The sequence below is a fragment of the Pseudomonas sp. AKS31 genome, from assembly GCF_023634765.1.
In the GTDB taxonomy this organism is placed as follows: Bacteria; Pseudomonadota; Gammaproteobacteria; order Pseudomonadales; family Pseudomonadaceae; genus Aquipseudomonas.
This window is the reverse complement of record NZ_JAMLFX010000001.1, coordinates 24,370-139,712: the sequence shown is the minus strand read 5'-3', so window position 1 is coordinate 139,712 and position 115,343 is coordinate 24,370. Positions and strand designations below refer to the sequence as shown.

Annotated in this window: 96 protein-coding genes and 2 pseudogenes (1 of these 98 running past the window's edge); 43 read left to right on the top strand and 55 right to left on the bottom strand. The window is 59.5% G+C overall.

Annotated elements, in window-relative coordinates:
• Together M9827_RS00620 and M9827_RS00615 are read right to left on the bottom strand one after the other, a co-directional pair.
• On the bottom strand, positions 1-170 hold the 5' portion of the coding sequence (locus M9827_RS00620) for an addiction module antidote protein (RefSeq protein ID WP_038360089.1). The gene continues 118 nt to the left of window position 1, outside the view; the window shows 170 of its 288 coding nt (coding positions 1-170); the start codon lies at positions 168-170; its stop codon lies off the left edge, out of view.
• Positions 167-472 (bottom strand): type II toxin-antitoxin system RelE/ParE family toxin, encoded by a 306-nt coding sequence (locus M9827_RS00615; RefSeq protein WP_038360087.1) that lies wholly within the window; start codon positions 470-472, stop codon positions 167-169. The genes M9827_RS00620 and M9827_RS00615 overlap by 4 nt, the downstream gene beginning before the upstream one ends.
• A gap of 116 nt (positions 473-588) precedes the next feature.
• Here M9827_RS00615 and M9827_RS00610 point away from each other — a divergent pair, with 116 nt between their 5' ends.
• Positions 589-1,026 carry an excinuclease gene (locus tag M9827_RS00610; protein WP_250602846.1) on the top strand — a complete coding sequence of 146 codons (438 nt, stop codon included), beginning with the start codon at positions 589-591 and terminating at the stop codon, positions 1,024-1,026.
• A gap of 267 nt (positions 1,027-1,293) precedes the next feature.
• Complete coding sequence (locus M9827_RS00605) at positions 1,294-1,686, top strand: hypothetical protein (RefSeq protein WP_250602845.1); 393 nt, start codon at positions 1,294-1,296, stop codon at positions 1,684-1,686.
• Positions 1,687-1,835: 149 nt separating this feature from the next.
• Here M9827_RS00605 and M9827_RS00600 read toward each other — a convergent pair whose 3' ends face one another.
• Entirely contained in the window at positions 1,836-2,732 is an 897-nt protein-coding gene (locus M9827_RS00600) for a LysR family transcriptional regulator (protein ID WP_250602844.1), read from the bottom strand.
• A gap of 118 nt (positions 2,733-2,850) precedes the next feature.
• Here M9827_RS00600 and M9827_RS00595 point away from each other — a divergent pair, with 118 nt between their 5' ends.
• Positions 2,851-4,125 (top strand): MFS transporter, encoded by a 1,275-nt coding sequence (locus tag M9827_RS00595; protein ID WP_250602843.1) that lies wholly within the window; start codon positions 2,851-2,853, stop codon positions 4,123-4,125.
• A 134-nt stretch (positions 4,126-4,259) separates the two neighbouring features.
• On the opposite strand, the gene hemE is transcribed toward M9827_RS00595, so the two are convergent.
• The 11 genes from hemE to M9827_RS00540 form a co-directional block, all read right to left on the bottom strand.
• Positions 4,260-5,327 (bottom strand): uroporphyrinogen decarboxylase, encoded by a 1,068-nt coding sequence (gene hemE / locus M9827_RS00590; protein ID WP_016983859.1) that lies wholly within the window; start codon positions 5,325-5,327, stop codon positions 4,260-4,262.
• A 186-nt stretch (positions 5,328-5,513) separates the two neighbouring features.
• Positions 5,514-6,932, bottom strand: coding sequence for a glutamate synthase small subunit GltD family protein (locus M9827_RS00585; protein ID WP_007909438.1), 1,419 nt, complete (start codon positions 6,930-6,932; stop codon positions 5,514-5,516).
• A gap of 33 nt (positions 6,933-6,965) precedes the next feature.
• Entirely contained in the window at positions 6,966-11,411 is a 4,446-nt protein-coding gene (gltB, locus tag M9827_RS00580) for a glutamate synthase large subunit (RefSeq protein WP_250602842.1), read from the bottom strand.
• 349 nt (positions 11,412-11,760) lie between these two features.
• Complete coding sequence (locus M9827_RS00575; RefSeq protein WP_250602841.1) at positions 11,761-13,350, bottom strand: AAA family ATPase; 1,590 nt, start codon at positions 13,348-13,350, stop codon at positions 11,761-11,763.
• Positions 13,351-13,360: 10 nt separating this feature from the next.
• Entirely contained in the window at positions 13,361-14,461 is a 1,101-nt protein-coding gene (gene aroB / locus M9827_RS00570; protein ID WP_250602840.1) for a 3-dehydroquinate synthase, read from the bottom strand.
• A gap of 152 nt (positions 14,462-14,613) precedes the next feature.
• Entirely contained in the window at positions 14,614-15,132 is a 519-nt protein-coding gene (gene aroK, locus M9827_RS00565) for a shikimate kinase AroK (protein WP_011332081.1), read from the bottom strand.
• 4 nt (positions 15,133-15,136) lie between these two features.
• Positions 15,137-17,218 (bottom strand): type IV pilus secretin PilQ, encoded by a 2,082-nt coding sequence (locus M9827_RS00560; protein WP_250602839.1) that lies wholly within the window; start codon positions 17,216-17,218, stop codon positions 15,137-15,139.
• A 13-nt stretch (positions 17,219-17,231) separates the two neighbouring features.
• Complete coding sequence (locus tag M9827_RS00555) at positions 17,232-17,759, bottom strand: pilus assembly protein PilP (RefSeq protein ID WP_250602838.1); 528 nt, start codon at positions 17,757-17,759, stop codon at positions 17,232-17,234.
• Positions 17,756-18,379 (bottom strand): type 4a pilus biogenesis protein PilO, encoded by a 624-nt coding sequence (pilO, locus tag M9827_RS00550; protein ID WP_099757776.1) that lies wholly within the window; start codon positions 18,377-18,379, stop codon positions 17,756-17,758. The genes M9827_RS00555 and pilO overlap by 4 nt, the downstream gene beginning before the upstream one ends.
• Positions 18,376-18,942 (bottom strand): PilN domain-containing protein, encoded by a 567-nt coding sequence (locus M9827_RS00545; RefSeq protein ID WP_250602837.1) that lies wholly within the window; start codon positions 18,940-18,942, stop codon positions 18,376-18,378. Before M9827_RS00545 ends, pilO begins: the two co-directional genes overlap by 4 nt.
• A complete protein-coding gene (locus tag M9827_RS00540) occupies positions 18,942-20,006 on the bottom strand; it encodes a pilus assembly protein PilM (protein WP_250602836.1) in 1,065 nt (354 codons plus the stop codon). Before M9827_RS00540 ends, M9827_RS00545 begins: the two co-directional genes overlap by 1 nt.
• Before the next feature lie 219 nt (positions 20,007-20,225).
• On the opposite strand from M9827_RS00540, the gene M9827_RS00535 reads away from it, so the two are divergent.
• Positions 20,226-22,670 (top strand): penicillin-binding protein 1A, encoded by a 2,445-nt coding sequence (locus M9827_RS00535; RefSeq protein WP_502943389.1) that lies wholly within the window; start codon positions 20,226-20,228, stop codon positions 22,668-22,670.
• Positions 22,671-22,990: 320 nt separating this feature from the next.
• Here the strand turns inward: M9827_RS00535 and M9827_RS00530 are convergent, their stop codons facing one another.
• The 3 genes from M9827_RS00530 to rpmE all read right to left on the bottom strand — a co-directional run bounded on the left by M9827_RS00530 (position 22,991) and on the right by rpmE (position 25,488).
• Complete coding sequence (locus M9827_RS00530; RefSeq protein ID WP_007909407.1) at positions 22,991-24,259, bottom strand: malic enzyme-like NAD(P)-binding protein; 1,269 nt, start codon at positions 24,257-24,259, stop codon at positions 22,991-22,993.
• Positions 24,260-24,442: 183 nt separating this feature from the next.
• On the bottom strand, positions 24,443-25,225 hold the full coding sequence (locus tag M9827_RS00525; protein WP_250604190.1) for a thermonuclease family protein: 783 nt from the start codon (positions 25,223-25,225) through the stop codon (positions 24,443-24,445).
• Between the two features lie 41 nt (positions 25,226-25,266).
• A complete protein-coding gene (gene rpmE, locus M9827_RS00520; protein WP_064585593.1) occupies positions 25,267-25,488 on the bottom strand; it encodes a 50S ribosomal protein L31 in 222 nt (73 codons plus the stop codon).
• Between the two features lie 289 nt (positions 25,489-25,777).
• Between rpmE and M9827_RS00515 the strand changes: the two genes are divergently transcribed.
• Positions 25,778-27,997 carry a primosomal protein N' gene (locus M9827_RS00515; RefSeq protein WP_250602834.1) on the top strand — a complete coding sequence of 740 codons (2,220 nt, stop codon included), beginning with the start codon at positions 25,778-25,780 and terminating at the stop codon, positions 27,995-27,997.
• Between the two features lie 93 nt (positions 27,998-28,090).
• On the opposite strand, the gene M9827_RS27690 is transcribed toward M9827_RS00515, so the two are convergent.
• A complete protein-coding gene (locus tag M9827_RS27690; RefSeq protein WP_256579857.1) occupies positions 28,091-28,213 on the bottom strand; it encodes a hypothetical protein in 123 nt (40 codons plus the stop codon).
• Between M9827_RS27690 and argS the strand changes: the two genes are divergently transcribed.
• The 9 genes from argS (at position 28,212) to M9827_RS00470 (ending at position 38,718) form a co-directional block, all read left to right on the top strand.
• The gene (gene argS / locus M9827_RS00510; RefSeq protein WP_250602833.1) at positions 28,212-29,948 is read left to right on the top strand and encodes an arginine--tRNA ligase; all 1,737 of its coding nucleotides are present in this window, start codon (positions 28,212-28,214) and stop codon (positions 29,946-29,948) included. The two genes, M9827_RS27690 and argS, sit on opposite strands and share 2 nt — an antisense overlap.
• Before the next feature lies 1 nt (position 29,949).
• The gene (locus tag M9827_RS00505; RefSeq protein ID WP_007909385.1) at positions 29,950-30,666 is read left to right on the top strand and encodes an SPOR domain-containing protein; all 717 of its coding nucleotides are present in this window, start codon (positions 29,950-29,952) and stop codon (positions 30,664-30,666) included.
• Positions 30,667-30,886: 220 nt separating this feature from the next.
• Entirely contained in the window at positions 30,887-31,417 is a 531-nt protein-coding gene (gene hslV / locus M9827_RS00500; protein WP_003186641.1) for an ATP-dependent protease subunit HslV, read from the top strand.
• Between the two features lie 54 nt (positions 31,418-31,471).
• Positions 31,472-32,809 carry an ATP-dependent protease ATPase subunit HslU gene (hslU, locus tag M9827_RS00495; RefSeq protein ID WP_250602832.1) on the top strand — a complete coding sequence of 446 codons (1,338 nt, stop codon included), beginning with the start codon at positions 31,472-31,474 and terminating at the stop codon, positions 32,807-32,809.
• A 126-nt stretch (positions 32,810-32,935) separates the two neighbouring features.
• Positions 32,936-33,313 carry a gamma-butyrobetaine hydroxylase family protein gene (locus M9827_RS00490; protein ID WP_250602831.1) on the top strand — a complete coding sequence of 126 codons (378 nt, stop codon included), beginning with the start codon at positions 32,936-32,938 and terminating at the stop codon, positions 33,311-33,313.
• Between the two features lie 258 nt (positions 33,314-33,571).
• Positions 33,572-35,251 (top strand): class II poly(R)-hydroxyalkanoic acid synthase, encoded by a 1,680-nt coding sequence (gene phaC, locus M9827_RS00485; RefSeq protein WP_250602830.1) that lies wholly within the window; start codon positions 33,572-33,574, stop codon positions 35,249-35,251.
• 143 nt (positions 35,252-35,394) lie between these two features.
• On the top strand, positions 35,395-36,249 hold the full coding sequence (phaZ, locus tag M9827_RS00480; protein WP_034152967.1) for a poly(3-hydroxyalkanoate) depolymerase: 855 nt from the start codon (positions 35,395-35,397) through the stop codon (positions 36,247-36,249).
• A 135-nt stretch (positions 36,250-36,384) separates the two neighbouring features.
• Positions 36,385-38,067, top strand: a complete 1,683-nt coding sequence (gene phaC, locus M9827_RS00475) for a class II poly(R)-hydroxyalkanoic acid synthase (RefSeq protein ID WP_250602829.1) — start codon at positions 36,385-36,387, stop codon at positions 38,065-38,067.
• Positions 38,068-38,097: 30 nt separating this feature from the next.
• Positions 38,098-38,718: a TetR/AcrR family transcriptional regulator gene (locus M9827_RS00470; RefSeq protein ID WP_095187463.1), complete on the top strand. Its 621-nt coding sequence runs from the start codon at positions 38,098-38,100 to the stop codon at positions 38,716-38,718.
• Positions 38,719-38,976: 258 nt separating this feature from the next.
• Here the strand turns inward: M9827_RS00470 and M9827_RS00465 are convergent, their stop codons facing one another.
• The 3 genes from M9827_RS00465 to M9827_RS00455 all read right to left on the bottom strand — a co-directional run bounded on the left by M9827_RS00465 (position 38,977) and on the right by M9827_RS00455 (position 40,802).
• Positions 38,977-39,888 carry a phasin family protein gene (locus M9827_RS00465; protein ID WP_250602828.1) on the bottom strand — a complete coding sequence of 304 codons (912 nt, stop codon included), beginning with the start codon at positions 39,886-39,888 and terminating at the stop codon, positions 38,977-38,979.
• A gap of 10 nt (positions 39,889-39,898) precedes the next feature.
• Positions 39,899-40,321, bottom strand: a complete 423-nt coding sequence (locus M9827_RS00460) for a phasin family protein (protein ID WP_250602827.1) — start codon at positions 40,319-40,321, stop codon at positions 39,899-39,901.
• Between the two features lie 205 nt (positions 40,322-40,526).
• Complete coding sequence (locus tag M9827_RS00455) at positions 40,527-40,802, bottom strand: polyhydroxyalkanoic acid system family protein (RefSeq protein WP_025110282.1); 276 nt, start codon at positions 40,800-40,802, stop codon at positions 40,527-40,529.
• Between the two features lie 154 nt (positions 40,803-40,956).
• On the opposite strand from M9827_RS00455, the gene ubiE reads away from it, so the two are divergent.
• From ubiE to M9827_RS27900, 11 genes and pseudogenes are all read left to right on the top strand, one after another.
• Positions 40,957-41,727 (top strand): bifunctional demethylmenaquinone methyltransferase/2-methoxy-6-polyprenyl-1,4-benzoquinol methylase UbiE, encoded by a 771-nt coding sequence (gene ubiE / locus M9827_RS00450; RefSeq protein ID WP_003220857.1) that lies wholly within the window; start codon positions 40,957-40,959, stop codon positions 41,725-41,727.
• The gene (locus tag M9827_RS00445) at positions 41,727-42,350 is read left to right on the top strand and encodes a ubiquinone biosynthesis accessory factor UbiJ (protein WP_250602826.1); all 624 of its coding nucleotides are present in this window, start codon (positions 41,727-41,729) and stop codon (positions 42,348-42,350) included. The genes ubiE and M9827_RS00445 overlap by 1 nt, the downstream gene beginning before the upstream one ends.
• Positions 42,347-43,951, top strand: coding sequence for a ubiquinone biosynthesis regulatory protein kinase UbiB (ubiB, locus tag M9827_RS00440; protein ID WP_250602825.1), 1,605 nt, complete (start codon positions 42,347-42,349; stop codon positions 43,949-43,951). The genes M9827_RS00445 and ubiB overlap by 4 nt, the downstream gene beginning before the upstream one ends.
• A gap of 120 nt (positions 43,952-44,071) precedes the next feature.
• Complete coding sequence (hisI, locus tag M9827_RS00435; protein ID WP_007909357.1) at positions 44,072-44,473, top strand: phosphoribosyl-AMP cyclohydrolase; 402 nt, start codon at positions 44,072-44,074, stop codon at positions 44,471-44,473.
• Complete coding sequence (locus tag M9827_RS00430) at positions 44,466-44,798, top strand: phosphoribosyl-ATP diphosphatase (protein ID WP_250602824.1); 333 nt, start codon at positions 44,466-44,468, stop codon at positions 44,796-44,798. Before hisI ends, M9827_RS00430 begins: the two co-directional genes overlap by 8 nt.
• 25 nt (positions 44,799-44,823) lie before the next feature.
• Positions 44,824-45,105, top strand: coding sequence for a twin-arginine translocase TatA/TatE family subunit (locus tag M9827_RS00425; RefSeq protein WP_003220847.1), 282 nt, complete (start codon positions 44,824-44,826; stop codon positions 45,103-45,105).
• 10 nt (positions 45,106-45,115) lie between these two features.
• Complete coding sequence (tatB, locus tag M9827_RS00420) at positions 45,116-45,571, top strand: Sec-independent protein translocase protein TatB (protein WP_250602823.1); 456 nt, start codon at positions 45,116-45,118, stop codon at positions 45,569-45,571.
• Entirely contained in the window at positions 45,568-46,359 is a 792-nt protein-coding gene (gene tatC / locus M9827_RS00415) for a twin-arginine translocase subunit TatC (protein ID WP_250602822.1), read from the top strand. The genes tatB and tatC overlap by 4 nt, the downstream gene beginning before the upstream one ends.
• Positions 46,356-47,063, top strand: coding sequence for a 16S rRNA (uracil(1498)-N(3))-methyltransferase (locus tag M9827_RS00410; RefSeq protein WP_250602821.1), 708 nt, complete (start codon positions 46,356-46,358; stop codon positions 47,061-47,063). The genes tatC and M9827_RS00410 overlap by 4 nt, the downstream gene beginning before the upstream one ends.
• 221 nt (positions 47,064-47,284) lie before the next feature.
• Positions 47,285-48,346 (top strand): annotated as a pseudogene (locus M9827_RS27905) (methyl-accepting chemotaxis protein); the annotation flags it as partial.
• Positions 48,329-49,201, top strand: a complete 873-nt coding sequence (locus tag M9827_RS27900) for a methyl-accepting chemotaxis protein (protein WP_371748299.1) — start codon at positions 48,329-48,331, stop codon at positions 49,199-49,201. The pseudogene M9827_RS27905 and the gene M9827_RS27900, both read left to right, overlap by 18 nt.
• 155 nt (positions 49,202-49,356) lie before the next feature.
• Here M9827_RS27900 and M9827_RS00400 read toward each other — a convergent pair whose 3' ends face one another.
• The 18 genes from M9827_RS00400 to hutC form a co-directional block, all read right to left on the bottom strand.
• Positions 49,357-50,091: an amino acid ABC transporter ATP-binding protein gene (locus tag M9827_RS00400; protein WP_250602819.1), complete on the bottom strand. Its 735-nt coding sequence runs from the start codon at positions 50,089-50,091 to the stop codon at positions 49,357-49,359.
• A complete protein-coding gene (locus M9827_RS00395) occupies positions 50,084-51,043 on the bottom strand; it encodes an amino acid ABC transporter permease (RefSeq protein WP_250602818.1) in 960 nt (319 codons plus the stop codon). The genes M9827_RS00400 and M9827_RS00395 overlap by 8 nt, the downstream gene beginning before the upstream one ends.
• A 102-nt stretch (positions 51,044-51,145) precedes the next feature.
• On the bottom strand, positions 51,146-51,943 hold the full coding sequence (locus M9827_RS00390) for a transporter substrate-binding domain-containing protein (RefSeq protein ID WP_250602817.1): 798 nt from the start codon (positions 51,941-51,943) through the stop codon (positions 51,146-51,148).
• Between the two features lie 375 nt (positions 51,944-52,318).
• Positions 52,319-54,889 (bottom strand): glucans biosynthesis glucosyltransferase MdoH, encoded by a 2,571-nt coding sequence (mdoH, locus tag M9827_RS00385; protein WP_250602816.1) that lies wholly within the window; start codon positions 54,887-54,889, stop codon positions 52,319-52,321.
• Entirely contained in the window at positions 54,882-56,666 is a 1,785-nt protein-coding gene (locus M9827_RS00380; RefSeq protein ID WP_250602815.1) for a glucan biosynthesis protein G, read from the bottom strand. The genes mdoH and M9827_RS00380 overlap by 8 nt, the downstream gene beginning before the upstream one ends.
• A gap of 305 nt (positions 56,667-56,971) precedes the next feature.
• On the bottom strand, positions 56,972-57,409 hold the full coding sequence (gene dtd, locus M9827_RS00375) for a D-aminoacyl-tRNA deacylase (RefSeq protein ID WP_250602814.1): 438 nt from the start codon (positions 57,407-57,409) through the stop codon (positions 56,972-56,974).
• On the bottom strand, positions 57,406-58,377 hold the full coding sequence (pip, locus tag M9827_RS00370) for a prolyl aminopeptidase (RefSeq protein ID WP_150603995.1): 972 nt from the start codon (positions 58,375-58,377) through the stop codon (positions 57,406-57,408). Before pip ends, dtd begins: the two co-directional genes overlap by 4 nt.
• A 195-nt stretch (positions 58,378-58,572) precedes the next feature.
• Positions 58,573-59,376, bottom strand: a complete 804-nt coding sequence (gene hutG / locus M9827_RS00365; protein WP_250602813.1) for an N-formylglutamate deformylase — start codon at positions 59,374-59,376, stop codon at positions 58,573-58,575.
• Between the two features lie 10 nt (positions 59,377-59,386).
• Positions 59,387-60,592 (bottom strand): imidazolonepropionase, encoded by a 1,206-nt coding sequence (hutI, locus tag M9827_RS00360; protein ID WP_250602812.1) that lies wholly within the window; start codon positions 60,590-60,592, stop codon positions 59,387-59,389.
• Positions 60,593-61,176: 584 nt separating this feature from the next.
• Complete coding sequence (gene hutH, locus M9827_RS00355; protein WP_134178407.1) at positions 61,177-62,709, bottom strand: histidine ammonia-lyase; 1,533 nt, start codon at positions 62,707-62,709, stop codon at positions 61,177-61,179.
• 116 nt (positions 62,710-62,825) lie between these two features.
• The gene (locus M9827_RS00350) at positions 62,826-64,349 is read right to left on the bottom strand and encodes an HAL/PAL/TAL family ammonia-lyase (RefSeq protein WP_250602811.1); all 1,524 of its coding nucleotides are present in this window, start codon (positions 64,347-64,349) and stop codon (positions 62,826-62,828) included.
• Positions 64,350-64,537: 188 nt separating this feature from the next.
• Positions 64,538-65,368 carry a quaternary amine ABC transporter ATP-binding protein gene (locus M9827_RS00345; protein ID WP_123449374.1) on the bottom strand — a complete coding sequence of 277 codons (831 nt, stop codon included), beginning with the start codon at positions 65,366-65,368 and terminating at the stop codon, positions 64,538-64,540.
• A complete protein-coding gene (locus tag M9827_RS00340; protein WP_007949591.1) occupies positions 65,365-66,216 on the bottom strand; it encodes an ABC transporter permease in 852 nt (283 codons plus the stop codon). The genes M9827_RS00345 and M9827_RS00340 overlap by 4 nt, the downstream gene beginning before the upstream one ends.
• Before the next feature lie 70 nt (positions 66,217-66,286).
• On the bottom strand, positions 66,287-67,255 hold the full coding sequence (locus tag M9827_RS00335; protein WP_250602810.1) for an ABC transporter substrate-binding protein: 969 nt from the start codon (positions 67,253-67,255) through the stop codon (positions 66,287-66,289).
• 69 nt (positions 67,256-67,324) lie between these two features.
• Positions 67,325-68,797 carry a purine-cytosine permease family protein gene (locus M9827_RS00330; RefSeq protein WP_250602809.1) on the bottom strand — a complete coding sequence of 491 codons (1,473 nt, stop codon included), beginning with the start codon at positions 68,795-68,797 and terminating at the stop codon, positions 67,325-67,327.
• Positions 68,798-68,940: 143 nt separating this feature from the next.
• On the bottom strand, positions 68,941-70,623 hold the full coding sequence (hutU, locus tag M9827_RS00325; RefSeq protein ID WP_250602808.1) for a urocanate hydratase: 1,683 nt from the start codon (positions 70,621-70,623) through the stop codon (positions 68,941-68,943).
• 449 nt (positions 70,624-71,072) lie between these two features.
• Positions 71,073-71,642: a HutD/Ves family protein gene (locus tag M9827_RS00320; protein WP_250602807.1), complete on the bottom strand. Its 570-nt coding sequence runs from the start codon at positions 71,640-71,642 to the stop codon at positions 71,073-71,075.
• Positions 71,643-71,651: 9 nt separating this feature from the next.
• Positions 71,652-72,362, bottom strand: coding sequence for a histidine utilization transcriptional repressor HutC (hutC, locus tag M9827_RS00315; protein WP_163013658.1), 711 nt, complete (start codon positions 72,360-72,362; stop codon positions 71,652-71,654).
• 145 nt (positions 72,363-72,507) lie between these two features.
• Here hutC and M9827_RS00310 point away from each other — a divergent pair, with 145 nt between their 5' ends.
• Positions 72,508-73,872 carry a formimidoylglutamate deiminase gene (locus M9827_RS00310; protein WP_250602806.1) on the top strand — a complete coding sequence of 455 codons (1,365 nt, stop codon included), beginning with the start codon at positions 72,508-72,510 and terminating at the stop codon, positions 73,870-73,872.
• A gap of 120 nt (positions 73,873-73,992) precedes the next feature.
• On the opposite strand, the gene M9827_RS00305 is transcribed toward M9827_RS00310, so the two are convergent.
• Complete coding sequence (locus M9827_RS00305) at positions 73,993-74,562, bottom strand: lipocalin family protein (RefSeq protein WP_093430049.1); 570 nt, start codon at positions 74,560-74,562, stop codon at positions 73,993-73,995.
• Between the two features lie 30 nt (positions 74,563-74,592).
• The gene (locus tag M9827_RS00300; RefSeq protein ID WP_034152995.1) at positions 74,593-74,847 is read right to left on the bottom strand and encodes a lipoprotein; all 255 of its coding nucleotides are present in this window, start codon (positions 74,845-74,847) and stop codon (positions 74,593-74,595) included.
• A 281-nt stretch (positions 74,848-75,128) separates the two neighbouring features.
• Between M9827_RS00300 and M9827_RS27895 the strand changes: the two are divergent.
• The 4 genes and pseudogenes from M9827_RS27895 to M9827_RS00285 form a co-directional block, all read left to right on the top strand.
• Positions 75,129-76,163 (top strand): annotated as a pseudogene (locus tag M9827_RS27895) (HAMP domain-containing protein); the annotation flags it as partial.
• A gap of 93 nt (positions 76,164-76,256) precedes the next feature.
• Complete coding sequence (locus M9827_RS27890) at positions 76,257-77,021, top strand: methyl-accepting chemotaxis protein (protein ID WP_371260421.1); 765 nt, start codon at positions 76,257-76,259, stop codon at positions 77,019-77,021.
• Between the two features lie 207 nt (positions 77,022-77,228).
• The gene (locus M9827_RS00290; RefSeq protein ID WP_158832480.1) at positions 77,229-77,501 is read left to right on the top strand and encodes a type II toxin-antitoxin system Phd/YefM family antitoxin; all 273 of its coding nucleotides are present in this window, start codon (positions 77,229-77,231) and stop codon (positions 77,499-77,501) included.
• Positions 77,498-77,830 (top strand): type II toxin-antitoxin system RelE/ParE family toxin, encoded by a 333-nt coding sequence (locus M9827_RS00285; RefSeq protein ID WP_250602804.1) that lies wholly within the window; start codon positions 77,498-77,500, stop codon positions 77,828-77,830. The genes M9827_RS00290 and M9827_RS00285 overlap by 4 nt, the downstream gene beginning before the upstream one ends.
• Position 77,831: 1 nt before the next feature.
• On the opposite strand, the gene M9827_RS00280 is transcribed toward M9827_RS00285, so the two are convergent.
• From M9827_RS00280 to M9827_RS00260, 5 genes are all read right to left on the bottom strand, one after another.
• On the bottom strand, positions 77,832-78,434 hold the full coding sequence (locus tag M9827_RS00280) for a DUF924 family protein (RefSeq protein ID WP_250602803.1): 603 nt from the start codon (positions 78,432-78,434) through the stop codon (positions 77,832-77,834).
• Positions 78,435-78,437: 3 nt separating this feature from the next.
• Positions 78,438-79,448: a class 1 fructose-bisphosphatase gene (locus tag M9827_RS00275; protein WP_250602802.1), complete on the bottom strand. Its 1,011-nt coding sequence runs from the start codon at positions 79,446-79,448 to the stop codon at positions 78,438-78,440.
• Positions 79,449-79,787: 339 nt separating this feature from the next.
• A complete protein-coding gene (locus tag M9827_RS00270; protein ID WP_250602801.1) occupies positions 79,788-81,152 on the bottom strand; it encodes a DUF3999 domain-containing protein in 1,365 nt (454 codons plus the stop codon).
• Complete coding sequence (locus M9827_RS00265) at positions 81,149-84,733, bottom strand: DUF2339 domain-containing protein (RefSeq protein WP_250602800.1); 3,585 nt, start codon at positions 84,731-84,733, stop codon at positions 81,149-81,151. The genes M9827_RS00270 and M9827_RS00265 overlap by 4 nt, the downstream gene beginning before the upstream one ends.
• A 167-nt stretch (positions 84,734-84,900) precedes the next feature.
• A complete protein-coding gene (locus M9827_RS00260; RefSeq protein WP_250602799.1) occupies positions 84,901-87,351 on the bottom strand; it encodes a glycogen/starch/alpha-glucan phosphorylase in 2,451 nt (816 codons plus the stop codon).
• 259 nt (positions 87,352-87,610) lie between these two features.
• Here M9827_RS00260 and M9827_RS00255 point away from each other — a divergent pair, with 259 nt between their 5' ends.
• Positions 87,611-88,048, top strand: coding sequence for a YkgJ family cysteine cluster protein (locus M9827_RS00255; protein ID WP_025110918.1), 438 nt, complete (start codon positions 87,611-87,613; stop codon positions 88,046-88,048).
• A gap of 300 nt (positions 88,049-88,348) precedes the next feature.
• Here the strand turns inward: M9827_RS00255 and typA are convergent, their stop codons facing one another.
• Both typA and thiI read right to left on the bottom strand, forming a co-directional pair.
• Positions 88,349-90,169, bottom strand: a complete 1,821-nt coding sequence (gene typA / locus M9827_RS00250; RefSeq protein ID WP_003220792.1) for a translational GTPase TypA — start codon at positions 90,167-90,169, stop codon at positions 88,349-88,351.
• 139 nt (positions 90,170-90,308) lie between these two features.
• Positions 90,309-91,763, bottom strand: coding sequence for a tRNA uracil 4-sulfurtransferase ThiI (thiI, locus tag M9827_RS00245; protein ID WP_095047172.1), 1,455 nt, complete (start codon positions 91,761-91,763; stop codon positions 90,309-90,311).
• Positions 91,764-92,091: 328 nt separating this feature from the next.
• On the opposite strand from thiI, the gene glnA reads away from it, so the two are divergent.
• The 5 genes from glnA to ntrC all read left to right on the top strand — a co-directional run bounded on the left by glnA (position 92,092) and on the right by ntrC (position 97,550).
• Positions 92,092-93,498 (top strand): type I glutamate--ammonia ligase, encoded by a 1,407-nt coding sequence (gene glnA / locus M9827_RS00240; RefSeq protein WP_186552128.1) that lies wholly within the window; start codon positions 92,092-92,094, stop codon positions 93,496-93,498.
• 169 nt (positions 93,499-93,667) lie between these two features.
• Positions 93,668-94,180 (top strand): DUF4124 domain-containing protein, encoded by a 513-nt coding sequence (locus tag M9827_RS00235; RefSeq protein ID WP_250602798.1) that lies wholly within the window; start codon positions 93,668-93,670, stop codon positions 94,178-94,180.
• On the top strand, positions 94,177-94,800 hold the full coding sequence (locus M9827_RS00230) for a DUF4124 domain-containing protein (RefSeq protein ID WP_250602797.1): 624 nt from the start codon (positions 94,177-94,179) through the stop codon (positions 94,798-94,800). Before M9827_RS00235 ends, M9827_RS00230 begins: the two co-directional genes overlap by 4 nt.
• 231 nt (positions 94,801-95,031) lie before the next feature.
• Complete coding sequence (gene glnL / locus M9827_RS00225; RefSeq protein WP_250602796.1) at positions 95,032-96,117, top strand: nitrogen regulation protein NR(II); 1,086 nt, start codon at positions 95,032-95,034, stop codon at positions 96,115-96,117.
• A complete protein-coding gene (gene ntrC, locus M9827_RS00220; RefSeq protein ID WP_007909238.1) occupies positions 96,114-97,550 on the top strand; it encodes a nitrogen regulation protein NR(I) in 1,437 nt (478 codons plus the stop codon). Before glnL ends, ntrC begins: the two co-directional genes overlap by 4 nt.
• Before the next feature lie 649 nt (positions 97,551-98,199).
• Here the strand turns inward: ntrC and M9827_RS00215 are convergent.
• The 3 genes from M9827_RS00215 to M9827_RS00205 all read right to left on the bottom strand — a co-directional run bounded on the left by M9827_RS00215 (position 98,200) and on the right by M9827_RS00205 (position 104,201).
• The gene (locus tag M9827_RS00215) at positions 98,200-100,176 is read right to left on the bottom strand and encodes a leucine-rich repeat domain-containing protein (protein WP_250602795.1); all 1,977 of its coding nucleotides are present in this window, start codon (positions 100,174-100,176) and stop codon (positions 98,200-98,202) included.
• Positions 100,177-100,285: 109 nt separating this feature from the next.
• The gene (locus tag M9827_RS00210; RefSeq protein WP_250602794.1) at positions 100,286-103,570 is read right to left on the bottom strand and encodes a leucine-rich repeat domain-containing protein; all 3,285 of its coding nucleotides are present in this window, start codon (positions 103,568-103,570) and stop codon (positions 100,286-100,288) included.
• A gap of 190 nt (positions 103,571-103,760) precedes the next feature.
• Positions 103,761-104,201: a hypothetical protein gene (locus tag M9827_RS00205; RefSeq protein ID WP_250602793.1), complete on the bottom strand. Its 441-nt coding sequence runs from the start codon at positions 104,199-104,201 to the stop codon at positions 103,761-103,763.
• Between M9827_RS00205 and M9827_RS00200 the strand changes: the two genes are divergently transcribed.
• Positions 104,200-104,655 carry a tRNA (cytidine(34)-2'-O)-methyltransferase gene (locus tag M9827_RS00200; RefSeq protein ID WP_007909235.1) on the top strand — a complete coding sequence of 152 codons (456 nt, stop codon included), beginning with the start codon at positions 104,200-104,202 and terminating at the stop codon, positions 104,653-104,655. The two genes, M9827_RS00205 and M9827_RS00200, sit on opposite strands and share 2 nt — an antisense overlap.
• 94 nt (positions 104,656-104,749) lie before the next feature.
• Here M9827_RS00200 and secB read toward each other — a convergent pair whose 3' ends face one another.
• The 3 genes from secB to M9827_RS00185 are packed head-to-tail and all read right to left on the bottom strand — an operon-like array spanning position 104,750 to position 105,962.
• Positions 104,750-105,235: a protein-export chaperone SecB gene (gene secB / locus M9827_RS00195; protein WP_007909233.1), complete on the bottom strand. Its 486-nt coding sequence runs from the start codon at positions 105,233-105,235 to the stop codon at positions 104,750-104,752.
• A gap of 57 nt (positions 105,236-105,292) precedes the next feature.
• A complete protein-coding gene (gene grxC / locus M9827_RS00190) occupies positions 105,293-105,547 on the bottom strand; it encodes a glutaredoxin 3 (RefSeq protein ID WP_038359971.1) in 255 nt (84 codons plus the stop codon).
• Position 105,548: 1 nt separating this feature from the next.
• On the bottom strand, positions 105,549-105,962 hold the full coding sequence (locus M9827_RS00185; protein ID WP_016986346.1) for a rhodanese-like domain-containing protein: 414 nt from the start codon (positions 105,960-105,962) through the stop codon (positions 105,549-105,551).
• A 153-nt stretch (positions 105,963-106,115) separates the two neighbouring features.
• Between M9827_RS00185 and gpmI the strand changes: the two genes are divergently transcribed.
• The 5 genes from gpmI (at position 106,116) to M9827_RS00160 (ending at position 112,830) form a co-directional block, all read left to right on the top strand.
• Positions 106,116-107,645: a 2,3-bisphosphoglycerate-independent phosphoglycerate mutase gene (gene gpmI, locus M9827_RS00180; protein ID WP_250602792.1), complete on the top strand. Its 1,530-nt coding sequence runs from the start codon at positions 106,116-106,118 to the stop codon at positions 107,643-107,645.
• Between the two features lie 252 nt (positions 107,646-107,897).
• Positions 107,898-109,184 (top strand): murein hydrolase activator EnvC family protein, encoded by a 1,287-nt coding sequence (locus tag M9827_RS00175; RefSeq protein ID WP_250602791.1) that lies wholly within the window; start codon positions 107,898-107,900, stop codon positions 109,182-109,184.
• A 31-nt stretch (positions 109,185-109,215) separates the two neighbouring features.
• Positions 109,216-110,535, top strand: coding sequence for a S41 family peptidase (locus M9827_RS00170; RefSeq protein ID WP_007909222.1), 1,320 nt, complete (start codon positions 109,216-109,218; stop codon positions 110,533-110,535).
• Between the two features lie 2 nt (positions 110,536-110,537).
• Positions 110,538-111,314: a divergent polysaccharide deacetylase family protein gene (locus M9827_RS00165; RefSeq protein ID WP_250602790.1), complete on the top strand. Its 777-nt coding sequence runs from the start codon at positions 110,538-110,540 to the stop codon at positions 111,312-111,314.
• A gap of 118 nt (positions 111,315-111,432) precedes the next feature.
• Positions 111,433-112,830, top strand: a complete 1,398-nt coding sequence (locus M9827_RS00160; protein WP_250602789.1) for a Vps62-related protein — start codon at positions 111,433-111,435, stop codon at positions 112,828-112,830.
• Here M9827_RS00160 and M9827_RS00155 read toward each other — a convergent pair.
• Positions 112,811-113,566 carry a substrate-binding periplasmic protein gene (locus M9827_RS00155; protein ID WP_093430032.1) on the bottom strand — a complete coding sequence of 252 codons (756 nt, stop codon included), beginning with the start codon at positions 113,564-113,566 and terminating at the stop codon, positions 112,811-112,813. The genes M9827_RS00160 and M9827_RS00155 overlap by 20 nt on opposite strands.
• A 315-nt stretch (positions 113,567-113,881) precedes the next feature.
• Here M9827_RS00155 and M9827_RS00150 point away from each other — a divergent pair.
• Positions 113,882-115,343 (top strand): trypsin-like serine peptidase (locus M9827_RS00150; RefSeq protein WP_250602788.1); only part of this gene is annotated, 1,462 nt, incomplete at its 3' end.

Genomic DNA, 115,343 nt, shown 5'->3' with positions numbered 1-115,343 from the left:
TCACGTGCGACCTGAGTCATGCCTCGCGCTCTTGCTATGGTGCCAAGTGCCTTGGCGATAAAAGCCGGGTCATCTCCAGCCTCCTCCATGCAGGCGTCCAGATAGTTAGCCATGTCCTCTTCTGTCTTGAGGTACTCGGCTGAGTCCCAACGAGTGAATTTTTCGGTCATGGGTTTTGCTCCTGCCAGGACTCCGCGATGAGCCTGGCTTGCTTGATGTCTCGGGGTTGGCTGCTCTTGTCTCCGCCGCAAAGGAGGATGACCACTTGCCGACCTTGTTGCATGAAATAGACTCGATATCCGGGGCCATAGTCAATTCTGACTTCGCTGAGCCCTTCACCGATAGCTTTGACATCGCCAAAATTTCCGTCAGCCATACGATCAATTCGCACCTGAATACGCATCCTGGCGCGACTATCAGCCAACTTTAAAAGCCAGCTGGAAAATGTGGAACTTCGAAGAATCTCAGTCATGGCCGAAGTGTAGCCTTTGAGCTACACATACTCCACACTGTTTTCTCTGTAGCAGATGTACGGTGTCTACACTCTTTGAATCAGCGAATGTTCATCGCTACGTCAAGGAGATGACCATGCAAGTGAAAGCCCTGATCGCCGCTGCGCTTTTCGCGCTACTGCCCAGCTCCAGCCACGCCACCAACCTGATGTACATGCCCTTCGAAACCGTGCTGTCGGATGCGATTCGCGCCGGGCGGCTGGATGGCAGTGTGAAATTCTATCTTCTCGGCAATGGGCCGCAGGGGACGCAGCAGTTGTTACGCCGAGGGGTGGTCAGTGATTTGAAGACCAATGGCTTCAACAAGAGTGACCACAACTCCTGCGAGTGGGTGCTGCAGTCGAATCTGATCAAATTGCAGGCCGATGCCAAGCGGGTCGGCGCGAATGCGGTGGTCAATATCGTCAGCTATTACGACCAGCATGTGCGCAAGGATTTGAATACGTACGAGTGCCGGGCGGGGGTATTTGTCACGCGGGTGGCGTTGAAGGGGGATTTGTTCCACGTAGATTAACCTGAAATCACTTTGAAGCCATTGACCGGACACGGATTGATACTGCCGCAGTACGTATACGTTAATTATTCATCTGCTGATAAAAGCAATGCTTATATAGAAATCAACCAAAAAGCGCACAGCAACAAGAAATATATTCTTAAAACCTGTCAAGGTTGACAGGTGCGAAGGGAATCGAACTGTTTTATTTTCATTCTTCGCGAACTCATGCATTACAACCCAGAGAAAGATATCTTACTTTGCCAAAATCTACTGGAGTTCAGTTAAATGACCACAACCATAAAAGACGAAGCAGAACTTAAGAGCATGTTGGTATCATTGATGGTGCAAGCCACTAAAGACGCCAATAGCGCCAATCAAACATTTGAAGAGCAGGCAACATACATCTTCAACGTAAAACCCCGGCAGCAGGATCCGTTTTTTGAAATGCTTCACCGCCCATCCATAAAGGAATACTTATTGACGGCCAAGGTAACCGCCAGTGGCTCTTCGACCCCGATATCTCTCGACAAGTATATCGAGGACTTTCATTTTGGCGACACCCACCCATCTACCATTGACACTGAAAAGGAAGTCATAACCACCCACAATTCAACCACAATGAGGTGCCGGATATTTATAAACCTAAATGTTATTAATAAATATCTGTTAGCTCAATAAAAATCTATTTCGCGGTTCTCGTGAGGTTACCTTGGTCGGCTCACTGAACTTATGTGCCTTCTACTTCGGGCTTCTTCTCGGGCAGGCTTGCTCCCACAGGTGACGTTGATCAAATGGGTGTAAGGCTGCTCGCGAAGGGCCATCAGCCCTCACAAAGGCTCGACCTTACGCGTAAGCAGTTCGACAAACGCCTTGGCCATCGGTGACTTCTGATCCTTGCGCTGCACCAGCCACACCGCAGAAACAGCCTCTGGATCCAGCAATGGTCGATAGACTACGCCGTCGATGCGCATCCGCTGATAGGACGCGGGCAGCACCGAAACCCCCAGCCCCGCTGCGACCAGACCGATAATGGTCATCGCCTCGCCCGCCTCTTGGGCGAAGTGCGGACTGAATCCGGCATCGCGCGCCAGGCTCAGCAATTGCGCATAGAGCCCGCTGCCATAGCTGCGCGGGAAAAACACGAACGGTTCCAGCGCCAGCGCCGAGAGGAAAAGACCTTGGTCGCTGCCCTGGGCCAACGGATGCTTGGAACTGAGCACCGCCACTAACGGCTCGCGCATCAACTCAACCACGCTCAACGAATCCGGCAAGCCCAGCGGGCGCATGATCCCCACCTCGATCGATTGATCGAGCAGGGCATCGGCGACCATGGTGCTGCTCATCTCGCGCAGGTTCAGATGCACCGCCTGAAAGCGTTGACGAAAGGAAAAGATCGCCTGCGGAATCGTCGAGTTGAACGGTGCCGACGAGGTGAAACCAATCTTTAACTCGCCCAATTCACCCAGTTGCGCGCGTCGGGCGACGTCCGCCGCTTTATCCACTTGCGCCAGGACCTGCCGCGCCTCTTCCAGGAAGAGCCGGCCGGCCTCACTCAGTTCGACCCGCCGATTGGTGCGCTCGAACAACCGCGCGCCAACCTCTTGCTCCAGCGCCTGAATCTGCTGACTCAGTGGTGGCTGAGAAATCCCCAGCACCTGTGCCGCACGGCCGAAATGCAGTTCTTCGGCGACGGCGATGAAGTAGCGCAGATGACGCAATTCCATGGAAACCCCATTAGGTCGTTAAAGCTATAAAACAGGTCGAACAATATATTGGATAGAAACATTAGCCAGCTATATGATTTTTTCATTGCCTGCCTGGCCGTGCCCTCCGAGGTCTGAAGTGAAAACTGCTGTCGCGCCCCTTGCCCACGAAGTCCCGCCTGCTGCCGCGGACGATGTCGCCGCCGAGCTACAAGAGATCTACATCGAAAAAGGCACGCCGATGTTCATGCGCACGGTGCTGGCGCTGTTCAGCGGCGGGTTCGCGACGTTTGCCCTGCTCTATTGCGTGCAGCCGATGATGCCGCTGCTGTCCCACGAGTACGGGATCAACGCGGCGCAGAGCAGCCTGATCCTTTCGGTGGCCACCGGCATGCTCGCCATCGGTTTGTTGATCACCGGGCCAATTTCCGATCGGATCGGGCGCAAACCGGTGATGGTGACGGCGCTGTTCGCGGCAGCGCTGTGCACCATGGCCAGTGCAATGATGCCGAGTTGGGAAGGCGTGCTGATCATGCGCGCGCTGATCGGGCTGTCGTTGAGCGGGCTGGCAGCGGTGGCGATGACGTATCTGAGCGAAGAGATCCATCCGCAGCACATTGGTCTGGCGATGGGTTTGTACATCGGCGGCAACGCGATTGGCGGAATGAGCGGGCGCTTGATTACCGGGGTGTTGATCGACTTCGTCAGTTGGCACACGGCGATGCTGGTGATCGGCGGTCTGGCGATGATTGCCGCAGCGGTGTTCTGGAAAATCCTTCCCGAGTCGCGCAACTTCCGTTCACGCTCGCTGCACCCGCGCAGTTTGCTCGACGGCTTCACCATGCACTTTCGCGATGCCGGGCTGCCGCTGCTGTTTCTTGAAGCGTTCGTGCTGATGGGCGCGTTCGTCACGCTGTTCAACTACATCGGTTATCGCTTGCTGGCCGCGCCGTACAACCTCGATCAGGTGTTCGTCGGCTTGCTGTCGGTGGTGTACCTGTCGGGCATCTACAGCTCGGCAAAGATTGGTTCGCTGGCGGACAAACTGGGGCGACGCAAAGTGTTGTGGGCGACCATTGCGCTGATGTTTGCCGGCCTGGCATTGACGATGTTTACGCCACTGTTGCTGGTGATTGTCGGCATGTTGATTTTCACCTTTGGTTTCTTCGGTGCGCACTCGGTGGCGAGTAGCTGGATCGGTCGACGCGCGACCAAGGCCAAGGGCCAGGCGTCGTCGTTGTACCTGTTCAGTTATTACGCCGGGTCGAGTATTGCCGGGACGGCGGGCGGGGTGTTCTGGCATCTCGGCGGCTGGAACGGGATCGGCTTGTTTATCGGCGCGTTGTTGCTGGTGGCGCTGTTGGTGGCGTTGAAGCTGGCGAAGTTGCCGCCACTTGGCGGTGTGAAAGCTTAAAAGCAAAAGATCGCAGCCTTCGGCAGCTCCTACAGGGAAACGCGAATCCCAATGTAGGAGCTGCCGCAGGCTGCGATCTTTTGATCTTGATAAAACGCCCGGCATTTAGCCGGGCGTTTTTTATTGTGTCGCGATCACTCGTGATACTGCGCCGACAGCTCATGCACCGCGCGCAGGAACGCACCGGCATGCTCCGGATCAACCTCAGGCGTGATGCCATGGCCGAGGTTGAACACATGACCGCTGCCCTTGCCGTAGCTCGCCAGAATGCGCCCGACTTCAGTGCGGATCGCTTCCGGTTTTGCGTAGAGTACGGTTGGGTCCATGTTGCCTTGCAAGGCAACCTTGTCACCAACACGGGCGCGGGCGTTGCCGATGTCGCAGGTCCAGTCCAGGCCGAGCGCGTCGGCACCGGCGTCGGCGATGCTTTCCAGCCACAGGCCGCCGTTTTTGGTGAACAGAATCACCGGGACCTTTCGACCGTCGTGCTCGCGGATCAGGCCGCTGACGATTTTCTTCATGTAGGCCAGCGAGAATTCCTGGTACGCCGCCGCCGACAGGTTGCCGCCCCAGGTATCGAAGATCTGCACCGCTTGCGCGCCGGCCATGATCTGGCCGTTGAGGTACGAAGTCACCGATTGCGCCAGTTTATCCAGCAGCAGGTGCATGGCTTGCGGGTTGTCGTAAAGCATCGCTTTGGTCTTGCGGAAGTCCTTCGACGAGCCGCCTTCGACCATGTAGGTCGCCAAGGTCCACGGGCTGCCGGAGAAACCGATCAGCGGCACACGACCGTTGAGCTCGCGACGGATGGTGCTGACCGCGTCCATGACGTAGCCGAGGTCTTTGTGCGGATCAGGGATCGGCAGCGCTTCGATGTCAGCCAGGGTGCTGACGACTTTCTTGAAACGCGGACCTTCACCGGTCTCGAAGTACAGGCCTTGGCCCATGGCATCGGGGATGGTGAGGATGTCGGAAAACAGGATCGCCGCGTCCAGTTGTGGATAGCGGTCAAGCGGTTGCATCGTGACTTCGCAAGCGAATTCCGGATTCATGCACAGGCTCATGAAATCACCGGCCTGGGCGCGGCTGGCGCGGTATTCCGGCAGGTAGCGGCCGGCCTGGCGCATCATCCACACCGGGGTGACGTCAACGGGTTGCTTGAGCAGGGCGCGGAGGAAACGGTCGTTCTTCAGGGCAGTCATGTCGGCATCCGGAAAAAAAGTGCGGGCATTTTCTCAGAGCGCGAGGGAAAAGGCACGGATGCAGGTCAGCCTTTTGTCTATAGGGTCAATTTATTGCGTTGGAATGCAGACTTTGTGACGCCACAAAACACTGTGGGAGCTGGCTTGCCAGCTCCCACAGGTATTGCGGTGCAGCTTAAAACGGGTTTAGACGCCCAGGTAATCGAGGATCCCTTCGGCGGCATTGCGGCCTTCGAAGATCGCCGTCACCACCAGGTCGGAACCGCGCACCATGTCGCCACCGGCGAAGATTTTCGGGTTGCTGGTCTGGTGCTTGTACTGACCTTGCTCAGGCGCAACAACGCGGCCCTGGCTGTCGGTCTGGATCTCGAACTGCTCGAACCAAGGTGCCGGGCTCGGGCGGAAGCCGAAAGCGATAACCACGGCGTCGGCCGGGATGATCTCTTCGGAACCCGGGATCGGCTCTGGGCTGCGACGGCCACGGGCATCCGGTTCGCCTAGACGGGTCTCGACCACCTTCACGCCTTCGACCTTGTCTTCACCGACAATGGCGATCGGCTGGCGGTTGTAGAGGAATTTCACGCCTTCTTCCTTGGCGTTCTTCACCTCTTTGCGCGAGCCGGGCATGTTCGCTTCGTCACGACGATACGCGCAGGTCACCGATTTGGCGCCCTGACGGATCGACGTGCGGTTGCAGTCCATCGCCGTGTCGCCGCCGCCGAGCACCACAACCTTCTTGCCTTTCATGTCGACGAAATCTTCCGGCGACTTTTCAAAGCCCAGGTTGCGATTGACGTTGGCGATCAGGAAGTCCAGTGCGTCATAAACGCCTGGCAGATCCTCACCGGCAAAACCGCCCTTCATGTAGGTGTAGGTGCCCATGCCCATGAACACCGCATCGTATTCGGCGAGCAGTTGTTCCATGGTCACGTCTTTGCCGACTTCAGTGTTCAGACGGAACTCGATGCCCATGCCGGTGAAGACTTCGCGACGATTGCTCAGCACGGTCTTTTCCAGCTTGAACTCGGGGATGCCGAAGGTCAGCAGACCACCGATTTCCGGGTTCTTGTCGAACACCACCGGGGTCACACCGCCGCGTACCAGCACGTCGGCACAACCCAGACCCGCCGGGCCGGCGCCGATGATCGCGACACGTTTGCCGGTCGGTTTGACCTTGGACATGTCCGGGCGCCAGCCCATGGCGAACGCGGTGTCGGTGATGTACTTCTCGACCGAACCGATGGTCACCGCGCCGAAACCGTCGTTAAGGGTGCAGGCACCCTCGCACAGACGATCCTGCGGGCACACCCTGCCGCAGACTTCCGGCAGGGTATTGGTCTGGTGCGACAGTTCGGCGGCCTGAAGGATGTTGCCTTCGGCCACCAATTTGAGCCAGTTGGGAATGAAGTTGTGCACCGGGCACTTCCATTCGCAATACGGGTTGCCACAACCCAGGCAGCGGTGGGCCTGATCGGCCGACTGCTGGGGTTTGAACGGTTCGTAGATTTCCACGAACTCTTTCTTGCGTTGACGCAACAGTTTCTTCTTCGGATCCTTGCGCCCGACATCGATGAACTGGAAGTCGTTATTCAGACGTTCAGCCATTGTTAAAACCTCATCAAACTCTTCAGGCGCATATCACTGCGGGTTGGCACGAGTGCTGGAAAGCAACGACTTCAGGTTGGCAGCCTTAGGCTTGACCAGCCAGAAACGGCGCAGGTAGTCATCGAGGTTTTCGGCGAGTTCACGACCCCACTCGCTGTCGGTTTCCGCGACGTACTCGTTCAGCACGTTTTGCAGGTGGCTGCGATAGGCTTCCATCGCCTCGCCGCTGATCCGCTGGATTTCCACCAGTTCGTGGTTGACCCGGTCAACGAAGGTGTTGTCCTGATCAAGCACATAGGCAAAACCACCGGTCATGCCAGAGCCGAAGTTGTAACCGGTCTTGCCCAGAACGCAGACAAAACCACCGGTCATGTACTCACAGCAGTGATCGCCAGTGCCTTCCACAACCGTGTGGGCACCGGAGTTACGCACGGCGAAACGCTCGCCTGCGGTGCCGGCGGCGAACAGCTTGCCGCCAGTCGCGCCGTACAGGCAGGTGTTGCCGATGATGGCGCTTTCCTGAGTCTTATAAACGCTGCCCTTCGGCGGCACGATGGTCAGTTTGCCACCGGTCATGCCTTTGCCGACGTAGTCGTTGGCGTCGCCTTCGAGGTACATGTTCAGACCGCCGGCATTCCACACGCCGAAGCTCTGACCCGCCGTCCCTTTGAAGCGGAAGGTGATCGGCGCTTTCGCCATGCCCTGGTTGCCGTGCTTGCGCGCGATTTCGCCGGAGATCCGCGCGCCGATCGAACGGTCGCAGTTGCAGATGTCCAGGTCGAATTCGGCACCGCTCATGTCGTTGATCGCCGACGAAGCCATCTCGACCATTTTCTCGGCCAGCAGGCCTTGGTCGAACGGCGGGTTGCGCTCAACACCGCAGAACTGCGGCTTGTCTGCCGGGATGTGATCGCTGCCCAGCAGCGGGGTCAAATCCAGGTGATGCTGCTTGGCGGTCTGGCCTTCGAGGATTTCCAGCAGATCGGTACGACCGATCAGCTCTTCGAGGGAGCGCACGCCGAGCTTGGCCAGCCACTCACGGGTTTCTTCGGCGACGTAGGTGAAGAAATTCACCACCATGTCGACGGTGCCGATGTAGTGATCCTTGCGCAGCTTCTCGTTCTGCGTCGCAACGCCGGTGGCGCAGTTGTTCAGGTGGCAGATACGCAGGTATTTGCAGCCCAGCGCGATCATCGGCGCAGTACCGAAGCCGAAGCTTTCGGCGCCGAGGATTGCAGCCTTGATCACGTCGAGGCCGGTTTTCAGGCCGCCGTCGGTCTGCACCCGGACTTTGCCGCGCAGGTCGTTGCCGCGCAGGGTCTGGTGGGTTTCAGCGAGGCCGAGTTCCCACGGTGCGCCAGCGTATTTGATCGAGGTCAGCGGCGAAGCACCGGTACCACCGTCGTAGCCGGAGATGGTGATCAAGTCCGCATAGGCCTTGGCCACACCGGCGGCGATGGTGCCGACGCCCGCTTCCGCTACCAGCTTCACCGAAACCAGTGCCTTCGGGTTGACCTGTTTAAGGTCAAAGATCAGCTGCGACAAATCTTCGATCGAATAGATATCGTGGTGCGGCGGCGGCGAAATCAGGGTCACGCCCGGCACTGCGTAACGCAGCTTGGCGATCAGCCCGTTGACCTTGCCGCCCGGCAGTTGCCCGCCCTCGCCCGGCTTGGCGCCTTGCGCAACCTTGATCTGCAGCACTTCAGCGTTGACCAGGTATTCCGGGGTTACACCGAAACGGCCAGTGGCAACTTGCTTGATTTTCGAGCTCTTGATGGTGCCGTAACGTGCCGGGTCTTCACCACCTTCACCGGAGTTGGAACGCGCACCGAGGCGGTTCATGGCTTCGGCCAGGGCTTCGTGCGCTTCCGGCGACAAGGCGCCCAGCGAGATACCAGCGGAGTCAAAGCGCTTGAGCACCGATTCCAGCGGCTCGATTTCACTGATGTCCAACGGTTTGTCGAGGGTCTTGACCTTGAACAGGTCGCGAATCATCGACACCGGACGGTTGTCCACCAGCGAGGTGTATTCCTTGAACTTGGCGTAGTCGCCCTGCTGCACGGCGGCTTGCAGGGTGTTGACCACGTCCGGGTTGTAGGCGTGGTATTCGCCACCGTGGACGAACTTCAGCAGACCGCCCTGCTGGATCGGCTTGCGCGGGCTCCAGGCTTCGACGGCGAGTGCTTTCTGCTCGGCTTCGATGTCGACGAAGCGCGCACCCTTGATGCGGCTCGGCACGCCACGGAAGCTCAGGTCGCAGACTTCTTCGGACAGGCCGATGGCCTCGAACAGCTGCGCACCACGGTACGAGGCGATGGTCGAGATGCCCATCTTCGAGAGGATCTTCAGCAGGCCTTTGGTGATGCCTTTGCGGTAGTTCTTGAACACCTCGTAGAGGTCACCCAGCACTTCACCGGTACGGATCAGGTCGCCCAGCACTTCGTAGGCCAGGAACGGATACACCGCCGAGGCACCGAAACCGATCAGCACGGCAAAGTGATGCGGATCACGGGCAGTTGCGGTTTCAACGAGGATGTTGGAATCGCAACGCAGGCCTTTTTCGGTAAGGCGGTGGTGCACCGCGCCGGTCGCCAGCGAGGCGTGGATCGGCAGCTTGCCCGGCGCGATATGGCGGTCGCTCAGAACGATCTGGGTACGCCCGGCGCGCACGGCTTCTTCAGCCTGATCGGCAACGTTGCGGATGGCCGCTTCGAGGCCGACGCTTTCGTCGTAGTTGAGGTCGATGATCTGCCGCTCGAAACCCGGGCGGTCGAGGTTCATCAGCGAGCGCCACTTGGCCGGCGAAATGACCGGCGAGCTGAGGATCACGCGCGAGGCGTGTTCCGGCGACTCCTGGAAGATGTTGCGCTCGGCACCGAGGCAGATTTCCAGCGACATCACGATCGCTTCCCGCAGCGGGTCGATCGGCGGGTTGGTGACCTGCGCGAACTGCTGGCGGAAGTAGTCGTACGGCGTGCGCACACGTTGCGACAGCACGGCCATCGGCGTGTCGTCGCCCATCGAGCCCACGGCTTCGTAGCCTTGCTCGCCGAGCGGACGCAGGACCTGATCGCGCTCTTCGAACGTGACCTGATACATCTTCATGTATTGCTTGAGCTGATCGACGTCGTAGAAGGCTGAACCGTGGTCGTTGTCTTCCATGGTCGCCTGAATGCGCAGGGCATTCTTGCGCAGCCATTGCTTGTACGGATGACGGGATTTCAGACGGTTGTCGATCGCATCGGTGTCGAGGATCTGCCCGGTTTCGGTGTCCACGGCGAAGATCTGGCCAGGACCGACACGGCCCTTGGCGAGCACGTCTTCAGGCTGATAGTTCCACACGCCGATTTCCGAAGCGAGGGTGATGAAGCCGTTTTTGGTGGTGACCCAGCGCGCCGGACGCAGACCGTTACGGTCGAGCAGGCACACTGCGTAACGACCATCGGTCATGACCACGCCGGCCGGGCCGTCCCACGGCTCCATGTGCATCGAGTTGTACTCGTAGAACGCACGCAGATCCGGGTCCATGGTTTCGACGTTCTGCCACGCAGGCGGAATGATCATCCGCACGCCACGGAACAGGTCGATGCCACCGGTGACCATCAGTTCGAGCATGTTGTCCATGCTCGAGGAGTCGGAACCGACACGGTTGACCAGCGGGCCGAGCTCTTCCAGATCCATCAGATCGTTGGTGAACTTGGTCCGACGGGCCTGCGCCCAGTTACGGTTACCGGTGATGGTGTTGATCTCGCCGTTGTGGGCGAGGAAGCGGAATGGCTGAGCCAGCGGCCATTTCGGCAAGGTGTTGGTGGAGAAGCGCTGGTGGAATACGCAGATCGCGGTTTGCAGGCGCTCGTCGCTCAGGTCTGGATAGAACGCGGCCAGATCGGCCGGCATCATCAGGCCTTTATAGATGATGGTCTTGTGCGAAAAGCTGCAGATGTAGTGGTCGGCGTCGACGGCGTTGGATACCGACGAACGACGACGGGCGCTGAACAGCTTCACGGCCATGTCCTGATCGCTCAGGCCTTCGCCGCCGATGTACACCTGCTCGATCTGTGGCAGGCGCTCAAGGGCCAGACGGCCGAGGACGCTGGTGTCGATGGGCACTTTGCGCCAGCCGATCAGCTGCAGGCCTTCGGCAAGGATCTCGCGGTTCATGTTCTCGCGAGCGGCTTCGGCCTTGACCGGATCCTGGTTGAAGAAAACCATGCCCACCGCGTATTGCTTGGGCAGCTCGACGCTGAAGGCTTCCTGGGCAATGGCGCGCAGGAACGCATCAGGTTTTTGAATCAGCAGACCGCAACCGTCACCGGTCTTGCCGTCGGCATTAATCCCACCGCGGTGGGTCATGCAGGTCAGGGCCTCAATGGCCGTTTGCAAAAGGGTATGACTGGGCTCGCCCTGCATATGGGCTATCAGGCCGAAACCGCAGTTATCCTTGAATTCATCTGGTTGGTACAGACCTGCTTTCATAGACACTTTCTCACCAGGCTGCCTCTTTTCGAGGCAAATTTCTTTTCAATTCAACCACTTGCATCCTGCGCCGAACGTACGCCGGCTTAGCGGGGGCAAAAGGGTGGTCATTGTACACAGCGACACAGAGGCTCACAAATTTGACGACGAAATGTCGCAAATTCATGTCGCATTTGTGAAAGGTTTAAAGCGATCTGCTGTGCTAGTCAAAACTTTTTTAATTTTGACCGCAACGACTCAAAGACTACTGTGACGCAGACACCACAAGGCACGCGGTCGCAGGGACGGCGCGCACTTGCAGAAATTTTGAGGTGCTTGGAGAGGCGGCCTGGGTAAGGCCGCCGAATCTTCAGCGAGTTGTTGCCAGTTCCTGTTGGACGCTGGCGACAGTGCGAGGCCAAGGTTTACCAGCCTGAACCTTCGCTGGCAAGGCCTTGATGGCAGAAACGGCTGCATCACGATTGGCGAAGTTGCCGTAGGTGATCACGTAAAGCGGTTTGCCGTTGAGGACTTTCTTGAAATAGCGGTACTCGCCGCCCTGCTCCTTGACGAAGTTTTGCGCGGCCGCTTCAGAGCTGGTGCCGAGGATCTGCACCACATAGTTGCTGGTCGGCTGACCGGAGTACCAACTGCCACCGGCCGCTTTGGCGACGGTCACGGGTTTTTCGGCCGGTTTGGCAGCAGTGGCGGGCTTGGCCGGCGCTGGAGCCGGTTTCGCCGCTGGCGCTGCCGGAGCAGGCTTGGCGGTGGCGACTTGCGTCGGCGCTGGAGTCGGTTTGGCCGCCGGTACCGGCACCGGCGTCGGCGCAGGACCAGCCGGGACACCTGCCGGTGGCGCCGAAGTAGTCACGGTTGGCGGTGTGGCGCTGGAGCCTTCCAGAGGTACGCCGTCGTCGCCTTCGGTGATACCGCCAGCGGCTTCAGCCAACGGTCCGCGCATGACCGGTTGCGAGTTGCCGACCAGCGGCAACGGCATAGGCTGCGTATTGCCGGCGAACTCGACGTTCGGCGCGCCTCCATTGGCACCCTGCCCCAATGGCAACTGTGCCTGTTCATTGGCAGGAGCGCCGGTGGTTGGCGCCTTGTTGCGACCCGGCATCAACCAGGCGGCGGCGACCGCGACCACAACGACGGCGGAAATCGCCAATACGTGTTTCTTCGGCATGTTGAACCCCATACTTGGACGCTTGACCGCAGAGCGGCTGGCAATCATGACTTCGATCAGAGCATCGCGAGCGACCTGGTTGATGTTGCCCGGCCAACCCTCGGCACTTTCGTGAATATCAGAGATCTGATCCGCGGTGAAAAGTTCGACACCCCGGCCGGCACCTTCGAGCCGTTGGTCGAGATATTCGCGAGTCTCTTCTTCGGTGTACGGCTGCAACTCGATGACGTGGAAACGCTCTTCCTCAAGGTGCAAAGCCTCGAGCTGAGCGATCAGCGACGACTCACCGAACAGGAACACATGCGGGCGACCTTCCGGTGCGCCGGCACCCAGCGCCATCAGCGCCTCGAGAGCGGACTCGTCGAGTTGCTCGGCGTCGTCCACCAGCAGATAGACTTCCTGGCCGGTCAGTGCGAGTTGCACCACTTGATCCAGAATCGCGCCAACTTCGGCCTGAGCGACGTTCAGCGCCTGCGCCACCTGACGCAGTACACCCGCCGCATCGCCGGCACCACGGGCGGAAACCACCACGCTCTGCACCGATTGCTTGTTGGTGCTGGCGACCAGCGCCTGACGCAGCAAAGTCTTGCCGCTGCCCTGAGGGCCGGTGACCACCAACAGCAACTGGCTGTAACGCGCCAGATGATGCAGTTGACCCAGCACCGGTTTGCGCTGGGCCGGGAAGAACTTGAAGCCCGGCACGCGTGGTGCGAACGGGTCATGACTTAACTGGAAATGGCCGAGGAACGCCTCGTCGGCATGCAAACTAGTCATCGGAATCTTATTAACCTTTAAGCTGAGCCAGGGCGCGGTAATCCGCTCCCAGCGTGGCCTGTAGAACCTCTTTCGGATAATCGTCGGTCACTACTGCTTCGCCCATCCGGCGCAGCAGCACCAGGCGCAGACGACCGTCGATCACTTTTTTGTCGATTGCCATGTGTTGAAGAAAATCAGCCTCGGTCATTTCAGTCGGCGGCACCACCGGCAGACCGGCGCGCTGGAACAGGCGGATACCGCGATCACGCTCCTCATCACTGATCCAGCCCTGACGCGCAGACATCTCCAGCGCCATCACCGTGCCAGCTGCGACCGCTTCCCCATGCAACCAGACACCATAGCCCATGTGAGTCTCGATGGCGTGGCCGAAGGTGTGGCCGAGGTTGAGCGTGGCGCGTACACCGGTTTCCTTCTCATCGGCGCCAACCACCGCTGCCTTGGCTGCGCAAGAACGCTCGATCGCATAAGTCAGGGCTTTCTGGTCCAGCGCGCGCAGGGCATCGACATTGTCTTCGAGCCAGGTCAGGAACGGCTCGTCGCAGATCAGACCGTACTTGATGACTTCAGCCAGGCCGGCGGACAGCTCACGCTCTGGCAGGGTTTTCAGGGATGCCGTATCGATCAGCACCACGTTCGGCTGGTAGAACGCGCCGACCATGTTCTTGCCCAGCGGATGGTTGATGCCGGTCTTGCCGCCCACCGACGAATCGACCTGGGACAGCAAGGTGGTAGGAATCTGGATGAAGTCGACGCCGCGCTGATAGCAGGCAGCGGCGAAACCGGCCATGTCGCCGATCACACCGCCGCCCAGGGCGATCACGGTGGTGCGGCGGTCATGACGGGCGGTCAGCAGGCCGTCGAAGATCAGTTGCAGGGTTTCCCAGTTCTTGAAGGCTTCGCCGTCCGGCAACACCACAGAAATCACCGAGAACTGCGTCAGGCTGCGGGTCAGACGTTCAAGATAGAGCGGCGCAACGGTCTCGTTGGAGATGATTGCCACCTGCCGCCCATGGATATGCGGCGCCAGCAGTTCGGGCTGATCCAACAAACCTTCGCCAATATGAATCGGGTAGCTGCGCTCGCCTAGATCGACCTTGAGTGTCTGCATGTGTCCCCACAGTGAAGATGGAAGCAGGCGTCCTGCCCTGAATTATTGGTTGTCTGCGGCCTGTAACGGGTATGACGCCGCTCGCACGCCATCCGCCACAACCTCGGCGGGCTATGACAGGACGCCGAGGATAGCGCATTTCGAGCGATGCTTTAACGGGGAGGAAGTTGCGCCAGGCGATCGAGAATGTCGAGCACCACCATGCGTGGCGGCCGTTCGTCGGTTTCCACCACCAGATCGGCGATTTCCCGATAGAGCGGATCGCGGATCGCCAGCAGGTCACGCAGGGTTTTTTCCGGGTTGGCGGTACGCAGCAACGGCCGGTTGCGGTCGCGCGACGTGCGGCCGACCTGCTGCTCCACGGAGGCGTGCAGATACACCACTCGCCCACCCTCATGCAGGGCCTTGCGATTGGCATCACGCATCACCGCGCCACCGCCGGTCGCCAACACCACACCATCAAACGCGCACAGTTCGGCGATCATCGCCTGCTCACGGTCACGAAAGCCGGGTTCGCCTTCCTTGTCGAAGATCCACGGGATATTGGCGCCCGTGCGCAGTTCAATTTCCTTGTCGGAATCTTTGAACGGCAGGCGCAGCTCTTTGGCCAGCAACCGGCCGATGGTGCTTTTTCCAGCGCCCATCGGTCCTACAAGAATCAAATTTCGCACAGAATCAACGACTCACAGCAATCGCCTGGTTATTCATGATACGTGGTGTGAGAAATACCAGCAGCTCGGATTTTTTCTCCGAAACCACATCACGCCGGAAAAGGCGGCCAAGATACGGCACATCGCCAAGAAATGGCACCTTATCTACGACCTTGCTTTGAGTATTTGAGAAAACGCCCCCAATCACGATGGTTTCGCCGTCATTGACCAGCACCTTGGCGTTGACCTCGTTTTTCTTGATCGGCGGTACATCCTGCACTTTGTTCAAGTAATCCGGTTCGTCCTTGGTGACCTTGACCTCCATGATGATGCGGTTGTCGGGGGTTATCTGCGGGGTGACTTCCAGTGACAGCGAGGCCTCCTTGAACGACACCGACGTCGCGCCGCTGGAACTGGCTTCCTGATACGGAATCTCGGTGCCTTTGAGGATTTTTGCGGTCTCCTTGTCGGAGGTAACCACCTTCGGCTGCGAGACGATTTCACCGTTGCCGGTCTTCTCCATCGCGGTCAGCTCGAGATCGAGCAGCACGTTATCGGTGATGAAGGCGATGCCGATCCCTGAGGTATTGCCCACCGTACCCATGTCGACGAACGGCGAGTTGGTGCTGGTGCTGCCCGGCGTACCGATGGTGGTCGATGTGCCGTTGCTCACACCCGAGGTGTTCCAGTTGCCCTTGTTCTGGATCGACCCGCCCCAGCGTACGCCCAGGCTTTTGTCGTAATCGACGTTGGCCTCGACAATCCGTGCCTCGATCATCACCTGACGCACCGGAATATCCAGTTGCGCCACGATCCGCCGCAGTTCGTCGAGGCGATCCTGAGTCTGGTAGGCAATGATGTTGTTGGTCCGCTCATCGACGGTAATCGAACCGCGTTCGTCGATTTTTGCTTCGGCGCTGGTCACCGACTGAAACAGCTTGGCGATGTCCGCCGCCTTGGCGTAGTTCACTTGCAGCAGTTCGCGGCGCAACGGCGCCAGTTCGGCGATCTGCTTCTGCGACTCCAGTTCCTGACGCTCGCGGGCAGCGATTTCGTCGGCCGGAGCCACCAGCAGCACATTGCCGATCTTGCGTTTATCCAGGCCCTTGGTTTTCAACACCAGATCCAGGGCCTGATCCCATGGCACATTTTGCAGACGCAAGGTGATGCCACCCTGCACCGTGTCGCTGGCAACCAGATTGAGGTTGGTGAAGTCGGCGATCAGTTGCAGTACCGAGCGCACATCAATGTCCTGGAAGTTCAGCGAGAGCTTTTCACCAACGTACGCCTGGCGGTCAGCGTTACGCTTTTGCAGGTCATCGACAGTCATCGGGCGGATGCTGACGGTCAGTTTGTTGTCGGTCTGGAAGGTGGAGTACTCATAGGTGCCACTGGGTTCAACCGTAATAACCGTGCGATCAGCGGTTACCCCGGCATTGACGAATTGCACCGGGGTGGCGAAATCCTTGACGTCGAGGCGTACCCGCAGCTTGTCCGGCAACTGCGTGCGCGCGAAGCTGAGGATGATCTTGCCGTCATGCTCCTGGATATCCGGGGCTATGGTCGGATCGGACAGATCGATGACGACATTGCCTTCACCTGCCGTTCCACGCTGGAAGTCCACACCGCGAATCGCCCGGCTTTTCGGCACAAATGCCTTGGCGGGCGCAGCCGCTTTCGCGGTAGCGCGCGGTGCAGCGGCAACAGAACGCGGCGCGATGGCCGGTGCGCCCTGACCGACCACCACGAACAGATTATTGCCCTCAACCCGCGTGGTGTACGGTACCAGTTGCGTCAGGCTGACAATCAGCCGCGTGCGCTCCTTGGCCTCAACCACCGTGGCCGTGCGTGCATTGCCGCTGCCCAGATCAAGGCTCTTGCTGGCCAACTGACTGGCGACGCCGGGCAGATCCAGGGCAATCCGCGCTGGTGATTCGGTGGTGTAGCCCTTGGGTTGTGGTGGTGGGCCGTCGAACGACAACTTCAGCTCGATGCGATCACCCGGCAACGCCGCCACGTCCAGCGTCTTCAGATTGGCCGCGAGTACCATCGGCGACATCAGCGCTATCCATAGCGAAAAACCGAGGGTGGAGAAAATCCTGTTCATTATTCGACTTCCACTATGAGTGCTCTTTCAAAGGAATGGTGCGCGGACGCTCCAGCCAGGCGCCTTCGCCGTCGGGCACGATCTCGACCACATCGACCTGGGTGGCGCTGATGGCAACGATGCGACCGTCGTTGCGCCCCAGGTAATCGCCGACCTTCAAGCGATGCACACCGCCAGCGCCGCGCAACAACGCGAAGGAGCCGGAAGCATTGGCAATCGTGCCGACCATCTCGAACTGCTCGATGTTGAAACCTTCGAGGTATTGCTTGACCCGGTTGGGGTCGGGTTTGACATTGCGCGAGCCGTGCTTCTGCCCGGCCAGATCGACGCGCACCTGGCGCGAGAACGGACTGCGCAAGTTGGCAGCGCTGTAAGTGAATGTTGGGTAAGACCGGAATGTCGGGGTTGGTTCAATCCTGCCTGCCGGGCGCAGGCGCACTTCGTTCATATAGGCGTCGAGATCACTGAAGTCATCGCTGCCACCACAACCGTTCAGCGCGAGCAGCGTCATCGACAACGCGATGTAACGAATCGGGCTCATTTCTGCAGCCCCTTGTCGTTATAGCGATAGGTCTTGGCAAGGATGCTCATGCGCAGCTTCGGCCCGCCCTCTTTATCGGCAGGAGCGAGTTCGAAATCATGCAAGGTGACAATGCGCGGCAGCCCGGCCACGCCACTGACGAAAGTGGCCAGGTCGTGATAGGCGCCGGTGACGGTGATCTGGATCGGCAGCTCGATATAAAACTGCTGAGTGACCTCCGGCAGCAGCTTGATCTCTTCGAACTCCAGGCCACTGCCCAGACCGGTGCGGGTGATGTCTTCGAGCAGTCCCGGCACTTCGGTGTCACTGGGCAATTGGCGCAACAACACGCCGAAGGTGTTTTCCATCTCCTTCATTTGCTGGGTGTACAGCTCAAGGTTGGCTGACAGGCGCGCCTTGCTGGCGAACTGTTCCTTGAGCGTGGCTTCTTCCTCGCGCTTGGCCTCCAGCTGGTTTTCCAGGTCACTGATGAAAAAGTTATAGCCAAGCGCCAGGACCAACACCATCAACAGCGCCCCGGCGATGGCTTTCACTGCCGCCGGCCATGAGCCGATGTTGCTGGTATCAAGATCGTTGAAATCGATGTCGCGCAGACTTTCCAGCCACTCGGACGGCTTCATTGCTCGTCCTCCACGGTGCGGGGCTGGCTCTGTCGTACCGTCAGCTCAAAGGTGTTGGCCTGATCCACCTGGCCTGCAGTCGTCGCCTTCACCTCGTTGAGGCTCGGTGCGTCGAACCAGTCCGAAGCCTCCAGATTGCGCATCAGGTCCGAGACCCGGTTGTTCGATTCCGCAGCGCCACTGATCGACAGGGTTTTGCCGACCATCTTTACATCGGTGAAATACACCCCGTCCGGCAGCGTGCGCGCCAGTTGATCGAAGATTCGCCCGCTGATCTGCCGGTTGCCCTGCAAGTCCTGAATGATGCGCATGCGCTCGACCAGTTGCTGGCGACGGGCCTTGAGATCGCTGATCTGTTTGATCCGTTCGTCGACCACGGCGATCTGCTTGCCGATGTAGTCGTTGCGCCCCACTTGCCGCTCGATGGCGGCACTGATGATTTGATCGGCAATCAGCACTGCGCCGACCGAGCCGACCACCACGCCGATCAAGGCCAGCAGAAAGCGTTTGCGCCGCTCTTCGCGACGTTCTTCGCGCCACGGAAGGAGGTTGATCCGCGCCATCAGTCAAAACTCCTGAGCGCGAGCCCGCAGGCGATCATCAGCGCCGGCGCATCACTGGCCAGCGCACCGGCATTGACCTTGCTGCTCAAGGCCATGCTGGCGAACGGGTTGGCCACTTGCGTCGGCGTACTCAGGCGCTGCTCGATCAAACGATCAAGTCCCGGCACCGACGCCGTGCCGCCGGCCAGCAGAATGTGATCGACCGCGTTGTACTGCCCGGAAGCGAAGAAAAACTGCAAGGAGCGCGACACCTGTTGCACCAGCGCCTCACGAAACGGCTGCAAGACCTCGCTGATGTAATCATCGGGCAGACCGCCCTGCTTTTTCGCCAGCCCCGCTTGTTCGAGGGTCAGGCCATAGCGGCGCTGGATTTCCTCGGTCAGTTGCCGGCCGCCGAACAATTGCTCGCGGGTATAGATGATCTTGCCGTTGTGCAGGACGCTGAGGGTGGTCATGGTCGCGCCGATATCGACCACCGCGACGGTGAGGCGCTCCTGAGAAGCCGCCAGTTGCGTGGCGAGCAAGCCGAACGAGCGCTCCAGGGCATAGGCCTCGACATCGACCACCCGTGCCGTCAGCCCGGCGAGGGCCAACGCCGCTTCGCGGACTTCGACGTTTTCCTTGCGACAAGCGGCCAGCAGCACGTTGACCCGCTCAGGGTTGCGCGGCGACACGCCCTGGACTTCGAAATCGATGGCAACTTCGTCCAGTGGATAGGGAATGTACTGGTCGGCTTCGATCTTCAGCTGGTTTTCCAGCTCGTCGTCGGACAGCCCGGCGTCCATCTCGATGATCTTGGTGATCACGGCGGAACCGGCCACCGCGACGGCCACGCTCTTGAGCCCGGTGCGCGCCTTGACCAGCACACGGCTCAGGGCCTGACCAACGCCTTCAAGTTCAGCGATGTTCTTTTCGACCACGGCATTGACCGGCAATGGCTCTACCGCATACGCCTCGACCCGGTAGCGATCACCCTGACGGCTCAGTTCCAGCAGCTTCACTGACGTGGAACTGATGTCGATCCCCAGTAACGTATTGGCCTTTTTATTGAAGAGTCCCAGCACTACCAATTCCCTATGACTTTCCGTGAGTTACGGACTCTGTAATACGCATTGCGTTCCTTCACCCCGTCTTGACAGAAGCGCAAATGACGCCCCCAGCAGAAAAGTGCTTATAATGCCCAGCGTTTTTTTCCGCTTTTTACTGCAAGCGCGGATGGTTCTGTGTGTAGCCGGAGCCCCGTCGCCAAATTCATTCTTTGCCCTGGATGTCCAAAAGCCTTGATTCGTCTGCTGAAATTTTTCGGTTGGTCCATCGTCGCCGTTTTCTGCGGACTGCTTTTAGGTCTCAGCGGCGCGTTTCTTTACCTTAGTCCGGGTTTGCCGTCTGTGGAGGCCCTGCGAAGCATTCAGTTGCAGATTCCGCTGCGGGTCTACAGCAGCGACAACAAGTTGATCGCAGAATTTGGCGAAATGCGCCGTACACCGATCCGTTTCGCCGACATTCCCCCCAATTTCATTAATGCGTTACTAAGTGCTGAAGACGACAATTTTGCCAACCACTATGGTGTCGATCCGAGCAGCCTGATGCGCGCCGCGACCCAACTGGTCAAAAGCGGGCACATTCAGTCTGGCGGTAGCACCATCACCATGCAGGTGGCGAAGAACTTCTTCCTGACCAGCGAACGCAGCTTCTCGCGCAAAACCACGGAAATTCTTCTGGCGCTGCAGATCGAGCGGCAGCTGACCAAGGATGAAATCCTTGAGCTGTACGTGAACAAGATCTATCTGGGCAACCGCGCCTATGGCATCGAAGCAGCGGCGCAGGTGTATTACGGCAAGTCGATCCGAGATGTCAGTCTGGCGCAGATGGCGATGATCGCCGGCCTGCCGAAGGCGCCGTCGCGCTTCAACCCGCTGGCCAACCCGGCGCGCAGCAAAGAGCGCCGCGACTGGATCCTCGGGCGCATGTACAAGCTCGGCAAGATCAGCGAAGCGGACTACACCGCGGCGATCAACGAGCCGCTGAACGCCAGCTATCACGTGCCGACCCCGGAAGTGAACGCACCGTACATCGCTGAAATGGCCCGCGCCGAAATGGTCGGCCGTTATGGCAGCGACGCTTACACCGAAGGTTTCCGCGTCACCACCACGGTGCCGAGCAACCTGCAGGAAATGGCCAACACCGCGCTGCACGAAGGTTTGATGACCTACGACCAGCGTCACGGTTACCGCGGCCCCGAGTCGCGCCTGCCGGGCAAGACACGCGAAGCGTGGGCCAGCGAACTGACCAAGCAGCGCACCATCAGCAGCCTGGAGCCGGTCATCGTCACCCAGGTCGACAAGAACGGCCTGCAAGTGCTGACCCGCACCGGCGAAGAACACGTCGCCTGGGACACCATGAAATGGGCGCGACCGTTCCTCAACACCAACAGCATGGGCGCCAATCCGCGCCAGCCGTCGGATGTGGCGCAGGTCGGCGATCTGGTTCGCGTGCAGCGTCAGAAAGACAATTCGCTGAAGTTCAGCCAGATTCCGCAGGCACAAGGTGCGCTGGTGTCGCTGGATCCGCAGAACGGTGCGATTCGCTCGCTGGTCGGCGGTTTTGCCTTCGAGCAGAGCAACTACAACCGCGCGATGCAGGCCAAGCGTCAGCCGGGCTCGAGCTTCAAGCCGTTCGTCTACAGCGCTGCGCTGGATAGCGGCTACACCGCCGCCACGCTGGTCAACGACGCGCCGATCGTGTTCGTCGACGAGTACCTGGACAAGGTCTGGCGTCCGAAGAACGACACCAACACCTTCCTCGGCCCGATCCGCTTGCGCGAGGCGCTGTACAAGTCGCGTAACCTGGTGTCTATCCGCTTGCTGCAGGCGATGGGCGTAGGCAAGACCATCGACTACATCACCCGTTTCGGCTTCAACAAGCAGGATCTGCCGCCCAACCTGTCGCTGGCGCTGGGCACTGCAACGCTGACGCCGATGGAAATTGCGACCGGTTGGAGTACGTTCGCCAACGGCGGCTACAAGATCACCCCGTACATCATCGACAAGATCGAAAGCCGTAACGGCGACACGCTGTTTCTCGCCAACCCGCCAACCGTGCCTCAGGGCGGTTCGGCGACGGACGGTTTCGCCGCGCCGGATACTCAATCGTTCACGGTCAATGCCGCGCCGGTTCCGGGCGAAGCCCCGGGCAACGCAGCTGTGCCACAAGCACCCGCCGTCGCGGAACGTATCGTCGATGGGCGCACCACGTACATCCTCAACAGCATGCTGCAGGACGTGATCAAGCTCGGCACCGGCCGTCGCGCACTGGCCATGGGCCGCAGCGATATCGCCGGTAAAACCGGTACTACCAACGAATCGAAAGATGCCTGGTTCTCCGGTTACAACGCCGATTACGTCACCACCGTGTGGACCGGTTTCGACCAGCCAGAAAGCCTCGGTCGTCGTGAATTCGGCGGCACCGTGGCGCTGCCGATCTGGATGAACTACATGTCAGCTGCGCTGAAGGACAAGCCGCCGCACGTGCAGCCTGAGCCGGAGGGCATCCTCAGCCTGCGGGTGGACCCGGTCAGCGGCCGTGCGGCGACACCGAGCACGCCGGGCGCGTATTTCGAACTGTTCAAGTCTGAGGACACACCGCCGTCGGTGAACGAGCTGGGTAATGGCGCCGTACCGGGCAGCCCGCTGCCGGCGGATGAGCAGGCGCCGATCGATTTGTTCTGATCCAGCGCCATTGAAAAGCCCCGCCTTCGTGAGAAGTGCGGGGCTTTTTTATGGCTGAAGATCAAGAGCCCCTCACCCTAGCCCTCTCCCAATGGGAGAGGGAACTGATTGGGGGATGCTGGTGAGGGATGCCGACCTGAACGTGCTGTGTTGAATCCATAGGCGCTAATGCACTTTCAGGTCGGTGTATCTCGCGAATCTCCCACGGTCAGTCCCCTCTCACTCAGGGAGAGGGTTAGGGTGAGGGGCTCTTGATCTTCAGGCAATAAAAAGCCCCGACTCTCACGAGCCGGGGCTTTCGGTTGAAGTGCTACAACGGCTTAGCCGTTGAACACGTCATCCACGCTTTTCAGCGGGTAGTTCTTCGGATATGGCAGGGTCGCCACACCAGTCTCGATCGCAGCTTTGGCCACAGCGTCGGAGATCAGGGTGATCAGGCGCTTGTCCATTGGCTTCGGAATGATGTACTCACGGCCGAACTCCAGCGGCGCGCCGCCGTAGGCATCGCACACGTCCTGTGGAACAGGCAGCTTGGCCAGTTCACGCAGGGCGTTGGCTGCAGCCACTTTCATTTCTTCGTTGATGCGCTTGGCGCGAACGTCCAGAGCACCACGGAAGATGAACGGGAAGCCCAGTACGTTGTTGACCTGGTTCGGGTAGTCCGAACGGCCGGTGGCCATGATCACGTCGCTGCGAGTAGCGTGCGCCAGTTCCGGGGAGATTTCCGGATCCGGGTTCGAGCAGGCGAACACGATCGGGTTGGCCGCCATCGACAGCAGTCCTTCAGCGCTCAGCAGGTTCGGGCCGGACAGACCGACGAACACGTCAGCGCCTGCCAGTGCGTCAGCCAGAGTGCGCTTGTCGGTGGCGTGAGCGAATACGGCTTTGTACTGGTTCAGGTCGTCACGGCCGGAGTGGATCACACCGGTACGGTCAACCATGAAGATGTTTTCGATGCGAGCGCCCATGCTCACCAGCAGTTTCATGCAGGAGATGGCGGCAGCGCCGGCGCCCAGGCAGACGATCTTGGCGTCTGGCAGGGTTTTGCCAGCGATTTCCAGGGCGTTGATCATGCCCGCAGCGGTCACGATCGCGGTGCCGTGCTGGTCATCGTGGAACACCGGAATGTCGCACTGCTCAATCAGAGCACGTTCGATCTCAAAGCACTCAGGTGCCTTGATGTCTTCCAGGTTGATGCCACCGAAGGTGATGGAGATACGCTTGACGGTGTCGATGAAGGCTTGCGGGCTTTCGGAGTCGACTTCGATGTCGAAAACGTCGATGCCGGCGAAGCGCTTGAACAGAACGCCTTTACCTTCCATTACTGGCTTGGAAGCCAATGGGCCGAGGTTGCCCAGGCCGAGAATCGCGGTGCCATCGGAAATGACTGCAACCAGGTTGCCCTTGCCGGTGTATTTGTAGGCCAGTTCAGGATCGCGAGCGATCTCACGCACTGGTTCAGCTACGCCGGGGCTGTAGGCCAGCGACAAGTCGCGAGCGGTAGCAGTGGCCTTGGTGAGCTCGACACTCAGCTTCCCTGGACGAGGATTGGCATGATATTCGAGAGCGGCAGTTTTCAGATCAGACATTTTGGCATTCCGCTTTTTACTGTTGGACAGACTGGTCAGCGAGGATACGCGCCTCGCAAAGTCCCCACAAGACTGAGCGGTCACCCCTGTCAAGCGCCCTGCCCTACGACTTTGGGCCAAGAGCCACGGCGCACAAGGGCTGGACTGTTCACAATCGACAGAAAAAATGTCTACAATTTTTCTTCAGGGTGATCTTTGCAACATTGAAGAATCGGTCAGCGGCAGCAACCAACGCGACTGCCCGGATTGCAGCCCACCGCGCCGCGAACGATCGACGATCCAGCCGCGAGCCTCGATCTGCTTGCCTTTGAGCGCCTGCAAACGGGCATTGTCGAATTGTCCGACCAGATTGGGTGCAACGCGCAATACAAGCGCATCCTGCAACTCGATCCAGATTCCGCCGCGATTGCGTTGAACCTTGCTCACACGCCCACTGATCACGGCGAAACCCGAGCGCTGGATCTGCTCCGCTTTCAGTACAGGCGATTGCCGCCAGAGGCCCAGTCCGGCCTTGCGCGCACTGCGTTCGGCGGCTTGCTGACAGGCAACAAGATCGACATTCGGCGCGACTGCGACCTGGAAACCGAGGCCATCGGCGAGCATTTGCGCTTCGAGATTGGCGCCACTGGCGCTGTAAATATGCGCAAGCGTACGCCCGTAATGGTCTTTGGCTTGCCTGCCAGGCAGCAAACCGACACGTCCGCCGCTGGCATCGACCAGCGCTTGCAGGCGTTGGCGTGCCGCCACTGCGAAGGGTTCGTCGCTGCGACCCTGCCTGCCCAGTTCAGGCGTGTTGAGGCCGATCATCCGTACGCTGCGACCATCGCTCAGGCGCAGTGTGTCGCCATCGACTACGCGCTGCACCGTGACGCTGGTCAGTCCTGCAGGCGCCGGGCAAAAGGCCTGGGCGACGGACAGCCAAATCGCAGACACAAAAAAGGCGCCCGCAAGGGACGCCTTTTTCATCAGTCTGGAGAAGTCGAAACGACCTTCCAAAATGATCAGCCTCAGGCTTTTTTGCCAACGCCGAAAGTAGCGAAACGGTCTGCGAACTTCTGCACGCGGCCGCCGGTGTCCAGAGTCTTCTGCTTACCGGTGTAGAACGGGTGGCATTCGTTGCAAACGTCGATCGCCAGGGCTTTGCCGAAGGTCGAACGAGTTTCGAACTTGTTACCGCACGAGCAGGTAACAGCGATTTCTGGGTAATTCGGGTGGATATCGGCTTTCATGGTGTATTCCTCAGGCTAGCGTGCCGCCACCCAACACTATTGTTGAATACCGCACGTAATTAGGCCGCGGATTCTACCAGACCTTTTCAATCACGCAAGCTGTCACCGAGACCGACCGTCTGCTAGGCTCCCGGCCCATTGCGCTGTCCCTGTGGGAGCGAGCCTGCTCGCGAAGACGATCTATCAGCCAGTATTTTCGTCGCCTGACACACCGCTTTCGCGAGCAGGCTAGCTCCCACAGGTTATGTACACAGTCCTTTTAATCGTCTGTTGATCGAGATCCCCCCGCGTGCCCGACGCCATTCTGCGCCTCGCCCTGCCTTCGCCCTTGCGCCGCCTGTTCGATTATCGGGCGCCGGCCGGTGTGCTGCGTGAGCAATTGCAGCCAGGCATGCGCCTGCGGGTGCCGTTCGGCCGACGCGAGATGATCGGGATTCTGGTCGAGGTCACCGACACCAGCGAAGTGCCGGTGGAAAAACTCAAACCGGCGCTGGCCCTGCTTGATGCCACGCCGCCGTTGCCACCGGCGCTGTTCAAGTTGTGCCTGTGGACTTCGCAGTATTATCAGCACAGCCTCGGCGACACCCTGAGCTGGGCACTGCCGGTGCTGCTGCGCCAAGGCGAGCTGGCCGAGGCGCGGCAGGAACGTTTCTGGTCGATCGTGCCCGGCGCCAGCCTTGATGATCCGCGCATCGCCCGCGCCCCGCGCCAGCGCGAAGCCTTGGCGACACTGGCCCAGCATCCACATGGCGTCGCCCATCAGTTGCTGAGCAAACTGATGCTGAGCAAGGACAGCCTTGATCTGCTGCTGGCGAAAAACCTGGTGCAAGTGGAAATCCGCCGCCATGCACCTGGCGTGCGCCATGAGCACTGGCTGGCGCAACCGGAATTGCCGCTGAACACCGAGCAGCGCGCCGCGTATGAAGCGATTCGCGCCGGATTCGACAGTTATCACGCGTTTCTCCTGGCTGGGGTTACCGGCAGCGGCAAGACCGAAGTCTATCTACAGCTGATTCGCGAAACCCTCGAAGCCGGCAAACAGGCGCTGGTGCTGATCCCGGAGATCAACCTCGGCCCGCAGACCCTGGCGCGCTTCGAGCAGCGCTTCAACGCGCGCATCGCCCTGCTGCACTCGGCGGTCAATGATCGCGAGCGCCTCGACGCCTGGCTCGCCGCCCGCGATGGCGAGGCCGACATTATTATCGGCACCCGTTCGGCGCTGTTCACGCCGATGAAAAACCCCGGGCTGATCATCATCGACGAAGAGCACGACGGCTCTTATAAACAGCAGGAAGGTTTGCGCTACCACGCCCGTGATCTGGCGCTGGTGCGTGCGCGGCAGGAAAACATCCCGATCGTGCTCGGCTCCGCCACACCATCGCTGGAAAGTCTGCACAACGCCTACACCGGCCGTTACGGCCTCCTACGCCTGAATGAACGTGCCGGCGGTGCCAAGCAACCACGTTTCCTGCGCCTGGATGTGAAAAGCCGTCCACTGGACAGTGGGATTTCCGGACCGATGCAGCAGGCCATCGGCCAGACGCTCGCCAACGGCCAACAGGTGCTGGTGTTCCTCAACCGTCGCGGATTTGCGCCGACACTGCTCTGCCACGATTGCGGCTGGATGTCCGAATGCTCGCGCTGCGACGCGCGGATGACCGTGCACCAACGCTACGGCGAACTGCGCTGCCACCACTGTGGCTACGTCGAACGCACGCCGCGCCAGTGCCCGAAGTGCAACAAGGTCGATCTGCGCCCGGTCGGCGCCGGCACCGAGCGTGCCGAGGAACGTCTGGCAATTCTGTTTCCCGATTACCCGGTACTGCGCGTCGACCGTGACAGCACGTCGCGCAAGGACGCGATGAATCAGCTGTTCGCGACGATTCAGAAGGGCCAGCCGTGCATTCTGGTCGGCACGCAGATGTTGGCCAAGGGGCACCATTTTCCACGGGTGACGCTGGTATCGATTCTGGATGCTGACGGTGGCCTGTTCTCCGGCGACTTCCGCGCCAGCGAACGGATGGCGCAATTGATCGTACAAGTCGCCGGCCGTGCCGGGCGGGCGGAAGAGCCGGGCAAGGTGATCATTCAGACCCACCTCGCCGACCATCCTTTATTGGTGCAACTTACCGAACAGGGTTATTTCGCCTTCGCCGAACAGGCTCTGAGCGAGCGTCGCGCCGCCGGCCTGCCGCCGTTTGCGCATCTGGCGTTGTTGCGCGCCGAAGCGCACAAGCCGGGGCAGGCGGAAGGTTTTCTCGATGAGGCGTGCAGCGAGGCTGAGCGCTTGCTGGCTGAACAAAATTTGACCGGCATCGAACTGCTCGGGCCAGTGCCGGCGCCGATGGAACGCCGTGCCGGACGTTATCGCGCGCAGTTGTTGTTGCAGGCGACAGCACGGGCGCCGCTGCATCGGTTGCTGGCCAGTTGGTTGCTGGCGCTGGAGCAGATGCCGAGCGGGCGCGCGGTGCGCTGGTCGCTGGATGTCGATCCCGTCGATTTGTATTGAAGATCAAAAGATCGCAGCCTGCGGCAGCTCCTACAGCAAAATGCGTATCCCCGTGTAGGAGCTGCCGAAGGCGGCGATCTTTTGACCTGAATGTCACCACATATCCATAAGCTGCCTGCTAAGGTTGGCAAGCCCGTCTTCGCAACGGATAATGCCCAGTTTTTCCACCCGCGCATCGATGCGCCCGCCGCGCTTGCGGTCGAAAGAGAAGACCATGAAAGACACCATTCGCCAGCTGATCCAACAAGCCCTCACCCAACTCGTCAACGAAGGTGTGTTGCCTGAAGGCCTGTCGCCGGCGATTCAGGTGGAGAACGCCCGTGACAAGACCCACGGCGACTTCGCCAGCAACATCGCGATGATGCTGGCCAAGCCTGCGGGCATGAAGCCGCGCGATCTCGCGGAAAAAATCATCACCGCGCTGCCGGCTGACGAGAACGTCACCAAGGCCGAAATCGCTGGCCCGGGCTTCATCAATTTCTTCCAGAACACCCAGGCTCTGGCCAACCGCCTCGATGCCGCACTGGCCGATGCTCACGTTGGCGTGCGCAAGGCCGGCCCGGCGCAGCGCACCGTGGTCGATCTGTCGGCGCCGAACCTGGCCAAAGAGATGCACGTCGGCCACTTGCGCTCGACCATCATCGGCGACGGTGTGGCGCGCGTGCTGGAATTCCTCGGCGACGAAGTGATCCGCCAGAACCACGTTGGCGACTGGGGCACCCAGTTCGGCATGTTGATGGCGTATCTGCAGGAAAACCCGATCACCAGCGACGAGCTGTCCGACCTGGAAAACTTCTACCGCGCCGCCAAACAGCGTTTCGACGAATCCGCAGAATTCGCCGACCGCGCCCGTGGTCTGGTGGTCAAGCTGCAGGCCGGCGATGCCGAGTGCCTGGCGCTGTGGACCCGGTTCAAGGACATCTCGCTGTCGCACTGCCAGAAAATCTACGAACTGCTCAACGTCAAACTGACCATGGCCGACGTGATGGGCGAAAGCGCCTACAACGACGACCTGATCAACGTCGTAAACGACTTGAAAGCGGCTGGTATGCTGGTCGAGAGCAACGGCGCCCAGTGCGTGTTCCTCGACGAGTTCAAGAACGCCGACGGCGACCCGCTGCCGGTGATCATCGTCAAGGCTGACGGCGGCTACCTCTATGCCACCACTGACCTCGCCGCCGTACGCTACCGCAGCGGCAAACTGAAAGCCGATCGCGCGCTGTACTTCGTCGATCAGCGTCAGGCCCTGCACTTCCAGCAAGTGTTCGCTGTAGCGCGCAAGGCCGGTTTCGTGACCCATCCGATGGAAATGGAGCACATGGGCTTCGGCACCATGAACGGCGCCGATGGCCGTCCGTTCAAAACCCGTGACGGCGGCACCGTGAAGCTGATCGACCTGCTGACCGAAGCGCAGGAACGTGCCTATAACCTGGTGAAAGAAAAAAACCCGGAACTGGCCGAAGACGAATTGCGCAACATCGCCAAGGTCGTCGGTATCGGCGCGGTGAAATACGCCGACCTGTCGAAGCACCGCACCAGCGACTACAGCTTCAACTTCGACCTGATGCTGAACTTCGAAGGCAACACCGCACCGTACCTGCTGTACGCCTACACCCGTGTGGCCGGCGTGTTCCGCAAACTGGGCAAGGACTTCAGCGAAGTCGATGGGCAGATCGTCCTCGAAGCCGCGCACGAGCAAGAGCTGGCGGCGAAACTGGCGCAGTTCGGCGAAGTGCTGAACAACGTGTCCGACAAAGGCACGCCGCACATTCTCTGCACTTATCTGTACGACGTTGCCGGTCTGTTCTCCAGTTTCTACGAGAACTGCCCGATCCTCGCCGCCGAGACCCCGGCCCAGATGCAGAGCCGTCTGCGTCTGGCCGCGCTGACCGGTCGCACCCTCAAGCAAGGCCTGGAGCTGTTGGGTCTGGAAACTCTGGAGCGTATGTAAGTTGGCTGCCAAGAAAAAACCTGCACCCAAGCGTGGCGCCAGCCGTTACCAAGCTCCTGCGAAGCAACCGATTCCGGGTTGGCTGTGGATGGCCATCGGCCTGACGGTCGGCGCGTTCATCGTGTTCCTGATGAAGCTGGAACCGGGCAAGGGCAGCGACACGGTCAAGCGCGAGAAAGTCGAACAGGCACAACAGCAAAAAGCGTCGAAGATCGCCGAGGCCAACAAGACCCCGCCGAGCCCGACGCAACCAGTGAAGCCGAAGTACGATTTCTACACCCTGCTGCCGGAATCTGAAGTGATCGTGCCGCCGGACGCGGTGCCGGAGAAGACTTTGCCGACGCCACAAGTGCCGGCCATCCCGACGACGCCGGTGACCCCGGCGGAAGCGGCGAAGATCGACACCGCGCGCGCTCAGGCAGCCCTGGCCGGGATTACCCCGCCGCCAGCGCCACCGGTGAGCAAAGCGGCGCCAGTGACCAAGTTCTTCTTGCAGGCCGGTTCGTTCCGCAAGGAAACCGATGCCGACAAGGTCCGCGCGCAGATTATTCTGCTCGGTCAGGCCGTAGCGGTTGAGTCCGGCACAGTGAAGGATGAAACCTGGTATCGCGTTTTGGTCGGCCCGTTCAGCAACCGTGAACAACTGACCACCGCGCAGAAACAACTGGCCGGTGCCGGCTTCAGCAACCTGTTGTTACAACAACGCCAGAGCCGCTGATTCCCTCCCACACGGGCGCCACAAATCCCCTGTAGGAGCTGCCGAAGGCTGCGATCTTTTGATTTTGTTTCAGATCAAGATCAAAAGATCGCAGCCTTCGGCAGCTCCTACAGGGGGTCGCCGTTCGTCCCTCCGCACCCTCCCCGGTTGAAATCCTCTCCAACACCCCCATATGAATGGGCATAAGGCACTTTCGCCCCGCTGTGTGGAGACTCTTCCCTTGACCACCATCGTTTCAGTCCGCCGTCACGGCAAAGTCGTCATGGGCGGCGACGGCCAGGTTTCTCTCGGCAATACCGTGATGAAAGGCAACGCGAAAAAAGTCCGTCGCCTGTACCACGGCCAGGTCATCGCCGGTTTTGCCGGTGCCACCGCCGACGCCTTTACCCTCTTCGAACGCTTCGAAGGCCAGCTTGAGAAACATCAGGGCCACCTGGTCCGCGCCGCTGTCGAACTCGCCAAAGAATGGCGCACCGACCGCTCCCTGAGCCGCCTCGAAGCCATGCTCGCGGTTGCCAACAAGGACGCTTCGCTGATCATCACCGGTAACGGTGACGTGGTCGAACCCGAAGACGGCCTGATCGCCATGGGTTCCGGCGGCGCCTATGCGCAAGCCGCGGCCAGCGCGCTGCTGAAAAAGACCGACCTGTCGGCCCGTGAAATCGTCGAAACCGCCCTCGGTATCGCCGGCGACATCTGTGTATTCACCAACCACACTCAGACCATTGAGGAGCAGGATCTCGCTGAATAAGCCTGACGCGGCCCTGTGCCACGGCTTGTTTCTGCTTGAGGACCGTCAATTACTATGTCCATGACTCCCCGCGAAATCGTCCACGAACTCAACCGCCATATCATCGGCCAGGACGATGCCAAGCGCGCCGTCGCGATTGCCCTGCGCAACCGCTGGCGCCGCATGCAGCTGCCTGAAGAGCTGCGCGTTGAAGTGACCCCGAAAAACATCCTGATGATCGGCCCGACCGGTGTCGGTAAAACCGAGATCGCCCGTCGCCTGGCGAAACTGGCCAACGCCCCGTTCATCAAAGTCGAAGCGACCAAGTTCACCGAAGTCGGCTACGTCGGTCGTGACGTCGAATCGATCATCCGTGATCTGGCTGACGCCGCGATCAAGATGCTCCGCGAGCAGGAAATGACCCGCGTTCGCCATCGCGCTGAAGACGCTGCCGAGGATCGTATCCTCGACGCACTGCTGCCGCCGGCGCGCATGGGCTTCAGCAATGAAGAAGCGCCAAGCTCCGATTCCAACACCCGCCAGCTGTTCCGCAAGCGCCTGCGCGAAGGTCAGCTGGACGACAAGGAAATCGAGATCGAAGTGGCCGAAATGGCCGGCATCGAAATCGCCACGCCGCCGGGCATGGAAGAGATGACCAACCAGCTGCAGTCGCTGTTTGCCAATATGGGCAAGGGCAAGAAGAAGTCGCGCAAGCTCAAGGTCAAAGAAGCGCTGAAACTGGTGCGCGACGAAGAAGCCGGGCGTCTGGTCAACGAAGAAGAGCTGAAAGCCAAGGCGCTGGAAGCGGTTGAACAGCACGGCATCGTGTTCATCGACGAGATCGACAAAGTTGCCAAGCGCGGTAATGTCGGCGGTGCCGATGTGTCCCGTGAAGGCGTGCAGCGCGACCTGCTGCCGCTGATCGAAGGCTGCACCGTCAACACCAAACTGGGCATGGTCAAGACTGACCACATCCTGTTCATCGCCTCCGGCGCGTTCCACCTGAGCAAGCCGAGCGATCTGGTGCCGGAGCTGCAAGGCCGTCTGCCGATCCGTGTCGAACTCAAGGCGCTGAGCCCGTCGGATTTCGAACGCATCCTCAGCGAGCCGCACGCTTCGCTCACCGAGCAATATTGCGCGCTGCTGAAAACCGAAGGCCTGAACATCCAGTTCCAGCCGGAAGGCATCAAGCGTCTGGCGGAGATCGCCTGGCAGGTCAACGAGAAGACCGAGAACATCGGTGCCCGTCGCCTGCATACGCTGCTTGAGCGTCTGCTGGAGGAGGTGTCGTTCAGCGCCGGTGATCTGGCCAGCACCCACGATGAGAAGCCGATCCTGATCGACGCCGAATACGTCAACAGCCACCTCGGCGAATTGGCGCAGAACGAAGACCTGTCCCGTTATATCCTGTAGGTCACCGTCCCTGTAGGAGCTGCCGCAGGCTGCGATCTTTTGACTTGAGTTTGTTAAAAAGCAAGATCAACAGATCGCAGCCTTCGGCAGCTCCTACAGGGTGTTCCTCTAGTCGGATGACCTGCAATGACTACTATTCCTACCGACATCAAACTGCACAAAGCCTCGAAAACCCTGACGCTCACCTACGAGTCCGGCGAGGAATACACCCTGCCCGCCGAATTCCTGCGCGTGCATTCCCCCTCCGCCGAGGTCCAGGGCCACGGCAAACCGATCCTGCAATTCGGCAAGCTCAATGTCGGTCTGAGCAAACTGGAACCGGCCGGTCATTACGCACTGAAACTGACCTTCGACGATGGCCACGACAGTGGCTTGTTCACTTGGGATTATCTCTATGAGCTGGGGCGACGTCATGACGCACTCTGGGCCGATTATCTGGCCGAGCTCAAAGCTGCCGGAAAAACCCGCGATCCGGACGAGTCGATCGTCAAGCTGATGCTCTAGCCCGAGACTCTTGCTCTTTAGAGGGCATTTTCTAAATTCATCTGTTTGAATGCTCTGCTGTGTGGCCGAGGATCGGCCTGCTTGCGAAAAAAATTAAACTCGGGTAACCAATGGAGCTGGCAAGTTCCCTGCAGTGCTCTACGACTGTAAAGCAGCTATGCAGAATTAACGGTCACCCGAGCAGTAGTACCTGGCATTGGCTGTGGAACTGCACAGCAGAAAACCGGGTACTCGTCTCAGGACAATGGAGCGTCGTAGATGAGTAACAAGAATAACGATGACTTGAAGTACCAAGCCTCGGAAAACACCCTGGGGCTTAATCCCGTCGTTGGGCTACGCGGAAAGGATCTGCTGGCCTCTGCTCGTATGGTGCTGAAACAGGCCATCAAACAACCGATCCATAGCGTCAGGCACGTCACCCATTTCGGCCTCGAACTGAAGAACGTGTTGTTTGGTAAATCCGAATTGCAACCGGCTGGCGATGACCGTCGCTTCGCCGATCCTGCGTGGAGCCAGAACCCGCTCTACAAACGTTATCTGCAAACTTACCTGGCGTGGCGCAAGGAACTCCATGCCTGGATTGATGACAGCAGCCTGTCACCCAAAGACATCGCCCGCGGCCACTTCGTGATCAACCTGATGACCGAAGCGATGGCCCCGACCAACACCGCCGCCAACCCGGCGGCGGTGAAACGCTTCTTCGAAACCGGCGGCAAGAGCCTGCTCGATGGCCTCTCGCACCTGGCCAAGGATCTGGTCCATAACGGCGGCATGCCGAGCCAGGTCAACATGGGCGCGTTCGAAGTCGGCAAAAGCCTCGGTGTCACCGAAGGCGCGGTGGTGTTTCGCAACGACGTGCTGGAGCTGATCCAGTACAAGCCGATCACCGAGCAAGTCCACGAGCGCCCACTGTTGGTGGTGCCGCCGCAGATCAACAAGTTCTACGTATTCGATTTGAGCCCGGACAAGAGTCTGGCGCGCTTCTGCCTGCGCAATAACGTGCAGACGTTCATCGTCAGCTGGCGCAACCCGACCAAGGCCCAGCGCGAGTGGGGCCTGTCGACCTACATCGATGCATTGAAAGAAGCCGTCGACGTGGTCACCGCGATCACCGGCAGCAAAGACGTGAACATGCTCGGCGCCTGCTCCGGCGGCATCACCTGCACCGCCCTGCTCGGCCACTACGCGGCGATCGGCGAGAAGAAGGTCAATGCCCTCACGCTGCTGGTCAGCGTGCTCGACACGACGCTGGACAGCGATGTCGCCCTGTTCGTCGACGAGCAGACCCTGGAGACCGCCAAGCGCCACTCGTACCAGGCCGGTGTACTGGAAGGCAAAGACATGGCCAAGGTCTTCGCCTGGATGCGCCCGAATGATCTGATCTGGAACTACTGGGTCAACAATTACCTGTTGGGCAACGAGCCGCCGGTGTTCGACATCCTGTTCTGGAACAACGACACCACCCGCTTGCCGGCCGCGTTCCACGGCGACCTGATCGAGATGTTCAAAAACAACCCACTGATTCGCCCCAATGCACTGGAAGTGTGCGGTACGCCGATCGACCTCAAGCAGGTCACGGCCGACATCTTCTCGCTGGCCGGCACCAACGACCACATCACCCCGTGGAAGTCCTGCTACAAGTCGGCACAGTTGTTTGGTGGCAAGGTCGAGTTCGTGTTGTCGAGCAGCGGGCATATCCAGAGCATTCTGAACCCGCCGGGCAACCCGAAATCGCGCTACATGACCGGCGAAGAAATGGCCGCCAATGCCGATGACTGGCAAGAGAACTCGACCAAGCACACCGACTCCTGGTGGCTGTACTGGCAGGCGTGGCAGGCCGAGCGCTCGGGCAACCTGAAAAAGGCCCCGCTGAAACTGGGCAACAAAGCGTATCCGGCGGGTGAAGCCTCGCCGGGCACTTACGTTCACGAGCGGTAACTGACACCACCCTGCCCAATGCAGGAGCTGCCGCAGGCTGCGATCTTTTGATTCTGTTTTTAAAATCAAGATCAAAAGATCGCAGCCTTCGGCAGCTCCTACACAGGGAATCGGGTGTACTTGAAATCCACAGGGCCTGAAGCATGCCGCAACCGTTCATATTCCGTACCGTCGATCTGGATGGCCAGACCCTCCGCACGGCGGTACGCCCCGGCAAGCCTCACTTGACGCCCTTGCTGATTTTCAACGGCATCGGCGCCAACCTGGAGCTGGTGTTTCCGTTTGTCGCGGCACTGGATCCGGACCTGGAAGTGATCGCCTTCGACGTGCCCGGTGTCGGCGGCTCGTCGACGCCGAACCGGCCGTATCGCTTTCCCGGGCTGGCCAAGCTGACGTCGAGGATGCTCGATTACCTCGACTACGGTCAGGTCAACGTCATCGGCGTGTCGTGGGGCGGCGCCTTGGCGCAACAGTTCGCTTACGACTACCCCGAGCGCTGCAAGAAACTGGTGCTGGCGGCGACCGCGGCCGGTGCGGTGATGGTGCCGGGCAAGCCGAAAGTGCTGTGGATGATGGCCAGTCCGCGGCGCTACATTCAGCCTTCCCATGTGATCCGCATCGCCCCACTGATCTACGGCGGCTCGTTCCGTCGTGACCCGACGCTGGCGGCCAGCCACGCCGCGAAAGTGCGTTCGGCGGGCAAGCTCGGTTACTACTGGCAACTGTTCGCAGGCCTCGGCTGGACCAGCATTCACTGGCTGCACAAGATCCATCAGCCAACGCTGGTGCTGGCCGGCGATGACGATCCGCTGATCCCGCTGATCAACATGCGCATGCTCGCCTGGCGCATTCCCAACGCCCAACTGCACATCATCGACGACGGTCATCTGTTCCTGATTACCCGTGCCGAAGCGGTGGCGCCGATCATCATGAAATTTCTCCAGGAGGAACGTCAGCGTGCAGTGATGCACCCGCATCCGACACCGCTGGGCGGTTAACCGCTGCGGCAGGCTTTATGCAAGCGTTATGGAGTGCGCGGCAGGACGCCGCGCAGGCAGCAACCCGCAACAGCGTCTATGGTGTTCTGGTTCGGTGAGTTTGTTTTTGGCCTGAAGACGAAGGAGTGTTGAGTCATGCGCGACAAACCAGCGACGGGCGTGGTGCCCAGCCCCGCCGTGTTCATCAATGCACAAAGTGCGATCACTGGCCTGCGTGGCCGGGATTTGATTTCGACCTTGCGCAGTGTGGCAGCCCATGGCCTGCGCAACCCGATCCACAGTGCGAAGCACGCGTTGAAACTCGGCGGCCAATTGGGTCGCGTGCTGCTTGGCGAAACCCTGCACCCGACCAATCCGAACGACAGCCGTTTCGCTGATCCGGCGTGGAGCCTCAACCCGTTCTACCGACGCAGCCTGCAGGCCTATCTGGCCTGGCAAAAACAGGTCAAAAGCTGGATCGACGAAAGCAGCATGAGTGATGACGATCGCGCCCGCGCGCACTTCGCTTTCACCCTGCTCAATGATGCCGTGGCACCGTCGAACACCTTGCTCAACCCGCTGGCGGTCAAGGAGCTGTTCAACTCCGGCGGGCACAGTCTGGTGCGTGGTCTCAGCCATTTGTTCGATGACTTGCTGCACAACGATGGCCTGCCGCGCCAAGTGACCAAGCAGGCTTTCGAGGTCGGCAAGACCGTCGCCACCACCACCGGCTCGGTGGTGTTTCGCAACGAGATGCTGGAGCTGATCCAGTACAGACCGATGAGCGAAAAGCAGTACGCCAAACCACTGCTGGTGGTGCCGCCGCAAATCAACAAGTACTACATTTTCGACCTCAGCCCACACAACAGCTTCGTCCAGTACGCACTGAAAAACGGCCTGCAGACCTTCATGATCAGTTGGCGCAACCCGGATGTGCGCCATCGCGAATGGGGCCTGTCGACGTATGTCGAGGCGGTGGAAGAGGCGATGAACATCTGTCGGGCGATCACCGGCGCCCGCGAGGTCAACCTGATGGGTGCCTGCGCCGGCGGCCTGACCATCGCCGCCCTGCAAGGGCATTTGCAGGCCAAACGGCAACTGCGCCGCGTCTCCAGTGCGACCTACCTGGTCAGCCTGCTCGACAGCCAGATCGAAACCCCGGCAACTCTCTTCGCCGACGAACAGACCCTGGAAGCCGCCAAGCGCCGCTCGTACCAGAAAGGCGTGCTCGATGGTCGCGACATGGCCAAGGTCTTCGCCTGGATGCGCCCCAACGATTTGATCTGGAGCTACTTCGTCAACAATTACCTGCTGGGCAAAGAGCCGCCAGCCTTCGACATCCTCTACTGGAACAACGACAACACCCGGCTGCCGGCGGCATTTCACGGCGACCTGCTGGACTTCTTCAAGCACAACCCGCTGACCCATCCGGGTGGCCTGGAAGTGTGCGGTACGCCGATCGACCTGCAGAAAGTTACCGTCGACAGCTTCAGCGTCGCCGGCATGAACGACCACATCACCCCGTGGGATGCGGTGTATCGCTCGACCCTGCTGCTCGGCGGCGAACGGCGTTTCGTGCTGTCCAACAGCGGCCACGTGCAGAGCATCCTCAACCCGCCGAGCAATCCGAAAGCCGCGTACATCGACAACGGCAAGATGAGCAGCGACCCGCGGGCCTGGTACTACGACGGCAAGCACGTCGACGGCAGTTGGTGGCCGCAGTGGCTGGAGTGGATTCAGCAACGCTCCGGGGCGCAACACGAAACCACGTTCACCCTCGGCAACCCGAACTATCCACCGATGGAGGCAGCGCCCGGTACTTACGTGCGTGTGCGCTGACGCTTAACCGAACTTTTCTAAGAAGACTGGATGAAAACCCGCGACCGGATTCTCGAATGTGCTTTGCAACTGTTCAACGAAAAGGGCGAGCCGAATGTCTCCACCATGGAGGTGGCCAATGAAATGGGGATCAGCCCGGGCAACCTCTACTACCACTTCCATGGCAAAGAGCCGCTGATTCTCGGGTTATTCGAACGTTTCCAGAATGAACTCGCGCCACTGCTCGATCCGCCCTCGGATGTGGAACTGGCGCCGGAGGACTACTGGCTGTTTTTGCATTTGATCGTCGAGCGGCTGGCGCAGTACCGGTTTCTGTTTCAGGACCTGTCGAACCTCGCCGGACGCTTGCCGAAACTGGCCAAGGGCATTCGTCATCTGCTCAATGCGCTGAAGCGCACGCTGGCGTCGTTACTGGCGCGCTTGAAGGCTTCGGGGCAACTGGTCAGTGATACGCAGGCATTGGGGCAACTGGTTGAGCAGATCACCATGACGTTGCTGTTTTCGCTGGATTATCAGCGGATTCTGGATCGAGAGGGTGAGGTCAGATTGGTCGTGTACCAGATCATGATGCTGGTGGCGCCGCATCTGTTGCCGCCGGTGAAAGTGGCGACTGAGCGGATGGCATTGCAATACCTTGAAGACCACGACTGAATCAAAAGCCCCCTCACCCTAGCCCTCTCCCGGAGGGAGAGGGGACTGATCCGGGGATGCTGATGAGCTACGCCGACCTGAAATCTCTCTATTGAATCCATAATCGACTCGGTTTTTCAGGTCGATGTATGACGCAAGACATTGCGGTCGGCCCCCTCTCCCTCCGGGAGAGGGCTGGGGTGAGGGCAAGCTTTAAAAACGGCACAAACAAAAACGCCCGACCTTCACAGGCCGGGCGTTTTGTTTTGCCCTGAAGAATCAGGACTGACTGGTTGGCGTCGACGGGGTCGATGCAGCAGTCGGGGTGGTCGCCGGAGTCGGTGCTGCGGCGGAGTTGGACGCACTCACCGGAGCTGCCGGGGTGGCCGGTTTGGCTGCAGCAGGTGCGGCCGGTTTCGGCGCAGCGGCTTTCGGCGCGGCCGGTTTTTTCACTGCCGGTTTTTTCGCCGCAGCGGGTTTGGCTGCAGGCTTGGCAGCCGGTTTGGCGGCAGCGGTTTTGGCTGCAGGTTTGGCGGCTGGTTTAGCTGCAGCTTTGGCCGCAGGTTTTGCTGCCGGTTTCGCAGCGGCTTTAGCGGCAACCGGTTTGGCGGCGGCTTTGGCTGCTGGCTTGGCGGCAGCGGTTTTCGCTGCTGGTTTGGCCGCAGCTTTTGCAGCAGGTTTAGCCGCCGCTTTGGCCAGAGGCTTGGCAGCAGACTTGGCCGCAGCCGTTTTCGCTACCGGTTTTGCCGCAGCGGTTTTCGCCGCCACCGGTTGGGTTTTCAGACCGGTGAGTTTTTCGATCTGCTTGGTCAAGGTTTCCACCTTGCTATGCAGTGCTTTGACCTCATTGCGGCTCGGTACACCCAAGCGCGAAATCGCGCTGTTCAGGCGCTTGTCGAAAGCCCCTTCCAGCTCGTCCCACTTGCCCAGTGCGCGATCTTTCACGCCGCTGATACGCGACTTGGCCGAAGAAGCGGAGTCCTTGGCCGCATCGACTTTCTTGCCGACTGCAGACTTGGTGAGCTTCTCGGCTTTCTCGCCGTCTTTGACCAGTGCCTCGAAGAGTTTGCTGCCGTCAGTGTCGATCTTCGAGTACACGCCTAAACCAGCCAGCCAGATTTTGCGGGAGTAGTCTTCGACTTTCCCGATCCACGAGCTGCCTTCTTTATCGGTGTTCTTTTTACCAGCCATCCCGTTCTCCTTAAGATTTACGCGCGACGCGTTCGAGCAATGCCGTCAGCTCATCGAGCTTAGCAGAGAGTGTCTCAACGTCATGTTTAGACGGAATGCCGATACGATTCAAGGCGCTTGCTACGCGGGAGTCGAATGCCTTCTCGACCTTGTCGAGCTGAACTTCGACACGACCTTTGAACGAGCTGACTTCGCCCTTGGCTTCATCGATCTCGGCGTTGGCCGCTTCGAGTTTTTCGGTGACGACTTTTTTGCCTTTCTTTTCAACAGTTTGACCAGCCTTGATCAACTCTTGAAAGTAGTCGCTGCCCTCTTGGCCGACCTTGGCGTAGGCACCCAGGCCTGCCAGCCAGATCTTGCGGGCATAGGATTTGACGTCGCCCAGAGCAGAAGTCGATGCGTCGATTTTTTTCTTCAAAATAACTTTGGCCATGGTGCACCTCACGCGCAGAAGGTTTGAGGAACTGCCCGCGAAAGTGTCGGGCTCTGGCACAAAGTAGGCAGAAAAATTAGAAACGGCACCCTAACAACTGACATGAATCGGTGGTGCCTGAATGAAAAGATCGCAGCCTTCGGCAGCTCCTACAGGGGAATGTGTACGTCTGTAGGAGCTGCCGAAGGCTGCGATCTTTTGATGTTCAAACCAGGGCTTTGTCGAGGGCTTTTTCGATTTCGGCTTTGATCATGCCGCTCATGGCCGACATCATGATGCCCAGCTCCACATCGACCTTGATCGAATCGTCCGCCACATGCACCGCGCCTTTCACACCCGAGCGCTTGAGGTTCAGCGTGTCGCCGGACCACTGCGGCTCCAGGCCGTATTGATCGGAGAGTTTCTGCGCCAGCTTGTCGGCCTTTTCGCGGGCGGCTTCCTTACCCAGGTTGTGGGCACGCTCAACACTGATTTTGGCCATTGAATGACTCCTGCTTTATGAATAGGTCTCGGTAAATCTTGACCGCTGCTGCGGCAAATCGTCCCGAAGGTTGCCCATCTTACCTTTAGCCATTCCAAGACAAAGCATGGCTTGGGGATTAGAATGTCGCGCATTCTCTTTTGGTGACAGCGATATGACTGATCAGCGCAAAGGCAGCGATGCCGAACCCACCACTCACTTCGGCTTCAAAAACGTTCCGGAAAGCCAGAAAGCGGAAAAAGTCGCTGAAGTTTTCCACTCGGTAGCCGCCAAGTACGACCTGATGAACGACCTTCTGTCGGGCGGCATGCACCGTCTGTGGAAGCGTTTCGCGATCGAACTGTCCGGTGTGCGCAGCGGTAACCGCGTGCTGGACATCGCCGGCGGTACCGGTGACCTGACCAAAAAGTTCTCGCATCTGGTTGGCCCGACCGGCCAGGTGGTGCTGGCCGACATCAACGAATCGATGCTCAAGGTCGGTCGTGACCGCCTGCTCGATCTGGGTGTGTCGGGCAACGTCGAGTTCGTCCAGGCGGACGCGGAAAAACTGCCGTTCCCGGACAACCACTTCGACTGCGTAACCATCGCCTTCGGCCTGCGCAACGTGACGCATAAAGAAGACGCCCTGCGCTCGATGCTGCGCGTGCTCAAGCCCGGCGGTCGTCTGCTGGTGCTGGAATTCTCCAAACCGACCAACGCGCTGATGTCGAAAGCCTACGACGCCTATTCGTTCGCCTTCATGCCGCTGATGGGCAAGCTGATCACCAATGACTCGGAAAGCTATCGCTACCTGGCCGAGTCGATCCGCATGCACCCGAATCAGGAAACCCTGAAGTCGATGATGGTCGACGCTGGTTTTGACCGCGTGACCTATCACAACATGACCGCAGGCATCGTCGCCCTGCACCGCGGCATCAAGCCCTGATGTTGCTCACCGGGCTGCTCGCCAGCGTTGAACTCGGCCTCAACCGGGTGCTGCGTCTCGACAGCACGGCGCTGCCGCGGCTGGCGCATCTGACCGGCAAGGTGATTGCCGTCGACTGCCGCAGCCCGGCGCTGCAACTGTTCATCCTGCCGAGTGACGAAGGTCTGATGCTGGCGTCCCATTGGGAAACCGGCGTCGATTGCACTCTGCGTGCGCCGGCCGCAAGCCTGATCAAACTGGCCGTGAGCAAAGACAAGACCGCGGTGTTGCACGCCCCGGAAGTCGAGCTCGATGGCGACAGCGGCGTGCTGCTGGAGCTGGCCGGTGTCCTGCAAGATCTCGAGCTGGACTGGGAGTACGAACTCTCGCGCTGGCTGGGACCTGTCGCCACGCAATTGGTCGGTGGCCATCTGCGCAGCCGCGCACGCTGGTATCAACAAGGATTTGCCAGCCTCAACCAGAACCTCGCCGAATACCTCGCCGAAGAATCGCGCACCCTCGTCGGGCAACGCGAAGCCGAAGCGCGGTTCAGCGAACTGGACCGGATCAAACTTGATCTGGAACGTCTCGAGGCGCGTTTCGAGCGCCTTTCCCGATCCCTCGACCCAAGCGATAACGCATGAAGCTGCTTGCCGTCCGCCGTCTGTTGCGCATCCAGCGCGTCGTGATCCGCTACCGCCTCGATGACCTGCTGTTCGATCTGCCGCTGCCCTGGTTTCTCCTGGCGCTGCGCTACGTGCTGCCGTGGCGCTGGTTCCCGCGCAAGCCGCTGGAGCTGAACCGGGGTGCACGCTTGCGCTTGGCGTTGCAGGATCTCGGGCCGATTTTCATCAAGTTCGGGCAGATTCTCTCGACCCGCCGTGACCTGCTGCCGGAAGACATCGCCGATGAGCTGATGCTGTTGCAGGATCGCGTGCCGCCGTTCGATTCGCAGCTGTCGATCAAGCTGATCGAAGAACAGCTGGGCAAGAAGATCAGCGATGTGTTCAGCCGTTTCGACGTTGAGCCGCTGGCCTCCGCCTCGGTGGCGCAGGTGCACGCCGCGCAGCTGAAAACCGGCGAAGAAGTGGTGGTCAAGGTCATCCGCCCGGGCCTGAAGCCGATCATCGCGCAGGATCTGGCGTGGCTGTTCATCCTCGCCCGCGCCGCTGAAAAACTCTCGGCCGACGCGCGTCTGCTGCACCCGGTCGACGTGGTCCAGGACTACGAAAAAACCATCTATGACGAACTCGATCTGCTGCGCGAGGCGGCCAACGCCAGCCAGTTGAAGCGCAACTTCGAAGGTTCGCCGCTGCTGTACGTGCCGCAAGTCTATTGGGACTGGTGCCGGCCGAAAGTGCTGGTGATGGAGCGCATCTACGGCATTCAGGTCACCGATCTGGCGACCCTCGCCGATCAGCGCACCGACATGAAAATGCTCGCCGAGCGTGGTGTGGAAATTTTCTTCACCCAGGTGTTCCGCGACAGCTTCTTCCACGCCGACATGCACCCGGGCAACATCTTCGTCAGCACCGTCAATCCGTGGAGCCCGCAATACATTGCGATCGACTGCGGCATCGTCGGCAGCCTGACCCCGGAAGACCAGGATTATCTGGCACGCAACCTGTTCGCGTTCTTCAAGCGTGATTACCGTCGTGTGGCGCAACTGCACATCGATTCGGGCTGGGTGCCGGCGGAAACCAAACTCAACGAATTCGAAGCGGCGATCCGCACCGTGTGTGAACCGATCTTCGAAAAACCGTTAAAAGATATTTCATTTGGCCAGGTGCTGATGCGCCTGTTCCAGACCGCGCGGCGCTTCAACATGGAAGTGCAGCCGCAACTGGTGCTGCTGCAAAAGACCCTGCTTAACATCGAAGGCCTCGGCCGTCAGTTGTATCCGGATCTGGATCTGTGGAACACCGCGCAGCCGTTCCTGGAGCGCTGGATGCGCGAGCGCGTCAGCCCGAAAGCCCTGCTGGGCAACGTGCAGAGCCAATTTGAACAGTTGCCGCACTTGGCCAACATGGCCCGCGATCTGCTCGAACGCATGTCCCAGCCCCACGCCAACGACCCGCCACCACCGTGGCACAAGCGCAAGGACGACTGGTTCCTGCGCCTGCTCGGTTGCACGCATCTGGCCGGCGGGGCGATCCTCGCCAGCGGTGGCCCATTGCACGAATTGGGGCATTGGCCGGCCGGAATCATGGTGGCAGTCGGCTTGTATCTGGTCGTTCGCCGATAGCACGAATCAGCTGCAAGTTATAAGCTGCGAGCTGCAAGCCTGACGATACTGGAACACCGCAATCTGCTTTTACTTGCAGCTTGAAGCTCAAAGCTTGTAGCTGCGTTTCGGGAATTGAAGATGAAAAACTGGCTGGATGAGATCAAGTGGGACGCTGATGGCTTAGTGCCGGCGATTGCCCAGGATCACAAGACCGGACGCGTGCTGATGATGGCCTGGATGAACCGCGAAGCGCTCGAACTGACCGCTGCGGAAAACCGTGCAATCTACTGGTCACGTTCCCGTGGCAAGCTGTGGCGCAAGGGCGAAGAGTCCGGCCATGTGCAGACCTTGCATGAAATGCGTCTGGACTGTGATGCCGACGTGATCATCCTGATGGTTGAACAGATCGGCGACATCGCTTGCCATACCGGCCGTCAAAGCTGCTTTTATCGTGTCTTCGAAAACGGCGACTGGAAGACAGTCGACCCGGTCCTGAAAGACCCGCACGCCATCTATTCCGCAGGACACAAACATGAGTGAAACCCTGACCCGCCTGGCCGAAGTGCTCGAAGAGCGCAAAGGCGCAGCCGCCGACAGCTCCTATGTGGCCAGTCTGTATCACAAGGGTTTGAACAAGATTCTGGAGAAAGTCGGCGAAGAGTCGGTCGAAACCATTATTGCCGCCAAGGACGCCGCCATCAGCGGCGACTGCAGCGACGTGATCTACGAGACCGCCGACCTGTGGTTCCACAGCATGGTCATGCTCGCCCAATTGGGGCAGCATCCGCAGGCTGTGCTGGATGAACTGGATCGTCGCTTCGGCCTGTCCGGACACGTCGAGAAAGCCTCGCGTCCGTCCGCCTGAACAACTTTTAGAGAGGAACAGCAACATGGGCATTTTTGACTGGAAACACTGGATCGTCATTCTGGTAGTCGTGGTGCTGGTGTTCGGCACCAAGAAACTGAAAAACCTCGGCACCGACGTTGGCGAGTCGATCAAGGGCTTCCGTAAAGCCATGAACGATGACGAAAAACCGGCCGCTGACCCTACCGTGACGCCTGCGCAGCCAGTACCACCGGTACAGCCGCAAGCCACCGCTCAGGCCAACCCGCCGCACACCATCGACGTGCAGGCGCAGAAAGTCGAAGAGCCGATCCGCAAAGACGTGTGAGCACTGACTAATGTTTGGTATCAGCTTCTCTGAACTGCTGCTCGTCGGCCTCGTTGCCCTGCTGGTGCTGGGCCCCGAGCGTCTGCCGGGCGCTGCACGCACCGCCGGCCTGTGGGTCGGACGGCTGAAGCGCAGCTTCAACGCGATCAAACAGGAAGTTGAACGTGAAATCGGTGCCGACGAGATTCGTCGGCAACTGCACAACGAGCACATTCTGTCGCTGGAGCAGGAGGCGCGGAAGATTTTCAATCCGGTTCAGCAAGAGCCGACGCCGGTTGAGCATGTGGGTCAGCAGACGATTCATGCGCCGACCGCGCCTGCTACGACGCCTGCACCTGCTGCCGCTGTAGCGCCGGCAGAACCAGTGCCCGCGCCTGCAGAAACTCCGGCTGAACACGTAGCTACGACCGCCGCGCCGATCACAACTGCGCCTCACGACACCACTTTGCCGCCGCGAGCCCCATGAGCGATCTCCCCGAAAACGACCAGCACATGCCGCTGGTTTCGCACCTCACCGAGTTGCGCACCCGCCTGCTGCGTTGCGTGGCGGCGATCTTCATCATCTTCGCCGGGCTGTTCGCCTTTACCCAGCAGATCTATACCTTCGTCTCGACGCCGCTGCGCCAGTACCTGCCGGTCGGCGCGACGATGATCGCCACCGACGTGTCGTCACCATTCCTGACGCCACTGAAGCTGACGATGATGGTTTCGCTGTTCCTCGCGATCCCGGTGATCCTGCATCAGATCTGGGGCTTTATCGCACCGGGTCTGTACAAACATGAGAAACGCATCGCGGTGCCACTGCTGGTGTCCAGCATCCTGCTGTTCTACACCGGCATGGCGTTCGCCTATTACTTCGTGTTCCCGCTGATCTTCAAGTTCTTCGCTGCGGCCACTCCGGCCGGCGTGGAAATGATGACCGATATCGCCAGTTACCTCGATTTCGTCATGACGCTGTTCTTTGCCTTCGGCGTGGCGTTCGAGATCCCGGTCGCCGTGGTGCTGCTGGTATGGATCGGCGTGGTCGACGTCCAATACCTGAAGAAGATCCGCCCATACGTGATCATCGGCTGCTTTGTGGTTGGCATGATCCTCACCCCGCCGGACATCTTCTCGCAGACCTTGCTGGCCGTACCGATGTGGATGCTGTTTGAAATCGGCATTCTGTTCGGTGGCTTGATCAGCAAGCGCGAACGCCCGGACGAGAACGCGGCCGACGACCACAACGACCAGCCGCCAGCGACCCAGGCATGAACCTGCTGTTGCTCGAAGAGGCCGACTTCATCGCGGCCGACCGCGTCGTGCTGCGTGATCGACGCCTGACGCACATGCAGGAAGTCCACCGCTCGGAAGTCGGTGACAGCCTGCGCGTGGGGCGGATCAATGGGCTGATGGGCACGGCTGAACTGCTGCGCCTCGAAGCGGGTGAAGCCGAGTTGCGCGTCAGCCTCGATCAGCCGCCACCGGTTAAGCTGCCGCTGACGCTGGTACTCGCGCTGCCACGCCCGAAGATGCTCCGTCGGGTGTTTCAGACCGTGGCGACCATGGGCGTGTCGAAGGTGATTCTGGTCAACAGCTACCGGGTCGAGAAGAGTTTCTGGCAGACGCCGTTTCTTGAACCTGACGCGATTCGCGAAAACCTGATCCTCGGCCTCGAACAGGCCCGCGATACTGTGCTGCCGCAAATCATCATCGAAAAGCGCTTCAAGCCTTTCGTTGAAGACCGACTGCCAGCGATCACCGATGGCACCCTCGGCCTGGTCGGCCACCCCGGCAACTATCCGCCGTGCCCGCGCGCCTTGAGCGAACCGGTAACGCTGGCCATCGGTCCCGAAGGTGGCTGGATTCCTTACGAAATCGATTTGCTGGCCAAGTCCGGCCTGCAACCGGTGCAACTCGGCGAACGCATCCTGCGCGTAGAAACCGCCGTCACCGCCCTCCTCGCCCGTCTCTTCTAAGTTCAACTCCGCTCCCGTGCAGGAGCTGCCGAAGGCTCGGGCCGCGATCGGACGATCTTTTGATTTTGCTTCAAAAAAACAAGATCAAAAGATCGCAGCCTCGTTTCACTCGACAGCTACTACAGAATGGCGGCGTCCCGGATAAATGGCGTTACAGATTGCCATCACTCGGCCGATACCTTCTCCATAAGTCCAATTAGTGGTCCGAAGGGAGTGGTCGCATGTACCGTTGGTTAGCCGAGAGTCTTGGAAACGTCAGCGTCAAACGCAAGCTGGGCATCGGTTTCGGCCTGGTGCTGTTGCTGACACTGTTGATCACCTTCACCGGCTGGACCGGCATGAGCGGCATTATCAGCCGCGGTGACAAACTCGGCTTTATCTCCAGCCTCAACGAGCTGACCAAGGACCTGCGCCTGGCGCGCATGGATTACGACATGCGTCGCGGCGAGCAGGGACCGGGCGCGGTCAATGAATTGCTGAGCACACTCGACAGCGGCCTGCAGTCGGCACGCGGCATGATCGAACAGCCCACCGATGCGGCGATGGTCGACCAGCAACTGGCGGCCGTAGCCGAGTACAAGCGCGCGTTTGGGGAAATGACCCAGGCCACCGTGCAGCGTGAAGATGCGCGCAGCAAGCTGGGGGCAAACGCGGACAATGCCGTGGCCAAGGTCAGCGAAGTCGAAAATGCACTGCTGCAAGGCGACAGCGTTGCGCAATACAACGCAGTGATCGAACTGAGCAAACTGCTGCAGCAAGCGCGTTATCAGGTGCGCGGCTACACCTACAGCGGCAAGGCCGATGCCGAGCAACCAGCCCTGACCGCGATCGACAATGCTCTGAAAAACCTCGAAAGCCTGCCGTCCCGCGTCCCAGATCAGCATATCGCCAACCTGCAGCAAGCCACCGACTCGCTCAAGGCTTACCGTGCGGCCGTGGCTCAATTCCGTGATTCTCAAGTAAAAAACGCTGCAGCACTGGTCAAAATGTCTGCTCAGGGCGACATTTTGATCGCCGTCAGCAAGAAACTGACTGAATCGCAGACTGTGGTTCGGGACACAGACGCCGCACGTGCCAAAAACCTGCTGCTGATCGCCACCGCACTGGCCGTAGCCTTCGGCTTGCTGGCCGCGTGGGCAATCACTCGCCAGATCATCATCCCGCTGAACCAGACCCTGAAAGTCGCCGAGCGCGTGGCCGCTGGCGACCTGACCCACAACCTGGTGTCCCTGCGTCGTGACGAACTCGGCCAACTGCAACGCTCGATGCAGAGCATGACCCAAGGCCTGCGTGAACTGGTGGGCGGGATCAGCGATGGCGTCACGCAGATCGCCAGCGCTGCCGAAGAACTCTCGGCGGTGACCGAGCAGACCAGCGCCGGGGTCAACAATCAGAAAATCGAGACCGACCAGGTCGCCACGGCCATGAACGAAATGGCCGCCACCGTGCAGGAAGTCGCGCGCAACGCTGAAGAAGCTTCCGAAGCCGCCGTCGCCGCCGACCAGCAGGCCCGCGAAGGCGACAAAGTGGTGGGCGAAGCGATCGCGCAGATCGAGCGCCTGGCCGCTGAAGTCGGCCACTCCACCGAAGCCATGGGCGAACTGAAGCGTGAAAGCGACAAGATCGGCAGCGTCCTCGACGTGATCAAATCCGTGGCCCAGCAAACCAACTTGCTGGCCCTCAACGCCGCCATCGAAGCGGCGCGTGCCGGTGAGGCCGGACGTGGCTTTGCCGTGGTCGCCGATGAAGTGCGCAGCCTCGCCCAGCGCACGCAGAAATCCACCGAAGAAATCGAAGAGCTGATCGTCGGCCTGCAGAATGGCACCCAGCAAGTGGCGACGATCATGGACAACAGCCGCACCCTGACCGACAGCAGCGTTGAGCTGACCCGTCGCGCGGGTGGTTCGCTGGAAAGCATCACCCGCACTGTGTCGGCGATTCAGGCAATGAACCAGCAGATCGCGGCGGCAGCCGAGCAGCAGAGCGCGGTGGCGGAAGAGATCAACCGTAGCGTGCTGAATGTGCGGGATGTGTCGGATCAGACGTCGGCGGCGAGTGAAGAGACCGCGGCTTCCAGCGTTGAGCTAGCGCGCTTGGGCACTCACTTGCAGATGCTGGTCGGTCGATTCAAGGTTTGAGGTGATTCATCCACCTCGGTTCGCTCTGAACCGGGGTGATGCTATCGCTGGCAAGCCAGCTCCCACAGTGAATGGGTTGAACACAGACTTTGTGATCGACTACAAACCCTTTGGGAGCTGGCTTGCCAGCGATGGCGGCCGAGAGAACGCCGCAGTTACAGAACCTGACGCAAGAAGGCCTGCGCACGCGGATCCTTCGGCGCATCAAAAAACTCCGCCGGCGCGGCATCCTCCAGCAATTTGCCGTGATCGAAGAACAACACACGATCCGCCACTTCCCGGGCAAAGCCCATCTCGTGGGTGACGCAAACCATGGTCATGCCTTCCACCGCCAGGTTCTTCATCACGTCCAGCACTTCGCCGACCATTTCCGGATCGAGCGCCGAGGTCGGCTCATCAAACAACATCACCTTTGGTTCCATCGCCAGCGCCCGGGCAATCGCCACGCGCTGTTGCTGACCGCCGGACAGGCGTGACGGAAACTCGTTGGCCTTCTGCGCAATCCCGACCTTTTGCAGCAACTCCATCGCCTTGGCTTCGCGCTCTTTCTTGCCGCGCTTGCGCACGACTTTCTGCGCCAGACAGAGGTTTTCCAGCACGGTCATGTGCGGAAACAGGTTGAAATGCTGGAACACCATGCCGACTTCGCGGCGGTAGGCGTTGACGTCGGTTTTCGGGTCGGCCAGTTGCAGGCCGTCGATGCTCACCGAGCCGGAATCGAACTCTTCCAGGCCATTGAGGCAACGCAGGAAGGTCGACTTGCCGGAACCCGACGGGCCGATCACCACCAGCACTTCACCCTTGGCGACTTTGGTGCTGACGTTATCCACCGCGCGCACGACTTGCCCACGGGTGTCGAAGACTTTTACCAGATCGCGGACTTCAATCACTTTGTGCGAGCCTCCGCTCAAGCCGACTGGCGATTTTCGACAGCGGCAGGTTGATCAACAGGTACAGGCCGGCAACGCAGAACAGGATTTCGAACGGCGAGAACGAAGTGGTGATGACTTCACGGCCGCTTTTCAGCAGCTCGGTGATGGCGATCACCGACACCAGTGAGGTGTCCTTGACCAGGCTGATGAACTGCCCGGCCAGCGGCGGCAGCACACGTTTGAACGCTTGCGGCAGCACCACGTGGCGCATCGACTGGCCGGCACTCAAGCCGAGCGAGCGCGCCGCTTCGTTCTGGCCACGGGCAATCGACTGCACGCCGGAGCGGATGATCTCGGCCACGTAAGCGCCAGTGAACAGCGACAACGCGGCGATCCCGGCGAACTCGCGGGACAGGTTCATCACCGTGCCGATGAAGAAGTAGAAAATGAAGATCTGCACCAGCAGCGGCGTGCCGCGCACCAGCTCAACGTAGATCGTCGAAAGGTCACGCAGGGTCGGGTTGTTCGACAGACGGCACAGGCCGGTAACCAGACCGATCAACAGACCGAGTACGCCAGACACCACCGACAGCCAAAGCGTCGTCCACAGGCCCCACAACAGCGGTCCTGCCGCCCAATGCCGGGTCACACCCACGACGTCGCCTTCAGCCACATCATCGCCCTGAGCGAACTGCAGGCTGTTCGCGTCGACGGTCAGGTGCTGTTCGTCACCGGCGTCATTGCGCAGAGTGAGTTGCGCGCTGCTGCCCTTGCGCACCAGTTCGGTGACGGTGGAAATATCCGTAGCGCGCTGGGTTTCTTCAGCCTGATAGGCGAAGTACTGCGGTACGCGATTCCAGCGCCATTCGTAGGACATCAGCGACGTCGCGTAATACAACGCGCCCGCGAGGCCGACCAGCACCAGCACAGTGAGGACGTGCCAGGGCCATTGGGCTTTTTTCTGTTTCATTGCAGGTTCTCGGATGATCGTTCCCACGCTCTACGTGGGAATGCCGCTCGGGACGCTCTGCGTCCCTGCCTGATCGTGACGCGGAGCGTCACAGGATGCGCGTTATTCCATGTCCTTGAGCCACTCGGTGCTCTTGAACCACTTGTCATGGATGCGATCGTAGGTGCCGTCTTCGTGGATCTGGTGCAGGAAGTTGTTGATGAAGTTGAGGCTGTCGTAATCACCCTTCTTCAGACCGAAGGCCAGTGGCTCGTAGGTGAACGGCTTGTCGAGGAACACCAGTTTGCCGGCACCGACCTTGTTTACCGCGACAACGTTGTACGGCGCGTCGTAGATGAACGCGTCAGCCTTGCCGTTGACCACATCGAGCACGGCTTCCTGCTCGTTGTCGTAGCCGTGGTACTTGGCTTTGGAGATCAGCTTCTTGGCAACCATCTCGCCAGTGGTGCCGAGCTTGGAAGTGATGCGGTAGTCGGCGGTGTTCAGGTCTTTATACGACTTGATGGTGCCTTCCAGCTCTTTGCGGATCAGCAGAGTCTGGCCGACAACGATGAACGGTTCGCTGAAGTTCAGGCGCAGGTTGCGTTCCTGAGTCAGGGTCATGCCGCTGCCGATCATGTCGAACTTGTCGGTCATCAGCGCCGGGATGATGCCGTCGTAACCGGTAGAGACCAGTTCCAGCTTGACGCCCATTGCCTTGGTCATGGCTTTGAGGAGGTCGACTTCGAAGCCGATGATTTCGCCGCGCTTGTTGGTCATTTCGAACGGCATGTAGGTCGGATCCATACCGACTTTCAACGTGCCGCGCTTGACCGCGTCATCGATTGCGCCAGCCTGCGCCGCATTGACTGCAACCAGTGCCGTGACGCCGACCAGCAGCATCGACAGATACTTCTTCATCTTCAAGTCCCCAAAACCATTGCATTTGCGGCGCGAAAACCAACAGTGACGGGCAAAAAAGCCCGGGTGCGCCAATTCGGGGACGGATGCTAACGCACTCGTTTTTTTGCACAAGGTTTAATGGGCGATTTGTTTAACAATCAAAGGCTGACCCTCACCCCAGCCCTCTCCCGGAGGGAGAGGGGGCCGACCGAGGTGTCTCAAGCTATACGCCGACCTGAAAGATCGAGTCGATTATGGATTCGGCAAAGCAGGATCAGGTCGGTGTAACTCGAATATTCAACGCGGTCGGTCCCCTCTCCCTCTGGGAGAGGGTTAGGGTGAGGGGCTTTTCAGCAGGCAAAAAAAACCCCGCAACATCGCGGGGTTTCTTTATCAGGCCGGCTGAGCCTGCAGGCTCACCGGTCGCAACGGCAGCAGCGGCGCATGCGGATCGGCTTTCACCGACGCCCGCCATGCATCCAGCCACTCGGCGTGACCTTCTGCCCAGACCTGCTCATGCAGACGTGCCAGCGCCACAGGGTCGCTCAGCAGTTGCAGACGATCATGGTTGTTCAGCCCGGCCGGGCCAACCTTGATCGCGTGACGCACACGTTCCTGACGCAGCCATTCAATCGGCTCGGCCTGACCGTGACGCGAAGTCGCCAGCGAGCACGCCAGAGCGTTCTGCTGTGGATCGACCACGGCGCGGACGAAGCCGTCGTTCAGGGCGTGGTAACGGTTTTCGTGGGTGTACTGATCGGTCGCCAGCAGCGCCTGCGGCGGATTGTATTCCTCAGGGATGAGGAACAGGCTCTCGTCACGGGACTTCAGGCCCAGACCGACACGGCTGGAGATCACCGACACCGGGATCGACAGCATCAGCGAACCGACGATCGGCACCAGCCACCAGAGGAAGCTCGGGTTCAGCCAGATCACCAGCAGCGCCCAGCAGAAACCCAGCAGGGTTTGCGGGCCATGACGTTTGACCGCTTCGCTCCATGGCGTGGAGTCGTCGTCACGCTGCGGCGAGTTCCAGGTTGCGGCCCAGCCGAGGAACGCGGCGAGGACGAAACGGGTGTGGAAAATCATCCGCACCGGCGCCAGCAGCATGGAGAACAACATCTCCAGCAGCATCGACAGGGTCACCTTGAACTTGCCGCCGAACTCTTTCGCGCCCTTGGCCCAGATCAGGATGATGCTCAACAGTTTCGGCAGGAACAGCAGCACGATCGTGGTCGAGAACAGCGCGATCGCCTTGTCCGGGTGCCATTGTGGCCACAACGGATAGAGCTGACGCGGTTCGAGGAAGTACTGCGGCTCCATCAGCGTGTTCACCGCCAGCAGCGCGGTCGACAACACCAGGAAGAAGAACCACAACGGCGCCGACAGGTACGACATTACGCCCGTCAGGAACACCGCGCGGTGTACCGGGTGCATGCCTTTGACCAGGAACAGACGGAAGTTCATCAGGTTGCCGTGGCACCAGCGACGGTCACGCTTGAGTTCGTCGAGCAGGTTTGGCGGCAGTTCTTCGTAGCTGCCCGGCAGGTCGTAGGCAATCCAAACACCCCAACCGGCACGGCGCATCAGCGCGGCTTCAACGAAGTCGTGAGACAGGATCGCACCGGAGAACGCACCTTTGCCCGGCAACGGCGCCAGGGCGCAGTGGTCGATAAACGGCTTCATGCGGATGATCGCGTTGTGACCCCAGTAGTGGGATTCACCCAACTGCCAGAAGTGCAGACCGGCGGTAAACAGCGGGCCGTACACGCGAGTGGCGAACTGCTGCATGCGCGCATACAGCGTGTCCATGCCCGACGCACGTGGCGCGGTCTGGATGATCCCGGCGTCCGGCGTGGCTTCCATCAAGCGCACCAGACTGGTCAGGCACTCGCCGCTCATCACCGAGTCAGCGTCGAGCACGACCATGTACTTGTAGTCACCGCCCCAACGACGGCAGAAGTCGTCGAGGTTGCCGCTCTTGCGTTTCACACGACGGCGGCGACGGCGATAGAAGATCTTGCCGAAGCCTTTGGCCTCGCGGCAGACGTCCAGCCAGGCCTGCTGCTCGGCGACGCAGATGTCGGTGTCGTTACTGTCGCTGAGGACAAAGAAGTCGAAGCGATCCAGATCACCGGTGGCAGCAACCGACTCGAATGTCGCCCGCAGACCGGCGAACACGCGCGGTACGTCTTCGTTGCAGATCGGCATGACCAGCGCGGTACGGGCGTCTTTGGCAATCGGCTCGTTGCCGGCGCTTTTGCCGGAGATACGGTATTTATCGTGACCGGTGAGCAACTCGAGGAAGCCCATCAGTGCGGTCCAGAAACCGGCCGAGACCCAGCAGAACAGAATCCCGAACAGAATCAGGATGCTGGTTTGCAGCGCATACGGCAGTACCTGCGTGGCGGTTTGCAGCAGCGGCTGATGCAGGACTTCTTCGAGATCGACGAACGACCAGCCCTGGTACGGCATGATGCCTTTCATGTACCAGCCGGCGACGATGGTCTGACCCAGCATCAGCAGCAACAGAATGTAGCGACGGATCGAACCGACGGTGCGCCAGCGCGCGGCCGGCAGGACATTTTCGTCCTTCGGCGGCTGCGGCGGGTTGGTGCGACCGGTCAGACGGCGCCAGCCACGCACCAGAATATTGGTGCGCCACGGCTCCGGCACGACTTTGGTCCGACGGATCGGCGGCGTCGCCTTCATGCTGACACGACCGCTGGCATCGAGCACCAGCATCTCCGCGTCTTCAAGTTCTTCGGCGGTGCTGAGGATCAGGCGCTTGCCCACCGAAGCCTGGGCGGCCTCGGCAGGAGCGTCGAACGTTGAAGATGACAGGCGTTCATGCAGCTCGCTGAACGACTGGCAGCCCGCGAGTTCCGCGCGCTGCTCGTCGGTCATCGGCAGATGCGCCAGATACTCGGACAGAGTCTCTGGCTGTACTTGAGAGTTACTCATCGGCAGGCAACTGATAGCTCCAGGTCTCGGTCAGGACTTCTTCAGTCGGTGCCGATTCCGGTGTGGCTGGGGCCGCGTCCGCAGCGGCTGGCTGCTTGGCGTCTTTGTTGGCCTTGTCCTTGGCATCTGCGGCTGGCTTGGCGTCAGCCTGTTTGGCCTCGGCGGCCTTGGCTTCCTTGTCGATTTTCTCTTGTTGCTTGGCGGCAACCTTGTCGGCCTTGGCGACGGACGAGTTGGACGCCAGCACCGAAGACTTGGCCAGATCAGCGGTCACGACTGGCTGCACCAGTGCAGCACGCATCTCGGTCGATTTGCTCGGGTCCTTGATCTTCATGCGCAGGGTCAAGCGCCAGCCCTTGGTTTCCGGGTTGTAGCGCACGCTGTTCTCGACCAGTTCGGCGTTGTCGCCAACACTGACCTGGCTGCGCACGTCGGCATCCGGGGCCAGCGCGGCCAGCGATGGGCCTTCGAAGTCGACCAGGTAGGCAACGCTGCCGTCCGGCTGACGGATCAGGTTCGATTGCTTGACGTCACCGGTCGAACGCAGGGTCTGGGAAACCCAGGCGCTGTCCGGCGCGTGAATCGCCGCTTCGTCCATGGTCCAGTGCATGCGGTAGGCGAATTCCAGCGGCTTGCCCGGCTCCGGCATGGTTTCCGGGCTCCAGAACGCAACGATGTTGTCGTTGGTTTCGTCGGCGGTCGGAATCTCGACCAGATCAACGGTGCCTTTGCCCCAGTCGCCCTTCGGCTCGATCCAGGCGCTTGGGCGCTTGTCGTAGCGGTCGTCGAGGTCTTCGTAGTGGCTGAAGTCACGGCCACGTTGCAGCAGACCGAAACCACGCAGGTTTTCGACGCTGAAGTTGCTCACAGCCAGATGTTTAGGGTTGTTCAGTGGACGCCAGATCCACTCGCCGTTGCCGGCATGGATCGACAGACCGCTGGAGTCGTGCAGCTCACGACGATAGTTGAGGACTTTCGACGGCTGGTTGGCGCCGAACAGGAACATGCTGGTCAGCGGTGCGATACCCAGTTTGCCGACCTTGTCACGCAGGAACATCTGCGCCTTGACGTCGACAATGGTGTCGCTGCCCGGACGCAGAATCAGACGGTAGGCACCGGTAGCGCGCGGCGAATCCAGCAAAGCGAAGATCACCAGGTGCTTGTCGCCCGGCTTCGGCTGTTGAATCCAGAACTCGCGGAAACGCGGGAACTCTTCGCCCGACGGCAGCGCGGTATCAATCGCCAGACCACGAGCCGAGAGGCCGTAGGTGTGGCCCTTGCCGACAACGCGGAAGTAACTCGCGCCGAGCATGGTCATGATTTCGTCTTGCTTGTCGGCCTTGTTGATCGGGTACAGAACACGGAAACCGGCATAACCCAGTTGCTCGGTGGCTTTCGGATCGAATTTCAGGTCGCCAAAATCGAAGCGCGTCGGATCGTATTTGATCTCTTCGACGGTGTTCGCTGTGATTTCGTTGATTTTCACCGGTGTATCGAAGTGCATACCCTGGTGATAGAAGGACAGTTTGAACGGGGTCTTCTGATCAGCCCACTCAGCCTTTTCGGTGAGGAAGCGGATTTTCTGATAGTCCGCGAACTTCATGTCGCGGAATTCGTTCGGCAGGTTGCTGCGCGGGGCTTCGAACTTCTGCCCGGCCAGCTCTTTGGCCTTGGCCGATACATCGTCAAGATTGAACGCCCAAAGCTGACCGGCGCTGAGCAGGCACAGGAGCGCCGAACCCGCTACCAGGGCACTTCGCATGCGTTTGGCAGACATTTTTGCTGCATTACAGGGACTAACAATCACGAGCAACCCTCGCCGAAAACAGATCAAAAAACCAACGGCCAGCTATCTATATGCCAGGTTGGCGAGCATTGTTCCGACTCCGTTGGGGCAAAATGATTCCCCAATCGGATCCAGACAAGTCTCTACCTAAGTCAAAAATGAATCAGCGAACGCTGATCCCAGTGCGCGCGATTATCTAGTAGCCCGCATGACAACGCATCAGGGGTAACAAAGTATTTATCGCGAAAACACCCTAAAAACGGTCGAAATTTCCCAAAAAGGTGTTTCAAGCGCTTTCAGGTCTGTAACAAAAAGGTAACCGGGCCATCGTTGACCAAATGCACCTGCATATCGGCGCCGAATCTACCTGATGCCACAGTGCCATGCACCTGTTTCGCACTGTTCAATAGATAGTCGAACAATTCCTCGCCCAAGGCCGGAGGCGCCGCCGTCGAAAAGCTCGGACGCAACCCGCTTTTGGTGTCGGCCGCGAGGGTGAACTGCGAGACCAGCAGCAACCCACCGCCGACATCGGCGAGGGACAAGTTCATCTTGCCCTCCGCGTCACTGAACACCCGATAGTTAAGCAGTTTATGCAGAAGTTTGTCGGCGCTGGTACGCGTGTCGTCGGGTTCGACCGCCACCAGCACCAGCAAACCGTGATCTACCGCGCCGACCACTTCGCCGGCGACTTCAACCCGCGCACCGCGTACGCGCTGTAACAGCCCTTTCATGCTTCTTCAGGCGGCAGGTCGAGCAAGCGCCGGGCCATGTTGCCCGCCGCACGTACCAGCGCATCGGTGATGCCCGGTTCGGACGCAGCATGACCGGCATCGCGAATCACCTGCAGTTCGCTGTTCGGCCAGGCTTGATGCAACTCCCAGGCGTTGTCGAGCGGGCAGATCACGTCGTAACGACCATGAATGATCACGCCGGGCAGGTGGGCAATCTTGCCCATATCGCGGATCAGCTGGTTCGGCTCAAGGAAGGCATTGTTGGTGAAGTAATGGCACTCGATCCGGGCAATCGACAGCGCGCGCTGCGGTTCGGAGAAGCGATCGACCACCAACGGGTTCGGCCGCAGGGTCGCGGTTCGCCCTTCCCAGGTCGACCAGGCTTTGGCCGCGTGCATCTGGGCGATCTGGTCGTTGCCGGTCAGGCGCTTGTGGAAAGCGCCGAGCAGGTCGTCGCGCTCGTCCAGCGGGATCGGCGCAATGTAGTCTTGCCAGTAATCGGGGAACAGACGGCTGGCACCGGCCTGATAGAACCACTCGATCTCCTGCGGGCGGCAAAGAAAAATCCCGCGCAGGATCAGACCGTGCACACGCTCAGGGTGGGTTTGCGCGTAAGCCAGCGCCAGGGTCGAGCCCCACGAGCCGCCGAACAGCACCCATTTATCGATGCCCAGGTGTTTGCGGATGCGCTCAAGATCGGCGACCAGATCCCAAGTGGTGTTGTTTTCCAGGCTGGCGTGCGGCGTGGAACGGCCGCAGCCGCGCTGGTCGAAGGTGACAATGCGATACAGGTTCGGATCGAAATAGCGACGGCTCTGCGCGTCGCAACCGGCGCCGGGGCCGCCGTGGATGAACACAACCGGCAAACCCTCCGGTGAACCGCTCTCGTCGACGTACAGCGTATGGGTGTCATCGACAGCCAGATCGTGCCGGGCGTGAGGTTTGATCTGCGGAAACAAAGTCTGCATTGCGCGCTCCGTAAGGGGTCGAGGTCATCCCTGGGGGGACTTCTATTATTCTGCCGTTGGGCATCATAAACCCGATTTACGTCAATGAGCATGCTCTGTAGGAGCTGCCGAAGGCTGCGATCTTTTGACTTTGCTTTTCAGAATCAAAAGAAAGATCAAAAGATCGCAGCCTTCGGCAGCTCCTACAGGGGTGGATCAGCCGCCGTAGTGTTTTTCGCCCCAGGCCAGATAGCCTTGCAGCAACTCTTTGAGCACCACCCGCGTCGGCTCGGCCAGGTCGTCGCGATAGCGGAACGGTTCAAACTCTTCCATGTAGGTGCACTGGCCAAGCTCCAGTTGCACGGCGTGGATGTTTTCGGCCGGGTTGCCGTAATGACGGGTGATGTGGCCGCCCTTGAAGCGTCCGTTGAGCACGTGGCTGTATTGGCCGTGACGCGCGCAGATCGCTTCAAGTTGCGTGGCCAATTGCGGATCACAACTGGCGCCATTGAAGGTGCCGAGGTTGAAGTCCGGTAGTTTGCCGTCGAACAGGTGCGGGATGATCGAGCGGATCGAGTGCGCGTCGAACAGCAGCGCGTAGCCGAATTCGGCTTTCAATCGCGCCAGTTCTTCCTGAAGCGTGCGGTGGTAAGGCGTCCAGATCTGTTCCAGGTAAGTTGCGCGCTCTTCTTTCGACGGCTCGTGCCCTTCGCGGAACAACGGGATGCCATCGAACAGCGTCGCCGGATACAGCCCGGTGGTTGCACCGGCGTACAACGGTTTGTCGTCGGACGGCCGATTTAGATCAATGACAAAACGCGAGTACTCGGCAGCCAATGTACTGGCGCCCAGTTCTTCAGCAAAATCGTAAAGCCGGGGGATATGCCAGTCAGTGTCCGGCAGGCTTTTCGCATCGGCGATCAACCCGGCTTCCACCGCTGGGGTCAGGCGCACGCCGGCATGCGGCATGCTGATCAGCAACGGCACACGACCTTGTTTGAAACTCAGAACCTTATCCACAACCGCCCTCCTATAGATTTGATTCGACGCCGTGACGCACGACGCGTTTATCCAGATCACCACCGAGCCAATAGGCCAGATCCGCCGGGCGATCGATGTACCAGGCGACGAAATCGGCGACCTTGCCGACTTCCAGCGAACCGTGGGTGTCGGCCATGCCCAGCGCTTGTGCGGCGTGAATGGTCGCGCCGGCCAGGGCTTCTTCCGGGGTCATGCGCAAGCAAGTGCAGGCCATGTTCAGCATCAGGCGCAACGACAGCGCCGGCGAGGTGCCGGGGTTGAGGTCACTGGCGATGGCGATTTTCACCTTGTGCTTGCGCAAGGCGTCCATCGGCGGCAGCTGGGTTTCACGCAGGAAGTAGAACGCGCCCGGCAACAGCACCGCGACGGTGTCGGATGCGGCCATGGCAATGGCGTCGGCCTCGTCCATGAACTCCAGGTGATCGGCAGACAACGCCTTGTATCGCGCGGCGAGGCTGGAGCCGTGCAGCGATGACAGCTGTTCGGCATGCAGCTTCACTGGCAGGCCGAGTTTTTGCGCGGCGATGAACACTCGCTCGACCTGCTCTGGCGAGAACGCCAGGTATTCGCAGAAAGCGTCCACGGCGTCGACCAACCCTTCGGCAGCCAGCGCGGGGAGCATTTCAGTGCAGATCAGATCAATGTAGTCGTCGGCGCGATCCTTGTACTCCGGCGGCAATGCATGAGCGGCGAGGCAGGTGCTGCGCACGCTGATTGGCAGCTCCTTTTCCAAGCGACGGATGACCCGCAGGATCTTGCGTTCGTTGGCCAGGTCGAGGCCGTAACCGGACTTCATTTCCACCGTGGTCACGCCGTCGCGCATGAGGCTTTTCAGACGTTTGGCGGCGCTGGCAAACAGTTCATCTTCAGTGGCTTCGCGCGTCGCACGCACAGTGCTGGCGATGCCGCCACCGGACGCGGCGATTTCCGCGTAGCTGACACCTTGCAGACGTTTTTCGAATTCGCCACTGCGGTTGCCACCGAACACCGTGTGGGTGTGGCAGTCGATCAGGCCGGGGGTGACCCACGCGCCTTGCAGGTCATTGACCGCCGGGTATTCGCCGGACGGCAATTGATTGCGCGGGCCGATCCACTCGATGAGCGCACCGGACGTCACGATGGCCGCATCCTCGATGATCGAGTAGACGCCCTGCGCCATGGTTGCGACGTGGCAGTGTTGCCAGAGGGTTTTCACTGTTGGCCTCCGTTAGTTGGTTTGGTGGGTAGCCTTGAAAAGCCCCTCACCCTAGCCCTCTCCCGGAGGGAGAGGGGACTGACCGGGTTGTTCTGTCGAGGTACGCCGACCTGAAAGTCTTGAGCCGAACTCAGGCCTTGAAGCTCACCGAGATCGACTTCCTTTTCCCTCTCTCTCACAGGGACGAAAAAGGACTGACCGTTGTTCTGTCGAGGTACATCGACCTGAAAATCTTGAGCCAAACTCAGGCTCTGAAAACCACGAGGATCTGCTCTTTTCCCCCTCTCACTCCCGGAGAAGAAGGACTGACCGGGTTGTTATGTCGAGGTACAGCGACCTGAAAATCTTGAGCCAAACTCAGGCTCTGAAAACCACGAGGATCTGCTCTTTTCCCCCTCTCACTCCCGGAGAAGAAGGACTGACCGGGTTGTTATGTCGAGGTACAGCGACTTGAAAATCTCGAGCCGAACCCAGGCTTTGAAAACCATGAAGATCGGCTCCCTTCCCCCTCTCCCCCCTGGGGGAGAGGGCTGGGGTGAGGGGGATCGATTTCACTAACAACAAAACTCCCCCTGAAAACACACTTACAAACTAGGCAGCAATTTCGCCGAAACCAGCTCAGTCAAACACCGCGAAGCCAACAATTCAGTCGCCGCATTGATGTCCGGCGCAAAGAACCGGTCCTTCTCATAAAACGGCACTTCCTTACGCAAAATCGCCCGCGCCTGTTCCAGCTTCGCCGAGGTCTTCAGGCCGTTACGCAGATCCAGGCCCTGCACCGCCGCCAGCCATTCCACCGCGAGAATCCCGCGAGTGTTCTCGGCCATTTCCCACAGACGCTTGCCGGCGGCCGGAGCCATCGACACGTGGTCTTCCTGGTTGGCCGAGGTCGGCAGGCTGTCGACCGAATGCGGATGGGACAGCGCCTTGTTTTCGCTGGCCAGTGCTGCCGCAGTTACTTGCGCGATCATGAAGCCGGAGTTCACACCACCGTTAGCGACGAGGAACGGCGGCAGTTGCGACATGTGCTTGTCCATCATCAGCGAGATGCGGCGTTCGCTCAGCGAGCCGATCTCGGCGATGGCCAGCGCCATGTTGTCAGCGGCCATGGCCACCGGTTCGGCATGGAAGTTACCGCCGGAAATCACGTCACCTTCGGCAGCAAATACCAATGGGTTATCGGAAACCGCGTTGGCTTCGACGGCGAGCACTTCTGCAGCCTGACGGAACTGCGTCAGGCAGGCACCCATGACTTGCGGCTGGCAGCGTAGCGAGTACGGGTCTTGAACCTTTTCGCAGTTCTGGTGCGAGTCGGAGACTTCGCTGCGCTCACCGAGCAGATCGCGGTAAGCAGCGGCAGCGTCGATCTGACCTTTCTGGCCGCGAGCCGCATGAATGCGTGCATCGAACGGCGAGCGCGAACCCAATACCGCTTCAACCGTCAGACCGCCCAGCGCGAGCGCGCCAGCGAACAAGTCTTCACCTTCAAACAAGCCGCGCAGTGCGAACGCGGTGGAAACCTGAGTGCCGTTGAGCAGCGCCAGGCCTTCTTTCGCGGCCAGGGTCAGCGGGGTCAGACCGGCGACTTTCAGCGCTTCGGTGGCTTCCATCCACTCGCCCTTGTAGCGCGCCTTGCCCTCGCCCAGCAGCACCAGCGACATGTGCGCCAATGGCGCGAGGTCACCCGAGGCACCGACCGAACCTTTCAGCGGAATGTGCGGATAGACCTCGGCGTTGATCAGCGCGATCAGCGCATCGATCACTACACGGCGGATGCCGGAGAACCCACGGCTGAGGCTGTTGACCTTGAGCACCATGATCAGCCGCACCAGCTCATCGCTGATCGGCTGACCGACACCCGCAGCGTGGGACAACACCAGCGAGCGCTGGAGGTTTTCCAGGTCTTCGCTGGCGATGCGCGTCGAGGCCAGCAGGCCAAAACCGGTATTGATGCCGTACGCAGTGCGGTTCTCGGCGAGGATCTGCTCGACGCAGGCGACGCTGGCTTCGATCTGCGCGGAGGCGCTGTTGTCGAGCGTCAGCTTGACCGGGTTCTGGTAGACATCACGCAGTTGGGCCAGGCTCAGTTGGCCGGGAATCAGGTTCAGCGCAGTCATTTTGTGCTCCTTTTGAGAGTTTGTTATTAACTCGCCAGACGCTCCGGAGATGTCCGTTGTCCGTCGCGTCTCGCCTTTTGGGGAGTCGCGCCTTGGCACGCTGGCGTGGGTATTGGTCAGTGCAAATTCGGTAAAACGTTGTGCGGCAGATTCGTGTTTTTCAAAACGCTCGCAGCGGCAGCGATGTCCGGCGCCAGCCAGCGATCCTGATCGTAGGCCGGGACCGTTTCGCGCAGCAGTCGCCACGCGCGGTCAGTGCCCACGCCAAAGCGCTGTTCCTTGAGAAATTCAAACGCCTGCGCCGCCAGCAGGTACTCGATGGCGAGGATCTGCGTGCAGTTTTCCAGCGCGCGGTGCAGCTTCAGCGCGGCGTTGGTGCCCATGCTCAAATGGTCTTCCTGCAGGCCCGAGGTGATGTAGTTATCGAGCACCGCCGGTTGCGCCAATTGACGGTTTTCCGCACACAGCGATGCGGCGACGTATTGCACGATCATCATCCCGGAATTCACCCCCGGATTGGCCACCAGAAACGCCGGCAGACCGCTGACGTGCGGGTTGACCAGACGATCGAGGCGACGCTCGGCAATCGAGCCGATTTCGGCCATCGCAATCGCCAGCAGATCCGCCGCCATCGCCACCGATTGCCCATGCGGGTTGGCTTGCGACATCACCCGGAAGTTGTCCGGCGTGCCGAGCAACAGCGGGTTGTCGGTGCAGCCATTGAGTTCGGCTTCGACCTGTCTGATCGCGTGTTCCAGTTGATCGCGCGCGGCGCCGTGCACCTGCGGGATCGAACGGATGCTCAAGGCGTCCTGAGTACGAATGCCTTTGCTCGAGGCGATCACGTCACTGCCATCGAGCAACGCACGTAAATTGACGCCGACCTGCTGCATGCCCGGGTGCGGTTTCAACGCGATGATCTCGGCATCGAACGCATCGATCTGACCGCGCTGGGCTTCGAAACTCATCGCGCCGATGACATCGGCCCACTGCACCAGACGCGTCGCATCAGCAATTGCCAGACAGCTGAGGCCGGTCATGCACGGCGTGCCGTTCACCAGGCACAAGCCGTCCTTCGCACCCAGTTGCACCGGCTGCAGACCTTCTTCGACCAATGCCTGTTGCGCCGAGGTAATCTGGCCGCGATGGCTGACATTACCGACGCCGATCAGCGCGATGCCGATATGCGCCATGTGCGTCAGGTAGCCCACCGAACCTTGCGATGGCACTTGCGGAGTGATGCCGCGATTGAGCAGCGCCAGCAGGCCTTCAACCACGCGGCGGTGGATCCCGGATTTGCCGTGGCTGTAGTTGTGGATCGCCGCGCAGATGATCGCGCGAGTCTGCTCGTCGGCGAGTACCGGGCCCACGCCGCAAGCGTGACTGAGCAGGGTGTTGCGCGAGAGTTGGCTGAGTTGTTCGTCTTTAAGCGAGACGTTGGACAAGCCGCCCAGACCGGTGTTGACGCCATAAGCCCGTTCGCCACTGGCGACGATGCGCTGGACGATACCTTGGGCGTTTTCGATGCGCGCCCAGGTGTCGCTGGACAGTTCCAGCGGCGCGCTGTGACGGGCGACAGCGACCACGTCCTGCCAGCGCAGAGGGGCGCCGGTGATAACGATTTTTTCAGCCTGGGACATCTAAAACCTCAACCGTAATATTGATGCAGCTTTACCGGCCTCATTGCTGGCAAGCCAGCTCCCACAGGATCTCCAGTGTTCACACAATCTCTGTAGGAACTGGGCCTGCGAGCCCTCATTGTTCACACAACCCCTGTGGGAGCTGGCTTGCCAGCGATAGGGCCAGTCAGTGCACTGCATAATTCAGATCAAACCACTGCCGCCCGCCGCTGCACGAACCGGTCGACATACTCATCCGCCGGCGAATGCAGGATCTCTCTTGGCGTGCCGACCTGAATCAGCCGGCCATCCTTGAGAATCGCAATGCGGTTACCGATGCGCACGGCCTCGTCGAGGTCGTGGGTGATGAAGACGATGGTCTTGTGCAGGGTCTTTTGCAGCTCCAGCAACTGGTCCTGCATTTCGGCGCGGATCAGCGGATCCAGCGCACTGAACGCTTCGTCCATCAGGATGATGTCGGTGTCCGCCGCCAAGGCGCGGGCCAGGCCGACACGCTGACGCATGCCGCCGGAGAGCTGGTGCGGGTATTTGTTTTCGTAGCCTTTGAGGCCCACGGTGTTGATCCAGTGCAGCGCGCGCTCCGAGCACATTTGCTTGCTCTCGCCACGCACTTTCAGGCCGTAGGCAACGTTGTCGAGCACAGACTTGTGCGGCAGCAGGCCGAAGCTTTGGAACACCATGCTGATCTTGTGTCGGCGAAATTCGCGCAGGGCGTCCATGTCGTATTGCAGGATGTCCACGCCGTCGACCAGGATCGCGCCGCTGGTCGGGTCGATCAGACGATTGAAGTGGCGCACCAGCGTCGATTTGCCGGAACCGGACAGGCCCATGATCACGAAGATCTCGCCGGTACCGATGCTCAGTGACAGGTCGTTGACCCCGACCACGCAACCGGTTTCGTTCAGCACCTGATCCTTGGTCTTGCCCTGGCCGACCATGGCCAGTGCATCTTTGGCGCGGTTGCCGAAAATCTTGAAGACGTTTTTGACTTCGATCTTGCTCACGGTTGCGTTGCTCATTTGCTCACCTCATGCCGTGGCCGACCGTACGCCTGAGTAATGCGGTCGATGACCACTGCGAGAATCACGATCGCCAGACCGGCTTCGAGGCCGCGTCCGACGTTGAGGGTCTGAATCCCGACCAATACGTCTTCACCGAGGCCACGGGCACCGATCATCGAGGCAATCACCACCATCGACAGGGCCATCATGGTGGTCTGGTTGATCCCGGCCATGATGCTCGGCAGGGCCAGCGGCAGTTGCACACCGAACAGCTGCTGCCAGCGGTTGGCGCCGAAGGCGTTGATCGCTTCCATAACTTCGCCGTCGACCTGGCGAATGCCCAGATCGGTCAGGCGAATCAGCGGCGGCGCGGCGTAGATCACCGTGGCGAAAATCGCCGGGACCTTGCCCAGACCGAACAGCATCAGCACCGGGATCAGGTAAACGAAACTCGGCATGGTTTGCATGATGTCGAGCAGCGGCATCAGCACCGAACGCAGGCGATTGCTGCGCGCCGAGAGAATCCCCAGCGGAATGCCGATCAGCACCGAAATGATCGTCGCGACCATCATCAGCGCCAGCGTCTGCATCAGCTTGTCCCACAGGCCGACGGCGCCGACGAGGAACAGCAGACCGACGATGACCGCGGTGGTCACGACTTTGCGCGTGGCATGCCAGGCGACCACACCGACGATCGCCAGCATCAACCACCACGGCGCCGCACGCAGCAAACCTTCGAGATTGACGATGGCCCACAGCAGGGTGTCGGAGATGTGGCGGAATACATCACCGTAGTTGGTGACCAGCGAATCGACCCAACCGTTGACCCAGTCGGCGATGGAAAAGGTAAAGCTTTCGGGAAACATAAGAGACTCTCAATCAAGGGGTTGCGATCAAGCGTCCGACTGCCGTTACCGGCAGCCGGATAAACTCAACCTACAAGGCCGCGTCGATTTTCTTGGCTGCGTCGTCGCTCACCCACGCATGCCAGACCTCAGGATGTTCCTTGAGGAAGATTTTCGCCAGTTTTGGCGACTCGATACGTTCCTTGGCCATGCGTCCCAGATTCTGGTTCAGCAGGTCGATCGGCAGGTTGACCTTTTCCAGCACGGCGACCAGTTCCGGGGCTTCGTCGTGAAAGGTTTTCGACAGGCCGACCTTGATGCTCACGGTCTTGTCGACGCCCGGTTTCTCTTCCAGTTTCACCGCGTCGATCTGGCCCATCAGCGGGGTTGGCGACCAGTAGTAGAACAGGATCGGTTCGCCACGCTTGTAGCTCGACAGCACCGCCGCGTCCAGCGCCGGGCCAGTGCCCGGGCGGAAGTTGGTGTAGCTGTTTTCGAGACCGTAGCTTTTCAGCATTTCGCTGTTATCGAGCTCGCAAGTCCAGCCGGCCGGGCAGTTGTAGAAACGGCCCTTGGACGGCTCTTCGGCGTCCTTGAAGATCGCCGCGTATTTGCCCAGGTCAGCGATGTTTTTCAGGTCCGGCGCTTTCGGCTCAAGCTTGCGTTTGGCGTCGCCTTCGATCACGTAACGCGGCACGTACCAGCCTTCCACGGCGCCGACGATCGGCGCACCGACACCGACGACCTTGCCGGCCTTCTCGGCCTTGTTCCAGACCTCGCTACGGCCGACCCATTCTTCGGCGAACACTTGAATATCGTTGCTGCTCAGGGCGTTCTCCATGGTGATGGAGTTGCCCGGCAGGCTGTCGGTCTTGCAGTCGTAACCTTTTTCCAGCACCACTTGCAGCACGTCGGTCAGCAGCATGCCGCTTTCCCAGTTCAGACCGGCGAATTTCACCGGTTTGCCCGATTCGCACCAGCCGGCGGCGTGGGTCGCACCGGCACTGGCCAACAGGCCCATGGACAGCAGTGTGGTGAGCAGGGTCTTGTTCGATTTCATTGTTTCGACGCTCCTAATCATGAATTGGCTTACGGCAGTCAAGAGGCATCCAGCCCTGTCCACGTCCAATCAGGCCTGCGCCGCAGCGCGCCCGGCCCCACTTTTTACAGGTGGTACAACGCTGTTCTGCTCGACCGGCAGAATCAGTTGATCGGGCACCGAGCCGTGCCATTTTTTTGCGCACACGTAGTAAAGGGCAGCAGGCAGCACCAGGCCGATGATCCAGGAAATATCCACGTCACCGAGGGCAGCCACCAGCGGACCGGTATAGAACTTGGTAGAGATGAACGGCAGCTGCACCAGCACGCCGAACACATAGATGCTGATACCGAGCAGGTTCCAGCGACCGTAGCGACCATTCGGATCGGCCAGGGCCGGAACGTCATAGCGCTCACGGGTGATGCAGTAGTAATCCACCAGGTTGATCGCGCTCCAGGGTGTGAAGAACGCGAGCAGGAACAGGATGAAAGACTTGAACGCACCGAGGAACGAGTGCTGGCCGAGCAAAGCGATCAGGGTTGCCGCACCGACAATGACCAGCACAAACACCAGACGCTGCATCCGGGTAACCGTCAGGTGCCCCTTGAAACCACTGATGATGGTGGCGATGCACATGAAGCTGCCATAAGAGTTCAGCGTCGAGATCGTCACCTTGCCGAACGCGATGCTGAAGTACAACAGCGCTGCAGTAGCACCGGTGCCGCCCAGACCGACGATGTAGGCCACTTCATGCCCGGCGAATTGACCGTTGGCCGAAGCCGCGGCGAACACGCCAAGCACCATCGCGACCTGCGCGCCGATGACCGAACCGGCGCCAGCGGCAAAGAAGGTTTTCACCGAGGAAATCTTGCTCGGCAGGTAGCGCGAATAGTCCGCCACATACGGGCCAAACGCGATCTGCCAAGAGGCCGCGAGGGACACCGCGAGCAGGAAGCTGCTCCAGCTGAAATGACGGATTTGCAGGAGCGCACCCACATCAACCTGACTGATCAGACGGCTGAACAGATAAACGAAAGCGATCACGCCAATTACGCTGGCAACCCGGCCGATCCAGTGGATCACCCGATAACCGAGCACCGTGACCACCACGATGACACTGGCGAACAGCAGGATGCCGACGGTGTCGCTGACGCCAAACAGCTGGCCCAGCGCCTGGCCGGACAACACAGTACCGGTGGCGGTGAAGCCCAGGTACATCAGGCACACCAGCACGATCGGGATTGCCGCGCCATAAACGCCAAACTGCACGCGGCTGGAAATCATCTGTGGCAGGCCTAGTTTCGGCCCTTGCGCGGCATGCAACGCCATCACCCCGCCGCCGAGCAGTTGACCGATCAACAGACCGATCAGCGACCAGAACACATCACCACCCAGCACCACGGCCAGGGCCCCGGTGACAATCGCGGTGATTTGCAGGTTGGCCCCCATCCACAGGGTGAACTGGCTGAACAGACGACCGTGTCTTTCCGCTTCCGGGATGTAGTCGATCGAACGCCTCTCGATCAACGGTTTGGTGCCTGCACGATCGGTGGTTACAGCCATGATTCAACCTCTGTGGATTGTTATTCTGGGTTGGTGCGTACGCCTGTAGGAGCTGTCGAGTGAAACGAGGCTGCGATCTCTTGATCTTAAAAAATCAACATCAAAAGATCGCAGCCTTCGGCAGCTCCTACAGGGGTTGTGCGTTATTTACCGGTAATCATCGGCAGGTTCAGCCCCTGCTCCTTGGCGCAATCGATGGCGATCTGGTAACCGGCATCGGCGTGGCGCATAACGCCAGTGGCCGGGTCGTTGTGCAGAACGCGCGCAATACGCTCGGCCGCTTCATCAGTACCGTCGCAGACAATCACCATGCCCGAGTGCTGCGAGAAGCCCATGCCGACGCCGCCGCCGTGGTGCAGGGAAACCCAGGTCGCGCCGCTCGCGGTGTTCAACAGAGCGTTGAGCAGTGGCCAGTCGGACACAGCGTCGGAACCGTCCTGCATCGATTCGGTTTCACGGTTCGGGCTGGCCACCGAGCCGGAGTCGAGGTGGTCGCGACCGATCACAATCGGCGCCGACAGCTCGCCGCTGCGCACCATTTCGTTGAACGCCAGACCGAGCTTGGCGCGCAGGCCCAGGCCGACCCAGCAGATACGTGCTGGCAGACCCTGGAAGCTGATGCGCTCGCGGGCCATGTCCAGCCAGTTGTGCAGGTGGGCGTCGTCCGGGATCAGCTCTTTGACCTTGGCGTCGGTTTTGTAGATGTCTTGCGGATCGCCCGACAGTGCAGCCCAACGGAACGGGCCGATGCCACGGCAAAACAGCGGACGGATGTAGGCCGGTACGAAACCCGGGAAGTCGAACGCGTTTTCGACGCCTTCTTCCTGCGCCATCTGACGAATGTTGTTGCCGTAGTCGAAGGTCGGGATGCCTTGTTTCTGGAATTCCAGCATGGCTTTGACGTGTATCGCCATCGACTGCTTGGCGGCTTTGATGACAGCGGCCGGTTCGGTCTTGGCGCGGGCGCGGTATTCGTCCCAGGTCCAGCCCGCCGGCAGGTAGCCGTTGAGCGGATCGTGGGCGCTGGTCTGGTCGGTGACCATGTCCGGACGTACGCCGCGCTTGACCAGTTCCGGGAGGATTTCTGCGGCGTTACCGAGCAGCGCGATGGAGATCGCCTTGCCTTCTTTGGTGTACTTGTCGATGCGTACCAGAGCGTCGTCGAGGTCTTTGGCCTGCTCGTCGACGTAACGGCTTTTCAGGCGGAAATCGATGCTGACCTGTTGGCATTCGATGTTCAGCGAGCACGCGCCGGCCAAAGTTGCCGCCAGAGGTTGGGCGCCGCCCATGCCGCCGAGACCTGCGGTCAGGACCCACTTGCCTCTGAGGTTGTCGTTGTAGTGCTGGCGACCGGCCTCAACGAAGGTTTCGTAGGTGCCTTGAACGATGCCTTGGCTGCCGATGTAGATCCAGCTGCCGGCGGTCATCTGGCCGTACATGGCCAGGCCTTTGGCGTCGAGTTCGTTGAAGTGTTCCCAACTGGCCCAGTGCGGGACGAGGTTGGAGTTGGCGATCAACACACGCGGGGCGTTGCTGTGAGTCTTGAACACGCCGACCGGCTTGCCCGATTGCACCAGCAGGGTCTCGTCGTCGTTCAGGTTGGTCAGGCTCTCGACGATCTTGTCGTAGCACTCCCAGTTACGCGCGGCACGACCAATGCCACCGTAGACCACCAGCTCTTTCGGGTTCTCGGCGACTTCCGGGTCGAGGTTGTTCATCAGCATGCGCAGCGGCGCTTCGGTCAGCCAGCTCTTGGCGGTCAGCTTGTTGCCGCGCGATGCACGGATTTCGACGTTACGAAACTTAGTAGGCTTATTGTCAGTCACGAAAAAGACTCCTCAGCGATCAATTCAAACCAACCCTGGCAGTGGGCAAGCAGCCTGTGCGCTTCGATGCGCGACAAGCGAATCAGTGGACGCTGCGGAGAGTCTCGAACAACTCATACGCATACGTCTTTACTTGTACATACAAGCATATGCAATCAAGCGGCCAACTTGTTGGAGGGGCATTCAAGAAAAATTGCGCGCAGTGCTGGAGCGCGCCTGAATCAAGGGTTCGGGCGTGGATGAAATTTTTCGAGGGGATGGTTTGGGGAGATCGAGGGATGTTACGTAAGTGGGGTTTTGCGCCACGCTGGGGCGTTCGGTAACAAGTTGGTGCGTGGTTGGAAACACCCCAAAAGCAAAAGATCGCAGCCTTCGGCAGCTCCTACAGGGTGTACATCAATCCCACTGTAGGAGCTGCCGAAGGCTGCGATCTTTTGACGTTATTTGAATCAGCGCGCAGTCAGTTCGATCACGCAGCACGGGGCATTCAAGGCGACTTCAACCAGCCCGCTGTTACCGTCCAATTGCAGGCAATCATGACGGCCAAGTTGTGCGGTCTTTTCACCGACCGCCACTTCCAGCAGCTCAGCGACATTGAACACTAAAACAGTCGAAGCCGAACTGAAAAACCGCTGTTCGCCATCAAGCCATTGCAACCGTGCGCTGTAACGCTGCGGCGCGTAGATCAGATTGAAGTCGCGAATTGCGCCGCCGAGCAGCGTGCACGACACCTGGCTTTCGCCGCTGAAGGCGAAGGGGTCGAGCGGTAACAGCGGCCGAGTATCGTCGCCATCAACGCACAGGGTCATGCCGTCACCCTGCAACACCGTAATCACTCGCTGATAGCCAGCGAATGTCGAAAAACCGCCCGACTCGGCAATGTCGGCGATCGACAGGCGCCAGCCGAAACCATCCAGACCGGCGCCCGCGTCACGGGTGATTTCTTCCGTGCTGCCGCCGCCGTTTTTCCACGGCATGCGTGGGTAGCCCTCGGCGCGCAAAACCTTAAGTGCACTCATTTATGCTCTCTATTTATGGAACCGACCTTCCAGACGATGGCGGGAACCCGGGTGAATCAAACGTGCGGCTGTTACTGGCTGACGCCCCGACCACGTGCGACGACGGATCAGCAGGCACGGCTCACCCTTCTCGATCTGCAGCAACTTGCACTCGGACGGCTCGGCGAGGATTGCCTCGACCACGTGTTCGCCCTCGGTCAGCGGCGCGACCTGGTTGAGATAGGCATAAGGCGTTTGCAGGGTGAAGTCCTGCTTGAGGTATTCCGGGGCGACCAGTGCGTTGACGAAACGGTCTTCGATTTGCACCGGAATATCGTTTTCGTAATGCACGATCAACGAATGAAAGACCTTCTGCCCTTCGCGCATGTCCAGCGCCAGCGCGCGCTCGGAACCGGCGGCCTCTTCTTCAAGCGTGATCACCTGGCAGGTGTGGCGATGGCCGCGCGAAGCGATTTCGTCGGCGATGTTGTGCACTTCGAACAGCGCGGACTGGCTCTTCGGTTCGGCAACAAACGTACCGACGCCTTGCATGCGCACCAGTAAACCGTCTGCGGTCATCTCGCGCAGGGCGCGATTGATGGTCATGCGGCTGAAACCGAGTTGATTGACCAGCTCGCTTTCGGACGGCACGCGGTAGTGCGGCGGCCAGTTTCCGCTGTCGATCTGCTGGGTGATCATCTGTTTGACGCGGGCGTACAAGGGCGCCGGACTGTCGCCCATGTTCGCGGCCAACGGGGAGACTGGAGGCGGAGTCGGCACGGTTGATCCCTGTTCATTGATGAAAGTGGCTAGCTTGCCGGAGTTTACCGGGCAGGCAAACGTCTGTATATGTATATACAAATAACACACGATGGGGTGCTGAACCATGTCCGCCTTCTTTGCCGAACGCGCGCTGCTGCCTAACGGATGGGCCAACCATGTACGTCTTGAGGTCAGCGCCGAGGGCCTGCTGACCCAAATTCAGGCCGATTCCACCGCAGATGGCGCCGAACGGCTGAACGGCCCATTGCTGCCGGGCATGCCGAATCTGCACTCCCACGCCTTCCAGCGAGCGATGGCAGGTCTGGCCGAAGTGGCCGGCAACCCCAACGACAGTTTCTGGACCTGGCGCGATCTGATGTATCGCCTCGTCGGAAAAATCAGCCCGGATCAACTCGGCGTGATTGCCCGTCAGCTGTACATCGAAATGCTCAAGGCCGGTTACACTTCCGTCGCTGAATTTCATTACGTGCATCACGACAGCAATGGTCAGCCTTACGCGGACCCGGCTGAGCTGGCCTTGCGCATCAGCCAGGCTGCCAGTGAAAGCGGCATCGGCCTGACCCTGCTGCCGGTGCTTTACAGCCACTCCGGCTTTGGCGGGCAGACGCCGAATGACGGCCAGCGCCGCTTTATCAACAGCACCGAAAACTACTTGAATCTGCAATCGCGCCTGCAACCGTTACTGGCGCAGCAAAAGGCGCAGTCACTGGGCCTGTGCTTCCACTCGTTGCGTGCGGTGACGCCGCAACAAATCAGTGAAGTATTGGCGGCAAGCGACAAACAATGCCCGGTGCACATCCACATCGCCGAGCAACAGAAAGAAGTCGATGACTGCTTGAGCTGGAGTGGTCGGCGTCCGCTGCAATGGCTCTACGAAAATACCCAAGTTGATCAGCGCTGGTGCCTTGTTCACGCCACCCACGCCAACCCGGAAGAAGTCACGCTGATGGCCAAGAGTCGCGCCATCGCCGGTCTGTGCCTGACCACCGAAGCGAATCTGGGTGACGGGATTTTTCCGGCGGTGGACTTCCTCGCCCAGGGCGGGCGCATGGGCATCGGTTCCGACAGCCATGTGTCACTGAGCGTGGTGGAAGAGTTGCGTTGGCTGGAATACGGCCAGCGCCTGCGCGATCAGCGGCGCAATCGCCTGTACGGCGCGGATCAGCCGATGGTCGGGCGCACGCTGTATGACGCGGCACTGGATGGCGGTGCGCAGGCGTTGGGGCAGCCGATTGGCGCGCTGGAGGTTGGCAAGCGTGCCGACTGGATTGTGCTCGATGGCAATGATCCATATCTAGCGACGGCCACGGGGGACGGGATTTTGAATCGCTGGTTGTTTGCCGGCGGCGATCGCCAGGTGCGCGATGTGCTGGTCAACGGCCAGTGGGTCGTGCGTGATGGCCGCCATGCCGGGGAAGAGGACAGCGCTCGCGCGTTCACCCAGGTCTTGCGTGACCTTTTAGGCTGACACAAAACAAAAATGTGGGAGCGAGCCTGCTCGCGAAAGCGGTATATCAGCAACATTTTCGTTAACTGACACGCCCTCTTCGCGAGCAGGCTCGCTCCCACATTTGATTTGTGGTGGTCTTTAGTTCGAGGTCTTGGCCATCTGCCGATCCGACGCGCGCCAGATCAGGCGCGTGGTGTCATAGCCCTGCTGACGTGCCTTGCTCAGCAGCTCCTCACGCACCACACCATTGACGGTCGGCGTGCGCGACAGCAACCACATGTACTTGCGACTCGGGTCGCCGACGATGGCGGTCTTGTAGTCATCGCTGACGTACAACACCCAGTATTCGCCTTTCGCCACACCCGGAATCAGCCGCGAGAACCAGGTATCGAATTCGACCCAGAGCTTGTCGGTCTTGCCCGGCACCTGTGGATAAGCCGTGCCCTTGGCCTCTTCCCATTGCCAGTCCGGGGTCAGGCAGCGATTGAGCACCGCGACGTTACCGTCAGGCTTGAGGGTGTAATGGGCTTCGGACTGCGCACAATTGCGCTGGAAGTACATCGGCAAGCGCGCCAGCTCGTACCAGGTGCCCTGATAGCGCTTGAGATTGACGCTGTTGACGGTTTTCGGCGCCAACGGGTCGACGCCGGAAGTGGCGCAGCCGGCCAGTACCAGGCCGGCAAAAAGGATCAGCAATAACCGCTTCATTTTTCTTCTCCGTGGGCGCGAAGCCCCGGTTTACTTCAGGCCTTGGCCGGAAAACATCAGCACTTTGTCACCGGCGTACTGCACGCTGATAAAGCTGTTCTTGTCGCCCCAGGTGCAACTGGACATGCCGAGCGCGCCCGAGCAATCGGTGGGCTTGCCGAGCAGAGTCTCGACTTCGGCCTTGGCCATACCGGCCGAGAGCTTCGAATAGTTTTCCTGATTGACCTTGCTGCATGCGGCCAACAGCACGCAAAACGACAGAAGGGCGAGAGATCGCAGCGACATGGTGTAACTCCTGAAACGAGGGGGGATGGCATGGTGCCAACCAGAAGCTTAGAAGAGAAAACCCTCATCTGGTTCCGTGGCGGGTCGGCTATTTATTAGCCCGCTCGTCTGGCATTCGCCGATAAATCAGACACTTTGTAACGCTATTGAGCATTTCGTCGCATTTCGCCAAAGACGCCTAATCTTTGGCGCACCGCAGTCGACATAAAAGCAGCGCAAAGCCCCCGAGTGTGGCAAATTGCCGCCCTTTCTTGACCAGTCCCTTCGCGGTAGTTCATTCGATGACCAGAAACATGAAATTCAGCCACAAGATCTTGCTGGCTGCCGCCCTCGTGGTGGCTATCGCGTTCGCCTGTTTCATTTTGTTCAACGACTATCGACAGCGCCAAGCGCTGAGCAGCAGCACCGAAGCCTCGATGCAGGAACTGGGCAGCCTGACCACCAGCAACATCCAGACCTGGCTGGAAAGCCGCATTCAATTGCTGCAATCGCTGTCGCAGCAAGTGGCCATCGACGGTAATGCCCCCGCCAGCCTGAAGCGCATCATCGACCTGCCCGCCTACACCGGCAATTTCCAGCTCAGCTATTTCGGCGGTGCTGACGGCATGATGTTCTCGGTACCCGCCGGCAATCGCGCACCGGATTACGATCCGCGTGCCCGTGGCTGGTACAAGGCGGCCAACAGTGCGCAGCAGACCATCGTCACCGAACCGTACATCGCCGCGTCCTCGGGCAAACTGGTCATCACCGTGGCCACACCCGTGCAGCGCCAGGGCCAGATGCTCGGCGTCGCTGGTGCCGACATCGACCTGACCAGCGTCAGCGCGATCATCAACTCGCTGAACTTCGGCGGCCACGGCCACGCGTTTATCGTCAGCGCCGACGGCAAAATCCTGATCCACCCGGACAGCAAACTGGTGCTCAAGACCCTCGCCGAGGCCTATCCGAATGGTGCGCCGAAAGTCAGCCCGGGCCTGAAAGAAGTCGAGCTCGACGGCAAGACTCAACTGATCTCCTTCACCCACGTCAACGGCGTGCCATCGGCCGACTGGTACGTGGCGCTGGTGCTGGACAAAGACACCGCGTTCTCGATGCTCAGCGAATTCCGCACCTCGGCGCTGATCGCCATGGTGATTGCCGTGGTGATTATCATCGCCCTGCTCGGCATGTTGATCCGCGTGCTGATGCAGCCACTGCTGACCATGGGCCGCGCCATGCATGACATCGCCGAAGGTGAAGGTGACCTGACCAAACGTCTGGTGATTCACGGCAACGACGAATTCGGCGCGCTGGGCACCTCGTTCAACCGCTTCGTCGAGCGCATCCACACCTCAATCCGCGAAGTGTCGTCGGCCACCGGCCAGGTCAACGAAGTCGCTCTGCGCGTGGTCGCGGCTTCGAACTCGTCGATGTACAACTCCGACCAGCAAGCCTCCCGCACCAATAGCGTCGCTGCCGCGATCAATCAGCTCGGCGCCGCCGCGCAGGAAATCGCCCAGAACGCCGCCCTCGCCTCGCAGCACTCCAGCGATGCGCGCAGCCTCGCGGTCGACGGCCAGCAGGTTGTGGATAAAACCATCCACGCCATGCAGCAGCTGTCGGCGAAGATCAGCGATTCGTGCGGCAACATCGAAACCCTGAACAGCAACACGGTGAACATCGGCCAGATTCTCGAGGTGATCACCAGCATTTCGCAGCAGACCAACCTGCTCGCACTCAACGCCGCGATCGAAGCGGCGCGGGCCGGGGAAGCGGGTCGTGGTTTTGCCGTGGTCGCCGATGAAGTGCGTAATCTGGCGCACCGCACTCAGGATTCGGCGCAGCAAGTCCAGAAGATGATCGAAGAGCTGCAAGTCGGCGCGCGGCAGGCAGTCAGCATCATGACCGAGAGCCAACGCGAAAGCGAAAGTAGCGTCGGCATCGCCAACCAGGCCGGTGAGCGTCTGGGCAGCGTGACCCAGCGTATCGGTGAGATCGACGGTATGAACCAATCGGTGGCCACCGCGACCGAAGAGCAGACCGCTGTGGTCGAGTCGATCAATGTCGATATCAACGAGATCAACACGCTGAATCAGGAAGGCGTGGAGAACTTGCAGGCAACGCTGCGGGCGTGTTCGGATCTGGAGCAGCAGGCGGCGCGGTTGAAGCAGTTGGTGGGTAGTTTCCGCATTTAAGCGGCGCTGCTTTTGGCGCCTTCGCGAGCAAGCTCGGCCCTACAATGGTTCTGTATGGTTCACAGATATCCAGTAGGAGCGGACTTGCCCGCGATGGCGGCATCAGAGACGAAAGAATTTGGAATTGAAACACGCTCGTCTGCTCGAACTGACACTCGACTGAATTAAGACTAAACTCAGTCCCATTCAATTTAGCGGGGCTCAACCATGAAGCTTTCATCGCAAATCAAACCCATCAGTTACCTGAAAAGTCACACGGCCGAAATCGTCAAATCAATCACAGAAAGCCGCGAGCCGCTGGTAATCACTCAAAACGGTGAAGCCAAGCTAGTGGTGATGGATGTGAAAAGCTTTGAAGAGCAAGAAGGCACGATGGCCTTGTTGAAACTGTTGGCGATGGGGAATCGGGAGATTGAGGAAGGCAAGTTCAGTGATGCTGAAGATGTTTTTGCCGAATTGGACAAGGCCGATCATCAATGAGTTTAAAGGTCGTCATTCTCCAGTCCGCACAAACAGATCTCAAAGAACTTCGCTCCTACCTCGTCAAACAGTTTTCATTCCAAATTTGGCAAAGCACTTATGCCGATCTCAAGACTGCGATTCTCGGCCTCGCAGATCTGCCTTATTCAGGATCAATCCCCGAAGAAATCGAGAAACTCAATCTCGGCCAATACCGCCAGATTGTTTTGGGAAGGAACCGGATTATTTATGAGGTGCGAGAAAAAACGGTTTTCATCCATATCATTGTCGATACGCGAAAAAGCCTACCGGCACTGTTGATGAAACGGCTTCTACGAGGCAATCCTTGATTTAGAACCGTGATCCAGGCTGATCGAGAAATACCAGTTCCTCAGCCGTAGACTCCCGCCCCAACACCGCATTGCGATGCGGAAACCGGCCAAACCGCGCAATCACTTTCCGATGCCGCTCGGCATAATCCAGATTATCGGCAAACACCGCCCGCTGCGTCTCTGGCTGTTCAGTCACCAGCTCGATAAACCTGGAAACCGCCTCATTCTGCACCGCGAGGTTCTCGCAGTGTTCGAACACCAGATAAATGAATACACGCTGGATCGGTTTCAACTGCCGATCGAAATCCGCCGCAATGCCTTGGGCAACGAGTTTCTGCGCACGCAGATCACCGGAAAAGGCTTTGGGGCTGTCGCGAAAGATCATTCGCGGCAGTTGATCGAGTAGTAACACCACCGCCAGCCAACCTTCGGGACATTGCGTCCACTCGGTCAATTCACCAGCTAAAGCCTGATCGACAAAGACCCCGAAACGCGTCTGCGCTTCGAGGTCTTGGCTGTCTCGCTTACCGAACCACAACTTGCCCTTGTCAGCCGAGATCTCGTCGGGGGATTCGGCGTGTCCGAACCACCAATCGAGCAACGGCTGCCAGGGCGCGATCATGGTTTATTCCTTGTGGTAGGCCGTCGCGCGGGCGACTTCTTCTTTCGAACCGAGGAACACCGCTACACGCTGGTGCAGGCCGTCCGGCTGGATGTCGAGGATGCGCTGATGACCGTCGGTGGACGCGCCGCCCGCTTGTTCCACCAGGAACGACATCGGGTTGGCTTCGTACATCAGACGCAGTTTGCCTGGCTTGGATGGCTCACGGCTGTCGCGCGGGTACATGAACAGACCGCCACGAGTCAGGATGCGGTGTACGTCGGCAACCATCGCCGCGACCCAACGCATGTTGTAGTTCTTTTTCAGCGGACCTTCTTCACCGGCCAGCAGCTCGCCAACATAGCGCTGTACCGGGGCTTCCCAGTGACGCTGGTTGGACATGTTGATGGCGAATTCCTGGGTGGTTTCAGGAATGGTGATGTCTTCGTGGGTCAGGACGAAGCTGCCCATTTCGCGGTCCAGGGTGAAGCCTTTGACGCCGTCACCGAGGGTCAGCACCAGCATGGTTTGCGGGCCGTAGATCGCGTAACCGGCGGCAACCTGCTGGGTGCCTGGCTGCAGGAACGCTTTTTCGTTCAGCGGCTCGTTCTGGCTCAGGTATTCGTTCGGGCAACGCAGTACCGAGAAGATGGTGCCGACCGGGGCGTTGATGTCGATGTTCGACGAACCGTCCAGTGGGTCGAATACCAGCAGGTAGGCGCCTTTCGGGTATTTGCCCGGGATCTGGTAGGCATTGTCCATTTCTTCGGACGCCATGCCGGCCAGGTGACCGCCCCACTCGTTGGCTTCGAGCAGGATCTCGTTGGAGATCACGTCGAGCTTCTTCTGCACTTCGCCTTGGACGTTTTCAGTGCCCATGCTGCCCAGCACACCACCCAGGGCGCCTTTGGACACGGCGTGGCTGATCTCTTTGCAGGCACGCGCCACCACTTCGATCAGGAAGCGCAGATCGGCAGGAGTGTTATTGCTGCGGGTCTGCTCAATCAAATAGCGACTCAGGGTAACGCGGGACATGGACGGCTCCGGTGGAATGGGGGGCTAAAAACCCGCGCAGTTTACAGGGAGTCTGAAAACGTAGCGAGCGAAGACGCCCGGTAACGTGCGTTGGGGTGTATTTGCCTGTATGAGACGTGATTGTCGGTGGAGAGTTCAGGTAGCGGGTTTAGCGTAGACGGGTTCGGGACGGGTGGTGGTTGAGTGATAGCGGCAGTTTGAGGATTTTTGATGATTGATCGGTCGTCATCGCTGGCAAGCCAGCTCCCACAAGGACTTCGGTCGTTCACCTATTTCGTGTACACCCAATAACCTGTGGGAGCTGGCTTGCCAGCGAATGGCGCGCAGCGCCAGCCATTCTCAGGTGTTGGTCGGCGGCTTGCGCAACAAGCTGAACGCCATCGCCCCAAGAAAAACCACACTCAACAACAACACCGCCCACAGGCCGATCTTCTTCCAGTTGGTCTCAGCCACCGCCGCCGCTGAAGCAGTCGAAGTTTGCGCGACAACCGCCTCCCCCTGAACCGCAGCCTTACCCAACGCCGCCAGTTTCTCCGGTTTGAAATCCGGAATCAGCGTCGCCAACGGCAGATTCGCCGTCCTCACGCTCGGATTACCCAACGCCAGACTGTACGGCCCCTCCCCGCGCGCGAGGAAAATCACCTGCGTCGCCCGCACCGCATATTTCAGACTCGGCGCCTGCTCGCCCAGACCACCGCCACGCTCATCCACGCTCAGCTTCAACTGCTGCACAGTCTGCCCGTAGAGCTGCAATTCGTTCTGCACCACATCCTGGCCATTCTGGGTCAGGCGATACAGCAAGCCATTGCCCAACGTCTGCCACGGCAAGCTGCTTTCGCGACGTCCCGCCAGCGTCACCGGCGCCAGGCTGTTCGGCTGTTTCAACTCAACCTGCACACGCTCGACGTTCAAGCCCATCGGCAATTGCCAGGTGTATTCCCCGGCCTTGGAGCTGCTGCCGGCCAATGCCGGCGACCAGACCAACGGCAGCGGAACGTTGCGCGGATCACTGCTTTTCAATTGTGCCGCCGTCAGGATCGGCGCCGAATTCGGCGACTCCCACAGCAACCGCACATAACGCGCCGATTGCCCCGGCAGTGTCACTTCGTGCTGCTCGATGCGCTCATCGGAAAAGGTCAGCCGTGCCACCTGCCCTTCGCCCCACGCTTGCCAATGCTGCAGGTCGTCGCTGGCTTCGATGCTGAAGCGCTGGAAGCCGTCACGCTCGCTGGTCCAATCGAGGATCAACTGCTGCAACGGCGCCTTGATCGCACTGGCATCCAGCAGCCAGCCACGCAGCACCTCTTCACCCGCCTCCAACTGGCTGGACGGCTGCACCTCGACCAGCGTGCCGTTGGTGGTCGATTGCACACGCACGTTCGGCGCGCGTTCGCTGGCGTCGGCGGCGTTGTACAGCGGGAACCATTTCACCTCATGCAACTGGCCCTCGTCGCGGGTCTGCGCAGACTCGCGCGCCAAGGCGTAGGCCTGCGCTTCCCCAGCAGCATTGAACACCCGCAAGTCACTGAGATCAGTCTGGCGCGCTTGCAATTGCACGCTCAACGGCAATTCGAGGCGATACCACGGACCGTTGCCGCTTACCGCCAGCGGCACCTGCGTGGCGAAGTCCGCCGGTTTTTCCTGAGCGCCGGCCGCCATCACCACGCCCAACGCCAACCAACCCAGATTTCGCATGCGACTCAAGATGAAACTCCTTCGGTGTCCGGGGCCGGTTTGTCAGCCGCCGGTTCAGCGTCGACGCGTTTGGGCGGCAGCGGCGCAAAATAGCCGACCACCAGCAGCAATACGCCAACGCCGATAAACGAGACGATCCGGGCGAGGCCGCCACGGTTGCTCAATTCGACAAAAATCAGTTTGGCCACCACCAGCGCAATCAGCGCCGCGCCGATCAGCCACACCTCGCGGCGATGACGCAGGTGCCCGCCGATCATCAGCCCCAACGCCATCAGCGTCCAGACGATCGACAACCCGGCCTGCACCAGCATAGAGGCGAGCAGCGTGTCCAACTCGAACGGGATTCCCGCCCAATGGTGTGCCGCGCGGGTCACCAGCGCAGTGCAGAAAGCGAACAGCGAAACCCCGGCGACCAGTTGCGTCGCGTATTCGGCATAGTCCTGGCGAATCGACAGCTGCGAAACCGCACTGCGCGACCACACATAAACACCAAACAGCGCGAACAGCAGCCCCAATTCCAACGGGTTGAGCAGCGGCACATAAGGCAGCGGTTCGGCGTTGCCGTCACTGACGCCATTGGCCAGCCAGAACCACGCCAGCATCAGCACCGCCAGCGGCGCCGCAGCGTACAAGCGATACTCGCGGGCAAAAGCCGTCACCGGCCACGGCCAGCTGCGCGGTGCCGCCGCCAGCAACAGATAAACGCTCGGCAGAATCGCCCAGCCCAGCCAGCGCCAGGCGTTGTATTGCTCGGACAACAGCAGCAGACCGTAGCGCAACTCCAGCGCCAGCACGCCGATCAGCAGCCAGCAGCCGAGCACATGCGCCGCGCTCAAGGCGCGCGCCGGCAACATCGGCGCCAGACGTCGCAGACTGACGAAGTGCACGGCGAACACCGCCGTCCATGCCAGCCAGCCAAAGTCGGCCGCCGGGTGATAATGCGAATGCCAACCGGCGAGCAATACCAGTGCCGCAGCCGGAATCAGCAAAGTGCAGAGCAAGCCCAGCGCCGGCCATTTCAACCGCAGCGACAGTAGCGTCCACAGCGCCACACTGAGCGCCGCGACCAACAGCAACAACGTGCCTTGCAGAGTCGGCGAAGCAAACCGCAGCACCTCACTGATCCACGCCAACGCCCACCAACCGGCGCCCCACACCAGCAGTACTTCGGACAAGCGCTGCAGACTCAGCGCATCGAATGCTGATGCGTGGTTGCCCAGTTGCAGGCGCCAGGCACCGATCATCGCCGCCAGGCCCAGTACCAGCGGCGTCCAGAATCCGCCATGGGCCAACGGTTTCAGGCCTTCGCTGGACATTGGCCCGAGCAACTCGGGGCCGGCCAGCAAAAACGCCGCGCCACCAATCACCTGCAACAGCAGACCAAAGACAAAACTTACGCGTTGCTTGAGGTACAGACTCAGCCAGATGATCAGCAATCCACTCGCGGCCCACACCGCACTCGCCGTTTGCCACGGCAGCACGAACAGCACTGCCAGATTGATCAACACCAGACCGGCCAGCAGCACTACCGACAGACCGCGCAGCAGACGCACATCGCCGCGCACCATTTCATCGCGAGCCGCCAACAGCATGCCGGCGATCAACGCCAGACCGATCAACGACGCGCTGAGCAAACCGCTCCAGCCGGCGCTGAACACTGCCGCCGACCCCTCGCCCGCGCCTTGCAGACGCAGCAGGAACAACGCGCCGCCAAGCAACTGCACGGCAAACGCGCAGAACAGGAAGGTACGCGACTGGATGCGCAGACCGACAAACAAAGTCGCCAACCCGGCCAGCGCCCAACTGATCGCCGTGGCCTGAACGAAAAAGAACAGCGGCGCCAGCAGGTAGAGGAAGGTCAGCCCAAGGCACGCCAATACCGGCAAGCCTTGACGCTCCCAAGGTGAGGCCTGTTCCGGCGAGGCCTTGCGCAGTTGATAGAAGCTGAACAGCAACGCAATCCCGAGCATCAACGCGCCCAGCGGTGCACCGTCGAGCAGACTGCTTTCGCCGACGCGTAACTGACTGAGAAACGCCAGCGCCGAACCCAGTTGCAGCAGCAAGGCAAAGGCCCGGGCGAACGGCCGATGCTGACGCAGACCGAGCCAGAAAATCCCTGCACCTTCCACCGCCCATGCGGCTGAAGTCCAGCGCGCATCCAGCCCCAGCGGGATCGCTAGGCTGGCAAAAATCACTCCGAGCGCCAGACAGGTTTCGCCCAGCAAAACCGCACGGCCACCCATCAACACCTTGGCCAGTGCCATGTAAATCATGCCCAGCGCCAGCGCACTGAATGCCGCCGCGAATTCCAGGTGCTGGATCAACGCGAACTGCAACCCAAAGCCAATGATCGGCGGGCCAAACAGCATCGTGCCGTCGACGTAATCGCCCTTGCGCGCAGACCAGTGCAGCAGCGCCTCGCGGTCGTCCTCCGCCGGGGCATCGGGCATGTCGAGCAATTTGCGTCGGGCGAACAGCAGGCCGATGGCGAGGTACATCAGGAAGAACAGAATCAGGAACGGCTCGGTGCTCCACAACAGCTCCGGCGCATACGAACGCAAACCCCAGGCGAAACCGATGCCGAAGGTGCCGACGAAACCAATCAGGTTGAGCAGGCGCCAGGCCTTGAACCAGGCGATGGCGAGAATGCCGGCGTTGAGCAGCGCGAAATAACTGAACAGCGCGACGTGGTTGCCAGCGCCGGTCGAGGTCAGGATCGGCGCGGCAAACCCGCCCAGCGCAGCCGCTGCGGCAAGTCCCAAAGCATCCTGGGTAATGGCGAGAATCGCCGAGAAAACCGTGACCGCCACCAGCAGGCCGAGCGCAGCGGATGGATCGAGCAACGGGTGCAGACGCATCGCCGCAAACACCGTCAGATACAGCACCGCAATCCCGGTGCCTTGCAGCATCAAGGCGTAATTGCTGTTGCGCCGCCGCAGCCACCAACCCAGCGCGAGCAGACCCAACGCTGCCGCCGCGACACCGGCGTAACGCAATTCGATCGGCACGACCATGCCTTCAGTGGCGTAGCGCAGCAGGAACGCCAGCCCGAAGAACAACAACACCACGCCGACCCGCAGCACCGTGTTGCCGCCAAACAACCAATTGCGCGCGGCGCTGATGCCGCGTTCGATCAGGTTCGGGCCACGGGGTTCGACGGGCGCTGGCGGTTCGGGGGTAACGTCGTTGAGGCGCCAGACATCGGCGGGCAGGGCTTGACTGGTTTCGCTGGCAACGGCGGAAATCGGTTCGAGCTCGGGCGGCAGCTCCCAGATCAGCTCGGGCGCCGGGGATTCTTCGGCTGTTTTGACGGGTTCTACAACGGGTTCGGAAACGGGCGCCGCACTCGGTGGCGACGCGCCGCGAACCGGTGCGCCTTCGAGCAGAAACAGACGCTGTTCGACGCCCTGCAAAGCGACCTTCGCCTGCTCAAGTTGACGCTGCTGCTCCGTCGCCTGCGAGCCTAGCCGCGCGATGCGGATCGTCTGCCCGATCACCAGCCCCAGCAACGCGCCCAACAGCGCATCACTGAACGACTCGTCGAGCAGCCAGCCGAGCACCAGCCCGATCAACATGAACATCCATTGCATGGTCGATATCCCTAAGCGCAAAGGCCAATCCGGGAAGATTAGCGCAGCCTGACCCAAAAAGATCGCAGCCTTCGACAGCTCCTACAGGGTTATGCGAACACCTGTGTAGGAGCTGCCGAAGGCTGCGATCTTTTCCGGCACGGAATTATATCGAGCCGAACGGAAAGTTACTCCAGTGCTTTCCAGATATCCGTGGCGTACTCACGAATCGTCCGGTCTGACGAGAACCAGCCCATCCGCGCCGTATTGAGCACTGCCGACCGCCACCAGTTATTGGAATCGTGCCAATGCGCTTCAACACGTTTCTGCGCTTCCCAGTAGGAATCGAAGTCGGCGCAGACCAGGAAGCGGTCGTAATCCACCAGCGAATCGATCAACCCGGTGTAACGCGAGGTGTCATCCGGCGAGAACACCCCGCTACGGATTGCTTGCAGCACATCGTTCAGACGATGGGACGCAGCGATGTCCGGCACCGCGCTGAACTCGTGGTTCTGTTTGCGCGCTTCAACCTGCTGCGCGCTGAGGCCGAAGATGAACATGTGTTCGGCACCGATGCGCTCGCACATTTCCACGTTGGCGCCGTCCAGCGTGCCGATGGTCAGCGCGCCGTTGAGGCCGAACTTCATGTTACTGGTGCCCGAGGCCTCGAAACCGGCGGTGGAAATCTGCTCGGACAAGTCCGCCGCCGGAATGATGCTCTCCGCCAGACTGACGTTGTAGTTGGGCAGGAACACCACTTTCAGCAGACCGCGCACAGTCGGATCGTTGTTGACCACGCGGGCGATATCGTTGGTCAGCTTGATGATCAGTTTGGCCTGGTGATAACTCGCCGCTGCCTTACCGGCGAAGATCTTCACTCGCGGCACCCAGTCGACTTCCGGCTCGGCGCGAATCGCCTGATACAGCGCCACGGTGTGCATCAGGTTGAGCAACTGGCGTTTGTATTCGTGGATGCGTTTGACCTGCACATCGAACATCGCCGCCGGATTGACCGCGATGCCCAGCCGTTCATGAATCAGATAGGCCAGGGCTTTCTTGCTGTGCAGCCGTTGTTCGGCAAAGGCTTTGCGGAACGCGGTTTTCTCGGCGAACGGCTCGAGATCGAGCAGGCGTTCTTCGGGGTTGTCCAGCACCTCCGGGCCCAGTGAGTCGACCAGCATTGAGGTCAATTCGGAATTGGCCTGGAACAGCCAGCGGCGGAAGGTAATGCCGTTGGTTTTATTGTTGATCCGCTCCGGATACAACTTGTGCAGCTCGGAAAATACCGTGCTGCGCATCAGCTGCGTGTGCAGCCCGGACACACCGTTAACACTGTGCGAACCAAGAAACGCGAGGTTGCCCATGCGCACGCGGCGACCATTATCTTCTTCGATCAGCGACACCGCGCGCAGCACGTCGAAATCGTGAATGCCTTTGGCCCGCAGCGAGTCGATGTGCTGAGCGTTGATCAGGTAAATGATCTGCATGTGTCGCGGCAGCATGCGTTCCATCAGGCCGACCGGCCAGGTCTCCAGCGCTTCCGGGAGCAGCGTGTGGTTGGTGTACGACAGCGTGTCGACCGTCACTTGCCACGCCGCATCCCAGGCCACATCGTAGACGTCGACCAGTTGGCGCATCAGTTCGGCCACGGCAATTGACGGGTGCGTGTCGTTGAGTTGAATCGCTGCATGATCGCCCAGGGTCAGCACCGAAGTGTGCATGTTGCGATGGCGACGCAGCAGATCCTGAAGCGAAGCGGCGACAAAGAAGTATTCCTGACGCAGGCGCAGTTCCTGCCCGGCTTCGGTGCTGTCCGCTGGGTAGAGCACGCGGGAGATACTTTCCGCCCGGGCCACTTCGGCCACCGCGCCCAAATGGTCACCGGCGTTGAAACGTTCCAGGTGCAAATCTTCCATGGCCCGCGCACGCCACAGACGCAAGGTGTTGACGCTTGCCCCGCGCCAGCCCACCACTGGCGTGTCGTAAGCAATCGCGCGGACGGTTTCGGCCGGCGACCAGACTTGTCTGGATTTGCCGGAAGCGTCAGTGACGGTTTCGACGCTGCCACCGAAGCCGATGGTGTAGACGACCTCTGGCCGTTCAAACTCCCACGGGTTGCCGAAGTCCAGCCAGTGCTCGGTCTGCTCCTGCTGCCAGCCGTCGACGATGGCCTGGCGGAACAAGCCGTGTTCATAACGAATGCCATAACCGTGACCGGCGATGCCGAGGGTCGACATGCTTTCCATGAAGCACGCGGCCAGACGCCCGAGGCCACCATTGCCGAGCGCTGCATCAGGCTCCAGCAAACGGATACGTTCCAGGTCGACACCGAGCTCGGTCAACGCTTCACGGGCGACGTCGAGCAGGCCAAGGTTGCTCAGGCTGTCGTAGAGCAAGCGGCCGATAAGGAATTCCAGCGAGAGGTAGTACACCCGCTTCTGACCTTTGCGGTAGATCTGCCGGGTGTGGTCCATCCAGTGCTCGACCATGTGATCACGCGCCGCCAATGCGATGGCTTCGAACCAGTCATGGTCGAAGGCGTGGTCGGGGTCTTTGCCCACCGCGTAGGTGAGCTTGGTCAGGACGGCATCGCGGAATGCGGCCACCTCTGCTTCGCGAACTAGTGGTTCTTGAGTCATCAATAGGACCTCGAGCGAGCGGGAATTGTCTGAGCCTAGACGGTCTGACCGACGGTCGAGGCGCTGGTTCGGCAGTATTTCCTGAGACTGTGAGCTGGCCCGGCATAACCTTGGCGGATGGGCTAATGAATGCAGGGGCCGTGCCGAATTTTCCGGCAAAGTGCCTGCATCGAGAAAAAATCTGGCGAAAGGTTGTTCAAAAATCCACCAGTCCCGGTATGATCGCGCGCCCTGATGCACACACGCCTGGTAACTCCCGATGATGAAGCCCAACCTGATTGCCGCCGCCGAGATCGATCGTCTCGATACGTGGGCGAAATATTCGGCCCCGATGTGCGGCTCTTGCATGTCCAGCTGCTGCACGCTGCCGGTCGAAGTGAAGATCAAGGATCTGGTGCGCATCGGCGTGGTCGACGAGTTCGAACTGGGCGACCCGCCAAAGAACATCGCCAAGCGTTTGCAGAAGGAAGGCCTGGTCGAGCGCTTCAATCAGAAGTCGGGGATTTTCACCCTGCAGCGCATGAGCAACAACGATTGCTACTACCTGGATCGTAAGAGCCGCCTGTGCACCATTTATGACAAGCGTCCGGACACCTGCCGCAATCACCCGAAGATCGGTCCGCGTCCTGGGTATTGCGCTTATAAGCCGAAGGAAGTTGAGCGCGTGCAGAATTTCCGCGCGATCGAGAAGTTCTAAAAGCCAACCCTCACCCCCAGCCCTCTCCCGGAGGGAGAGGGAGCCGACCGAGGTGTATGGCGCCATACATCGACCTGAAACACCCAGTCGATTATGGATTCGGGACAGCCCGCCAAATCGATTCTGGATTCGGCAGAATTCACTCAGGTCGATGCATTTCCTGAGCATCCCCCGATCAGTTCCCTCTCCCTCTGGGAGAGGGCTAGGGTGAGGGGCTTTTCAGCTTCAACACACTTCCCCCAGACAAACAAAAACGCCCCCGGTCTCGCGACCGGGGGCGTTTTTTATTCCAGGGCTAGATTACGCCTTGGCTTTCTTGGCAGCGCGGGTACGCTCGCTTTCGTCCAGGATCTTCTTGCGAAGACGGATGGACTTAGGCGTGACTTCGCACAGCTCGTCTTCCTGGATGTATTCCAGAGCCTGTTCCAGAGTGAAGCGAACAGGTGGTACCAGAGCGATGGTTTCGTCTTTACCCGAAGCACGCATGTTGTCGAGCTTCTTGCCTTTGGTTGGGTTTACACCCAGATCGTTGTCGCGGCTGTTCTGACCAACGATTTGACCGTTGTAGATCTCCTGGCCGTGTTCTACGAACAGCTTGCCACGAGCCTGCAGGGTTTCCAGCGAGTAGGTCAGTGCCTTACCGGTTTCAACCGAAACCAGAACGCCGTTCTGACGACCGGACATGTGGCCCGACTTCACTGGAGCGTAACGGTCGAAGATCGAGGTCAGGATGCCAGCACCGTTGGTCAGGGTCAGGAACTGGTTACGGAAACCGATCAGACCGCGAGCAGGGATGTTGTATTCCAGACGAACACGGCCCTTGCCATCCGGCACCATGTTGCTCAGGTCGCCCTTACGCAGACCCATCTCTTCCATGACCTTGCCCTGCGATTCTTCAGGGATGTCGATGGTTACGTTTTCGAACGGTTCCTGCTTCACGCCGTCAACTTCACGGATGATCACTTCAGGACGGCCCAGGGCCAGCTCGAAGCCTTCGCGACGCATGGTTTCGATCAGTACCGAGAGGTGCAGCTCACCACGGCCGGAAACCTTGAACTTGTCAGCCGAGTCGCCTTCTTCAACGCGCAGTGCAACGTTGTACAGCAGCTCTTTGTCCAGACGATCCTTGATGTTACGGGAGGTCACGAACTTGCCTTCTTTACCGCAGAATGGCGAGTCGTTTACCTGGAAGGTCATGGAAACGGTTGGCTCGTCAACGGTCAGCGGCTTCATCGCCTCGACGGTGTTGATATCGCACAGAGTGTCGGAGATGAACAGCTCGTCGAAGCCGCTGATGCAGACGATGTCGCCGGCTGCTGCTTCTTCAACGTCAATGCGGTGCAGACCGTGGTGACCCATCAGCTTCAGGATACGACCGTTGCGGCGCTTGCCGTCGGCGCTGATAGCGACAACCGGAGTGTTCGGCTTGACGCGACCACGAGCGATACGGCCAACACCGATAACACCCAGGAAGCTGTTGTAGTCCAGAGCGGAGATCTGCATCTGGAACGGACCGTCACGGTCAACGGCCGGAGGCGGAACGTGGTCGACGACCGCTTGGTACAGCGGAGTCATGTCTTCAGCCATGGCGGTGTGATCCAGACCGGCAATGCCGTTCAGGGCCGAGGCGTAAACAACCTGGAAGTCCAGTTGTTCTTCGGTTGCACCGAGGTTGTCGAACAGGTCGAAGATCTGGTCCAGAACCCAGTCCGGACGCGCGCCTGGACGGTCAACCTTGTTGATTACCACGATCGGACGCAGGCCGGCTTCGAAAGCCTTCTTGGTCACGAAACGGGTTTGCGGCATAGGGCCGTCTTGAGCGTCAACCAGCAGCAGAACGGAGTCGACCATCGACATTACGCGTTCAACTTCGCCGCCGAAGTCGGCGTGGCCCGGGGTGTCCACGATGTTGATGTGGTAGCCGTTCCAGTTGATGGCGGTGTTTTTCGCCAGAATGGTAATACCGCGCTCTTTTTCCTGGTCGTTGGAGTCCATCACGCGCTCGTCGTTGAGCTCGTTGCGCTCCAGGGTGCCGGATTGACGCAGGAGTTTGTCTACCAGGGTGGTCTTACCATGGTCAACGTGGGCAATGATGGCGATGTTACGTAGATTTTCGATCACTTGTGTATCTCGATCAGAGGATTCGGTTTGCTGACAAGTCTTGGCAGCGATTAACAGTAGTGTCCGGCATGGCCGTTACAGCTTGACGGCGGTGTCGGGGGGCCGGTGACGCAGGCCACAGGCAAACAGCCCCGGGCACTTAGCTCGGTCGATAAACGCGCACATTGGCATGCCCCTCACTGAGCAAATGGTGAGCATGCAGGCGACTCATCACGCCTTTGTCGCAATACAGCAGGTACTGGCGAGTCGGATCCAGCTCCTTGAAACGAGCGTTCACTGCGTAGAACGGCATCGTCTGTACTTCTACGCCAGCAAGTTCCAGCGGCTCATCCTCGGCGGCATCCGGGTGACGGATGTCGATCACGATCTGGCCGGCCAGTGCTTCGCTGACTTCTTCAATCTGTACGTCCTGGCCCAATTCGTCGATCACTCGATCGATCGGCACCAGTTTGGCGTTTTCGAGCGCACGCTCGAGCACCGCCATGTCGAATTCTTTCTCTTCGTGCTCAACGCGACCGCGTTTGGCGGCTGTCTTCGGATTAACCGAAATGACCCCGCAGTATTCCGGCATGTGCCGGGCAAAATCGGCGGTGCCGATCTCGTTGGCCGTGTCGATGATGTCCTGCTTGTGCGCCACGATCAGCGGACGCAGGACCAGCTTGTCAGTCACGCAGTCGATCACCGAGAGGTTCGGCAGAGTCTGGCTCGACACCTGGGAGATCGCCTCGCCGGTAACCAGCGCTTCGATGTGCAGGCGATCGGCGATGTTGGAAGCCGCGCGCAACATCATACGCTTCAATACGACGCCCATATGACTGTTATCGACTTTGCCGAGAATTTCGCCCAGCACTTCTTCGAACGGAACACTGACAAATAGCACGCGTTGCGAGCTGCCGTACTTCTTCCAGATGAAATGCGCGACTTCCATCACGCCCAATTCGTGGGCACGACCGCCCAGATTGAAGAAGCAGAAGTGCGTCATCAGGCCGCGACGAATGATCTGGTAAGCCGCAACCGTCGAGTCAAAGCCGCCGGACATCAATACCAGCGTCTGCTCCAGAGCGCCGAGCGGGTAACCGCCGATGCCGTTGTGCTGGCTGTGGATGACGAACAACCGTTTGTCGCGAACTTCGATGCGGACTTCGATTTCCGGCGCTTTCAGGTCGATACCGGCAGCACCGCACTCACGGCGCAGCTTGCTGCCGACGTATTTTTCGACGTCCATCGAGCTGAACGTGTGTTTGCCCGCGCGCTTGCAGCGCACCGAAAAAATCTTCCCCGCCAGTGCATCGCCGTAATGCTGTTTGCACTTCTCGGTGATGTCGTCGAAGTCGCCCAGCGGATACTCGTCGATCTGCAGAAAGTGCGCGATGCCCGGCATGCAGGTCAGGCGCTCACCCATCTCTTTCAAGGCTTTGGGGTCGGTAACGCGGGTTTCCAGCTCGAGATTGTCCCACACGCCGTTCACCACCACGGCCGGGTCCAGGTCACGGAGCACGGTGCGGATGTTCTTGGCCAACTGGCGGATGAACTTCGTCCGGACAGGTCGGCTTTTGATGGTGATCTCGGGGAAGACTTTTACGATTAGTTTCATGAAAACAGCGCGCGAACGGCCAGCCGAAAAAGGGGGGCGCGGATTATAGCGGAAATTGCTCAAGGTTTAACCAGTTAATGTGCAGAAGGTTTTGCGTGCACCAAAACAGGTCGTTTTCGATTTATCACGCTACATTAAAGGGCGAGATTTTCTGCATTCAGGTGCTTTGCACCTTTATAAGCGTGAATTTGGGGCAAAAAACCCATGCTGGGGCACTGGCATGCAATTTGCTCCCTTGTGAGGCAGGTTGCCTTGGCAGAGTATCTGCGCCGGCATCACCCAACTTTAAGGGCATCCACTACTAGCCCTAAGCCACCCGGAGGACAGTATGTCGAAGACGGTTCAACTCATCAAAGATCATGACGTCAAGTGGATTGATCTGCGCTTCACGGACACCAAAGGCACTCAGCACCACGTGACCATGCCGGCTCGCGATGCTTTGGACGAAGACTTCTTCGAAGTCGGCAAAATGTTCGACGGTTCCTCCATTGCTGGCTGGAAAGGCATCGAAGCCTCCGACATGATCCTGATGCCGGTTGACGAAACTGCCGTTCTCGACCCGTTCACCGAAGACGCCACCCTGATCCTGGTGTGCGACATCATCGAACCTTCGAGCATGCAAGGCTACGACCGCGACCCACGTGCGATCGCCAAGCGTGCCGAAGAACACCTGAAAGCCACCGGCATCGGTGACACCGTGTTCGCCGGTCCAGAGCCTGAGTTCTTCATCTTTGACTCGGTGAAATTCAAGTCGGACATCTCCGGCTCGATGTTCAAGATCTACTCCGAGCAAGGTTCGTGGATGTCCGACCAGGACGTCGAAGGTGGCAACAAAGGTCACCGTCCAGGCGTCAAAGGCGGCTACTTCCCGGTTCCGCCGTTCGACCACGACCACGAAATCCGTACCTCCATGTGCAACGCACTGGAAGAAATGGGCCTGACCGTCGAAGTTCACCACCACGAGGTGGCAACTGCCGGCCAGAACGAAATCGGCGTCAAGTTCAACACCCTGGTGAAGAAAGCCGACGAAACCCAAACCCTGAAGTACGTTGTCCACAACGTTGCTGACGCTTACGGCCGCACCGCGACCTTCATGCCGAAGCCACTGTACGGCGACAACGGTTCGGGCATGCACGTCCACATGTCGATCTGGAAAGACGGCAAGAACACCTTCGCTGGTGAAGGCTATGCCGGCCTGTCCGATACCGCTCTGTACTTCATCGGCGGCATCATCAAACACGGTAAGGCCCTGAACGGCTTCACCAACCCGGCGACCAACTCCTACAAGCGTCTGGTGCCAGGCTTCGAAGCGCCGGTAATGCTGGCCTACTCGGCCCGCAACCGTTCCGCTTCGATCCGTATTCCTTACGTGTCGAGCCCGAAAGCCCGCCGTATCGAAGCACGCTTCCCGGATCCGGCTGCCAACCCGTACCTGGCCTTCGCAGCACTGCTGATGGCCGGTCTGGACGGTATCCAGAACAAGATCCACCCAGGCGACGCTGCTGACAAAAACCTGTACGACCTGCCGCCTGAAGAGGCGAAAGAGATCCCGCAAGTTTGCGGCAGCCTGAAAGAAGCCCTGGAAGAGCTGGACAAGGGCCGCGCGTTCCTGACCAAGGGCGGCGTATTCTCCGACGACTTCATCGACGCTTACATCGCACTGAAATCGGAAGAAGAAATCAAGGTTCGCACCTTCGTACACCCACTGGAATATGAGCTGTACTACAGCTGCTGATCCGGTAGCGCCGCGCTATGCGGCGTGACAAAAAGAGGCCTCCTTCGGGAGGCCTTTTTTATTGCCTGCGATTTGTGGCGTCTGAATGATCTCCGGATGTGAGCCAAGTTGGGCCAACTGCCGCGACTGTCCTATGCTGCACCCATCGTTTTCAATCCCGGTCGATTTCATGGGTCGCACCTTTCTCTACATACTGCTGCTGATCGCCCTCCCCGCCGCCGCGCAGATCTACAAGTACACCGATGCCAACGGCAACACGGTCTACAGCGATCACTCGCCGGGCGGCGTACAGGCGCAACCGGTGGATTTGCCGCCGCTCAACCGTGTCGAGCCACAAGCGCCAAGTGCGCCACCTGCGGCGGATGTCGACAACCGTCAACCTGCGCGCAATGCCTACGACATTCTCGAACTCGCCGGCCTGCCGACCGAAGAAGCCCTGCGCGCCAACAACGGCACATTCACTGTCAATGTGCTGATCAAGCCGCGCCTGCAAGCGCCGCATCAATTGAGGCTGGTATTGGACGATGAGCCTTACGGCCAGCCGAGCAACGTGCCAATCCTGCAACTGGTAAACGTAGATCGCGGCGAGCATCGTCTGGCGGTGCAGGTGATTGATGGGCAAACGGTCATCCAGCAAAGTCCGCCAGTAGCCCTCAGCGTGCAGCGGGTGCACAAGCCATGATCCGCGCGGGGCTGTTCGTCCTGTCGGCACTGATGACGCTGCAAGCTTCGGCAGAGGTCTTCACCTACACCGATGCTCAAGGCAATCGCGTGTTTACCGATCAGCCGCGCAGCAACGCCAAGCGCGTACCTATCGCGACCAGCAATCGCATGTCCGCAAACCCAACGGCCAACACACCAGTTCCCACGGCAAAAAAATCCCCGGAACAACCACCGTTCCACTACGACATGTTACGCATCCTGGTGCCCGAACCCGATGCCACGATTCGCAGCAGCGCCGGCGAAATCATCGTCAGCGTCACCAGCGAGCCGGGCCTGCAAAAAGGTCATCGCTACCGGCTGCTGCTGGATGGCCAAGCCACCGGCGAACCGGGCCTGAGCCCGGTCTTCCCGCTGAGCAACATCGACCGTGGCAGCCACAATCTTTCAGTGGAAATCCTCGACGCCGAAGGCCGTACCGTCGAACGCACCGCCAACCAGCCCTTCCACATGCTGCGCATCTCCCTCGCACAGAAACGCCAGGTCAAACCCTGCACCACCGCCGATTACGGCGTCCGCCCGGAATGTCCCTTGAAAGACAAACCGCCCGAGCCGAAAAATCCCTTCCTGCGTTTCTTCTAACGCCATTCAGCTTTGCGCACTATATTGGTGCAGCAGGCTGCACCGTACCCATATCGCAACCCATTTTGGTTCGAAACTACCCGTGAGAGCTGGCCCTGTGCCACGCAAACGAGCGTCAAACGTCTGTTTCACGGGTTAAACGCTTCTTTTCGGAGCCTTGGTTTGGTTTTTGCATTTTCCGTTCACCGACGCTTGCTTGTTGCGCACGCTCCGCCCCCAAAAGAGGCTCCGATGACCATTAGCGACGCAATCCACCGTTTGCTGCTCGACAACCTGACCACCGCCACCATTCTGCTCGACGCCGAATTGCGCCTTGAGTACATGAACCCGGCGGCGGAGATGCTGCTCGCTATCAGTGGGCAGCGCAGCCATGGGCAGTTCATCAGCGAGCTGTTCACCGAGTCCACCGAGGCGCTGAATTCCCTGCGTCAGGCGGTGGAGCAGGCGCATCCGTTTACCAAGCGCGAAGCGATGCTCACCGCCCTCACCGGCCAGACGTTGACCGTGGATTACGCGGTGACGCCGATCCTCAGCAACGGCGCGACCATGCTCCTGCTGGAGGTTCATCCGCGTGACCGCTTGCTGCGGATCACCAAGGAAGAAGCGCAGCTGTCCAAACAGGAAACCAGCAAGATGCTGGTGCGCGGTCTCGCCCATGAGATCAAGAATCCGCTCGGCGGCATCCGTGGCGCCGCCCAACTGCTGGCCCGCGAGCTGCCGGAAGAAAGTTTGCGCGATTACACCAACGTGATCATTGAAGAGGCTGACCGCCTGCGCAATCTGGTCGACCGCATGCTCGGCTCGAACAAGCTGCCATCGCTGGCGATGTGCAACGTCCATGAAGTGCTCGAACGCGTCTGCCACCTGGTCGAAGCCGAAAGCCAGGGCTGCATCACCTTGGTGCGTGACTACGACCCAAGCATTCCCGACGTGCTGATCGACCGCGAGCAAATGATTCAGGCTGTGCTGAACATCGTGCGCAATGCGATGCAGGCGATCAGCAGCCAGAACGAACTGCGCCTGGGCCGCATCAGTCTGCGCACCCGGACCATGCGCCAGTTCACCATTGGCCACGTCCGCCATCGCCTGGTGACCAAGATCGAGATCATCGACAACGGCCCCGGGATCCCGGCGGAACTACAGGAAACCATTTTCTTTCCCATGGTCAGCGGTCGCCCGGACGGTACCGGGCTGGGCCTGGCCATTACCCAGAACATCATCAGCCAGCACCAGGGCCTGATCGAGTGTGACAGCCATCCAGGCCACACCACCTTCTCGATCTTTCTGCCACTGGAACAAGGAGCCACATCGACATGAGCCGTAGTGAAACCGTGTGGATCGTCGATGACGACCGTTCTATCCGTTGGGTTCTGGAAAAGGCCTTGCAACAGGAAGGCATGACCACCCAGAGCTTCGACAGCGCCGATGGCGTGATGAGTCGCCTGGCCCGTCAGCAGCCGGACGTGATCATTTCCGACATCCGCATGCCGGGTGCCAGCGGTCTGGATCTGCTGGCGCGGATTCGCGAGCAACACCCACGGTTGCCGGTCATCATCATGACCGCTCACTCCGATCTGGACAGCGCTGTCGCCTCGTATCAGGGTGGCGCTTTCGAATACCTGCCGAAACCGTTCGACGTTGATGAAGCGGTATCGCTGGTCAAGCGCGCCAATCAGCACGCACAAGAACAGCAGGGCCTGGAAGTCGTGCCGGCACTGACGCGCACCCCGGAAATCATCGGCGAAGCGCCGGCGATGCAGGAAGTGTTTCGCGCCATTGGCCGCCTGAGCCACTCCAACATCACCGTGCTGATCAACGGCGAATCCGGCACCGGTAAAGAACTGGTCGCCCACGCCCTGCACCGCCACAGCCCACGCGCGGCCTCGCCGTTCATTGCGCTGAACATGGCGGCGATCCCCAAGGATCTGATGGAATCCGAGTTGTTCGGCCATGAGAAAGGCGCGTTCACCGGCGCGGCGAATCTGCGTCGCGGTCGCTTTGAACAGGCGGACGGCGGCACGCTGTTCCTTGATGAAATCGGTGACATGCCGGCGGATACCCAGACCCGTTTGCTGCGAGTTCTGGCCGATGGCGAGTTCTATCGCGTGGGCGGGCATGTGCCGGTCAAGGTCGACGTGCGCATCATCGCCGCGACGCACCAGAATCTGGAAACCCTGGTGCATGCCGGCAAGTTCCGTGAGGACTTGTTCCACCGCCTCAACGTGATTCGCATCCACATCCCGCGCCTGTCGGATCGCCGTGAAGACATCCCGACCCTGGCCAAGCACTTCCTCAGCCGCGCCGCACAGGAACTGGCGGTCGAGCCGAAACTGCTGAAGAGCGAGACCGAGGAATACCTGAAGAACCTGCCGTGGGGCGGCAACGTGCGGCAGCTGGAGAACACTTGCCGCTGGATCACCGTGATGGCGTCCGGGCGCGAGGTGCACATCAGCGACCTGCCACCGGAGCTGCTGAACCTGCCGCAGGATTCAGCGCCGGTGACCAACTGGGAGCAGGCACTGCGTCAGTGGGCCGATCAGGCGTTGGCGCGTGGCCAGTCGAGCCTGCTCGACAGCGCGGTGCCAGCGTTCGAGCGGATCATGATCGAGACGGCGTTGAAGCACACTGCCGGGCGTCGGCGTGATGCGGCGGTGTTGCTGGGTTGGGGGCGCAATACCCTGACGCGCAAGATCAAGGAATTGGGGATGAAGGTCGATGGCGGGGATGATGATGAGGGGGATGAGGGTTAACGCTTAAGGATTGTCGTGTACTCAGGATCGATCCCCCTCACCCCAGCCCTCCCGAAACGTCGGACCGCCCCCAAGTGGGAGAGGGGAAAGGGAGCCGATCTCGGGTGGTTTCGAGGCCTGAGTTCGGCTCGGTATCTCAGGTCGGCGTAACTTGACCGGGCCCCTCACCCTAACCCTCTCCCTCTGGGAGAGGGTTAGGGTGAGGGGCCACCGTGCACCGCATCAATGCACAATGACCCGCGATCGCGCACAGCCGCATCGCCACAACTCAACCCTGAAAACACTGATGAATCCTTTTTCACAAATGCGAAAGCCCCGAATTACGGGGCTTTCGCGTTTCTGATCAGCTCTTTTGTTTCAGCAGATGAAAACCTGGCACGCCCCCTGCAATACCTCTCACAGGTGATTCGATTCACCACCCGTTTCGGGGACCTTGGTACAGGCAGGCCGGGGATTCCCCTCTTTACACCGGGCTCACACCGCAACGCGACGAGCCCACCCTTTTGGGATCCTTGGTACAGGCAGGCCGGGGGTTCCCTCTTTACACCGGACCGCCGCCAACAGCGAAGTCCATCCTTTTGGGAACCCTGATACAGGCAGGTCAGGGATTCCCGCTTTTACATCGCTCGCCGCGACATCGAGTCCGGCGTCAATCGAACCGGGGCCGTTTGGGTAAATGATGCAGGGGCTGATTTTGCCGCCCCGAGTCATATTCCCGAATCTCGGCTTCCAGCCTGTCCAGCATTTTCCCGGGGCTGGGTTCATTGATCAAAATATCGTTGAGGCGTGCCCGCTCGTCAGGGCCACGCTCGCTGTAGATCTTGAGAAACCACCAGACCCGCCGCTGCAAAAGCGGATACTCGACGTGAAATTCCGGTGTACGACTGAGTTTCAGAATCCCGATCTTCAAGGAACTCGCGGGATGACTGACGCTGTTCCATAACTCCAGTTTCTCGGTTGCCTGCTCTTGCGGCACATTTCGCAGCCAAAGATTGGCCGATTGGTCATTACTCTGTTCTCCCAGCCAGATATCGGCGCCTGTTCTGATACGTGCCTGTATCAGCCGCCGGAGGGAGGCCGGATCCGTTATTGGGTTGCCGATAAGATTGCAGCCTGCTCTGAGCTCAATGGATTCTGGAATCGATGTAATTCGATTGTTCGCCAGATTCAATACTTTCCCGGGAATCTCATTGGTGATGCCCTCCGGAAATCTGTCTAACCCGGTATTGGAAAGATCCAGCTCCTGTAACGCAGTCATTGCTTTAAGTGAAGGTGCGACAGAAAGCTCATTGTCACCAAGTTTCAATACTTCCAGTCTCGACGGCCCGTCGTCGGCATTGAGCCCGAAAGGGATTTGTCGTAATCCGGCGCCTGTCAGATCCAGCACACGCAACTCGGTCATCCCGGAAATGTCAGGATCCGTTCGTTGAACTGGCCCCCGAAAGCGCAACGGGCCAGGCAAATTCACCGCTGCCCCTTGTGTGCTACCAAGCCTCAGCACTTGCAGTCTGGTCATGTCCCTCACCGAAAAATCAGCCTGTAAGTCAAAATCCTGCAGGTTCAGTTCTCGTAGACGGGGAAGCCTCGCCAGTTGCCTGGTAAAGCGCGAATCCATATTGAATCTTGAGTAAGTACGTTCATACATAGCGCCATCGAAGGGTCTTCTGGTGATTGACTGGCTTGTGACCGTCAGACTTTCAATGTTTGGAAATTGCGCAAAAAACACGTCAGGGTTCAGCGGTGCATAACCTCTCAAAGTCAAAGCAACGACTGAGTTGAATTTCAATGAAAGCAGTTTGTCGACTGGCCATAGCGTGAGATTGATATCCAGCCTGAAACCCGATAACTGCCCATCTCGATAGACCCGCTGATCAGGCTGACCTTGCCACTTGTATACCTGGCTTAGCCTACCCCACATGGCAAACGCCTCACTGACCTCATGGGACTGTGCAACGCGATTTTGATGGTGCGGGATGCTGATGTGTTTGCTGTCCAACTGAGGAAGCCCAAGCTCAATACGCTTGAGTTCAAGGTCTGCCACGTCCTTGTCATCGAACCTGGCGATGAAGGCATCGGCGTCGAGATCGGTCGTTTCCGGAAGGTATCTTTGGACCTGGGTTCGGGTTGTTGGCTCAACGACCGTACGCGGATACCAAAAGCCACTATCGGCATCACGCAACATGACAGGACCTGGAAGCAACTCGCTCAGCCGTCGGGCACGATGCAATCCAGTCGAAGGATCCACGGCGACAAGAACAAAATCGCCATCGGCCACTTCAACATAGGCGCGCGTCTTGAAAATCCTTAAACCTTCGCTGTTGATTTCGGGAAGAATTGCCCGAGCGCTGACGACGAAGTGGTCCAGCGTCGATTGAGGCGCAGGCAACCGAGCTTCAACAGCGGCTGCGTGAATAATGACTGCCGGAGTCGCGCCAGTGGCATCTGCGTCAACAGCACTGGACGACCCGGCTCGAGGCTGTGGATCACCGACGAAGAATCCTGAACCGGAACCGCTACGGCCGGATGGGCCGAGGAGCGGAACATCCACGTCGGCCGGTCGGGTCGGGCTGGTCGAAGCATCCACTTTCACGTGGGTGCTGCCACCGGTAGGTGGTTTTATTGGCATGTTTTTCATCCTTGAAAAAGTCGCCCTGGCATTCGCGCCAGGGCCTAAGGTGTCGGCATCCGGCCGACATCAACGGAGCGCTGCGCGTTTGTAGGGTTCGCCGAGATGTTTACTTCGGATCAAGCTTGGGACGCTTGGGTAAATGATGCAGGGGCTGGTTTTGCCGGCCCGAGTCATATTCCCGAATCTCGGCTTCCAGCCTGTCCAGCATTTTTCCGGGGCTGGGTTCTGTGAACAGAATGTTGTCGAGCCGTGCCTGCTCACCAGGTCCGCGCTCGCTGTAGATCTTGAGGAACGACCAGACCCGCCGCTGCAAAAGCAGATACTCGGCATGAAATTCCGGTGTTCGACTCAGTTGCTGAATCGCGCCCGTCAGACGCGAGTGAGGACCGAAGCTGTCCCAGAGATTCAGTTTTTCAGTCATCTCCTTTCCCGGCGGCACATTTCGCAGCCAAAGGTTTGCCGACCGGTCATTACTTGCATCTCCCAGCCAGATATCGGTACCCGTTGCGATACGTGCATGGATCAGACGTCGAAGGGAAGACGGATCGGTTATAGGGTTGCCACTGAGCTTGAAGCCGGCTCTGACTTCAATGGATTCAGGAATCGATGTGATTCGGTTGTTCGTCAGATCCAGCACTTTCCCGGGAATCTCGTTGGTGATGCCCTCGGGAAATCTGTCTAGCCCTGCATAGGAAAGCTCCAGCACCTGCAGCGCGGTCATTCCTTCGACTGAAGGCACAACGGAGAGCGGGTTCTGGCTGAGTTTCAATACTTCCAATCGCAACGGCCCGTTATCCGCATCGAGTCCTCGGAGATGGTGTATTGCGTTCTGCTCCAGATCCAGTACCCGCAACCCGGTCATGCCGGCCACCGAAAAATCAGGCGACAGGTTTGCCCTTTGCAGCTTCAACTCTCGTAACCGCGCAAGCCTTGCCAATTCTTCAACATTGCCCGGCTGCACGATGAGCCTCAGGTGGGGATTATCAGAAGACATTGCATATCCGAAAACCACCCTCAGACTTTCAAGATTGGGGAAAGCTGAAAAAACACCGGCCGGAAGAGGCACGCCTAACCTGGTTAGCTCAAGGGAAACGATGGAGTTGAATTGTGTAGAGAGTGGACGATGAGTTGGCCATCCCGACGAACTCGAAGACAGCTTGAAACCCACCGGCCGCTTATCGTGAAAGGCCAGCTCGTCAGGCTCCCCTTGCCACGTGTACAGACGGCGCAACGTGGGACCCAGATCGTTTCCGTAGAACCCGGAGCTGATTTCCCGGTCCAGTTGAACAAGTCCAACCTGGAGTCGTTTGAGCTCCACCTCTGCCGCATCCTTGTCACCGAAATGCACGCGAAAGTGATCGGCTTGTTGATCGGTCGCTTCCGGGAAGTAATTTCGGACCTGCGCTCGGGTAGTTGGCTCGGCGGCGTCGAGCAAGTGCCCAACGTCGCTGCCGCTATCACTGCGCAGTGCCGAACCCGCCGGCAGTGATTCGCTCGACAGCCCGGTTTCTGCCTCCAGCCTTTCCAGCGTTTTCAGGGGACTGGGTTCGTTCTCCATAATGTTCTTGAGCCTGAACTTAACGCCAAGCTCAGCCTTACGGAAGCTGTCGAAAAACCGCCAGACCCGTCGCTGCAAAAGCGGGCGCTCAACGTGAAAATCGGGCGTACGCGCCAGGTCCCAGACGATCTTTCTTGCCACGAACCAATATGAGTCAATGTCAACACTGCCCCAAAGCTGCAAATTTTCAGCGAGTTCCCCTAGCGGCGAATGTCGAAGCCAGGCATTTGGCGAGTTATCTGTATTTTTTTCTCCCAGCCAAATGTCGGAGCCTGTTTTTTTACGAACGTCCATCAGCCGCCGGAGGGTCGCCAGATCCGTGATGGGATTGCCCATGAGATTGAAGCCCGCTCTGATTTCAACGGACTCAGGGATCGAGGTAATACGGTTATTCGAAAGATTCAGCACTTTGCCGGGCATATCGGCCGTGATGCCCTCCGGAAACCTGTCCAGACCGGTGTTGGAAAGGTCCAGCTCCTGCAGCACAGTCCTTACTTTCAGGGAAGGCATCTCAGAAAGCGGATTGTCGCCGAGCTTCAATACCTCCAGCCGTAACGGCCCATTGTCAGCATCAAGCCCGAGTGGGAGCTGTTGTATACCGGTCTGCGTCAGATCCAATACACGCAATTCGGTCATCCCCGTCACGTCGGGGGCCACTTTCAAGAATGCATTATGGTTCAGATCCAGCACCTGCAAGTTCAATCGCCCTGGCAGGCCATTCACTACGCCATTCAGATCCGTCACCCCCTGGATGTTGCCAAGTGCCAGAGCTCGCAGTTCGGTCAGGCCCGTCAGCTGGAACCTGGCAGGCAAATCGCAGTTTTGCAGGTTCAGCTCGCGCAAATGGGGAAGCTTTGCCAGTTCGTGAACAAACCCTGGCTCGATCTTGAGCTTTGATGCAGAGCTAACGCCAGGGAGAGTGGATGGCGAGCCAATCACCGTCAGACTTTCAATGTTGGGAAATTGCTCAGATAACCGGTACGAGTAAAGATCTCCACTCGCTCTGAGGGTCAGCGCGACAACAGAGTTGATTCTTTCCAAGTAAGTAAAAGCGTGTGAACGAGAACCGAAGTCGAGATCCAGCTTGAAACCCAGCAGTCGGTCCCCGCGATAGACACGCTCACCGGGCTCGCCCTGCCACGTGTAAAGCCTGCGTATCCTGCTCACCATTTCCTCGCTGATACCCACGTGCTCACGCTCCAGTTCAGGGCGCGCACGCTCGATCCGCCTCAGCTCCACCTCTGCCACATCCTTGTCGCCAAACCGGGCGATGAAGGCATCAGCGTCCAGGTCGGTCGTCCCCGGCAGGTAACTTCGGACCTGCGCTTGAGTGGCTGGCTTGACGAGCGTACGCTGATACCAAAAACCGCTCTCGACGTTACGCAGCATCACCGGCCCTGGAAGCAGTTCGCTTGGCCGTCGGGCACGATGCAATCCAGTCGCCGGATCTACGGCGACAAGAACGAAAGCGCCATCGGCCACCTCCGCGTAGGTACGATTGTTAAAAACCCTTAAGCCTTCGCCGTCGGCTTCTGGAAGTAACGACCGGGCATTGATGACGTAATCGTCCAGTGTCGGTTGAGGTGCAAGCAAACGCGTTTCGACGGGGGCCGCGTGAATAATGATCGCCGGAGTCGCACGAGTGGCATCTGCCTCGACAGCCCTGGACGATCCGGCTCGCGGCTGCGAATCATCGCGGGAGATCACTGAATCGAAACCGCTGCGACTCAATGGGCCGGCGAGCGGAATGTCCACGTCGGCCGGTCGGGTCGGGCTGGTCGAAGCATCCACTTTCACGTGAGTGCTGCCACCGGCAGGTGGTTTTATTGGCATGTTTTTCATCCTTGAAAAAGTCGCCCCTGGCATTCGTGCAGGGGACGAAGGTGTCGGCATCCTGCCGATTTAAAAGAAGAGCGCACGATAGCGTGCACGAGCATGCAAGGAGAGTGGAAAGGTAGACAGGCGTAGTGGGAAACGACGTCAAGAAGCGTAGGTGTACTCGAGAAGGACGGCAGGATTACGATCAGTTCGTTTGCAAGCTAATCTCCAGCCGCCAGCGGTCATCGACCTGACTGCCGACCCACTTACCCTGCAGCGGCCGTGCTGCCAGCACGGTCAGCAACAGCCCGCCATCACTCGCTCGCGTACGCCAGTTGACGTCCTTGCCATCGAGCTTGAGCTGGCCCTTCTGCGCTCGGCCCTCAGCCTGGAACAGCAGCGCCAGCGTACCGTCGATGATCTCGCCGTGCAGCTTGGGCTCGTTGTTGAACCACACCACCAGCCCGGCGTCCGTGACTTCGATCTGCTGCATCACAGTCGGATCCGGCGTGGTCAGGCGGCCGATCATCAAACCGATCATCAGGCCGACAATCGCCAGCGAACCGATGACTCGCGGGAATAGTTTCGAACGGTTGTCCACAGGCGGCGTAGAATGCCGCTCATCTTTACCTTCGGAGCCGTGCATGTTTCACGTCATCCTTTTTCAACCAGAAATTCCGCCGAATACCGGCAACGTTATCAGGCTGTGCGCCAACAGCGGCTGCCACCTGCATTTGATCGAACCGCTGGGCTTCGAGATGGACGACAAGCGCTTGCGCCGCGCCGGTCTCGACTACCACGAATATGCCACGCTGCAACGTCACGCGGACCTGGCCAGTTGCCTGGAAAGCCTGGGCAACCCGCGATTGTTTGCATTCACCACCAAAGGCTCACGGCCGTTTCATGATGCCGCGTTCGTTCCTGGCGATGCATTCATCTTTGGCCCGGAAAGCCGTGGCCTGCCGCCGGAAGTGCTCGACGCGCTGCCGCCGGAACAGCGCCTGCGCCTGCCAATGCGCGAAGGCTGCCGCAGCCTGAACCTGTCCAACACCGTGGCCGTCGCTGTATACGAAGCCTGGCGCCAGAACGACTTCAAATAACTACACACCTGATCGTTCCCACGCTCTGCGTGGGAACGATCAGCCAAGAAAAAAGCGCCTGTTACGGCGCTTTTTTCGTTTTAGCTCAGACCGTTTATTGAACGGTTGGCGTCTCGCCGCTTTCCTGCATGCGCTGCAGTTCTTGCGCGTACAGAGCGTCGAAGTTCACCGGGGCCAGCATCAGGGCCGGGAACGAACCACGGGTCACCAGGCTGTCCAGGGTTTCGCGCGCGTACGGGAACAGGATGTTCGGGCAGAACGCACCCAGGGTGTGGCTCATCGAAGCCGCATCCAGGTTCTTGATCAGGAAGATACCGGCCTGTTGCACTTCAGCGATGAAGGCGACTTCTTCACCGTTTTTCACGGTGACGGACAGGGTCAGCACGACTTCGTAGAAATCACCTTCCAGTGCTTTCTGGCGAGTGTTCAGATCCAGAGCGACCGCCGGATCCCACTGCTGGCGGAAGATCGCCGGGCTTTTCGGGGCTTCGAAGGACAGGTCGCGTACGTAGATGCGCTGCAAGGAGAATTGCGGTGCGGTTTCTTCTTCGCTGGCTGCAGTGTTCTGTTGGTCAGTCATCTCAGATCCTTATCGATCTTGGGTCTTTTAGGGAGTGCTGTACGTGGGTGCAGCCGTTCAGGCCTTGAGCAGCGCGTCGAGCTTGCCGGCGCGCTCCAAAGCATACAAATCGTCACAACCGCCGATGTGCTTGCTGCCGATCCAGATCTGCGGCACGGACGTACGTCCGGCTTTCTGGGTCATTTCAGCGCGCACCTGCGGCTTGCCATCGACCTTGATCTCTTTGAAGGCCACGCCTTTGTTCTCGAGCAGGTACTTGGCTCGCGAGCAATAAGGGCAGTAATCGCTGGAGTAGACGATGACTTCGCTCATATCACTTCACCAACGGCAGGTTGTCGCCTTTCCAGCTGGAAATCCCGCCGGACAGCTTGGCGGCGGTGAAGCCGGATTTCATCAGTTCGCGGGCGTGGGTACCGGCGGTCTGGCCCAGGGCGTCGACCAGAATGATGGTCTTGGCCTTGTGTTTTTCCAGCTCGGCAACGCGTGCCGCCAGTTTGTCCTGGGGAATGTTCACCGCGCCAACGATGTGGCCAGCAGCAAAATCCTTGGCCGGACGGATGTCCACCACCACGCCTGCATCTTTATTGACCAGTGCGGTCAGCTCGCCGGTGCTCAGGCTTTTACCGCCGCCCTGCATCGTGTGCGCCAGCAACAGAGCCAGCAGTACGACGAAGATACCGACAAGAATGTAGTGGTTAGTGGCAAATTCAATCAGGTGAGCAACCATCGAAGGAGGTTCCAGGGCGTTAAAATGTCGGCCAGTATACACAGCCACTATGGTCGGCCAAACCCCGTCCGGCGGTGACGCGGTCGGAACTTAGCTTTAAACTCCAACTCCCTTTTCCATCGCCCTCTTCTTTATTAGCCACGAGTGGATTCCATGACTACCACGCCTAAACCTTTGGTCCTGATGATTCTCGACGGCTTCGGTCACAGCGACAGCCCCGAATCCAACGCCGTTTTTGCGGCGAAGAAGCCTGTTCTCGATCGCCTGTGGGCCACCGTGCCGAACGGCTTGATCTCGGGCAGCGGCATGGACGTCGGCCTGCCGGACGGCCAGATGGGCAACTCCGAGGTCGGCCACATGAACCTTGGCGCCGGCCGCGTGGTGTATCAGGACTTCACCCGCGTGACCAAAGCGATCCGCGACGGCGAGTTCTTCGAGAACCCGACCATCTGCGCCGCCGTGGATAAAGCCGTGGCCGCCGGCAAAGCCGTGCACTTCATGGGCCTGCTGTCCGATGGCGGCGTGCACAGCCACCAGGACCACCTGATCGCCATGGCCGAACTGGCCTTCAAGCGCGGCGCCGAAAAAATCTACCTGCACGCCTTCCTCGATGGCCGTGACACGCCGCCAAAAAGCGCTGCGTCGTCGATCGAGTTGCTTGACGCAACGTTCCAGGCACTCGGCAAGGGCCGCATCGCCAGCATCATCGGCCGCTACTTCGCCATGGACCGTGACAACCGCTGGGACCGCGTCGCCCAGGCCTACAACCTGATCGTCGACGGCAACAGCGAATTCCACGCCGCCACGGCCCAGGAAGGTCTGGAGGCGGCTTATGCGCGCGGTGAGAGCGACGAATTCGTCAAAGCCACGACCATCGGTGAGCCGGTAAAAGTCGAAGACGGCGACGCCGTGGTGTTCATGAACTTCCGCGCCGACCGTGCCCGCGAACTGACTCGCGTGTTCGTCGAAGACGATTTCAAGGACTTCGAACGCGCACGCCAGCCAAAACTGGCTGGTTTCGTCATGCTGACCCAATACGCAGCGAGCATTCCTGCACCCTCGGCGTTCGCGGCGGGCAGCCTGGAGAACGTTCTCGGCGACTATCTGGCGAAGAACGGCAAAACTCAGCTGCGCATCGCTGAAACCGAGAAATACGCCCACGTGACCTTCTTCTTCTCCGGTGGTCGCGAAGAACCGTTCCCCGGCGAAGAGCGCATCCTGATTCCATCGCCGAAAGTTGCCACCTACGACCTGCAGCCGGAAATGAGCGCACCCGAGGTCACCGACCGCATTGTCGACGCCATTGAAAACCAGCGTTACGACGTGATCGTGGTCAACTACGCCAACGGCGACATGGTCGGCCACAGCGGCGTGTTCGACGCCGCAGTGAAGGCTGTGGAATGCCTCGACACCTGCGTCGGTCGCATTGTCGAAGCGCTGGAGAAGGTAGGTGGCGAAGCGCTGATCACCGCAGACCACGGCAACGTCGAGCAAATGGCCGATGAAGCCACTGGCCAGGCACACACCGCGCACACCACCGAGCCGGTGCCGTTCATTTATGTCGGCAAGCGTGACCTGAAAGTGCGTGAAGGCGGTGTACTGGCGGACGTGGCACCGACCATGCTGATGCTGCTGGGTCTGGAAAAACCGGCGGAAATGACCGGCACTTCGATTCTGGTGTAATTCGCTAGATCAAACACCGCAAAAACCTGTGGGAGCTGGCTGGCCAGCGATAGCGTCTGCTCATTCAACATAGTCGTTGGCTGTCAGATTGCTATCGCTGGCCAGCCAGCTCCCACAATGGTTTTTGGTCGTTTCAGAGATTATTTTTGGCTGTATCTACAGCCAGTTATCACACAGCCCCAATTGGGCGTTTTTTTTGCAGCCTCGGGCGGGCATACTAGGCCGTCCCTTACCCTGGTGCCGCCCGCCCCTATGCTTCGCGTCCTGATCGCCCTTGCTCTGACCTGCCTGCTCCAACCGGCTTTCGCTGACGAGCGCACGCAAACCCAACAACAGTTGGACGCCACGCGTCAGGACATTGCCGAGCTGAAAAAGCTGCTGAGCAAAGTTCAGGAAGAAAAGTCCGGCGTGCAGAAAGAACTCAAGGGCACTGAAACCGAGCTGGGCAAGCTGCAGAAGCAGGTCGACGCGCTGCAGAAAGAACTGCAGAAAAGCGAATCCGAGCTGCAACGACTCGATGCAGAGAAAAAAAAACTCCAGAGCGCGCGCACTGAACAACAGCGACTGATCGCCATTCAGGCCCGAGCGGCCTATCAGAACGGTCGTCAGGAATACCTCAAGCTGCTGCTGAACCAGCAGAATCCCGAGAAATTCGCCCGCACCCTCACCTATTACGATTACCTGAGCCAGGCCCGCCTGGAACAGCTGAAGAACTTCAACGAAACCCTGCGCCAACTGGCCAATGTCGAAAAAGACATTGCCGCCCAGCAGGCGCAATTGCTGGTGCAGAAAAGCAGCCTCGATACCCAGCGCGACGAACTGGAAAAAGTCCGCAAGGAACGCCAGCAGGTGCTCGCCAGACTCAACGATGACGTGAAGGCCCGCGACCAGAAACTCGCCGCCCGCGAGCAGGATCAGGCAGACCTGTCTAAAGTCCTTAAAACCATTGAAGAAACCCTGGCCCGCCAGGCCCGTGAGGCAGAAGAAGCGCGGCAGAAAGCGCTGATCGCCCAGCAGGAAGCAGAAAAAAAGCGTTTGCGTGAGGCGCAGGCTGAAAACAGCGACGCCCCACGAAAACCCGCCAGATCCACTCCCGGCGCACTGGTTTCCAGCAGCGGCGAGACCTTCGGTGGCCCTTTTGCTGCAACCCGGGGAAAACTTCCGTGGCCGGTTGATGGTCGATTATTGGCACGCTTCGGCGAAAGCCGTGGCGACGACGCCCGCACCAAGTGGGACGGCGTGATGATCAGCGCCTCCGCCGGCAGCCAGGTGCACGCCGTACACGGTGGTCGCGTGGTGTTCGCCGACTGGCTGCGCGGTGCCGGGCTGCTGGTGATCCTCGATCACGGCAACGGCTTTCTGAGTCTTTATGGTCACAACCAGACGCTGCTCAAGTCGGCCGGTGACGTGGTTAAAGCCGGTGAGTCCATCTCCACTGTCGGAAACAGTGGCGGCCAGGACACACCAGCGCTGTATTTCGCAATTCGTCAGCAGGGTCACCCGAGTGATCCGGCGCAATGGTGTCGTGCGCAAGGATAAGCGCACCGCCTAATTAAGGAGTTCGTTCGACATGCTGCATTTGTCCCGCCTTACCTCGCTGGCCCTGACGATCGCCCTGGTGATCGGCGCGCCTCTGGCGTTCGCCGCTCAACCGGCCCCGGCCGTCGCTCCGGCAGGCACTGCCGCGACTTCCAAGGCGCCATTGCCGCTGGAAGAGTTGCGCACCTTTGCCGAGGTCATGGACCGGATCAAAGCCGCCTACGTCGAGCCGGTGGACGACAAGACTCTGCTGGAAAACGCGATCAAGGGCATGCTCAGCAACCTTGATCCGCACTCGGCTTATCTTGGCCCTGAAGATTTCACCGAGCTGCAGGAAAGCACCAGCGGTGAGTTCGGCGGCCTGGGCATCGAAGTCGGCGCGGAAGACGGCTTCATCAAAGTTGTCTCGCCTATCGACGACACTCCAGCGTCGAAGGCCGGCATTCAGGCCGGTGACTTCATCGTCAAGATCAACGGCCAGCCAACGCGCGGCCAGACCATGACCGAAGCCGTGGACAAGATGCGCGGCAAGATCGGCCAGAAAATCACTCTGACCCTGGTCCGCGACGGCGGCACGCCGTTCGATGTGACCCTGGCGCGCGCAGTGATTCAGGTGAAGAGCGTCAAGGCGCAATTGCTGGAAACCGGCTATGCGTATATCCGCATCACCCAGTTTCAGGTCAAGACCGGCGAAGAGGTCTCCAAGGCCCTGGCCAAGCTGCGCAAGGACAACGGCAAGAAGCTCAACGGCATCATTCTCGACCTGCGCAACAACCCGGGCGGCGTGTTGCAGGCCGCGGTGGAGGTGGTCGACCACTTCATCACCAAAGGCCTGATCGTCTACACCAAAGGCCGCATCGCCAACTCCGAACTGCGCTTCTCGGCCACCGGCAAAGACGAAAGCGAAGCGGTGCCGATGGTCGTGCTGATCAACGGTGGCAGCGCCTCGGCGTCGGAAATCGTCGCCGGCGCTCTGCAGGATCAGAAACGTGCGGTAGTCATGGGCACCACCAGTTTCGGCAAAGGCTCGGTACAAACCGTGCTGCCGCTGAACAACGACCGCGCACTGAAAATCACCACGGCGCTGTACTTCACGCCGAATGGCCGTTCCATTCAGGCGCAAGGCATCGTTCCGGACATCGAAGTGCGCAAGGCCAAGATCACCAGCGAGGCCGATGGCGATTACTTCAAGGAAGCCGATCTGCAAGGTCACCTGGGCAACGGCAACGGCGGCGCAGACAAGCCGAGCGGTTCCGGCGGCAAGGCCAAGGCCATGCCGCAGGATGACGATTACCAATTGGCCCAGGCCCTGAGCCTGCTCAAAGGGCTGAGCATCACGTCCGGCCGTTGAGGATGTCGCTGCGTTTCGTCTTCGTTCTGTTGTGCTGTCTGGCGGGTGCTGCTCACGCAGAGCCCGCCAGCCCAAAGCCACACAACGCCTACCTGACACTGATCATCGACGACCTGGGGCAGAACCTGCCCCGGGATCGCCGTGTGCTGGCCCTGCCCGGCCCGGTGACCACGGCGATCATGCCGGATACTCCGCACGCCACCGAATTTGCCCGCGAGGCCCATCGCGCCGGCAAGATCGTCATCCTGCACATGCCGATGGACCCGGCCACCGGACCCTATGCATGGCACCCCGAACTGCCCATCGAAGAGCTGGAAAAACGCCTCAATGCCGCATTCAAAATGGTCCCGTACACCGCCGGCATCAATAACCACATGGGCAGCCGCATGACTGCGCAACCCGTGGCCATGGCGTGGCTGATGGGTGAGTTGCAGCGTCGCCACAAGTTCTTCGTCGACAGCCGCACCAGCGCCCAGACCGTGGCCGCACAGCAGGCGCAGAAGATCGATCTGGCCAGTGTCTCGCGGGACGTGTTCCTTGATGACGAACGCACCGAAGCGGCGATCTACACGCAGTTGCAGACCGCGATCGATTTGGCGCGCAAGCAGGGTTCGGCGGTGATGATCGGCCATCCGTATCCGCAAACACTGGCGGTGCTTGAGCGCGAATTGCCGAAGCTGAAGGCTCAGGGCATCGAGTGGATCGATATCAAGCAAATGATCAGCGTGCGCAGCAATCGCGCCATGGTCGGTCATGGTAAAGACGGGGTTTATCGGTAATACCCGGTAACGTTGCTCAATACATAGTTACCGCCAGACACCTGCCCCCTTTCCGGATAGTGAGACCTGCAACAGGTCACGACTGCCTCGAGTCGTCTTCTCACTATCAGGAGTAACCATGACAACCAATACCCCGATCAGCCCGCCTGCCGGGCGAATCGAACCGATCAGAATCGACAACCTGCTGATCAGCTTCACAACAGAATATCTCCGAATCTGGGACACCGACGGCTTACGGGCAAAACCGGCGTCCTTTTGGCACCCCACCCCTGCTCCTGATGCGCTGCCAGGCTATTTCCCCTTGGGCGACGTCGTTGCAAGAGGCCACGGCAATATCAACGGCAACAGAGTGGTAGCAGTCGTTTGCGAAGCTGATACTGCAAGCTCTGATCCCACTAAAGGCAAGGCACTGCGCCGCCCGGACGATTACGAGTTGATCTGGAAGGATTCTGGCTCAGGCTCGAAAAGAGACCTGTCGATCTGGCGACCTATTCCCCCCGAAGGCTATGTAGCCTTGGGATCGGTGTGTTCGAGCGACCACGAAAAACCCTCGTTCAATGCTGTCAGGTGCGTCCGGGAGGACTTGATCATCGCCTCCAATAGCAGCGACCTGGCCTGGGACGACAAGGGCAGTGGCGCTCGCCGGCGCGTCAGTACCTGGAGTGCCGTTCCTCCCGTCGCCGCACCGGGTGAAATCCACCTGGCATCCGGCAGCTTTGTCGGATTGAGCGACTACAACAAACCGGCAAATTTCCCGGTCTACTGCTTGCGCCTGAAGATCGGGCTTCAGGTCAACCCGCGCCCGATGGCACCCTTGCTTTGCGCAGAAACGCCGGCACCTGTGGTTTCGCCGGACAATCCTTCTTACATCGCCATCCTGCCCTGGTTCACGATCAGGGATCCGCGCTTCTCCCGTCTCGAGCAACTCAGCCGCTCGCCCTTCTACCTTCTGGAACGCACGGATCAGTACTTGCTCGTCGGCTACGCCAACAACACCGAGAACCAGAGCCGGATTTGCAGATGGACAGCGCCGCGCGCGCAGCAAGCGGGAAGCCTGCAGGCATTCACCCAAACCACTTCTGTCGAGTTCGGAGCGCAATGGCAGACCAACCTGCAAGACCCACTGCTGTTTTCTGCGCGGCTGGACCATGACTTCACCCAATGTGAAATACACTCGAACGAATGGCTCAACGCAGCGGCGATTGAAGTGGTCGCCGTCGTGGACAAAAACAGGTCCGTGGCAGCTTATCTGATGCAGAGCGAATACCGACTGCTGCGCGCAGACGGCACATCCGTGACCAATACTTTCAGCTACACCGATGGCAGCAGCTTGCACATCAGCCAGCACGCGCCGACGGAGCCTGAGGCCGTTATCCTTCCTGCGCCTGAGCCAGTTGTCGTTGCTGCGCCGGAGCCAGTTGTGGAGCTGATTGCGCAGGCGCCTTTGGCAGACGACGAAGTCAGCGCAGCGCCAGTAGTGCCGGAGCTGCCAGCCGCTACAGATACCGCCCCATGATCTCGTCCACCACACCTTCTTTGCGCAATTGATCCAGCGCGGCCTGAAGCTTGGCGACGACTTCGTCGGAGACATCCTTGTTCAGCGCCAGATACAACTCTGCGCTGTTGAAGCGCAGTACGGTCTTGAGACCGGTGACGCCATCCTGCCGCGCGAGATAACGCCCGGCAGGATCACCCGTGGCCCACAGGTCGATCTGACCATTGACCAGTTTCTTCGCGTTGTCCTGATCGCGCAGCACCACTATCGGTTTCAGACCTTGTTTGGTCAGTGTCTCGGCAATCGCATCGCCTTTGTAGGCACCGATCTTGTACTTGCGTGCGTCATTGAGGGTTTCGAGGGTGATCTTGCTGTCGGCCTTGGCCAACATGATCCAGTCATCCGGACCGATCGGGCCGACCCATTTGAAGAGTTTTTCGCGGTCCGGCAAACGCGCCATCACAAAGGCGCCGTATCCGGGATTCTCCAGTGCCAGTTTGTACACGCGCTCCCAAGGGAAACGCAGGGTCAGGCTGTAGGTGATACCGGCACGCTGGAACACTTCACGCACGATGTCGGTAGCGATGCCATTGATGTTCTCGCCTTGGGCGAAATTCTTGCCGTTCTTCGCCATGTTGTACGGCGGGAAGTTTTCGGTGAGAAGCACCAGATCGGTGTCGGGACTGTTTTCGGCGCGGGCTGTGTTGATGAGCAACATCGAGGCGCTGGCGAGAACAAGAAGCAGGCGTTTGATCATGTCGGGCTACCGGAATCCATGGCGTGCCCAAGAGTGCCTTGGGTGCGCCATGGTGTCCACTGGCCTGTATGGTTTTCGACCCTGACTCCTGAAAAAGCACCCGCACGCGCTGGAAAACCAAAGAAGAAAGAGCGCATGCGAAAGAGCAGTTTTTTGGCGAATCAAACAATCCTGCAGAAGCCACCAACATGAAATAACAAACTGGAAGACGACAGCACTTACAACAAGTCATATAAGCCAAAGCACACCTAGCCACAGAACACATTAAACTAAAAACCACTCCATTAACTTTTCCAACACGATCAAGGATTGATCATGATTAACAAAGCCAGAATACTTTTTGCGTGTTCAGCTATAGCAGTGACACTTCCTCTGATTTCCTGCGCGCGTTTCCCGAATGAAGCACCGGAGGCAATCCTGTTAAGTAACGCGAATGGCGAATTTAATCACTGGAATGGTATTGGCAAGATTTTCAAAGGTGACAGAGCTTACTGCAGTGCGTTCCTGATCGACACTCGCGAAAGGGGCAAAGAAGCAACCGGGCCTGCTTACATAATGACCAACGCGCATTGCACGTCTATAAAAGTCGGCACAACAGCTGATGTTGCCTACCAAGGTCAGATGCAATTCAACTTTTTCCATGACACGCTCGCAGGCGCCAGACGCTATGACATCGACAAGGTCAACTGGGCCAGCTTCGCCAGTACGGATATCGCAATCTTGCAGTTACGCACCTCACTGGACAGCCTGCTAAAAGACGGAATAACCCCGCTCAAACTCGCGGCGGCAGCGCCGCGCAACGTCAGTCAGGTAAACCTGGTAGGCGCGCCAGCCTCTGCGCCGGGCCTTAGGCTTTCGACTTGTACGCAAGAACCGACCCATACCACCCTGATCAAGTATCTTAACGTTCACACCGACTACCAGAAACAAAACTGCAAAGGTATTGAACCTGGTTCCTCAGGTGCTCCGGTGATCGATATGACAACAGGAGAAGTCACCGGCATATTATCCGGCACCACTTATGGCATATCCTCGGACGACTTGTGTTTCTGGCATGGACTGTGTAGCGATAACCTAAACAAATCCTTGCTGCCGCATCAAGCGAGCCAGAGTTTTCCTGTCGACTATCTGACCACTTGTTTCACCAATGGCAACTTCAGCCTCGACAAAGAAACCTGCGCAGTCAGCCCAAACTCAAACTTCAAGCTCAGACTGAATTCAAGAGCAATTACAGATATCGGACTGCACAAAGCACCGGCCAGTGCCGCACAACAAATACCGAAGTGGGATATTTCTTTTTCGATGAGTACCGGGTTCTACCGGTTCAAGACTGTTCGTCATGCACAGGCTTGTTATTCGCCTGACCAATACAGCGACCCAATCAGTACAGTCGATGCGAACCTGCAATCAGAGATTGGCCAGGAAGCCGGCCTGTATTATTTATGTTTGATAGGTGTGAACTCAACCGATCAACAATCCGATAGCGGACTGCTTGGAAACGCCCAGATTCTCGCCGCCAGAGTCGTCACGCCGGTTCCGGTGCAATTACCAGCACCGACGCTCACAGTCGAGCCTGACGGCGATTACCTCTTTATCAAATACCGTGAAGAGGCGGATCGCAATCTCTGGACCCGGATCTACACGGGTCCCGCAGAAACAACCCATTGCGCGCAAATCAATCCCGAGCGCTACAGCAAAGTCGACGACGGGTTTTACATCCCCATACAGGCACTGCCATTGACGCTATGCAGTTATACGATGGATCGAAACCTGAGTG

Bases quoted from the DNA above. Each gene is read 5' to 3' on its own strand.
- thiI (WP_095047172.1), bottom strand. From the start codon at position 91,763: ATGAAACTAATCGTAAAAGTCTTCCCCGAGATCACCATCAAAAGCCGA.
- M9827_RS00530 (WP_007909407.1), bottom strand. From the start codon at position 24,259: ATGTCTGATCTGAAAACTGCCGCTCTCGAATATCATGCCAATCCTCGT.
- M9827_RS00200 (WP_007909235.1), top strand. From the start codon at position 104,200: ATGTTTCACGTCATCCTTTTTCAACCAGAAATTCCGCCGAATACCGGC.
- tatB (WP_250602823.1), top strand. From the start codon at position 45,116: ATGTTTGGTATCAGCTTCTCTGAACTGCTGCTCGTCGGCCTCGTTGCC.
- M9827_RS00460 (WP_250602827.1), bottom strand. From the start codon at position 40,321: ATGGCCAAAGTTATTTTGAAGAAAAAAATCGACGCATCGACTTCTGCT.
- M9827_RS00155 (WP_093430032.1), bottom strand. From the start codon at position 113,566: ATGATCAAACGCCTGCTTCTTGTTCTCGCCAGCGCCTCGATGTTGCTC.
- M9827_RS00390 (WP_250602817.1), bottom strand. From the start codon at position 51,943: ATGAAGAAGTATCTGTCGATGCTGCTGGTCGGCGTCACGGCACTGGTT.
- ntrC (WP_007909238.1), top strand. From the start codon at position 96,114: ATGAGCCGTAGTGAAACCGTGTGGATCGTCGATGACGACCGTTCTATC.
- M9827_RS00455 (WP_025110282.1), bottom strand. From the start codon at position 40,802: ATGGCCAAAATCAGTGTTGAGCGTGCCCACAACCTGGGTAAGGAAGCC.
- M9827_RS00165 (WP_250602790.1), top strand. From the start codon at position 110,538: ATGTCGCTGCGTTTCGTCTTCGTTCTGTTGTGCTGTCTGGCGGGTGCT.
- glnL (WP_250602796.1), top strand. From the start codon at position 95,032: ATGACCATTAGCGACGCAATCCACCGTTTGCTGCTCGACAACCTGACC.
- M9827_RS00335 (WP_250602810.1), bottom strand. From the start codon at position 67,255: ATGAAATCGAACAAGACCCTGCTCACCACACTGCTGTCCATGGGCCTG.
- phaC (WP_250602830.1), top strand. From the start codon at position 33,572: ATGAGTAACAAGAATAACGATGACTTGAAGTACCAAGCCTCGGAAAAC.
- M9827_RS00445 (WP_250602826.1), top strand. From the start codon at position 41,727: ATGTTGCTCACCGGGCTGCTCGCCAGCGTTGAACTCGGCCTCAACCGG.
- M9827_RS27890 (WP_371260421.1), top strand. From the start codon at position 76,257: ATGTACAACTCCGACCAGCAAGCCTCCCGCACCAATAGCGTCGCTGCC.
- M9827_RS00230 (WP_250602797.1), top strand. From the start codon at position 94,177: ATGATCCGCGCGGGGCTGTTCGTCCTGTCGGCACTGATGACGCTGCAA.
- M9827_RS27900 (WP_371748299.1), top strand. From the start codon at position 48,329: ATGCAGAGCATGACCCAAGGCCTGCGTGAACTGGTGGGCGGGATCAGC.
- M9827_RS00275 (WP_250602802.1), bottom strand. From the start codon at position 79,448: ATGTCCCGCGTTACCCTGAGTCGCTATTTGATTGAGCAGACCCGCAGC.
- M9827_RS00525 (WP_250604190.1), bottom strand. From the start codon at position 25,225: ATGAAAAAGGCGTCCCTTGCGGGCGCCTTTTTTGTGTCTGCGATTTGG.
- M9827_RS00345 (WP_123449374.1), bottom strand. From the start codon at position 65,368: ATGAGCAACGCAACCGTGAGCAAGATCGAAGTCAAAAACGTCTTCAAG.
- M9827_RS00605 (WP_250602845.1), top strand. From the start codon at position 1,294: ATGACCACAACCATAAAAGACGAAGCAGAACTTAAGAGCATGTTGGTA.
- pip (WP_150603995.1), bottom strand. From the start codon at position 58,377: ATGCAGACTTTGTTTCCGCAGATCAAACCTCACGCCCGGCACGATCTG.
- M9827_RS00305 (WP_093430049.1), bottom strand. From the start codon at position 74,562: ATGAAGCGGTTATTGCTGATCCTTTTTGCCGGCCTGGTACTGGCCGGC.
- M9827_RS00555 (WP_250602838.1), bottom strand. From the start codon at position 17,759: ATGAGCCCGATTCGTTACATCGCGTTGTCGATGACGCTGCTCGCGCTG.
- M9827_RS00585 (WP_007909438.1), bottom strand. From the start codon at position 6,932: ATGGCTGAACGTCTGAATAACGACTTCCAGTTCATCGATGTCGGGCGC.
- aroB (WP_250602840.1), bottom strand. From the start codon at position 14,461: ATGCAGACACTCAAGGTCGATCTAGGCGAGCGCAGCTACCCGATTCAT.
- M9827_RS00600 (WP_250602844.1), bottom strand. From the start codon at position 2,732: ATGGAATTGCGTCATCTGCGCTACTTCATCGCCGTCGCCGAAGAACTG.
- gltB (WP_250602842.1), bottom strand. From the start codon at position 11,411: ATGAAAGCAGGTCTGTACCAACCAGATGAATTCAAGGATAACTGCGGT.
- M9827_RS00490 (WP_250602831.1), top strand. From the start codon at position 32,936: ATGACTACTATTCCTACCGACATCAAACTGCACAAAGCCTCGAAAACC.
- M9827_RS00285 (WP_250602804.1), top strand. From the start codon at position 77,498: ATGAGTTTAAAGGTCGTCATTCTCCAGTCCGCACAAACAGATCTCAAA.
- M9827_RS00545 (WP_250602837.1), bottom strand. From the start codon at position 18,942: ATGGCGCGGATCAACCTCCTTCCGTGGCGCGAAGAACGTCGCGAAGAG.
- M9827_RS00350 (WP_250602811.1), bottom strand. From the start codon at position 64,349: ATGTCCCAGGCTGAAAAAATCGTTATCACCGGCGCCCCTCTGCGCTGG.
- ubiB (WP_250602825.1), top strand. From the start codon at position 42,347: ATGAAGCTGCTTGCCGTCCGCCGTCTGTTGCGCATCCAGCGCGTCGTG.
- M9827_RS00170 (WP_007909222.1), top strand. From the start codon at position 109,216: ATGCTGCATTTGTCCCGCCTTACCTCGCTGGCCCTGACGATCGCCCTG.
- M9827_RS00175 (WP_250602791.1), top strand. From the start codon at position 107,898: ATGCTTCGCGTCCTGATCGCCCTTGCTCTGACCTGCCTGCTCCAACCG.
- gpmI (WP_250602792.1), top strand. From the start codon at position 106,116: ATGACTACCACGCCTAAACCTTTGGTCCTGATGATTCTCGACGGCTTC.
- M9827_RS00560 (WP_250602839.1), bottom strand. From the start codon at position 17,218: ATGAACAGGATTTTCTCCACCCTCGGTTTTTCGCTATGGATAGCGCTG.
- phaZ (WP_034152967.1), top strand. From the start codon at position 35,395: ATGCCGCAACCGTTCATATTCCGTACCGTCGATCTGGATGGCCAGACC.
- ubiE (WP_003220857.1), top strand. From the start codon at position 40,957: ATGACTGATCAGCGCAAAGGCAGCGATGCCGAACCCACCACTCACTTC.
- pilO (WP_099757776.1), bottom strand. From the start codon at position 18,379: ATGAAGCCGTCCGAGTGGCTGGAAAGTCTGCGCGACATCGATTTCAAC.
- M9827_RS00615 (WP_038360087.1), bottom strand. From the start codon at position 472: ATGACTGAGATTCTTCGAAGTTCCACATTTTCCAGCTGGCTTTTAAAG.
- M9827_RS00465 (WP_250602828.1), bottom strand. From the start codon at position 39,888: ATGGCTGGTAAAAAGAACACCGATAAAGAAGGCAGCTCGTGGATCGGG.
- M9827_RS00340 (WP_007949591.1), bottom strand. From the start codon at position 66,216: ATGTTTCCCGAAAGCTTTACCTTTTCCATCGCCGACTGGGTCAACGGT.
- M9827_RS00185 (WP_016986346.1), bottom strand. From the start codon at position 105,962: ATGGTTGCTCACCTGATTGAATTTGCCACTAACCACTACATTCTTGTC.
- M9827_RS00575 (WP_250602841.1), bottom strand. From the start codon at position 13,350: ATGACTAGTTTGCATGCCGACGAGGCGTTCCTCGGCCATTTCCAGTTA.
- M9827_RS00430 (WP_250602824.1), top strand. From the start codon at position 44,466: ATGAGTGAAACCCTGACCCGCCTGGCCGAAGTGCTCGAAGAGCGCAAA.
- argS (WP_250602833.1), top strand. From the start codon at position 28,212: ATGAAAGACACCATTCGCCAGCTGATCCAACAAGCCCTCACCCAACTC.
- tatC (WP_250602822.1), top strand. From the start codon at position 45,568: ATGAGCGATCTCCCCGAAAACGACCAGCACATGCCGCTGGTTTCGCAC.
- phaC (WP_250602829.1), top strand. From the start codon at position 36,385: ATGCGCGACAAACCAGCGACGGGCGTGGTGCCCAGCCCCGCCGTGTTC.
- M9827_RS00320 (WP_250602807.1), bottom strand. From the start codon at position 71,642: ATGAGTGCACTTAAGGTTTTGCGCGCCGAGGGCTACCCACGCATGCCG.
- mdoH (WP_250602816.1), bottom strand. From the start codon at position 54,889: ATGAGTAACTCTCAAGTACAGCCAGAGACTCTGTCCGAGTATCTGGCG.
- hutC (WP_163013658.1), bottom strand. From the start codon at position 72,362: ATGGGCGACAGTCCGGCGCCCTTGTACGCCCGCGTCAAACAGATGATC.
- M9827_RS00265 (WP_250602800.1), bottom strand. From the start codon at position 84,733: ATGCAATGGATGTTCATGTTGATCGGGCTGGTGCTCGGCTGGCTGCTC.
- M9827_RS00330 (WP_250602809.1), bottom strand. From the start codon at position 68,797: ATGGCTGTAACCACCGATCGTGCAGGCACCAAACCGTTGATCGAGAGG.
- M9827_RS00210 (WP_250602794.1), bottom strand. From the start codon at position 103,570: ATGCCAATAAAACCACCTGCCGGTGGCAGCACTCACGTGAAAGTGGAT.
- hslU (WP_250602832.1), top strand. From the start codon at position 31,472: ATGTCCATGACTCCCCGCGAAATCGTCCACGAACTCAACCGCCATATC.
- secB (WP_007909233.1), bottom strand. From the start codon at position 105,235: ATGACTGACCAACAGAACACTGCAGCCAGCGAAGAAGAAACCGCACCG.
- rpmE (WP_064585593.1), bottom strand. From the start codon at position 25,488: ATGAAAGCCGATATCCACCCGAATTACCCAGAAATCGCTGTTACCTGC.
- hemE (WP_016983859.1), bottom strand. From the start codon at position 5,327: ATGACTGCCCTGAAGAACGACCGTTTCCTCCGCGCCCTGCTCAAGCAA.
- M9827_RS27690 (WP_256579857.1), bottom strand. From the start codon at position 28,213: ATGGTCTTCTCTTTCGACCGCAAGCGCGGCGGGCGCATCGATGCGCGG.
- M9827_RS00470 (WP_095187463.1), top strand. From the start codon at position 38,098: ATGAAAACCCGCGACCGGATTCTCGAATGTGCTTTGCAACTGTTCAAC.
- M9827_RS00610 (WP_250602846.1), top strand. From the start codon at position 589: ATGCAAGTGAAAGCCCTGATCGCCGCTGCGCTTTTCGCGCTACTGCCC.
- grxC (WP_038359971.1), bottom strand. From the start codon at position 105,547: ATGAGCGAAGTCATCGTCTACTCCAGCGATTACTGCCCTTATTGCTCG.
- hisI (WP_007909357.1), top strand. From the start codon at position 44,072: ATGAAAAACTGGCTGGATGAGATCAAGTGGGACGCTGATGGCTTAGTG.
- M9827_RS00300 (WP_034152995.1), bottom strand. From the start codon at position 74,847: ATGTCGCTGCGATCTCTCGCCCTTCTGTCGTTTTGCGTGCTGTTGGCC.
- M9827_RS00425 (WP_003220847.1), top strand. From the start codon at position 44,824: ATGGGCATTTTTGACTGGAAACACTGGATCGTCATTCTGGTAGTCGTG.
- M9827_RS00410 (WP_250602821.1), top strand. From the start codon at position 46,356: ATGAACCTGCTGTTGCTCGAAGAGGCCGACTTCATCGCGGCCGACCGC.
- glnA (WP_186552128.1), top strand. From the start codon at position 92,092: ATGTCGAAGACGGTTCAACTCATCAAAGATCATGACGTCAAGTGGATT.
- M9827_RS00310 (WP_250602806.1), top strand. From the start codon at position 72,508: ATGTCCGCCTTCTTTGCCGAACGCGCGCTGCTGCCTAACGGATGGGCC.
- M9827_RS00160 (WP_250602789.1), top strand. From the start codon at position 111,433: ATGACAACCAATACCCCGATCAGCCCGCCTGCCGGGCGAATCGAACCG.
- M9827_RS00260 (WP_250602799.1), bottom strand. From the start codon at position 87,351: ATGACTCAAGAACCACTAGTTCGCGAAGCAGAGGTGGCCGCATTCCGC.
- M9827_RS00205 (WP_250602793.1), bottom strand. From the start codon at position 104,201: ATGCACGGCTCCGAAGGTAAAGATGAGCGGCATTCTACGCCGCCTGTG.
- M9827_RS00215 (WP_250602795.1), bottom strand. From the start codon at position 100,176: ATGCCAATAAAACCACCTACCGGTGGCAGCACCCACGTGAAAGTGGAT.
- M9827_RS00380 (WP_250602815.1), bottom strand. From the start codon at position 56,666: ATGTCTGCCAAACGCATGCGAAGTGCCCTGGTAGCGGGTTCGGCGCTC.
- hutH (WP_134178407.1), bottom strand. From the start codon at position 62,709: ATGACTGCGCTGAACCTGATTCCCGGCCAACTGAGCCTGGCCCAACTG.
- M9827_RS00255 (WP_025110918.1), top strand. From the start codon at position 87,611: ATGATGAAGCCCAACCTGATTGCCGCCGCCGAGATCGATCGTCTCGAT.
- M9827_RS00395 (WP_250602818.1), bottom strand. From the start codon at position 51,043: ATGAAACAGAAAAAAGCCCAATGGCCCTGGCACGTCCTCACTGTGCTG.
- M9827_RS00280 (WP_250602803.1), bottom strand. From the start codon at position 78,434: ATGATCGCGCCCTGGCAGCCGTTGCTCGATTGGTGGTTCGGACACGCC.
- M9827_RS00290 (WP_158832480.1), top strand. From the start codon at position 77,229: ATGAAGCTTTCATCGCAAATCAAACCCATCAGTTACCTGAAAAGTCAC.
- dtd (WP_250602814.1), bottom strand. From the start codon at position 57,409: ATGAAAGGGCTGTTACAGCGCGTACGCGGTGCGCGGGTTGAAGTCGCC.
- M9827_RS00235 (WP_250602798.1), top strand. From the start codon at position 93,668: ATGGGTCGCACCTTTCTCTACATACTGCTGCTGATCGCCCTCCCCGCC.